The 112352-nt window shown below is 60.1% G+C and carries 107 protein-coding genes (2 of these 107 only partly in view); 61 read left to right on the plus strand and 46 right to left on the minus strand.

The features are described from left to right. The 7 genes from ribBA to WG29040_RS21775 form a co-directional block, all read left to right on the plus strand. Positions 1-726, plus strand: the 3' portion of a protein-coding gene (gene ribBA / locus WG29040_RS21745; protein ID WP_003444277.1) for a bifunctional 3,4-dihydroxy-2-butanone-4-phosphate synthase/GTP cyclohydrolase II. Its footprint begins 366 nt before the window's first position; only the last 726 of its 1092 coding nucleotides appear in the window; its start codon lies off the left edge, out of view; it ends in the stop codon at positions 724-726. Positions 727-817: 91 nt separating this feature from the next. Beyond that, on the plus strand, positions 818-1294 hold the full coding sequence (ribE, locus tag WG29040_RS21750) for a 6,7-dimethyl-8-ribityllumazine synthase (RefSeq protein WP_003444275.1): 477 nt from the start codon (positions 818-820) through the stop codon (positions 1292-1294). Then, complete coding sequence (gene nusB, locus WG29040_RS21755) at positions 1291-1791, plus strand: transcription antitermination factor NusB (protein WP_003444273.1); 501 nt, start codon at positions 1291-1293, stop codon at positions 1789-1791. The genes ribE and nusB overlap by 4 nt, the downstream gene beginning before the upstream one ends. 15 nt (positions 1792-1806) lie before the next feature. Further along, a complete protein-coding gene (gene thiL / locus WG29040_RS21760) occupies positions 1807-2769 on the plus strand; it encodes a thiamine-phosphate kinase (protein ID WP_010655456.1) in 963 nt (320 codons plus the stop codon). 139 nt (positions 2770-2908) lie between these two features. Continuing rightward, positions 2909-3526, plus strand: coding sequence for a GTP cyclohydrolase II (gene ribA / locus WG29040_RS21765; RefSeq protein WP_003444271.1), 618 nt, complete (start codon positions 2909-2911; stop codon positions 3524-3526). Then, entirely contained in the window at positions 3523-3942 is a 420-nt protein-coding gene (locus tag WG29040_RS21770) for a hypothetical protein (RefSeq protein WP_003444270.1), read from the plus strand. Before ribA ends, WG29040_RS21770 begins: the two co-directional genes overlap by 4 nt. After that, complete coding sequence (locus WG29040_RS21775) at positions 3942-4733, plus strand: cobalamin-binding protein (protein WP_003444269.1); 792 nt, start codon at positions 3942-3944, stop codon at positions 4731-4733. Before WG29040_RS21770 ends, WG29040_RS21775 begins: the two co-directional genes overlap by 1 nt. A 97-nt stretch (positions 4734-4830) precedes the next feature. Here WG29040_RS21775 and WG29040_RS21780 read toward each other — a convergent pair whose 3' ends face one another. The 4 genes from WG29040_RS21780 to WG29040_RS21795 all read right to left on the minus strand — a co-directional run bounded on the left by WG29040_RS21780 (position 4831) and on the right by WG29040_RS21795 (position 9961). Next, entirely contained in the window at positions 4831-6714 is a 1884-nt protein-coding gene (locus WG29040_RS21780) for a TonB-dependent receptor domain-containing protein (RefSeq protein ID WP_127196862.1), read from the minus strand. Positions 6715-6806: 92 nt separating this feature from the next. Further along, positions 6807-8705, minus strand: a complete 1899-nt coding sequence (dxs, locus tag WG29040_RS21785; protein ID WP_010655459.1) for a 1-deoxy-D-xylulose-5-phosphate synthase — start codon at positions 8703-8705, stop codon at positions 6807-6809. Between the two features lie 129 nt (positions 8706-8834). Next, positions 8835-9722 (minus strand): (2E,6E)-farnesyl diphosphate synthase, encoded by an 888-nt coding sequence (ispA, locus tag WG29040_RS21790; RefSeq protein WP_127196863.1) that lies wholly within the window; start codon positions 9720-9722, stop codon positions 8835-8837. Then, positions 9719-9961 (minus strand): exodeoxyribonuclease VII small subunit, encoded by a 243-nt coding sequence (locus WG29040_RS21795; protein WP_003444260.1) that lies wholly within the window; start codon positions 9959-9961, stop codon positions 9719-9721. The genes ispA and WG29040_RS21795 overlap by 4 nt, the downstream gene beginning before the upstream one ends. Before the next feature lie 1147 nt (positions 9962-11108). Between WG29040_RS21795 and WG29040_RS21800 the strand changes: the two genes are divergently transcribed. The 3 genes from WG29040_RS21800 (at position 11109) to WG29040_RS21810 (ending at position 14401) form a co-directional block, all read left to right on the plus strand. After that, positions 11109-13613: a heavy metal translocating P-type ATPase gene (locus WG29040_RS21800; protein ID WP_127196864.1), complete on the plus strand. Its 2505-nt coding sequence runs from the start codon at positions 11109-11111 to the stop codon at positions 13611-13613. Positions 13614-13654: 41 nt separating this feature from the next. Continuing rightward, entirely contained in the window at positions 13655-14143 is a 489-nt protein-coding gene (gene cueR / locus WG29040_RS21805) for a Cu(I)-responsive transcriptional regulator (protein ID WP_010655462.1), read from the plus strand. A gap of 63 nt (positions 14144-14206) precedes the next feature. Then, positions 14207-14401 (plus strand): heavy-metal-associated domain-containing protein, encoded by a 195-nt coding sequence (locus WG29040_RS21810; protein ID WP_127196865.1) that lies wholly within the window; start codon positions 14207-14209, stop codon positions 14399-14401. A gap of 463 nt (positions 14402-14864) precedes the next feature. On the opposite strand, the gene ppa is transcribed toward WG29040_RS21810, so the two are convergent. The 7 genes from ppa to WG29040_RS21845 form a co-directional block, all read right to left on the minus strand. Beyond that, positions 14865-15392 carry an inorganic diphosphatase gene (ppa, locus tag WG29040_RS21815; RefSeq protein WP_003444254.1) on the minus strand — a complete coding sequence of 176 codons (528 nt, stop codon included), beginning with the start codon at positions 15390-15392 and terminating at the stop codon, positions 14865-14867. Between the two features lie 113 nt (positions 15393-15505). Next, positions 15506-16327 carry a zinc-dependent peptidase gene (locus tag WG29040_RS21820; RefSeq protein WP_003444253.1) on the minus strand — a complete coding sequence of 274 codons (822 nt, stop codon included), beginning with the start codon at positions 16325-16327 and terminating at the stop codon, positions 15506-15508. 15 nt (positions 16328-16342) lie between these two features. After that, positions 16343-16990: a DedA family protein gene (locus WG29040_RS21825; RefSeq protein WP_003444252.1), complete on the minus strand. Its 648-nt coding sequence runs from the start codon at positions 16988-16990 to the stop codon at positions 16343-16345. 247 nt (positions 16991-17237) lie between these two features. After that, positions 17238-18047: an ethanolamine ammonia-lyase subunit EutC gene (eutC, locus tag WG29040_RS21830; protein WP_010655463.1), complete on the minus strand. Its 810-nt coding sequence runs from the start codon at positions 18045-18047 to the stop codon at positions 17238-17240. 2 nt (positions 18048-18049) lie between these two features. Next, positions 18050-19450: an ethanolamine ammonia-lyase subunit EutB gene (locus WG29040_RS21835; RefSeq protein ID WP_127196866.1), complete on the minus strand. Its 1401-nt coding sequence runs from the start codon at positions 19448-19450 to the stop codon at positions 18050-18052. 52 nt (positions 19451-19502) lie between these two features. Next, complete coding sequence (gene eat / locus WG29040_RS21840; RefSeq protein ID WP_003444246.1) at positions 19503-20951, minus strand: ethanolamine permease; 1449 nt, start codon at positions 20949-20951, stop codon at positions 19503-19505. A 162-nt stretch (positions 20952-21113) separates the two neighbouring features. Then, complete coding sequence (locus WG29040_RS21845) at positions 21114-22634, minus strand: aldehyde dehydrogenase family protein (RefSeq protein ID WP_003444244.1); 1521 nt, start codon at positions 22632-22634, stop codon at positions 21114-21116. 347 nt (positions 22635-22981) lie between these two features. On the opposite strand from WG29040_RS21845, the gene WG29040_RS21850 reads away from it, so the two are divergent. From WG29040_RS21850 to WG29040_RS21865, 4 genes are all read left to right on the plus strand, one after another. Further along, positions 22982-24868, plus strand: a complete 1887-nt coding sequence (locus WG29040_RS21850) for a sigma-54-dependent Fis family transcriptional regulator (RefSeq protein ID WP_127196867.1) — start codon at positions 22982-22984, stop codon at positions 24866-24868. A gap of 112 nt (positions 24869-24980) precedes the next feature. Continuing rightward, positions 24981-26330, plus strand: a complete 1350-nt coding sequence (gene mpl / locus WG29040_RS21855; protein ID WP_127196868.1) for a UDP-N-acetylmuramate:L-alanyl-gamma-D-glutamyl-meso-diaminopimelate ligase — start codon at positions 24981-24983, stop codon at positions 26328-26330. Beyond that, positions 26327-26956, plus strand: a complete 630-nt coding sequence (gene ubiX, locus WG29040_RS21860) for a flavin prenyltransferase UbiX (protein ID WP_003444235.1) — start codon at positions 26327-26329, stop codon at positions 26954-26956. The genes mpl and ubiX overlap by 4 nt, the downstream gene beginning before the upstream one ends. After that, a complete protein-coding gene (locus WG29040_RS21865; RefSeq protein ID WP_003444232.1) occupies positions 26949-27236 on the plus strand; it encodes a YceK/YidQ family lipoprotein in 288 nt (95 codons plus the stop codon). Before ubiX ends, WG29040_RS21865 begins: the two co-directional genes overlap by 8 nt. A 92-nt stretch (positions 27237-27328) precedes the next feature. Here WG29040_RS21865 and WG29040_RS21870 read toward each other — a convergent pair whose 3' ends face one another. Together WG29040_RS21870 and WG29040_RS21875 are read right to left on the minus strand one after the other, a co-directional pair. Further along, a complete protein-coding gene (locus WG29040_RS21870) occupies positions 27329-27970 on the minus strand; it encodes an oxidoreductase (protein WP_127196869.1) in 642 nt (213 codons plus the stop codon). Between the two features lie 53 nt (positions 27971-28023). After that, positions 28024-29715 (minus strand): C13 family peptidase, encoded by a 1692-nt coding sequence (locus tag WG29040_RS21875; protein ID WP_127196870.1) that lies wholly within the window; start codon positions 29713-29715, stop codon positions 28024-28026. 172 nt (positions 29716-29887) lie between these two features. On the opposite strand from WG29040_RS21875, the gene WG29040_RS21880 reads away from it, so the two are divergent. The 3 genes from WG29040_RS21880 to WG29040_RS21890 are packed head-to-tail and all read left to right on the plus strand — an operon-like array spanning position 29888 to position 31576. Further along, positions 29888-30250 carry a CidA/LrgA family protein gene (locus WG29040_RS21880; protein WP_003444223.1) on the plus strand — a complete coding sequence of 121 codons (363 nt, stop codon included), beginning with the start codon at positions 29888-29890 and terminating at the stop codon, positions 30248-30250. Then, on the plus strand, positions 30247-30963 hold the full coding sequence (locus tag WG29040_RS21885; RefSeq protein WP_003444217.1) for an LrgB family protein: 717 nt from the start codon (positions 30247-30249) through the stop codon (positions 30961-30963). Before WG29040_RS21880 ends, WG29040_RS21885 begins: the two co-directional genes overlap by 4 nt. Before the next feature lie 10 nt (positions 30964-30973). After that, positions 30974-31576, plus strand: coding sequence for an LON peptidase substrate-binding domain-containing protein (locus tag WG29040_RS21890; protein ID WP_127196871.1), 603 nt, complete (start codon positions 30974-30976; stop codon positions 31574-31576). A 13-nt stretch (positions 31577-31589) separates the two neighbouring features. Here WG29040_RS21890 and WG29040_RS21895 read toward each other — a convergent pair whose 3' ends face one another. Further along, positions 31590-32906 (minus strand): bifunctional DedA family/phosphatase PAP2 family protein, encoded by a 1317-nt coding sequence (locus WG29040_RS21895; RefSeq protein ID WP_127196872.1) that lies wholly within the window; start codon positions 32904-32906, stop codon positions 31590-31592. Between the two features lie 78 nt (positions 32907-32984). Continuing rightward, positions 32985-33662 carry a DNA-3-methyladenine glycosylase gene (locus tag WG29040_RS21900; protein ID WP_127196873.1) on the minus strand — a complete coding sequence of 226 codons (678 nt, stop codon included), beginning with the start codon at positions 33660-33662 and terminating at the stop codon, positions 32985-32987. A gap of 176 nt (positions 33663-33838) precedes the next feature. Between WG29040_RS21900 and WG29040_RS21905 the strand changes: the two genes are divergently transcribed. The 13 genes from WG29040_RS21905 to WG29040_RS21965 all read left to right on the plus strand — a co-directional run bounded on the left by WG29040_RS21905 (position 33839) and on the right by WG29040_RS21965 (position 46226). Further along, positions 33839-35110, plus strand: a complete 1272-nt coding sequence (locus WG29040_RS21905; RefSeq protein ID WP_003444207.1) for a glutamate-5-semialdehyde dehydrogenase — start codon at positions 33839-33841, stop codon at positions 35108-35110. Between the two features lie 25 nt (positions 35111-35135). Next, positions 35136-35801 carry a nicotinate-nucleotide adenylyltransferase gene (gene nadD / locus WG29040_RS21910; protein ID WP_165878380.1) on the plus strand — a complete coding sequence of 222 codons (666 nt, stop codon included), beginning with the start codon at positions 35136-35138 and terminating at the stop codon, positions 35799-35801. Between the two features lie 71 nt (positions 35802-35872). Then, positions 35873-36367, plus strand: a complete 495-nt coding sequence (gene rsfS / locus WG29040_RS21915; protein ID WP_003444202.1) for a ribosome silencing factor — start codon at positions 35873-35875, stop codon at positions 36365-36367. A gap of 9 nt (positions 36368-36376) precedes the next feature. Next, positions 36377-36844, plus strand: a complete 468-nt coding sequence (gene rlmH / locus WG29040_RS21920) for a 23S rRNA (pseudouridine(1915)-N(3))-methyltransferase RlmH (protein ID WP_003444191.1) — start codon at positions 36377-36379, stop codon at positions 36842-36844. A 12-nt stretch (positions 36845-36856) separates the two neighbouring features. Continuing rightward, positions 36857-38749 carry a penicillin-binding protein 2 gene (gene mrdA / locus WG29040_RS21925; RefSeq protein WP_003444190.1) on the plus strand — a complete coding sequence of 631 codons (1893 nt, stop codon included), beginning with the start codon at positions 36857-36859 and terminating at the stop codon, positions 38747-38749. 34 nt (positions 38750-38783) lie between these two features. Next, complete coding sequence (gene rodA, locus WG29040_RS21930) at positions 38784-39887, plus strand: rod shape-determining protein RodA (protein ID WP_165439601.1); 1104 nt, start codon at positions 38784-38786, stop codon at positions 39885-39887. Between the two features lie 5 nt (positions 39888-39892). After that, complete coding sequence (gene mltB / locus WG29040_RS21935) at positions 39893-40915, plus strand: lytic murein transglycosylase B (protein WP_177413000.1); 1023 nt, start codon at positions 39893-39895, stop codon at positions 40913-40915. Continuing rightward, positions 40915-41901 (plus strand): septal ring lytic transglycosylase RlpA family protein, encoded by a 987-nt coding sequence (locus WG29040_RS21940; protein WP_003444183.1) that lies wholly within the window; start codon positions 40915-40917, stop codon positions 41899-41901. The genes mltB and WG29040_RS21940 overlap by 1 nt, the downstream gene beginning before the upstream one ends. Before the next feature lie 175 nt (positions 41902-42076). Beyond that, positions 42077-43234 (plus strand): D-alanyl-D-alanine carboxypeptidase family protein, encoded by a 1158-nt coding sequence (locus WG29040_RS21945; protein WP_003444180.1) that lies wholly within the window; start codon positions 42077-42079, stop codon positions 43232-43234. 78 nt (positions 43235-43312) lie between these two features. Beyond that, positions 43313-43588, plus strand: coding sequence for a DUF493 domain-containing protein (locus WG29040_RS21950; RefSeq protein WP_003444178.1), 276 nt, complete (start codon positions 43313-43315; stop codon positions 43586-43588). Beyond that, complete coding sequence (lipB, locus tag WG29040_RS21955) at positions 43588-44235, plus strand: lipoyl(octanoyl) transferase LipB (protein ID WP_003444175.1); 648 nt, start codon at positions 43588-43590, stop codon at positions 44233-44235. The genes WG29040_RS21950 and lipB overlap by 1 nt, the downstream gene beginning before the upstream one ends. A 1-nt stretch (position 44236) precedes the next feature. Then, entirely contained in the window at positions 44237-45277 is a 1041-nt protein-coding gene (lipA, locus tag WG29040_RS21960; protein WP_060696818.1) for a lipoyl synthase, read from the plus strand. Positions 45278-45281: 4 nt separating this feature from the next. Beyond that, positions 45282-46226: an LD-carboxypeptidase gene (locus WG29040_RS21965; protein ID WP_010655475.1), complete on the plus strand. Its 945-nt coding sequence runs from the start codon at positions 45282-45284 to the stop codon at positions 46224-46226. Between the two features lie 17 nt (positions 46227-46243). Here the strand turns inward: WG29040_RS21965 and WG29040_RS21970 are convergent, their stop codons facing one another. From WG29040_RS21970 to leuS, 5 genes are all read right to left on the minus strand, one after another. Then, complete coding sequence (locus WG29040_RS21970; protein ID WP_003444168.1) at positions 46244-47554, minus strand: lytic murein transglycosylase; 1311 nt, start codon at positions 47552-47554, stop codon at positions 46244-46246. A 50-nt stretch (positions 47555-47604) separates the two neighbouring features. Next, the gene (arfA, locus tag WG29040_RS21975) at positions 47605-47754 is read right to left on the minus strand and encodes an alternative ribosome rescue factor ArfA (RefSeq protein WP_003444166.1); all 150 of its coding nucleotides are present in this window, start codon (positions 47752-47754) and stop codon (positions 47605-47607) included. A 90-nt stretch (positions 47755-47844) separates the two neighbouring features. Next, entirely contained in the window at positions 47845-48882 is a 1038-nt protein-coding gene (gene holA, locus WG29040_RS21980; protein WP_003444164.1) for a DNA polymerase III subunit delta, read from the minus strand. 43 nt (positions 48883-48925) lie between these two features. Then, positions 48926-49531, minus strand: coding sequence for an LPS assembly lipoprotein LptE (gene lptE / locus WG29040_RS21985; RefSeq protein ID WP_127196874.1), 606 nt, complete (start codon positions 49529-49531; stop codon positions 48926-48928). A gap of 90 nt (positions 49532-49621) precedes the next feature. Further along, a complete protein-coding gene (gene leuS, locus WG29040_RS21990) occupies positions 49622-52228 on the minus strand; it encodes a leucine--tRNA ligase (RefSeq protein WP_003444158.1) in 2607 nt (868 codons plus the stop codon). A 233-nt stretch (positions 52229-52461) separates the two neighbouring features. On the opposite strand from leuS, the gene WG29040_RS21995 reads away from it, so the two are divergent. Together WG29040_RS21995 and WG29040_RS22000 are read left to right on the plus strand one after the other, a co-directional pair. Next, the gene (locus WG29040_RS21995) at positions 52462-52749 is read left to right on the plus strand and encodes a hypothetical protein (RefSeq protein ID WP_003444155.1); all 288 of its coding nucleotides are present in this window, start codon (positions 52462-52464) and stop codon (positions 52747-52749) included. A 151-nt stretch (positions 52750-52900) separates the two neighbouring features. Further along, entirely contained in the window at positions 52901-53662 is a 762-nt protein-coding gene (locus WG29040_RS22000; protein ID WP_127196875.1) for a YdcF family protein, read from the plus strand. Positions 53663-53790: 128 nt separating this feature from the next. Here the strand turns inward: WG29040_RS22000 and lnt are convergent, their stop codons facing one another. The 5 genes from lnt to miaB all read right to left on the minus strand — a co-directional run bounded on the left by lnt (position 53791) and on the right by miaB (position 59180). Continuing rightward, positions 53791-55314 carry an apolipoprotein N-acyltransferase gene (gene lnt, locus WG29040_RS22005; protein ID WP_010655478.1) on the minus strand — a complete coding sequence of 508 codons (1524 nt, stop codon included), beginning with the start codon at positions 55312-55314 and terminating at the stop codon, positions 53791-53793. 21 nt (positions 55315-55335) lie between these two features. Then, positions 55336-56175 (minus strand): HlyC/CorC family transporter, encoded by an 840-nt coding sequence (locus WG29040_RS22010; protein WP_003444149.1) that lies wholly within the window; start codon positions 56173-56175, stop codon positions 55336-55338. A 38-nt stretch (positions 56176-56213) separates the two neighbouring features. Further along, positions 56214-56675, minus strand: a complete 462-nt coding sequence (ybeY, locus tag WG29040_RS22015; protein ID WP_003444147.1) for an rRNA maturation RNase YbeY — start codon at positions 56673-56675, stop codon at positions 56214-56216. Then, positions 56668-57687: a PhoH family protein gene (locus WG29040_RS22020; RefSeq protein WP_003444145.1), complete on the minus strand. Its 1020-nt coding sequence runs from the start codon at positions 57685-57687 to the stop codon at positions 56668-56670. Before WG29040_RS22020 ends, ybeY begins: the two co-directional genes overlap by 8 nt. A 164-nt stretch (positions 57688-57851) precedes the next feature. Then, the gene (miaB, locus tag WG29040_RS22025; protein ID WP_003444143.1) at positions 57852-59180 is read right to left on the minus strand and encodes a tRNA (N6-isopentenyl adenosine(37)-C2)-methylthiotransferase MiaB; all 1329 of its coding nucleotides are present in this window, start codon (positions 59178-59180) and stop codon (positions 57852-57854) included. A gap of 120 nt (positions 59181-59300) precedes the next feature. Between miaB and WG29040_RS22030 the strand changes: the two genes are divergently transcribed. Beyond that, positions 59301-59627, plus strand: coding sequence for a DUF1820 family protein (locus tag WG29040_RS22030; RefSeq protein WP_003444141.1), 327 nt, complete (start codon positions 59301-59303; stop codon positions 59625-59627). Between the two features lie 41 nt (positions 59628-59668). On the opposite strand, the gene WG29040_RS22035 is transcribed toward WG29040_RS22030, so the two are convergent. From WG29040_RS22035 to WG29040_RS22050, 4 genes are all read right to left on the minus strand, one after another. Beyond that, positions 59669-60217, minus strand: coding sequence for a tetratricopeptide repeat protein (locus WG29040_RS22035; protein ID WP_003444140.1), 549 nt, complete (start codon positions 60215-60217; stop codon positions 59669-59671). Between the two features lie 223 nt (positions 60218-60440). Next, the gene (hemL, locus tag WG29040_RS22040; RefSeq protein WP_003444137.1) at positions 60441-61724 is read right to left on the minus strand and encodes a glutamate-1-semialdehyde 2,1-aminomutase; all 1284 of its coding nucleotides are present in this window, start codon (positions 61722-61724) and stop codon (positions 60441-60443) included. Positions 61725-61755: 31 nt separating this feature from the next. Next, the gene (thiE, locus tag WG29040_RS22045) at positions 61756-62379 is read right to left on the minus strand and encodes a thiamine phosphate synthase (RefSeq protein ID WP_127196876.1); all 624 of its coding nucleotides are present in this window, start codon (positions 62377-62379) and stop codon (positions 61756-61758) included. A 16-nt stretch (positions 62380-62395) separates the two neighbouring features. Then, complete coding sequence (locus tag WG29040_RS22050; RefSeq protein ID WP_003444128.1) at positions 62396-63193, minus strand: hydroxymethylpyrimidine/phosphomethylpyrimidine kinase; 798 nt, start codon at positions 63191-63193, stop codon at positions 62396-62398. 284 nt (positions 63194-63477) lie between these two features. On the opposite strand from WG29040_RS22050, the gene WG29040_RS22055 reads away from it, so the two are divergent. The 4 genes from WG29040_RS22055 (at position 63478) to WG29040_RS22070 (ending at position 69929) form a co-directional block, all read left to right on the plus strand. Next, positions 63478-65850, plus strand: a complete 2373-nt coding sequence (locus WG29040_RS22055) for a hybrid sensor histidine kinase/response regulator (protein ID WP_127196877.1) — start codon at positions 63478-63480, stop codon at positions 65848-65850. Between the two features lie 74 nt (positions 65851-65924). Further along, positions 65925-67571, plus strand: a complete 1647-nt coding sequence (locus WG29040_RS22060) for an acyl-CoA dehydrogenase family protein (RefSeq protein WP_127196878.1) — start codon at positions 65925-65927, stop codon at positions 67569-67571. 143 nt (positions 67572-67714) lie between these two features. Continuing rightward, positions 67715-69187, plus strand: coding sequence for an AMP nucleosidase (gene amn, locus WG29040_RS22065; protein ID WP_165439584.1), 1473 nt, complete (start codon positions 67715-67717; stop codon positions 69185-69187). A 175-nt stretch (positions 69188-69362) separates the two neighbouring features. Next, the gene (locus tag WG29040_RS22070; protein WP_003444118.1) at positions 69363-69929 is read left to right on the plus strand and encodes a pseudouridine synthase; all 567 of its coding nucleotides are present in this window, start codon (positions 69363-69365) and stop codon (positions 69927-69929) included. Here the strand turns inward: WG29040_RS22070 and WG29040_RS22075 are convergent. Both WG29040_RS22075 and WG29040_RS22080 read right to left on the minus strand, forming a co-directional pair. Further along, positions 69924-70133: a DUF2788 domain-containing protein gene (locus tag WG29040_RS22075; protein ID WP_003444116.1), complete on the minus strand. Its 210-nt coding sequence runs from the start codon at positions 70131-70133 to the stop codon at positions 69924-69926. The genes WG29040_RS22070 and WG29040_RS22075 overlap by 6 nt on opposite strands. A 128-nt stretch (positions 70134-70261) precedes the next feature. After that, complete coding sequence (locus WG29040_RS22080; RefSeq protein ID WP_165439585.1) at positions 70262-70759, minus strand: Lrp/AsnC family transcriptional regulator; 498 nt, start codon at positions 70757-70759, stop codon at positions 70262-70264. A 396-nt stretch (positions 70760-71155) separates the two neighbouring features. On the opposite strand from WG29040_RS22080, the gene WG29040_RS22085 reads away from it, so the two are divergent. Then, entirely contained in the window at positions 71156-72184 is a 1029-nt protein-coding gene (locus WG29040_RS22085) for a DUF6515 family protein (RefSeq protein WP_127196879.1), read from the plus strand. On the opposite strand, the gene WG29040_RS22090 is transcribed toward WG29040_RS22085, so the two are convergent. Further along, positions 72178-73077: a cation diffusion facilitator family transporter gene (locus WG29040_RS22090; RefSeq protein WP_003444111.1), complete on the minus strand. Its 900-nt coding sequence runs from the start codon at positions 73075-73077 to the stop codon at positions 72178-72180. The two genes, WG29040_RS22085 and WG29040_RS22090, sit on opposite strands and share 7 nt — an antisense overlap. 22 nt (positions 73078-73099) lie before the next feature. Continuing rightward, positions 73100-73519: a hypothetical protein gene (locus tag WG29040_RS22095; RefSeq protein ID WP_003444109.1), complete on the minus strand. Its 420-nt coding sequence runs from the start codon at positions 73517-73519 to the stop codon at positions 73100-73102. Positions 73520-73622: 103 nt separating this feature from the next. Between WG29040_RS22095 and hrpB the strand changes: the two genes are divergently transcribed. Next, positions 73623-76142: an ATP-dependent helicase HrpB gene (gene hrpB / locus WG29040_RS22100; RefSeq protein ID WP_127196880.1), complete on the plus strand. Its 2520-nt coding sequence runs from the start codon at positions 73623-73625 to the stop codon at positions 76140-76142. Positions 76143-76218: 76 nt separating this feature from the next. On the opposite strand, the gene WG29040_RS22105 is transcribed toward hrpB, so the two are convergent. Together WG29040_RS22105 and WG29040_RS22110 are read right to left on the minus strand one after the other, a co-directional pair. After that, positions 76219-77301, minus strand: coding sequence for an endonuclease/exonuclease/phosphatase family protein (locus WG29040_RS22105; RefSeq protein WP_003444041.1), 1083 nt, complete (start codon positions 77299-77301; stop codon positions 76219-76221). Between the two features lie 88 nt (positions 77302-77389). After that, complete coding sequence (locus tag WG29040_RS22110) at positions 77390-78049, minus strand: YciC family protein (protein WP_003444039.1); 660 nt, start codon at positions 78047-78049, stop codon at positions 77390-77392. A gap of 204 nt (positions 78050-78253) precedes the next feature. Between WG29040_RS22110 and WG29040_RS22115 the strand changes: the two genes are divergently transcribed. From WG29040_RS22115 to WG29040_RS22130, 4 genes are all read left to right on the plus strand, one after another. Then, complete coding sequence (locus WG29040_RS22115) at positions 78254-78730, plus strand: NYN domain-containing protein (protein ID WP_003444036.1); 477 nt, start codon at positions 78254-78256, stop codon at positions 78728-78730. A 28-nt stretch (positions 78731-78758) separates the two neighbouring features. Next, positions 78759-79370: a PolC-type DNA polymerase III gene (locus tag WG29040_RS22120; RefSeq protein ID WP_003444033.1), complete on the plus strand. Its 612-nt coding sequence runs from the start codon at positions 78759-78761 to the stop codon at positions 79368-79370. 162 nt (positions 79371-79532) lie between these two features. Beyond that, on the plus strand, positions 79533-80423 hold the full coding sequence (gene yedA / locus WG29040_RS22125; RefSeq protein WP_003444031.1) for a drug/metabolite exporter YedA: 891 nt from the start codon (positions 79533-79535) through the stop codon (positions 80421-80423). Positions 80424-80490: 67 nt separating this feature from the next. Then, entirely contained in the window at positions 80491-81828 is a 1338-nt protein-coding gene (locus tag WG29040_RS22130; protein ID WP_127196881.1) for a DEAD/DEAH box helicase, read from the plus strand. A gap of 53 nt (positions 81829-81881) precedes the next feature. Here WG29040_RS22130 and WG29040_RS22135 read toward each other — a convergent pair whose 3' ends face one another. Together WG29040_RS22135 and WG29040_RS22140 are read right to left on the minus strand one after the other, a co-directional pair. Beyond that, positions 81882-83117, minus strand: a complete 1236-nt coding sequence (locus tag WG29040_RS22135; protein WP_127196882.1) for a TIGR03862 family flavoprotein — start codon at positions 83115-83117, stop codon at positions 81882-81884. Positions 83118-83418: 301 nt separating this feature from the next. Continuing rightward, on the minus strand, positions 83419-84339 hold the full coding sequence (locus tag WG29040_RS22140; protein WP_010655530.1) for a histone deacetylase: 921 nt from the start codon (positions 84337-84339) through the stop codon (positions 83419-83421). A gap of 89 nt (positions 84340-84428) precedes the next feature. On the opposite strand from WG29040_RS22140, the gene WG29040_RS22145 reads away from it, so the two are divergent. The 3 genes from WG29040_RS22145 (at position 84429) to WG29040_RS22155 (ending at position 86541) form a co-directional block, all read left to right on the plus strand. After that, the gene (locus WG29040_RS22145; RefSeq protein WP_003444023.1) at positions 84429-84998 is read left to right on the plus strand and encodes a GNAT family N-acetyltransferase; all 570 of its coding nucleotides are present in this window, start codon (positions 84429-84431) and stop codon (positions 84996-84998) included. 86 nt (positions 84999-85084) lie between these two features. Then, positions 85085-85954, plus strand: coding sequence for an acyl-CoA thioesterase II (gene tesB, locus WG29040_RS22150; RefSeq protein WP_003444021.1), 870 nt, complete (start codon positions 85085-85087; stop codon positions 85952-85954). Further along, complete coding sequence (locus WG29040_RS22155) at positions 85951-86541, plus strand: HAD family hydrolase (RefSeq protein ID WP_127196883.1); 591 nt, start codon at positions 85951-85953, stop codon at positions 86539-86541. The genes tesB and WG29040_RS22155 overlap by 4 nt, the downstream gene beginning before the upstream one ends. Before the next feature lie 338 nt (positions 86542-86879). Here WG29040_RS22155 and WG29040_RS22160 read toward each other — a convergent pair whose 3' ends face one another. Both WG29040_RS22160 and WG29040_RS22165 read right to left on the minus strand, forming a co-directional pair. Next, entirely contained in the window at positions 86880-87881 is a 1002-nt protein-coding gene (locus WG29040_RS22160) for an alpha/beta hydrolase (protein WP_127196884.1), read from the minus strand. Next, positions 87882-88772 carry a neutral zinc metallopeptidase gene (locus tag WG29040_RS22165; RefSeq protein ID WP_003444013.1) on the minus strand — a complete coding sequence of 297 codons (891 nt, stop codon included), beginning with the start codon at positions 88770-88772 and terminating at the stop codon, positions 87882-87884. It abuts the gene before it with no gap. A gap of 253 nt (positions 88773-89025) precedes the next feature. On the opposite strand from WG29040_RS22165, the gene pcaQ reads away from it, so the two are divergent. The 3 genes from pcaQ (at position 89026) to pcaG (ending at position 91437) form a co-directional block, all read left to right on the plus strand. Further along, positions 89026-89955, plus strand: a complete 930-nt coding sequence (pcaQ, locus tag WG29040_RS22170) for a pca operon transcription factor PcaQ (protein ID WP_127196885.1) — start codon at positions 89026-89028, stop codon at positions 89953-89955. A 146-nt stretch (positions 89956-90101) separates the two neighbouring features. Continuing rightward, entirely contained in the window at positions 90102-90821 is a 720-nt protein-coding gene (gene pcaH / locus WG29040_RS22175; protein ID WP_003444009.1) for a protocatechuate 3,4-dioxygenase subunit beta, read from the plus strand. A gap of 10 nt (positions 90822-90831) precedes the next feature. Further along, positions 90832-91437 (plus strand): protocatechuate 3,4-dioxygenase subunit alpha, encoded by a 606-nt coding sequence (pcaG, locus tag WG29040_RS22180; protein ID WP_003444007.1) that lies wholly within the window; start codon positions 90832-90834, stop codon positions 91435-91437. Between the two features lie 66 nt (positions 91438-91503). On the opposite strand, the gene WG29040_RS22185 is transcribed toward pcaG, so the two are convergent. Both WG29040_RS22185 and WG29040_RS22190 read right to left on the minus strand, forming a co-directional pair. Next, positions 91504-92388 (minus strand): DMT family transporter, encoded by an 885-nt coding sequence (locus WG29040_RS22185; RefSeq protein WP_029612181.1) that lies wholly within the window; start codon positions 92386-92388, stop codon positions 91504-91506. Between the two features lie 45 nt (positions 92389-92433). Further along, positions 92434-93762 (minus strand): MFS transporter, encoded by a 1329-nt coding sequence (locus tag WG29040_RS22190; RefSeq protein WP_003444003.1) that lies wholly within the window; start codon positions 93760-93762, stop codon positions 92434-92436. A gap of 229 nt (positions 93763-93991) precedes the next feature. Between WG29040_RS22190 and quiC the strand changes: the two genes are divergently transcribed. Further along, the gene (gene quiC, locus WG29040_RS22195; protein ID WP_003444001.1) at positions 93992-95902 is read left to right on the plus strand and encodes a 3-dehydroshikimate dehydratase QuiC; all 1911 of its coding nucleotides are present in this window, start codon (positions 93992-93994) and stop codon (positions 95900-95902) included. A gap of 71 nt (positions 95903-95973) precedes the next feature. Beyond that, positions 95974-96651: a TetR/AcrR family transcriptional regulator gene (locus WG29040_RS22200; RefSeq protein WP_003443999.1), complete on the plus strand. Its 678-nt coding sequence runs from the start codon at positions 95974-95976 to the stop codon at positions 96649-96651. A 75-nt stretch (positions 96652-96726) separates the two neighbouring features. Here WG29040_RS22200 and trmA read toward each other — a convergent pair whose 3' ends face one another. Continuing rightward, on the minus strand, positions 96727-97815 hold the full coding sequence (gene trmA / locus WG29040_RS22205; RefSeq protein ID WP_010655535.1) for a tRNA (uridine(54)-C5)-methyltransferase TrmA: 1089 nt from the start codon (positions 97813-97815) through the stop codon (positions 96727-96729). Further along, entirely contained in the window at positions 97812-99107 is a 1296-nt protein-coding gene (locus WG29040_RS22210) for an NCS2 family permease (protein ID WP_003443995.1), read from the minus strand. Before WG29040_RS22210 ends, trmA begins: the two co-directional genes overlap by 4 nt. 276 nt (positions 99108-99383) lie before the next feature. Here WG29040_RS22210 and WG29040_RS22215 point away from each other — a divergent pair, with 276 nt between their 5' ends. Both WG29040_RS22215 and WG29040_RS22220 read left to right on the plus strand, forming a co-directional pair. Then, entirely contained in the window at positions 99384-99821 is a 438-nt protein-coding gene (locus WG29040_RS22215) for a DUF4879 domain-containing protein (protein WP_127196886.1), read from the plus strand. Between the two features lie 58 nt (positions 99822-99879). After that, positions 99880-100425 (plus strand): DJ-1 family glyoxalase III, encoded by a 546-nt coding sequence (locus WG29040_RS22220; protein ID WP_127196887.1) that lies wholly within the window; start codon positions 99880-99882, stop codon positions 100423-100425. 17 nt (positions 100426-100442) lie between these two features. Here the strand turns inward: WG29040_RS22220 and WG29040_RS22225 are convergent, their stop codons facing one another. Beyond that, positions 100443-101678, minus strand: a complete 1236-nt coding sequence (locus tag WG29040_RS22225) for an MFS transporter (protein WP_003443989.1) — start codon at positions 101676-101678, stop codon at positions 100443-100445. A gap of 401 nt (positions 101679-102079) precedes the next feature. On the opposite strand from WG29040_RS22225, the gene WG29040_RS22230 reads away from it, so the two are divergent. From WG29040_RS22230 to WG29040_RS22240, 3 genes are read left to right on the plus strand one after another with little or no spacing between them, the layout of a single operon-like run. Continuing rightward, the gene (locus WG29040_RS22230) at positions 102080-103519 is read left to right on the plus strand and encodes a cytochrome ubiquinol oxidase subunit I (protein WP_003443987.1); all 1440 of its coding nucleotides are present in this window, start codon (positions 102080-102082) and stop codon (positions 103517-103519) included. 3 nt (positions 103520-103522) lie between these two features. Next, positions 103523-104530, plus strand: coding sequence for a cytochrome d ubiquinol oxidase subunit II (gene cydB, locus WG29040_RS22235; protein WP_003443985.1), 1008 nt, complete (start codon positions 103523-103525; stop codon positions 104528-104530). Positions 104531-104587: 57 nt separating this feature from the next. After that, entirely contained in the window at positions 104588-104755 is a 168-nt protein-coding gene (locus WG29040_RS22240) for a DUF2474 domain-containing protein (protein WP_003443983.1), read from the plus strand. Between the two features lie 184 nt (positions 104756-104939). Here the strand turns inward: WG29040_RS22240 and WG29040_RS22245 are convergent, their stop codons facing one another. Continuing rightward, positions 104940-106064, minus strand: a complete 1125-nt coding sequence (locus WG29040_RS22245) for a class I SAM-dependent methyltransferase (RefSeq protein ID WP_003443981.1) — start codon at positions 106062-106064, stop codon at positions 104940-104942. Between the two features lie 236 nt (positions 106065-106300). Between WG29040_RS22245 and WG29040_RS22250 the strand changes: the two genes are divergently transcribed. Then, entirely contained in the window at positions 106301-107077 is a 777-nt protein-coding gene (locus WG29040_RS22250) for a ferredoxin--NADP reductase (protein WP_010655541.1), read from the plus strand. Between the two features lie 52 nt (positions 107078-107129). Here the strand turns inward: WG29040_RS22250 and mscL are convergent, their stop codons facing one another. After that, a complete protein-coding gene (gene mscL, locus WG29040_RS22255) occupies positions 107130-107543 on the minus strand; it encodes a large-conductance mechanosensitive channel protein MscL (protein WP_003443977.1) in 414 nt (137 codons plus the stop codon). 280 nt (positions 107544-107823) lie between these two features. Here mscL and katB point away from each other — a divergent pair, with 280 nt between their 5' ends. The 4 genes from katB to WG29040_RS22275 all read left to right on the plus strand — a co-directional run. Continuing rightward, entirely contained in the window at positions 107824-109365 is a 1542-nt protein-coding gene (gene katB / locus WG29040_RS22260) for a catalase KatB (RefSeq protein WP_127196888.1), read from the plus strand. A gap of 76 nt (positions 109366-109441) precedes the next feature. Next, the gene (locus tag WG29040_RS22265; protein ID WP_003443973.1) at positions 109442-109972 is read left to right on the plus strand and encodes an ankyrin repeat domain-containing protein; all 531 of its coding nucleotides are present in this window, start codon (positions 109442-109444) and stop codon (positions 109970-109972) included. 45 nt (positions 109973-110017) lie between these two features. Then, positions 110018-111385, plus strand: a complete 1368-nt coding sequence (gene radA / locus WG29040_RS22270; RefSeq protein WP_003443972.1) for a DNA repair protein RadA — start codon at positions 110018-110020, stop codon at positions 111383-111385. Positions 111386-111555: 170 nt separating this feature from the next. Next, positions 111556-112352, plus strand: partial view of a carbon starvation CstA family protein gene (locus WG29040_RS22275; protein ID WP_003443970.1) — the start only. The gene runs 1270 nt beyond the window's last position; only the first 797 of its 2067 coding nucleotides appear in the window; its start codon is at positions 111556-111558; its stop codon lies beyond the right edge, outside the window.

A 112352-nucleotide genomic window follows, 5' to 3' on the forward strand; every position in this document is an offset into this window, starting at 1 on the left:
AGCCCGGGGCATATTTTCCCGTTGATGGCACAGGCGGGCGGTACTCTGGCCCGCGCCGGTCACACCGAAGCTGCCTGCGATCTGGCACGTATGGCCGGGTTCGAGCCAAGCGGTGTTATCTGTGAGGTGATGAACGACGACGGGACCATGGCCCGCCGTCCGGAACTAGAAACCTTCGCTGCTGAACACGGCATCAAGATCGGCACAATTGCCGACCTGATCCACTACCGCATGATCCATGAACGTACCGTTCAGCGGATTGCCGAACAGCCACTGGACAGCGAGCTGGGCCAATTCAACCTGGTGACCTATCGTGATTCAGTCGAAGGCGATGTGCACATGGCACTGACCCTGGGCAAGATCTGCGCTGAAGAGCCGACCCTGGTGCGTGTGCATAACATGGACCCGCTGCGTGATCTGCTGATGGTCAGGCAACCGGGGCGCTGGAGCCTGCGCGCCGCCATGAGCGCGGTGTCAGCGGCCGGCAGTGGTGTAGTGCTGTTGCTGGGCCATCCGCTGGATGGTGACGTATTGCTGGCCCATATTCGCGAAACTGCTGACCAGGTGCCGGTGAAAAAACCGACCACTTACAGCATCGTGGGTGCCGGTTCGCAGATCCTGCGTGACCTCGGCGTGCGCAAAATGCGCTTGATGAGTTCACCAATGAAGTTCAATGCCATATCCGGTTTCGATCTGGAAGTTGTAGAATACGTGCCCTCCGAATAAAGACCGGTCGTGTCCTGTCCGAATTCGTGGCCCAATATCCTTAAAGAACGCACGCGAGTGCGTTCTGGCTCTTTAATACGAGACATACCGAATGACCCTGAAGACCATCGAAGGTACCTTCATCGCCCCCAAAGGTCGCTACGCTCTGGTAGTTGGCCGCTTCAACAGCTTCGTCGTCGAAAGCCTGGTGAGTGGTGCCGTTGATGCCCTGGTTCGCCACGGTGTGAACGAAAGCGACATCACCATCATCCGTGCTCCGGGTGCGTTCGAAATTCCACTGGTTGCGCAAAAGGTTGCCCAGCGCAACGAATTCGCCGCCATCATCGCCCTGGGCGCCGTGATTCGTGGCGGTACTCCGCACTTTGAATACGTTGCCGGCGAATGCACCAAGGGCTTGTCCCAGGTGTCCATGCAGTTCGGCGTACCGGTTGCATTCGGTGTGTTGACGGTCGATTCGATCGAACAGGCCATTGAGCGCTCCGGCACCAAAGCCGGCAACAAAGGCGCTGAAGCTGCCTTGTCCGCCCTTGAAATGGTCAGCCTGTTGGCACAGTTGGAGGCCAAGTGATTTCCGACGAAAGCGATCGTTTTAACCCGCGCGATCCTAAACCTGCGGACGCCGGCAAACCATCCAAGAGCGCCAAGCGCCGTGAAGCGCGTCAACTCGCGACTCAGGCCTTGTATCAATTGCACATGGCCAAGCAGTCCCTGAACGAAATCGAAGCCCAGTTTCGGGTCGACAACGACTTCACCGACGTTGATGCCGCGTACTTCCGTGAAATTTTGCACGGCGTACCTGCAATCAAGGCTGAAATCGATACCGCCCTGGCACCATGCCTGGACATCACCATCGAAGAGCTCGACCCGGTTGAACTGTGCGTTCTGCGCCTGTCCACCTGGGAGCTGATCAAGCGTGTCGACGTGCCTTACCGCGTTGTGATCAACGAAGGCATCGAGCTGGCGAAAGTGTTTGGTTCTACCGACGGCCACAAGTTCGTCAACGGTGTGCTCGACAAACTGGCGCCACGCCTGCGTGAAGCTGAAGTAAAGGCTTACAAGCGCTGATCAGCGCTGTCGGCCATGGGCGAGTTCGAGCTGATCCGTAACTTCTTCGCTGCCGCGCCTTGTGCGCAAGGCGGCGAAGGTGTTGCTCTGGGCATCGGCGACGACTGCGCCCTGCTGGATGTTCCTTTCGGGGAACAACTGGCGATTTCCACCGACACCCTGGTAGCCGGGGTGCACTTCGCAGATCCATGCGACCCTTTCTTGCTCGGTCAGCGTTCGCTGGCAGTGGCGGCCAGCGATCTGGCGGCCATGGGCGCAACTCCCCTCGCGTTTACCCTTGCCCTGACCTTGCCTGCGGTTGAAGCCGACTGGTTGCAAGCGTTCGCCCGCGGTTTGAACCTGATGGCTCAGGGCTGTGGCTTGCGTCTGATTGGTGGCGACACCACGCGCGGGCCGCTATGCCTGACGCTGACGGTTTTTGGCCGCGTACCTCGGGGCCAGGCATTGACCCGCAGTGCAGCCCGGCCCGGCGACCTGCTGTGTGTTGGCGGCGAGCTGGGCAATGCCGCTGGCGCCTTGCCTCTGGTGCTCGGCCAGCGTAGCGCCACACCCGCCATCGCCGAGCCGTTGCTGGCGCACTACTGGTCGCCGCAACCGCAATTGGCGCTGGGCCAGGCACTGCGCGGCAAGGCCAGCTCGGCGCTGGATATCTCCGATGGCCTGCTGGCCGACTGCGGGCATATTGCCCTGGCGTCTAAAGTCGGCTTGCTGATCGAAAACGACCGCGTGCCGGTTTCCCTCGCCTTGCAGGAATTTCTGGGTGACGCCGCTGCGCAGCAAGCGGCGTTGAGTGGGGGTGACGATTACGTGCTGGCGTTCACTTTGCCGGCCGTTGAGTTGCCGACCCTGCTGGCAGATGGCTGGCCGATTCATGTGATTGGCCGAGTGGTCGAAGGGCAGGGCGTCGGTTTGCTGGACGTCGATGGCCGGGACATCACCCCGGGCATACGCGGTTATCAGCATTTTCGCGGTGAATAACTACGTGGCCAGCTGCTGCAAGAGCGATCAAACTTTTAGATCTTTATCTCCGATAATTCAGCCTAAGCGTCTATAGGAACGTCCTGTTACAATGCCGCCTCTGCGAATTTCCAGTACTCAAACTGATCAGGAGCACACGGTGCCCGTCGTTTTCGTTGCCGCTTGCAAGCTTCCCACCCCCTTTGCCGAATTCACCATGCATGGCTTTCTCGAGAAAGCCACGGGTCGTGAACACGTTGTGCTCAGTTTGGGCGACGTGGCGGACGGCGCTCCGGTACTAGGCCGGGTGCACTCTGAATGCCTGACCGGCGATGCCTTGTTCAGCCAGCGCTGTGACTGCGGTTCGCAGCTCGAAGCCGCCATGCAGGCCATCGCCCGCGAAGGCCGTGGCGTGTTGCTGTACTTGCGTCAGGAAGGCCGGGGCATTGGCTTGCTGAACAAGGTTCGTGCTTACGAACTGCAGGATGGCGGCGCCGACACGGTTGAGGCCAATGAGCGTCTGGGATTTGCCGCCGATCAGCGTGACTACGGGATCTGCCTGCCGATGCTGGAGCACATGGGTGTGAAGTCGTTGCGTCTGATGACCAACAACCCGCGCAAGGTCAAAGCCTTGACCGACATGGGCATCAACGTGGCCGAACGGGTGCCTCTGCACACCGGGCATAACCCGCACAACAAGCTGTACCTGGCGACCAAAGCCAACAAGCTCGGGCACATGATGGGCAACCAGCATCAAAGCGAGGCCGACCCGGCGTGACCCGTGGTCAGATCCGTCGCCGCATGAGCTTCAGCTGGTGGCAGCAATTGGTGCTGACCCTGCTGCCGCTGGTATTGGCCAATTGGTTGTTCGGCAAGTCCGAGCCCTTGTTGCCCGGGCTGACGATGCCGTTCTTCATTGCCGGTGTTGCGTCGATGTTTGTCACGCTGCGCTTTTTCGGGCCGTACAAACATGGGCTGATCGCATTGCAAAAAGCCCTTGATACGCCCCAGGAACCCGCTGCCTGGGCCGAGCTTGCCCGTGCCCGCTACCGCGCCTTGCTGGCTGCCGGCCTGCCGGTGTGGATCGCTGCGCTGGCGGTGTTTGTCGGGCTTGAAGGCGTGCCGTTGCTGCTGCTTTCAGTGTCGACGCTGGTACTGTTTTACCTCTATCGCATCCCGCGCCAGATCGGCTGATGCGCGCCTGGCTGGCGGTTCTGCTGCTGGCCATCGGCACCCCGGCCGGGGCGGCTACACGGGTGATCAGCCTGTCACCCTCCTTGTCAGAGATGGTTGTCGAACTGGGCGCCGCTGATCTGCTGGTGGGTCGCCTGGAGGCGGGTGAGCCTTTGCCGCAGCTGCGCAGCGTGCCTTCCGTGGGCCGTTACGGTCAGCTGGACATGGAGCGCCTGATCAGCCTGCAACCCGATTTACTTTTGCTCTGGCCGGGTAGCGTTGCCGCTGCCCAGCGCGAACAGCTGCGCCATCTCGACATCCCGACTTACACCGCCGAGCCTGCGAGCCTTGAGCAACTGGCCGATCAGGTTGAAGCCCTGGCCGTGGCGCTGAACCGCCCTGAGCGTGGCCGTGAACTGGCAGCGCAACTGCGTCAGCGTCTGGCCGGGCTGCGTGTGCAATATCGGCGCGACATACCGCTACGGGTGTTTTATCAGGTGTGGGATCAGCCGCTGTACACCGTTGGCGGTACGCAGATCATCAGTGACGCATTGGCGGTGTGCGGGGCGAGCAATGTATTTGCCGACCTCAAACTGCCTGCGCCGCAGGTCAGCGTGGAGTCGGTATTGCAGCGCAATCCGCAAGTGATCATCGCCAGCAGCCAGGCGCAGCTGGACGCCTGGAAAGCCTGGCCGCAGATTGATGCGGTCAAGCACGGACGTTTGCTGTTATTGACCGACAAAGGCCTTGAGCGCCCGAGTGCGCAGATGCTTGAAGCAACGGCCCGACTTTGCGAGCAACTGGCTGACTGACTCTCACCCTGTAGGAGCGAGCTTGCTCGCGAGCTCTGCGTATTAAAAGCTCGCGAGCAAGCTCGCTCCTACAGGGGATATGGGGGATATCGGGTTTTTAGAGCGTCGGGGTCCAGGTCACGGCCAGTTGCACGCTGCGGCTTTCTTCACGGTAGCCGTAGTAACTGCCGTCATAGCTGTAGAGCGCGCGGGTGAAGCTCTTGTCCAGCAGGTTGTCGACTTTTAAATCAAGCCTCACTTCAGCGCTGGCTTGCCAGTTGCCACGCACCCCCAGCAGTCCATAGCCGGCAATCGGCTGCGTATTGCCGTCGTCATTAAAGCTGCTGCTCACCGCCTGCCAGCTGGCGCCGACACCTACCCGGTCGAACTGGCGATCCAGATCAAGGTTCAGGGTGCGGCGGGCACGGCGGCTCAACGTATGGCCGGTGTCGCGATCACGGGGATCGGTAATGGCGACCCCGAGGCTGCTCTGCCAGCCGAACCATTCTTGCTGCAAGGCACTTTCAAAGCCGATGATCCGGGCGGCGCCAATGTTCTGCTGAATGAAATCGGCATCGGCCACAATCGCATCACGAATGTCGGTCCGATACAGCGAGGTTTCCAGGCGGCTGCTCTCGCTCAACTGGCTGCGCCACTGCACCTCGTAGCTTTTGGAATGTTCGGGCTTCAGGGCCGGGTTGCCGTACTGCGGGTAGTACAAATCGTTAAACGTCGGCGCCCGGAACCCTTCGCTGTAAGACAGCAGCACATCGTTGTCCGGGTTGAGCGGTACCGTCAGGCTGGCGCTCCAGGTGTTATTGCTGCCGAACTGCTGGTTGTCGTCGTGACGCAGACCCAGTTCGGTAGAGAAATAATCGCCATTGAAGCGGTGCTGAATAAATACGGCGCGATTCCAGCGGCTGTCCTGGTCAAACACCGTGCTGCTGCGCACGCGATCTTCATAGGCATCGGCACCGAGTATCACGCTGTTTTGCCCGTTCAGCGTCAGGTTGTTTTGCCAGTTCAATGAGTCGCGATAGGTGTTGAAGCTGTAGTTGTCTGTGCTGAGCTTGTCGCGGGTTTTTTCGCGATTTTCGCTGTGGCCCAGTTCCAGGCGCGAGTTCCAGCGCTCGCTCAGTTGGGCGTCGATAAAACTGCCCACACTGCTGATATCGAAGTCGCTGTAGAGCTGCTGACCACTGACCGTCATGCTGTCCGGGTCCCAGCGGCCAAAGGAATTATCGAGCTCGGTCTTGCCCATGTTCTTCATCGCCGTCAGGCCGACTTCCAGATCATCCCTCAGGAAGTGGCTCAGATTCAGGCTCAGGGACTTGTTGCGATAGGCATCGTGATCGTTGTCGCTGGGGAAGGACTGGTGCGTGCGATTGATCCCGGCCGTCTCTTCCAGGCTGCCGCTGAGGTTGTAGCGGGTCTGGGCATCGCCGCCGGACACGCCCAGGCTGTTGTCGGAGCTGCCATAGCTGCCCACTGAACTGTGTAGCCGCAGCTGAGGGGCCTGGTCTGCGCCGCGGCGAGTGAAAATCTGGATCACCCCGCCAATCGCGTCACTGCCGTAGATCACCGACCGTGAGCCGCGCAGCACTTCAACACGCTCGACCTGATCGATATTCAGGTACTGCAGGTTGCTGTCGGCCGAGGTGGCATTGGCCATGCGCTGGCCGTCGACCAGCACCAGGCTTTGTGCCGCTTTGGTGCCGCGGATGTAAATCCCGGGCAAGCCGCCACGGCCACCGCTACGTGCCACCTGCACGCCGGGCACCCGGCCCAGCAGGTCGGTGAGGCTGGTGGGTTGCAAGCGATCGATGTCGGCACGGGTGAATACCGTGTTGGCGCTGCTGCTGTCAGAGCGCGCTTCGACCTGGCGGTTGCCGGTGATCAGTGTTTGCGGGAGTTTGAGTGCGTCTTCCCGTTCGAGCGTGTCGGCGAGCAAAGGGCTGGCGGGGATGATGCCGAGGATTAAAGCCAAACGAAGGTGTTTCATGTGTTCTCAATTAACCCTGTAGGAGCGAGCGTGCTCGCGAGCTCGTTGGAAAGCTCGCGAGCACGCTCGCTCCTGCAGTAAGTCTGATTGGCTCAGAGCCCCAGCAGTTGCATGCGCTGGCGCACCGATGCTTCGATACCTGCCGCATCCAGCCCGCATTCGGCGAGCATCTGGCTCGGTTTGGCATGTTCGACATAGACGTCCGGCAAGCCCAGATGCAATACCGACTTGAGCACGTTTTCACGGGCCAGCAACTCGCTGACTGCCGCACCCGCACCGCCCATGATGGCGTTCTCTTCAATGGTCACCAGCAGTTCATGGCTGTCGGCCATTTCGCGCACCAGTGCTTCATCCATAGGTTTGACGAAGCGCATGTCGACCACGGTGGCGTCGATTTTTTCCGCCACTTGCAGTGCTTCGGCCAATTGCACGCCAAACACCAGCATCGCCACCTTGCTGCCTTTGCGACGTATCACGCCTTTACCGATTTCCAGCGGTTCAAGGGTTTTTTCGATGCTTGCATTCGGCCCGCTGCCCCGCGGGTAGCGTACTGCCGCCGGACCGTTGTACAGGTGGCCGGTGGTCAGCATTTTGCGCAGTTCGTTTTCATCGCTCGGGGTCATGATCACCATACCCGGGATGCACCGCAGGTAAGACAGGTCAAAACTGCCGGCATGGGTGGGGCCGTCTTCGCCCACCAGGCCCGCGCGGTCGATAGCGAACAGCACGTCCAGATTCTGCACGGCTACGTCATGCACCAGCTGGTCGTAACCGCGCTGCAAGAATGTCGAGTAGATCGCCACCACAGGCTTGGCGCCTTCGCAGGCCATGCCCGCGGCAAAGGTCACGGCGTGTTGTTCAGCAATGGCCACGTCGAAATAACGCAACGGGAAACGCTCGCTGAACGCGATCAGGTCCGAGCCTTCTTTCATGGCCGGGGTAATACCGACCAGGCGTTGATCGACAGCGGCCATGTCACACAGCCACTCGCCGAATACCGCAGAGTACTTCGGCCCGCTCGCAGCTTTTGGCGCTGCTTTCGGTGCGTCCAGCGGCTCAAGTTTGGTGATGGCGTGGTAGCCGATCGGGTCAGCCTCGGCCGGGGCAAAGCCTTTGCCCTTTTTGGTCACGATATGCAGGAACTGCGGACCCTTGAGGTCGCGCATGTTGCGCAGCGTGGCGATCAGGGTCGGCAGGTCGTGGCCATCGATAGGCCCAATGTAATTCCAGCCCAGCTCTTCAAACAGGGTGCCGGGTACCAACATGCCTTTGGCATATTCTTCGGTGCGCCGGGCAATTTCCCACGCGCCTGGCAGACGCGACAGCACTTTCTTGCTGCCTTCGCGCATGCTGGCGTAGGTACGGCTGGAGAGGATTTTGGCCAGATAGTTGGACAGGCCGCCGACATTGCGCGAGATCGACATGTCGTTGTCGTTGAGGATGACCAGCATGTTGGCATCGACTTCAGGCGCATGGTTCAGGGCTTCAAAAGCCATGCCGGCGGTCAGCGCGCCGTCACCGATCACGGCGATGGCCTTGCGCTCGCTATTTTGCAGGCGGGCAGCGATGGCCATGCCCAGTGCGGCACTGATTGAGGTGCTGGAGTGGCCGACGCCAAAGGTGTCGTACTCGCTCTCGGCGCGGCGCGGGAAAGCGGCGATCCCGTCTTTCTGGCGCAATGTCGCCATTTGCTCGCGGCGGCCAGTGAGGATTTTGTGCGGATACGCCTGATGACCCACGTCCCATACCAGCCGGTCATCCGGGGTATCGAACACGTAGTGCAACGCAATCGTCAGTTCAATGACGCCCAGGCCGGCACCAAAATGCCCGCCCGTCTGGCCGACGGTATAGAGCAATTCCTGGCGCAATTCGTCGGCCAGGGGTTCCAGCTCGGCTTCAGCCAGTCGGCGCAGGCCCGCAGGCGTGCCCGCTCGGTCGAGCAGGGGCGTAGTCGGGCGCTTGCGGGGGATCTCTTGAAACGTCGTTGGCATCAGGCGAATCGTTATAAATATAGAAGAGGTGGCAGTTTACCTTAAGGAACGTAAGCTGCCCACGCGCGGAGGTAATCGTTAGTCAGACCTTGGCATTAGACACTGCCTGAAAAACCGGATTTTCCAGGTCTAGTGGCGACGTTCGACTATGTATCGAGCCAGTGCGCGCAGCGGATCGGCTGTAGTGTCAAAAGATTGCAGCGCATTGAGTGCCTGGTCACGCAGCTCCAGCGCATAGGCTTTGGCGCCATCCAGACCCATCAGTGCCGGGTAGGTCGGTTTGTCCCGTGCAATATCGGCGCCCTGGCGTTTGCCCAGGGTTGCGGTATCGCTTTCAACGTCGAGAATGTCGTCCTGAACCTGGAATGCCAGGCCAACCGCCCGTGCATAGAGGTTCAGAGCCTGCAGATCATCAGCACTGGCATGGCCGCTGGCCAGGGCGCCCAGCTGTACGCTGGCCTCGATCAGAGCGCCGGTCTTGTGCCGGTGCATGAATTCGAGAGCGGTCTGATCAAGTTTGATTCCGACCGAACCGAGATCGATCGCCTGTCCGCCAACCATGCCCGCCGGGCCGGCAGCGAGGGCCAGAGCTGCGACCATGCGCAAGCGTGTCTCAGCATCCAGAGTATTGAGTCGCGGATCCAGCAGGGCGCTGAATGCAAGGCTTTGCAGGCCGTCACCGGCCAGAATCGCGCAGGCTTCATCGAACGCTTTATGGGTGGTCGGCTGGCCGCGACGCAAGTCGTCATCGTCCATTGCTGGCAAGTCATCATGCACCAGCGAATAGGCGTGGATCAGCTCCACTGCACAGGCCGCACCATTGGCTTGCTCGGCCGCGGCACCCAAGGCTTCGCAGGCGGCATAGGCCAAAAGCGGGCGGACCCGTTTGCCGCCGTTCATCACGCTGTAGCGCATTGCTTCATAGAGGCGGGCCAACTCCGCAGACGGAGCGACAAACAAGCGCTCAAGCGCCGCGTTGACGCGGTCCTGGCTGCTGGTCTGGTAGGCATCAATCATTCTGGCTGTTCCGCTTCAAAGGGCTCTTGGGCCAGTTCACCATCACGCTCAAGCAGAATTTGCACTTTCTGTTCAGCTTGAGCCAGTGCGCCTTGGCAATCACGGGTCAAGCGGATGCCTTGCTCGAAGGCGGTCAACGAATCTTCCAGTGACAGCTCGCCATTTTCCAGACGCTCGACCAATGATTGCAGGTCAGCGAGGGACTGTTCGAAATCCAGGGCAACTTTTTTGCGGGCCATAGCGGCATTCTCGGTAGGCGTTAAAACCGGCTGACACTAGCAGACGGCGGGTTCCGGGGCAAATCCTCGGCCCCTGCCTGTCCGCCCTGACGGGGACCGGAATGCCCGTGATGGCAACACAATGGCCGATCTGCAAGATCGCGCGGCCTGGGGATCGCGGGCAAGCCCGCTCCTACAGGGATTTGTGCTGGCTGGCGGATCTTGTGGGAGCTGGCTTGCCAGCGATGGCATCACTGCGGTCTGGCGGAACGACCGGGGTGCCAGCGGATCGCGAGCAAGCTCGCTCCTACAGGGGGTTGTGGTGGCTGGCGGTAATCTTGTGGGAGCTGGCTTGCCAGCGATGGCATCACTGCGGTCTGGCGGAGCGACCGGGGTGCCAGCGGATCGCGAGCAAGCTCGCTCCTACAGGGGTTTGTGGTGGCTGGCGGTAATCTTGTGGGAGCTGGCTTGCCAGCGATGGCATCACTGCTGTCTGGCGGAACGACCGGGGGGCTAGAGGATCGCGAGCAAGCTCGCTCCTACAGGGGGTTGTGGTGGCTGGCGGATCTTGTGGGAGCTGGCTTGCCAGCGATGGCATCACTGCTGTCTGGCGGAACGACCGGGGGGCTAGAGGATCGCGATCAAGCTCGCTCCTACAGGGGTTTGTGGTGGCTGGCGGTAATCTTGTGGGAGCTGGCTTGCCAGCGATGGCATCTCTGCGGTCTGGCGGAACGACCGAGGTGCAGCGGATCGCGAGCAAGCTCGCTCCTACAGGGGGTTGAGGGGGCTGGCGGTAATTTTGTGGGAGCTGGCTTGCCAGCGATGGCATCACCGCTGTCTGGCGGAACGACCGGGGGGCTAGAGGATCGCGAGCAAGCTCGCTCCTACAGGGGTTTGTGGTGGCTGGCGTATCTTGTGGGAGCTGGCTTGCCAGCGATGGCATCTCTGCGATCGGGCAACGTCCGTAAAACCTTAAACCCCGGAGCAGGGGATACACCGGGATGCTTGCTTTGGCGTTTTCAACAGCTCGCAGCCTCGCGTTGCTTGGTAGCGACTACGATATGCGGCATGCACTGCGCAGAGATCTTATGGCGGTCAAGCCCCTTGACCTTACCATGCTGGGAAGCTTCAAGATCGGCTCAATCGTGACATTCAAGGAGAGTTTCCAATGGCTAGCGTTTCGCTTCAACCAGAGTCCAAAGCATCCGCGCGCCTGAGTCTGCCGGTTGAAGGCATGACGTGCGCCTCGTGCGTCGGTCGGGTCGAACGTGCGCTCAAGGCGGTCCCGGGTGTGCAGTCGGCCGTGGTCAACCTGGCCACCGAGCGCGCCGATGTCAGCTTCAGTGGCGTGGCCGATCCGCAGGCGGTAGTAGATGCCATCGAGCGCGTGGGCTACTCGGTGCGTGAAGAAACCACCGAACTGTCGATTGCAGGCATGACCTGTGCCTCGTGTGTGGGCCGGGTCGAGAAGGCGCTGGCGAAGGTGCCCGGCGTGCGGCAGGCCAGCGTCAACCTGGCCACCGAGCGCGCCCGGGTCACTCACCTCGCCGGGGCCGTTTCTGCTGCCGACCTTGAGGCCGCAGTGGAGCGGGCGGGGTATACGGCGCGACGCTTGTCTGCCGACCTCCCGGATGCGGGCGAGCAGGACGACCAGCGGCGCGAGGGCGAGGCCCGGGGGCTGCAGCGGTCCTTGCTGGTTGCCGCCATCCTCAGCTTGCCGGTGTTCATTCTGGAGATGGGCTCGCACCTGATTCCCGCCATGCATCATTGGGTGATGACGGTCATCGGTCAGCAGACCAACTGGTACATCCAGTTCGTGCTGGCCACGCTGGTGCTGTTCGGGCCGGGGCTGCGTTTTTTCCGTAAGGGTGTTCCGGCCCTGCTGCGCGGTGCTCCGGACATGAACTCGCTGGTGGCAGTCGGGACCTCGGCGGCATACGGTTATTCGCTGGTCGCGACCTTTGCCCCTCAAGTGCTGCCCCAGGGCACCGCCAATGTGTATTTCGAAGCGGCCGCGGTCATCGTCACTCTTATTTTGCTTGGCCGCTCGCTGGAGGCCCGGGCCAAGGGCCGAACCTCACAGGCGATCAAACGTCTGGTCGGGCTGCAGGCCAAAACCGCGCGGGTAGAGCGCAACGGTGAAACCCTTGAACTGCCCCTCGAGCAGGTGACAACCGGGGACGTGGTGCTGGTACGTCCGGGGGAGAAAATCGCCCTCGATGGCGAGATTGTCGAAGGCGCCTCCTATGTCGACGAGAGCATGATCAGCGGCGAGCCGGTGCCGGTGCATAAAACTGCGGGTGCTCAAGTGATTGGCGGCACGATCAACAAGACCGGCGCTTTCAGTTTTCGCGTGACCCGGATCGGGGCCAACACGGTGCTGGCGCAGATCATCCGTCTGGTCGAGCAGGCCCAGGGTTCCAAGCTGCCGATCCAGGCGCTGGTGGACAAGGTCACCATGTGGTTCGTCCCGGCCGTGATGGCAGCGGCCACCCTGACCTTTGTGGTCTGGCTGATCTTCGGGCCGACCCCGGCGCTGACCTTTGCCTTGGTCAATGCGGTGGCGGTACTCATCATCGCTTGCCCGTGCGCCATGGGGCTGGCTACACCAACCTCGATCATGGTCGGTACCGGGCGCGCGGCGGAACTGGGGGTGCTGTTTCGTAAAGGCGAAGCCTTGCAGGCGCTGCGGGATGTGAGTGTGATCGCCCTCGACAAGACCGGCACCCTGACCAAGGGCCGCCCGGAACTGACCGATCTGGTGCCTGCCGAAGGCTTTGATTACGACGAAGTGCTGGGGCTGGTGGCGGCGGTCGAAACCCGCTCCGAACACCCGATCGGCGAAGCCATCGTCAGCGCGGCGAAACAACGTGGTCTGGTGATGGGTGCCATCGACAGCTTCGAGGCAACCCCGGGTTTCGGGGTGACGGCCAAGGTGTCGGGGCGGACCGTGTCGGTCGGCGCAGACCGTTTCATGACGCTATTGGGGCTGGATGTGTCGAGCTTTGTCGCGACCGCCCAACGTCTGGGGGAACAGGGCAAGAGCCCGCTTTATGCCGCCATCGACGGTCGTCTGGCGGCGGTGATTGCGGTGGCCGACCCCATCAGGGAGACCACTTTAGAGGCGATCAAGGCGCTGCACGCCCTGGGCCTCAAGGTGGCGATGATCACCGGTGACAATGCGGCCACGGCCAATGCCATCGCCCGGCAATTGGGGATTGATGAGGTGGCGGCCGAGGTCCTGCCCGACGGCAAGGTCGCGGCACTGAAGAAATTCCGGGTCAATGGTGCACGGGTGGCCTTCGTCGGCGACGGCATCAACGACGCCCCGGCGCTGGCCGAAGCGGACGTGGGGCTGGCCATCGGCACCGGTACCGATGTGGCCATCGAGGCGGCAGACGTGGTGCTGATGTCAGGCGACCTGCGTGGCGTGCCGAATGCCATCGCCCTGAGTCAGGCGACGATCCGCAACATCAAGCAGAACCTGTTCTGGGCCTTCGCTTACAACGCAGTGCTGATCCCGGTCGCGGCGGGAGCGCTATACCCGGTGAACGGCACATTGCTGTCGCCGATCTTTGCGGCGGCTGCGATGGCGCTTTCCAGCATCTTTGTGCTGGTCAACGCGCTCCGGCTCAAGGGCTTCAAGGCGCCGATGGCGGTGAGTGGCGTGTAAACGGGGGCAGTTTTTCGCGGGCAGGAGCCAGGGAGAGGAACATGATGAATATCGGTCAGGCGGCCAGTTTTTCCGGGGTTTCGGCGAAGATGATCCGCTACTACGAACAGACTGGCTTGATCCCCAAAGCCCTTCGAACCGAGGCCGGCTACCGGCTTTACAGCCCCCAGGACGCCAATGCCCTGGGCTTTATCCGGCGCGCCCGCGACCTGGGGTTCTCTGTTGAACAGATCTCGGAGTTACTGGAGTTGTGGCGCGACCGTGATCGTGTCAGCGCTGTGGTCAAGGCCATGGCGCTGACCCATGTTGCGGGTCTGAAAGCGAAAATCGCCGAACTGCAGGCGATGGCGCAAACCCTCGAAAGTCTGGCCAGTCACTGTCGCGGCAATGACCGCCCGGACTGCCCGATCATAGCCGGGCTGGCCGAGCTCAATGCTTTGGCTGCAGCGCCGCAAGCCCCGCGCCGGACACCGCGGTTCGGGCTCGACACACCGGCCTCAGCCCACCAGCGGCAGTTCGCTGAAAAGTGATTGACCTTGCCACGCTGGCAAACTTCAACGTAGCGGTTCACCTTAAATAATCAGGAGATCCCCATGCATCGTCTTCATATCCCCAACATGACCTGCGGCGGCTGCGCCCGATCCGTCACCAAAGCGCTACTGGCCGTCGACCCGCAAGCGCGCATCGAAACCGACCCGGCGGCCCGTGAAGCCAGAGTCGAAAGCCAGCTGGACGAGGGCCTGTTCCACGCAGCGCTCAGCGAAGCCGGATACCCGGACAAACACTGATCAGCAGCACCGGCGAGTTTGCAGGATTGATGTTGGCTGTCGACAACCATGTGGGAGCTGGCTTGCCAGCGATGGCGGCCTACCTGAAGGGCCGCGGCGCCGGTGCTCTGAAGCAAGCTCGCCCCTGCAGGGCTGGCAGGCTGCGGCTTTGTGGCAGGCATTAAAAAACCGGCTTGTGGCCGGCTTCTCGGGGGCGGGTTTGGCTTATTTTTGGTAAGCCGTACTCGCCTTCAATTTAGACATCCAGGCCCTGAGTGTCAGGGGTGGGGCGTGGCGGCTTATTGCTGCCTTGCCTGCGATCCGGCCTGCTCGATGCAGGGCGCGGTGCTTATGTGGCGCGAATCATACTGGGATTCAATGTCGTTTCCCAGCGAAAACAGCTCAATTTTCAGGCATAAAAAAACCTCGGCGAACCGAGGTTTTGGTGTGAGCCAAGCCTGCAGCAACGCAGGCCGGGGTTCACTTAGCCTTTGTAGGCCGCTACCGACTTCATGATCTCGGTACGGGCTGCTTCTGCATCGCCCCAACCTTCGATCTTCACCCATTTGCCTTTCTCGAGATCTTTGTAGTTCTCGAAGAAGTGCTGGATTTGCTGAATCAGCAAAGGTGGCAGGTCGGTGTACTCTTTCACGTCAACGTACAACTGGGACAGCTTGTCGTGAGGGACTGCAACGACTTTGGCATCGCCACCGCCGTCGTCGGTCATGTGCAGGATGCCAACCGGACGGGCACGGATTACCGAACCTGGCGCTACCGGATATGGGGTAACAACCAGCACGTCGAGGGGATCACCGTCGTCAGCCAGGGTGTTAGGGATGAAACCGTAGTTGGCTGGGTAGAACATCGGGGTTGCCATGAAGCGGTCAACGAACAGGCAGTCGCTGTCTTTGTCGATTTCATATTTGATCGGCGCGTGGTTCGCCGGAATCTCGATGGCGACGTAGATGTCATTCGGCAGGTCTTTGCCAGCCGGAATCTTGCTGTAGCTCATTGGGCGGTGCCCCCGTGTATAGGCCAGTTTACTTGGCCGATTTGGCCAAAAAGTGGCGGCGATTATAGGCGTATTCCGCTAACGCCGTCACGTCTGGCCGGTTTAGTGGTGCGTCACGTCCGGTTAACGGACCCTCGGTACTCGGGGTGCCCGCTTTGTAGCGTTTGCAGCCGGGTCAGCGGGTCTTGCCGGTAGAACAGGCTGAGCTGCTGGTACACCTTGGGGTAGGCGTGGGTCAGCAGGTCCGGTGCGCTGAAGAAGTATTCGCTGGTGACCGCGAAGAACTCTGCCGGGTTTTCGGCCGCATACGGATCAATGGGCGCGTGAGCCGGGTCGTGGTGATCGAGGTAGTGATTGAGATGGTCGTAGGCTTGTTGCATGGCCTCGGTCCAGTCGCCCAGGTGCATGCTGCTGTGCAAGGGCGGCATGCCATTGGCGGCACCATTGAGCATGTCGAGTTTGTGCGCCAGTTCGTGAATCACCAGGTTGTAGCCTTCCCAGCCGCCACTGGACAACACGCCAGGCCAGGCCAGCACCACCGGGCCATGTTGCCAGGCCTCACCGCTGTGGGTGCCTTGCCATTCGTGCTCGACTCCACTGGAGTCGCGATGACGCTGGGGGCTGATGAAATCATCGGGGTAGAGCACTATTTCGTGGAAACCCTGATACCAGTCCAGTTCGCCCAGGTTGAGCAGCGGCAGCTGTGCCTGGGCGGCCAGCAACAGGCGGCCTGCATCGGTGAGTTCAACCCCGGGCATGGGGGTCAGGTGTTTTTCTTGCAGAAATAACACGCTGTGCTCACGCAGCCATTTGTCCTGGGCGTCGTCCAGCCCGTCGAGAATACTCAGGTGCTGGCGCACGTCATGCCATACGTTTGCCGCGACCGGGTGTTGCGCCAGAATCCGCTGGCGCCGCCATTCACTCAGAGACCACATGCGGGCGGCCCCCTATCAGGCTTTGGATGGGCTGCGGCCCATGCGGCTGCGGATCACACCAATGATCATCGGTACCAGAGACAGCAGGATGATGCCCACTACCAGCAACGACAGATTGGACTTGATGAAGGGCACATTGCCGAAGAAGTAGCCCAGGGTTACCAGGCCGCCGACCCAGAGGATGGTGCCGAAGACACTGAACATCAGGAAGCGCGGGTAGAACATGTGTGCCACGCCGGCAACAAAAGGCGCAAAGGTGCGGAAGATTGGCAGGAAGCGCGCCATGGTCACGGTTTTACCGCCATGACGTTCGTAAAAATCGTGGGTCTTTTCCAGGTAATCGCGGCGGAATATTTTCGAGTTCGGATTACTGAACAATCGCTCGCCGGCGGTTCGTCCTATGACGTAGTTGGTGCTGTCGCCCAGAATTGCCGCCACCATCAGCAGGCCGCCCAGCAATACCGGGTCCATGCCACCGCCCGCAGCCACTGCGCCGGCAATGAACAGCAGGGAATCACCCGGCAGGAACGGCATGACCACCAGGCCGGTTTCACAGAAGATCACCAAAAACAGGATGGCGTAGATCCACACCCCGTAATCTCTTACCAGCATGTCCAGGTACACATCGAGATGCAGGATAATGTCGATCGGGTTGAAATCCATGTAAAGCACCTGTGCTGATGACCCGGCTCTGCAGGTCCGTGCGGGAAAGGGAAGGGTATTTAACTACAAGAGATGTAGTTTTTTCGTACATCTCTTAAAAAAGCGGATTATACGGATTGGTGCAAGTCTTGTTGGTTGAGTTTGTAGCGAGGCGTGTATTGGCTCGCAGCGGCTGGCTAATCAACCCTGGGAGCGAGCGTGCCTCGCCAAGCACACAGCTCGCTCATACAGAGTCATGGCCCAGTGTTTATTCACCCTTGAGCAGGAAATTCTCGCTGGGGGCCGCTGATTCTATGGTGTGTACCTGTGCTTCGTCCTTCAGGTTGACCCCCGACAATTGCCGACGACAGGCTTCACGCATCAAGTAAACCAGCCGATGGGCGGCCATGGCGTAGCTCAGCCCTTCGAGCCGCACGTTAGAGATGCAGTTGCGATAGGCATCGGTCAGGCCGATCTTTGGCCCGTAGGTGAAGTACAGACCCAGACTGTCTGGGGAGCTGAGGCCGGGGCGTTCGCCGATCAGCATCACCACCATTTTTGCTCCCAGCAGTTCGCCGATTTCATCGGCGACGGCGACCCGTCCTTGCTCCACCAGAATCACCGGTGACTGGCTCCAGTTTTCAGTGGCCGTTTGCTCCTGCATGCGGGCCAGAAAGGGCAGGGTGTGGCGATGAACCGCCAGCGCCGATAGCCCGTCGGCTACCACTATGGCGACATCGATCGCGCCAGGATGAGCCAGGGCGTAGTCGCGCAATTGCTGCGCCGAGTCGTCGTCAAGTTTGCGCCCCAGATCCGGCCGTTGCAGATAGCTGTGGCGATCAATGGCGGCGCTGTGCAGCAGCAGCGTTTGCTGTCCGCGCTCGGCAAGCTGGCTGCTAAGCCCCGCGTGGTCAAACGGCAAATGCACCGCATCCCGGGCCTGGGCGTGGGCAAACTGAAAATCCAGCTGGGCCCCGGTGGGCATGCTGGTGCCGGTGCGGCCCAGGGCAATGCGCGCCGGGGTCAGGCGGCGCAGTTCCAGCCAGGGGTTGAGACTGTCGGTGGGGGTAGTGGCCATGTTCAGCGTCCTCCCAGATGAGCCAGTGCCAGGCGAAATGCCGGCGGCAGTTGATGGCCGAATTCGATGCGGCCATCGGTCTGGGTGAAAATCCCGATCTTGCTCAGCCATTGCTCGAACTCGGGGGCAGGTTTGAGGCCCAGGGTTTTTCGCGCATACAGCGCGTCATGGAACGAGGTGGTCTGATAGTTGAGCATGATGTCGTCCGAGCCCGGAATGCCCATGATGAAGTTGATCCCGGCCACACCCAGCAGGGTCAGCAGGTTATCCATGTCGTCCTGGTCGGCTTCGGCGTGGTTGGTGTAACAGATGTCGCAACCCATCGGCACGCCCAGCAGCTTGCCGCAGAAGTGGTCCTCAAGCCCGGCGCGGATGATTTGCTTGCCGTTGTACAGGTACTCGGGGCCGATAAAACCCACCACAGTGTTGACCAGAAACGGTTTGAAATGCCGCGCTACCGCATAGGCCCGGGTTTCGCAGGTTTGCTGGTCGACGCCGAAATGCGCGTTGGCCGACAGCGCGCTGCCCTGGCCGGTTTCGAAATACATCAGGTTGTTGCCCAGGGTGCCGCGGTTGAGGCTTAAACCGGCCTCGTAGCCTTCCTGCAATAGATTCAGATTGATCCCGAAGCTGGCGTTGGCGGCTTCTGTACCGGCAATCGACTGGAATACCAGATCCAGCGGTACGCCACGGTTGATCGCTTCAATCGAGGTGGTGACATGGGTCAGCACACAGGATTGGGTGGGGATCTCATAACGCTGGATGATGGCGTCGAGCATGTTCAGCAGGTCGCAGATCGAGGCGATGCTGTCGGTGGCCGGGTTGATACCGATCATGGCGTCGCCGTTGCCGTACAGCAGGCCATCGAGAATGCTGGCGGCAATTCCCGCCGGATCGTCCGTGGGGTGGTTGGGTTGCAGGCGGGTAGAGAGCCGCCCGCGCAGGCCCATGGTGCCGCGAAAACGGGTGACCACCCGGATCTTCTGCGCCACCAGAATCAGGTCCTGCACGCGCATGATTTTTGACACCGCAGCGGCCATTTCCGGGGTCAGGCCCGGCGCCAGGGCACGCAGGCTCTGTTCGTCGGCGGCGTCGCTGAGCAGCCAGTCACGAAAACCGCCCACTGTCAGATGGCTGACGGCGGCGAAGGCGAGCGGGTCATGGCTGTCGATGATCAGCCGGGTAACTTCATCGGATTCGTAGGGAATCAGCGCTTCCTGCAGGAACCAGGAGAGCGGGATGTCAGCCAGGGCCATTTGCGCAGCGACCCGTTCACCGTCGTTGAGCGCGGCCACTCCAGCCAGGAAATCCCCGGAGCGTGCCGGGCTGGCTTTGGCCATAAGGTCTTTGAGGCTGTCAAAACGGTAAGTCTGAGTGCCTACCGCGTGAGAAAAAGTTGCCATTCAGGATGCTCCTCAACGCCAGACGCCACGCGTCTGGCGGGTTTCTCAGCGACTAGTGCAGGGCTTGCTCGGCTTTTTGGATCGCCGCGAATTCCTCTTCAGGCGTACCGGCCACCAAGTGGTGCCGACTGTAAAAAGCGAAGTAGGCAATTAATACGCCATAGATCACGGCAGCGCCAATCACAACGCGCGGGTCCACCAGGAAACCGGCCACGACCGCGACGCAAGCCAGCACCAAAGCGATGCCTGAAGTGAAGATTCCGCCCGGAGTGCGGTATGGACGCTCCATTTTGGGGCGACGAATACGCAGGGTGATGTGTGCAGCCATCATCAGCACGTAGGAAATGGTCGCGCCAAACACCGCCACCAGAATCAGCAAGTCCCCCTGGCCGGTCAGTGACAGGCCAAAACCGATGATGCCGGGGATGATCAGCGCCAGTACCGGCGCTTTGCTTTTGTTGGTTTCGGACAATTTACGCGGCAAATAGCCGGCACGGGACAGGGCGAAGATCTGACGCGAATAGGCGTAAATGATCGAGAAGAAACTGGCGATCAAACCGGCCAGGCCCACCAGGTTGACGAAACTGCCCATCCAGGTTGAGCCGCCATAGGCCTTGCTCAGTGCTTCAACCAGCGGGTTGCCCGAGGCCATCAAGTGGTGCGCGCCCGCAGCGCCGGGGCCGATGACCAGAATCAGCAGGGCAAAGGTGACGAGTACCAGCATGGCGCCGATCAGGCCGCGAGGCAGATCGCGCTTAGGGTTTTTGGTTTCTTCGGCGGCCAGCGGCACGCCTTCGACGGCGAGGAAAAACCAGATCGCATAAGGGATTGCGGCCCACACGCCGACATAGCCGAATGGCAAGAAGGTGCTGGCGCCTTTGGCCTCGGTAACCGGAATATCCAATAGGTTGGCGACGCTGAAGTGCGGCACCATCGATACCAGGAACACGCCCAGGGCAATCGCGGCCACGGCGGTGATGACAAACATCAGTTTAAGGGCTTCACCCACGCCGAAAATGTGAATGCCGATAAAGATGATGTAGAACGCCAGATAGATCATCCAGCCGCCAATCCCGAACAGCGACTCGCAATAAGCGCCGATGAATACGGCAATCGCCGCGGGGGCGATGGCGTATTCAATCAGGATCGCGGTGCCGGTCAGGAACCCGCCCCACGGCCCGAATGCGCTGCGGGCAAAGCCATAGCCGCCGCCAGCGGTGGGAATCATCGATGACAGTTCGGCCAGCGAAAAGCACATGCACAGGTACATGGTGGCCATCAGCAATGTGGCGATGAACATTCCGCCCCAGCCGCCCTGGGCCAGGCCGAAGTTCCAGCCGGCGTAATCGCCGGAGATGACATAGGCCACACCCAGGCCCACCAGCAGGACCCAGCCGGCAGCGCCTTTTTTCAGTTCGCGTTGTTGAAAATATTCGGAGCCGACCTTTTCAAAGTCGACCGAGGAGGCTGACGCCGGAGCGCCAATGGGTTCGCTAGGCATGTGAGTGCACCTGTTCTTTTATAGTTTGGAAAATATGACAGGGAGCAAAGCAAGAGCTGGGCCATGGGGCCTGATGTAGAGCGGCTTGCTCTGTAGGAACGAGCTTGCTCGCGAGCTTTTTACGGCTCGCGGGCAAGCTCGCGCCTACGGAGGTCAGAGAGGTTAGAAGAAGCCCAGCGGGTTGATGTCGTAGCTCACCAGCAGGTTTTTGGTCTGCTGATAGTGGTCGAGCATCATTTTGTGGGTTTCACGGCCGACCCCGGACTTTTTGTAGCCGCCGAACGCGGCGTGGGCCGGGTACAGGTGGTAGCAGTTGGTCCAGACGCGACCGGCCTTGATGGCGCGGCCCATGCGGTAGGCGCGGTTGATGTCGCGGGTCCACAGGCCGGCACCCAGGCCGAACTCGGTGTCGTTGGCAATCGCCAGGGCTTCGGCTTCGTCCTTGAAGGTGGTGATGCTGACCACCGGGCCAAAAATTTCTTCCTGGAACACACGCATTTTGTTGGTGCCCTTGAGCAGCGTCGGCTGGATGTAGTAGCCGGTTGCCAGGTCGCCTTCGAGCTTGGCTACCTGGCCGCCGGTCAGCAGTTCGGCACCTTCAGCCTTGGCGATTTCAAGGTAAGACAGGATCTTGTCGAACTGCTGCTCCGAGGCCTGGGCGCCAACCATGGTGTCGGTGTCCAGCGGGTCGCCGCGTTTGATCGACGCAACCTTCTTCATCACCACTTTCATGAAGTCGTCGTAGATCGATTCCTGAATCAGCGCGCGGGAAGGGCAGGTGCACACTTCGCCCTGGTTGAAAAATGCCAGCACCAGACCTTCGGCCGCCTTTTCAATGAAAGTCGGTTCGGCCTGCATGATGTCGGCGAAGAAGATGTTCGGCGACTTGCCGCCCAGTTCAACGGTGGAAGGGATGATGTTCTCGGCGGCACATTTCATGATGTGCGAGCCCACCGGGGTCGAGCCGGTGAAGGCGATTTTGGCGATGCGTTTACTGGTGGCCAGCGCCTCGCCAGCTTCTTTGCCGAAGCCTTGCACCACGTTCAGCACGCCCGGAGGCAGCAGATCACCGATCAGTTCCATGAACACGGTGATGCTCAGCGGGGTTTGCTCGGCCGGTTTGAGCACGATGCAGTTACCGGCAGCCAGCGCCGGAGCGAGTTTCCAGGCGGCCATCAGCAGCGGGAAGTTCCACGGAATGATCTGCCCGACCACGCCCAGCGGTTCGTGGATGTGATAGGCCACGGTGTTGCCGTCGATTTCGGCCGCGCTGCCTTCCTGGGCGCGGATGCAACCGGCGTAATAACGGAAATGGTCAGCTGCCAGGGGGACGTCGGCGTTCAGGGTCTCGCGTACCGCCTTGCCGTTGTCCCAGGTTTCGGTCACGGCCAGCAGTTCGAGATTCTGTTCGATACGATCGGCAATTTTAAGCAGCACCAGCGAACGGGCCTGAACCGAGGTCGAGCCCCAGGCGTCAGCAGCGGCATGGGCGGCATCCAGGGCTTTTTCGATGTCTTCTGCTGTTGAACGCGGGAATTCGGCGATGGGTTTGCCGTTCACAGGCGAGGTATTGGTGAAGTACTGGCCTTTGACGGGCGCCACGAATTCGCCGCCGATGTAGTTGCCGTAGCGGCTCTTGAACGAGACGACAGAGCCTTCGGTACCGGGTTGTGCGTAACGCATGGGGAGTGTCTCCTGGCTTTATTGTGCTTATGGGAGGACGCGCTGTGGCGTTGTCATATGCAAGAGCAAAGGCCGGGCCATATTGTCTGCAGGGCTCTAGGCTGGGGCTCACATGGATATAGGGGCAGTAGGGGTGGCAGTCGCTGTCACGGGCTCGATACAGTTGCCGTGACACTTTGTACCAAAACAGGTGCAGATGATGACCGACGGGTCAGTTGGCGATTGCAAAGCCCGGCCGGCAAGCAGATGCTGAGTGTTCGGTCTGGACCTGGATCCATGTTGGCGAAGAGGGTAAATGTGCCCCTGCCGGACATGAGACCGCCGATACAGCGCGGAGAATAATAAGAATGCACAGCAGTGATTTAAGCCGGCACGCCCGGCAGGTTCTCGATGTCACCCAGGGCCGCCCCCAGGGGTGCGACCCTTCTATCGTCCGTTCCTGGCAGCGCTGCCTGGAGGACTACCACCTCGATCCCGCACAAACCATTGCACCGACGGTGCTGGAGCACGGGCGCATTCTGGAAGGTCGCGAGCGTTTGCAGCAGGTGCTGCAAATCGCCGGGCACGAGATGAACAGCCTGCATCAGCAACTGTCGGGGGCCGGGCACGCGGTACTGCTGACCGATGCCCGCGGGGTCATTCTCAACTGTGTAACGGCGGCGACCGAACGCAAAGTGTTCGAGCGGGCCGGGCTGTGGCTGGGAGCTGACTGGAGCGAGGCCCGCGAGGGTACCAACGGGATTGGCACCTGTGTCGTGGAACGCCAGGCCTTGACCATTCATCAGGACGAACATTTTCGTGGCCGCCATACCGGGCTGACCTGTTCGGCAAGTCCGGTATTCGATCCCCAGGGCGAATTGCTGGCGGTGCTGGACGTGTCCTCGGCGCGGCATGACGTTTCGCGCCAGAGCCAGTTTCACACCATGGCCCTGGTCAACCTCTCGGCGCGGATTATCGAAAACAGTTATTTTCTGCGGCACTTCGAAAACCAGTGGCTGCTGCGCTTTCACCTGCAGGCCGAGTCGGTGGGGCTGTTCAGCGAAGGGATGCTGGCGTTCGATGGCGACGGCGCCATCTGCGCAGTCAATCAGAGCGCCCTGAATTTGCTGGGGCATGAGCGGGGCGGTCTGCTGGGGTTAACAGTCGACAGCCTGTTCGATTGTCCGCGGGACGAACTGTTCGCCCGTGCCAGCACCCTGGCCAGCACCAACTGGCCCCTGCGCACCCGCGACGGTCGCCGCTTGTATGCGGCGGTGCGTGGTCAGCCGCGCAGCGTGCCGTGCGCGGTCAAGCCGCAGGCCGAAGCCGTGGTGCCCCGGGTGAGTAGCATTTGCCTGGGGGACCAGGCCCTGCAGACCGATTTTCGTCGTGCCTTGCGGGTGTTCGAGCGGGATGTGCCGTTATTGATCAATGGCGAAACCGGTTCGGGTAAAGAAGCCTTTGCCAAAGCGGTGCATCAGGCCAGCTTGCGTAACGGCAAAGCATTCGTCGCCCTCAATTGTGCGTCGATCCCCGAAAGCCTGATCGAAAGCGAGCTGTTCGGTTATCGCGGCGGCAGCTTTACCGGAGCGCGCAAAGAGGGGATGCAGGGCAAATTGCAGCAGGCCGATGGCGGCACCCTGTTTCTGGACGAGATTGGCGATATGCCCCTGGTGCTGCAAACCCGTCTCTTGAGAGTGCTGGAAGATCGCCTGGTGGTACCGATTGGCGGTGAACCGCTGGCAGTCAATGTGCGCATCATCAGCGCCACGCACCGCAACTTGCAGGAACGCGTGGCTGACGGCAGTTTTCGCGAAGACTTGTATTACCGTCTTAATGGTCTGGAGATCGGTTTGCCGGCGTTGCGCGAGCGCAGTGACAAGTCGCAGTTGCTGGATTTTCTCCTGGCCGAAGAAGCGGCTGACCAGCACCTCGTGCTCAAGCCAGCGGCACGCCAGGCTTTGCTGGATTTTCAGTGGCCGGGCAACGTCCGCCAGCTGCGCAACGTGTTGCGCACTCTGGCGGCGTTGTGTGAAAACCAGACGATCGAGTTCGATGACTTGCCCATGGCCATTCGCCAGGCCCCCGCCACGGCTGCCGTCCCCTGTGCGCAGCCGCTGGAAAACGCTGAAAAACTGGCCCTGCTCGAGGTACTGGAGCTGCACCGCTGGCATATGACCCATGCCGCCGTGCAGCTGGGGATCAGTCGCAATACGCTGTACAGAAAGCTGCGCAAGCACGGGATAGAGCGATAGCTTATTTTGCGGGAGCCGGCCGGGCGGCTCCCGCAAAAGAAGGCATTTGAATCATCAGGTGCGAAAAACAACCCCCTGCGATACCCTTCGCCGATGATTTTCGAGGTCGACTATGCACATTCATATTCTTGGTATTTGCGGCACTTTCATGGGTTCGCTGGCTGTTCTGGCCAAAGAACTGGGTCATCACGTTACCGGTTCCGACGCTAACGTCTATCCGCCAATGAGTACCCAGCTGCAAGCTCAAGGCATTGAGTTGACCCAGGGCTATGATCCGGCCCAGCTCGACCCGGCACCCGATCTGGTGGTGATCGGCAACGCGCTGTCCCGTGGCAACCCGGCCGTCGAATACGTGCTGAACAAAGGCCTGCCTTACGTATCGGGCCCGCAATGGCTGGCCGATCACGTGCTGCAAGGCCGCTGGGTACTGGCTGTGGCTGGCACCCATGGCAAAACCACCACCAGCAGCATGCTGGCCTGGGTTCTGGAGCATGCGGGCATGGCCCCGGGCTTCCTGATAGGTGGTGTGCCGCAAAACTTTGCGGTGTCGGCCCGTCTGGGTGATACGCCGTTCTTCGTGGTCGAGGCCGATGAGTACGACAGCGCCTTCTTCGACAAGCGTTCAAAATTTGTGCATTACCGTCCGCGCACCGCGATCCTGAATAATCTTGAGTTCGATCATGCGGACATCTTCCCGGACTTGCCGGCCATTGAGCGCCAGTTCCATCACCTGGTGCGCACCATCCCGAGCGAAGGCCTGGTGATTCATCCCACCACCGAGCCGGCCTTGCAGCGCGTGATCGAGATGGGCTGCTGGACCCCGGTGCAAACCACAGGCGATGCCGGCCAATGGCAGGCCAAACTGCTCAGCGAAGACGGTTCGTGCTTTGAAGTGTTGTTTGAAGGCAGCGTTCAAGGCACCGTCGAGTGGGACATGACCGGCCAGCACAACGTGGCCAATGCCCTGGCGACCTTGGCGGCGGCACGCCATGTGGGTGTGGTGCCAAGCCTGGCGATTGACGGATTGAGCGCGTTTAAAAGCGTGAAACGGCGGATGGAGAAAGTCGCTGAAGTTCACGGCATCACCATTTACGACGACTTTGCCCACCACCCGACTGCCATTGCCACGACCCTTGATGGTCTGCGCAAACGCATCGGCGACGCGCCGCTGATTGCCGTCATCGAGCCGCGCTCCAACTCCATGAAACTGGGCGCCCATCGCGACGGCTTGCCGCAAAGTGTGGTGCAGGCCGATCACGTGGTCTGGTATGCCCCGGCCAATCTGGGCTGGGATCTGGCGGCGACGGTGGCCTCAAGCCCTGTGCCGACTCTGGTATGCGATTCGCTGGAGGCGATCATTGCCGAGGTCAAGCGCCATGCCAAACCCGGTACTCAGGTGGTGATCATGAGCAACGGCGGCTTTGGCGGCCTGCACGGCAAATTGGCGGAAGCCCTGCAATGAGTGGCCCGGAACGCATCACCCTGGCGGTAACCGGTGCCTCTGGCATGCAATACGCGCTGCGCCTGCTCGATTGCCTGGTGCGGGAAGACCGTGAGGTGCATTTCCTGATTTCCAAGGCCGCGCAATTGGTGATGGCCACTGAAACCGATGTCAGCCTGCCGCCCAAGCCACAGGCCATGCAGACTTTTCTGACCGAATACACAGGAGCTGCCGCCGGGCAGATTCGCGTCTACGGCAAGGAAGACTGGATGTCACCGGTGGCGTCAGGCTCCGGAGCACCGGCCGCCATGGTGGTGGTGCCCTGTTCTACGGGGACGCTGTCGGCCATTGCCACCGGCGCCTGCAACAACCTGGTTGAGCGGGCTGCGGATGTCACGCTCAAAGAGCGCCGGCAGCTGATTCTGGTGCCCCGTGAGGCGCCGTATTCCAGCATCCATCTGGAGAATATGCTCAAGCTGTCGAACATGGGGGCGGTGATACTGCCCGCCTCGCCGGGCTTCTATCACCAGCCACAAACCATCGATGACCTGGTGGACTTTGTGGTGGCGCGAATTCTCAACCTGCTCAATATCCCGCAAGACATGCTGCCACGCTGGGGCGAGCACCATGTGGGCGGCGATGAGTAAGGTTGTGCTGCTGATGCTTGCGGCTATGCATGTCTGTGGTTGCGCCAGTGTTCGCACGCTGGACGCGGCCAAACCGGGGGCGCCGATTGTCTATTCCGGCACCCGACTGGACATGTACGCGTTACAGGGCGGGTGCTGTGCGATGGACCGCTTTGGTGCCGATGCCCCGCGCTACCCGGGGCTGGACCTGCCAGCCAGCGCATTGCTCGATACGCTGCTGTTGCCCTTGTCGGTGTTGACGGTGCTGGGTGTGGGCTATCAGGCCAGCGGTGGTTTGTAGTCGCTGCCAAAGGCTGCTGGCTCTGTGCTGCGCAGGACTACGCCCCCCGGTTTTATAAAGCTCGCAGCCTTTGGCAGCGACCACAGGGTGGATTATTTACCCAGCCTTCTCAGTTCATCGGACTCGACCACCCGCACCCCATCCTGCTCTTCCAGGGCCAGGCGCCATAGGGCACGAGCCAGCTGGCAGGCCTCGATACCGTGGTATTTGCCCGGGATCAGTCTGGACAGGGGCGCCGCCAGCTGCTCCGCCAAACGCGGTTCTGTACGCTCACCGATCAGCAGCGACGGGCGGGCAATGGTCAGCTGCGGCCAGCCCTGGGCGCGCAATGATTGCTCCATCTCGCCTTTGACCCGGTTATAGAACACCGACGATTTAGGATCGGCCCCTATCGCGCTGAGCACTATCAGGTGCCGCGCCCCCATTTCCCGTGCGCGTTTGGCAAAGGCTACGACCATGTCATGGTCGACGGCACGGAAGGCTTCTTGCGAGCCCGCCTGCTTGATGGTGGTACCCAGGCAGCAAAATGCGATATCGACCTGTCCGCTCAGCTCTGGCAGAAACACCGACGGATCGCCCACCGGATTTTCCAGGTGCGGATGTTTGGCCAGCGGTCGCCGTGAGGGCGCAAGTACTCGGGTGATGGTGGGTTCGTTAAGCAACCGGTCGAGCAGATGTTCGCCGGTAAGACCGGTAGCTCCTGCAAGCAGGATGTGCTGAGGCGTCAAGTACATGCGTGGTTCTCCCTTGATACATCCAGCTTAGTCTTAGTTAGCTGACTTGCAGTTCATTCAGGTGACTGCAAGGCCTGTTTTGCCTGTTGCTGGCGCAAGCGTTGCCAGTGCGCCAGGACACCTTTTGGCGCCCATATCTGCGGCTCGGAGGGCTCGTAGCCGTCAGTCTGCTCGCGCTCGGCGATATAACCTCTGGCCAGTTTGAAAGCTTTTTGCAGGTCGTCGGTCTGATTCAGCGCCTGAGCGAACAGGGCATTGCCGAAGTAAGTGAAGTCGGCTTCTTCCGAGCAGCCAAAAGACACGCGGTCGGCCCGGGATGCGGTCATGATCAGGGTTTTGTCATCTTTGAGCGCCGGGATAAACCCGCCGGAGTAGCAGGATGAAATCACGATAATCTTGTCCCGGTTTTTCAGCGGTGCCAGGGCTGCGGCCAGTTCGTCGGCAGGCAGGTCTGCCAGCTCCAGGCGCGGTTGATCCAGTACCAGTTCATGCTCCTGGGTGCCGTGACTGGTGAGGTAGATAAACACCAGGTCTTCGGGGCCGGTACGCTCGGCCAGGGTTTTGGCTGCGCGGTGCAGGTTTTCGCGGGTGGCCATGGGCTGGTCCACCAGATGGTCGCGATGGTTCACCAGGTTGATCTGGCCGTGGCTGCCGAAGCGGGTGGCGAGCATGTTGTTGACGTATTCGGCTTCACGCATGAACACACTTTGCTTGCCGTCGCCCGCCAGCACCAGGCTGTATAGCTCTACGTCGGGGGTCGACGCAGGTACTGCATCCAGAGCGTCTTTGAGCAGCGTTCCCTGATTGAGCAGGCCCAGTTCCAGCGGGTCGGGCAGCAGGTTGCCATTGGCATCGCGTACCCGTTGTCCGTTAAGCCAGTAGCCGCTTTCGACGGTGCCATCGGCCAGGGTCAGGGTGCCATGCCCCTGATAGGTGTCCGCGGCAAATTCACCGATATAGCTGCTGCCGTCGGCCATGCTCAGGTGGCCGGGGCCATTGAACCGCCACTCATTGAACATGCCGCGATAGTGCGAGCCATCAATGCCGATCAGTTCGCCCTTGCCGGTCAGGGCGCCATCTTTGAACTCGCCGATCCAGACATCGCCGTCAGCGTTTTCATAGCGGCCTTTGCCGTTCAGTTGATTGTGTTTGAATGCGCCTTCGTACTGGTCGCCATCGGCACTGTTGAACACGCCGTTGCCTTCCAGCTCGCCATTGACGAACTGGCCGCTGAATTCATTGCCGCTGGCATCGCTGCGCTTGCCTTCGCCGTTGGGTTTACCGTGGGCGAACTGCCCCTGGTACTGGCTGCCGTCTTCAAGTTCAAGATGGCCAACGCCGGAGAACTGATCGTCCTTGAACTCGCCGCGGTAGCTCATGCCACCTTCTTTGAGCGTGCCCTCACCCTCGCGCCGGCCCTGCTTGAAGCCGCCGACATAGGTGCTGTCGTGGGTGGTCAGGCTGCCCTGGCCGCTGTACTGGCCCTGTTCGAAGCCGCCGCTATAGACGTCGCCGTTGCTGGCGTGCCATTCACCCTGGCCGTGCCACAGGCCATTTTTGAAATCGCCGGTATACCAACTGCCATTCGGGTAGTCGATACGGCCCTGACCTTGCAATAGCCCGTTGACCACTTCGCCTCGATAGCGGCCGCCATCAGGCAGGCGTGCGTCGGGAGGCATCAGCGATTCGCCGTCTCCGCAGGCCGTCAACAGCAGGGTCAAAGCAAGGGGGGCAAGTGGGCGCATAGCGGGATCCGGATAGTTAGGCTTGCGAGTATGCCGTAGCAAGGAGAGCCGCTCTATAGGGCTGGATGAAACATCCTGGTAATTGCGTGACCATCGCCATGGTTTGGCAATGCCGGCTTGTGAGGGGACGTGCTTATAATGCGACGCAAAAAATATTTGCTGGAGAATTGAGATGTTGTTACGCGGCTTGACGTGGCTGGTGCTGTTTCAATTGCTCGGTACTGCCCTTAATCACTTGTTCGTCCCCGTGTTGCCCGGCCCGATTATCGGTCTGTTGCTGCTGCTGGTATTTTTGCTGCTGCGCGGCCAGGTCGGCGAACCCCTGAGCCAGGCGGCCAGCAGTTTGTTGCGCTACCTGCCGCTGCTGCTCGTCCCTCCTGCCGTCGGAGTCATGGTGTATGCCGCCGATATCGCGGCTGATTTTTGGGCCATTGCCGGTGCCCTGGTGCTGTCACTGCTGATCTCTATGGCGTTTGTCGGTGTGCTGATGCAGCGCTTGCTCAAGGGGCACAGTCACCCCGGGGAGCGGCCATGAACCTTGAGTGGCAGGGCGCCTGGGCGTCGGTAATCCATCACCCGCTGTTTGGCATCGGGATTACCCTGGGCGCTTATCAACTGGTGCTGGCGGCCTATGAAAAAACCCGCTGGATTTTCCTGCAGCCGGTGTTGGCGTCGATGTTGCTGGTGATCGGGGTCCTGGTCAGTTGCGGTCTGAGTTATGTCGAGTACCGTAAAAGCACGGAAATCCTCAGCATCCTGCTTGGCCCGGCCACTGTGGCGCTGGCGGTGCCGCTGTATCTGAATCTGCGGCGAATCCGTCAACTGTTCTGGCCCATTTTTACTACGCTGGTGATTGGCGGAGTCCTGGCCACCGGACTGGTGGTTTTGCTGGGCTGGTGGTTTGGCGCCGAGCATATGATGCTGATGACCCTGGCGCCGAAGTCGGTTACTTCGCCGATTGCGATGCTGGTCGCAGAACAGATCGGCGGTGTTGCGCCCCTGGCGGCGGTATTTGTGCTGATTACCGGAGTAATCGGCGCGATAGTCGGCCCCGGGCTGTTGCGGCTTTTGCGGGTGCATAGCCCTGAGGCCCGGGGTATGGCGCTGGGCATGACCGCCCACGCGGTGGGCACCTCGGTCGCGTTGCAAGAAGGCGAGGAGTGCGGCGCTTTTGCAGCGCTGGCCATGAGTCTGATGGGCGTAGGTACGGCAGTTTTCCTGCCGTTGGCTGTAACCCTGGTTGTCTAAGGAAAAATATATGAGCTTGCCGCTGTTTCCATTGAACACCGTGCTGTTTCCGGGCTGCGTGCTGGACTTGCAGATTTTCGAGGCGCGCTATCTGGACATGATTGCCCGTTGCATGAAGCAAGGCACGGGTTTTGGTGTGGTGTGCATCCTGGAAGGCGGCGAGGTAGGAGAGGCGCCCCAGGATATCGCCCGGATTGGCTGTGAAGCGCTGATTCGCGATTTTCAGCAGCAGGACAACGGCCTGCTGGGGATACGGGTCGAGGGCGGACGGCGCTTTGAGGTATTGAGCACCGAGCTTCAGGGCAATCAGTTATTGCTGGCCGAGGTCGACTGGCTGGACGAGCTTCCCGAACAGCCGCTGGAGCACGAAGACCAGGACCTGCTGGCATTGCTCAAAGCCCTGGCGGAACACCCGATGGTGGCTGCGTTGAACATGAGCACTGAAGTGCCGGGTCAGCAGGCACTGGCAAACCAGTTGGCCTACCTGCTGCCCTTTGCCGAACACCACAAGCTCGAACTGCTGCAGGTCGATGACCCGCAGCAGCGTCTGGACGGGATTCAGGTGCTGCTCGACGAGATGCAGAGCGAGGCGCTGGGCGAAACCCTGATGTAGGCGTCGGGCTGCATCAATAGGTGTAACGCAGCAACTCGCGGGACAAGTCGTGCAGCATGAAAAAGCCATACAGTGCAACGATTGCCGGCAGGATCAGCCACCAGATTTTCTGCGGTATCGGCTGCAGCGGCATGTAGCGCTGGCTCAGCGCCAGGGCAAAAGCGTTGACCAGGATGGCGAGCAGGGCGCCGGCCATGATGTCGGTTGGCCAATGGGCCCCCAGATACACCCGCGACAGCGCCACGCTGATCGCCAGCAAGCAGCCCAGCAGGACCCAGGTAATGCGCATGCGCTGGGGTTGTTCGCGCCCGGCCAGAATCGCCAGGGCGATAAAAAACGCAAATGAGCCGGAGCTATGGCCGCTGGGCATGCTGTAGGTGGTCAGCGGATCCACCAGCACTTCGGGGCGCATGCGGGCAAAGAAGTGTTTGGTGGCGGTGTTGGCCAGGGCCGTAAACAGCGTCACCCCGCCAAAAAAGATCATCGCCCGCCACTGTTTGGTGACCAGCAGCAATCCGCAGAGCAGCGCCGCGGCCACAAACTGGGTGTGGAAGTTGCCTATTTGCGTGACCAGCACGGCGCCGAGATCCATCGCGCTGCTGCGGTGCTCCTGCAGCAGCGCACTGATGCCACGGTCAAAAGCGCCCATGTACGGATAGCCCGCGAACACCGCGATCAGCAGCGCCAGACCCAGGGCGCCGATCAATAACGTGGCTTTGGGTTGGCGGCGGATGCTGGCATTGATGCTCAGCCCCAGCAGTGCAGCCAGGCCCGCGGCGACGATGGCTGCTTGCGGCCAGAACCCTTCAGGCAACGGCAGGCGAATCGCGGCCCCTGTTGCCCAGCCCGGCACCAGATAGGCCACCGACCAGCCAGCCCCGGCCATCAGGCTGACAATGATGAAGCGCGGGACCGGCATGTCGCACATGCCTGCCACCATGGGCAGCATAGGACGCAGCGGGCCGATGAAGCGTCCGACCAGCAGGCTGGCAATCCCGTAGCGTTGAAAATAGCCTTCGGCGCGGTTTATCCATTCAGGATGGTGGCGCAGCAAGGGCAGGCGCCGGATGTTTTGGTGGAAACGTCTGCCCAGAACGTAGGACACAACGTCTCCGGTCAGACCACCGAGCAGCCCCAGCAACAATGTTTCACCCAGTGACATCGCGCCATTGCCTGCCAGAACGGCGATCGCGAACAGCAATATGGTGCCCGGAATGATAAAGCCGATGATCGCCAGGCATTCAAAGAACGTCACTAAAAATACGGCAAGGCCCAGCCATTGCGGGTTGGCCGTTAACCAGCCGGTCATGCTATCGAGCCATGGGCCCATGCTAAAACTTCCTTTTTAATCGTTGTTTCAATCGTCTGCAGATGCGAGCTCTGCGTTGCTGTGTTGAACAGCTTGCTCCTACAGAGGGGGCGGGTTTTCCAACACTATATAGTCGCGCCCCTCAACCTGGCCGCGGCGCAGTGGGTTGCGGGTGCAGTACGCGGTGTAGTCGGCATCGACAAATCGGTACAGCAAATGCTCGTCCCGGCCATGGGGTATGCCCAGGCGGGTGGTTTGAATGATCTGCGACGGCACCTCTGAGACGTCATCGACCCGTAAACGTTCGGGATCGAAACATTTTGCATCCCAGTCAGGTACTTTCAGCCCCAATGCTTTGCACAGCAGGGTTTGCCCCGCGCAGAGTTTCTGGTCCGGGCGTGGCCGGCCCTGGGTGTCCGGGTTGTTGAGTCGCATCCGGGCCAGGCTGGCCGGGCCGGACAACGGGTCCTGCCAGGGGTAGGCCGACTTGATCAGTACCGCGTTGCCGGGGCCCTGGGCACTGAAGTTCAGCGAGTCGCCGCCCCGTGCGTAGTACATATAGATGTGGCCACCATCGAAAAACAGCGCCTTGCGCTTTTCGGTGTAGCCCAGGGACGCGTGGCTGCCCTTGTCTGCGCAGTAATAGGCTTCGGTTTCGATGATCCGCGCGCTAAGCCACAAACCGTCAACCCGGTGACGAATGACTTTTCCCAACAGTTCGCGAGCGAGCAGCTGGGCGTCGCGATTGAAAAAAGTATCGGGCAACGTGATTGGCATCTTCAGGGCGGTCAGCAGATGGCTAAAAAGTCGCCAATCATAGCAAGGGATGCTTAATCGGGGCTGAACACTGTGTATTTACGGCCGATTTCGACCATCCGCCTGTCACCGCTGTGCGTGAGACGGCGCGACAGCTATAATCGGCCGCTTTCCTCCCTGCCAAGACCCTTGAGACCATGACTGAGTCCGTTCTTGACTACATGACCCGCCTGGGTCGCGCTGCTCGCGAAGCCTCCCGCGTGATCGGCCGCGCCAGCACGGCGCAGAAAAACCGTGCCCTGCACGGCGCTGCCGACGCCCTGGATGCGGCCCGTTCGGAGCTGGTTGCGGCCAACGAACTGGACCTGGCCGCCGGCCGGGCCAATGGCCTTGAGCCAGCCATGCTGGAGCGCCTGGCGCTGACCCCTGCCCGTATCGACAGCATGATTGTCGGTTTGCGTCAGGTGGCAAGCTTGCCGGACCCCGTCGGGGCCATTCGTGACATGAGCTATCGCCCCTCGGGTATCCAGGTGGGCAAGATGCGCGTGCCGCTGGGAGTAGTCGGAATCATCTACGAGTCGCGTCCGAACGTGACCATCGATGCCGCCAGCCTGTGTCTCAAGTCGGGCAATGCCACCATTCTGCGTGGCGGCTCCGAGGCGATTCACTCCAACCGTGCGATAGCCATCTGCATCCAGCGAGGTCTGGCCGAGGCCGGACTGCCGCCGGCAGTGGTACAGGTGGTTGAAACCACCGACCGGGCTGCGGTCGGCGCGCTGATCACTATGCCCGAGTACGTGGACGTGATTGTGCCCCGTGGCGGCAAAGGCCTGATCGAACGGGTCAGCCGTGATGCCAAGGTGCCGGTCATCAAGCACCTTGACGGCATTTGCCATGTCTATGTCAGTGCCCGCGCTGATCTGGCCAAGGCCCAGCGCATCGCGTTCAACGCCAAGACCTACCGTTACGGGATCTGCGGGGCGATGGAAACCCTGCTGGTGGATCAGACCGTCGCTGCGCAGTTTTTGCCGGCAATGGCCGAACAGTTCCGCACCAAGGGCGTCGAGCTGCGCGGTTGCGAACGTACCCGGGCGTTGATCGACGTGCTGCCGGCCACCGAAGATGACTGGAGCACCGAGTATCTGGATGCGATTTTGTCGATCCTGATCGTCGACGGTCTGGACCAGGCGATTGAGCACATCAATCACTACGGCTCCCATCACACCGACTCGATCGTCACCGAACATCAGGGCGACGCCCGGCGTTTTATGGCCGAAGTCGACTCCAGTTCAGTGATGCTCAACACCCCGACCTGCTTCGCCGATGGATTTGAGTACGGATTGGGTGCGGAGATTGGCATTTCTACTGATAAGCTGCACGCCCGCGGCCCGGTGGGTCTCGAAGGTCTGACCTGCGAGAAGTACATTGTGGTCGGTGACGGTCAGCTGCGCGGCCAGGAGCCGGTCTGACTTGGTTGACCTCAGTCCGTTAGTGGTGGCCCCGGCCATCGGCCTGTTACCCCTGCGCATTGGCGTTCTGGGTGGCACCTTCGATCCGGTGCACATCGGGCATTTGCGCGGTGGCCTGGAAGTGGCCGAAATGATGCAGCTCGACGAGTTGCGTCTGACTCCCAACGCCAGGCCGCCACATCGCGATACGCCCCAGGTGTCGGCGCTCGACCGTTTGGCGATGGTTGAGTGTGCTGTCGCTGGAGTAGCTACGCTGGTAGTGGATTCCCGGGAGCTGCAACGGGACACGCCGTCCTACACCATTGATACCCTGGAACTGATGCGGGCCGAGCTGGCCGCTGATGACCAGTTGTTTTTACTGCTGGGCTGGGACGCTTTTTGCGGCCTGCCTACGTGGCACCGCTGGGAGGATTTACTCCAGCATTGCCATATCCTGGTGCTACAGCGCCCGGATGCCGACAGCGAACCGCCGGATGCCTTGCGCAACCTGCTGGCAGCGCGCTCGGTGAGCGACCCGCTGGCCCTGAAGGGGCCTGGCGGACAGATTGCATTCGTCTGGCAGACGCCGCTCGCGGTATCCGCCACCCAGATCCGTCAACTGCTGGCCAGCGGTAAGTCGGTACGTTATCTGGTGCCCGACGCGGTCCTGGCCTACATCGATGCGCACGGACTTTACCGTGCGTCGAACTGAAAAGGCGCGTTTCAAGGCACGATTCAACGTGTATTGAAACGCCCGAACACATGAGCAAAACGAGTTTTTATATGACGAACAAAGACGTAAGCAAAGTAAAGCGCACAGGCAAAGCCAAAAGCGCTCCGCTGCCAGTTGAAAAATTCACCGGTGAGCCACTCAAGGGCGAAAAACTGGTTGAAGTAGCCGTTGCCGCTCTGGAAGACGTTAAGGGTCAGGACATCCAGATCATCGACGTGCGTGACAAGCACAGCATCACCGATTTCATGATCATCGCTACCGGTACTTCGAACCGTCAGATCGGCGCGATGCTGGACAAGGTTCGTGAGGCCGTCAAAGCGCTGGGCGTGAAGCCATTGGGCGAAGAAGGCAAGGGCGACAGCGACTGGGTCCTGCTGGATATGGACGACGTGATCGTGCACATGATGACTGCCAGTGCCCGTCAGTTCTACGACCTGGAACGCCTGTGGTCCGGCGCAGAACAGAGCCGTGCCCTGAACGCTGCTCACCACAGCCCGGAAAACACCCACGAGCACTTCATCAAGCTCAACAAAGACCAGGAATAAGGGTTCGTTGTGCGCTTGCGTCTGATCGCTGTCGGTTCGCGTATGCCCAAGTGGGTGGAAGAGGGTTGGCATGAATATGCCAAGCGTCTGCCATCCGAGCTGGCGCTTGAACTGGTAGAAATACCGCTCAATACCCGCGGCAAGAATGCTGACGTGGCTCGTTTTATCCGTCAGGAAGGCGAGGCCATGCTGGCCAAGGTCGGCCCGGGGGAGCGAATCGTTACGTTGGAAGTCCACGGCAAGCCGTGGAGCACCGAGCAGCTGGCGGTTGAGCTCGACCGCTGGCGCCTGGACTCGCGCACGGTGAACTTCATGGTCGGCGGCCCCGAAGGGTTGGCGCCTGAAGTTTGCGCGCGCGCCGATCAGCGCTGGTCGTTGTCGCCCTTGACGTTGCCGCACCCGTTAGTACGGATTCTGATTGGTGAACAGTTGTATCGCGCCTGGACAGTGTTGTCCGGGCACCCTTATCACAAATAGTCAGCGTCCCGAATGTCTCAGCCGATACGCCTCAAAGACCACGAGAAAGACGCACGCCTGGTGCGCGGACGAGTCGTGGTCGGCGCAATTGCGGTGGTGGTACTGATTTGCGTCCTGCTTGCACGCCTGTATTTTCTGCAGGTGGTGCAGTACGAGTACCACTCGACCCTGTCGGAAAACAACCGGGTGCATGTGCAGCCGATTCCACCGACCCGCGGCCTGATCTTTGACCGCAATGGCGTAGTGATCGCGGACAACCGTCCCAGTTTCAGCCTGACCATGACCCGTGAGCGTTCGGGCGATTCGCAGCAGGTGCTCGACGTTATCGTTGAAGTCCTGCAGCTCACGCCGGAAGATCGTGCGTTGTTTGAAAAACGCATGAAGCAGGGGCGCCGGCCGTTTGAGCCAGTGCCCATTCTGTTTGAGCTGAACGAAGAGCAGATCGCCCGGATTGCCGTGAACCAGTTCCGCCTGCCCGGGGTTGAGGTGGTTGCGCAACTGGTACGGCATTACCCGCAAGGCGCGCACTTTGCGCACTCGGTGGGTTACATGGGGCGGATCAACGAGAAAGAGCTTAAAACCCTCGATCCGGTCAATTACAGCGGCACCCATCACATCGGCAAAACCGGTATCGAACGCTTCTATGAAGCCGAGCTGCACGGTCAGGTGGGTTACGAAGAAGTTGAAACCAACGCCCGGGGCCGGGTATTGCGGGTGTTAAAGCGCACCGACCCGATTCCCGGCAAAGACATCGTGCTCAGCCTCGATATCAAGCTGCAAGAGGCGGCCGAAGAAGCACTTGCCGGTCGGCGCGGGGCGGTAGTTGCCCTGAATCCGATGACCGGTGAAGTGCTGGCCATGGTCAGTCAGCCAAGCTTTGACCCCAACCTGTTTGTCACCGGCATCAGCTTCAAGGCCTATGCCGAGTTGCGCGATTCGATTGACCGCCCGCTGTTCAACCGCATCTTGCGCGGCCTGTACCCGCCGGGCTCGACCATCAAGCCGGCAGTAGCGATTGCCGGTCTGGACAGTGGCGTGATCAATGCTTCGACCCGGGTCTACGATCCGGGCTATTACCAGTTGCCCAATTACGATCACAAGTACCGTAACTGGAACCGCACCGGTGATGGCTATGTCGACCTGGACACCGCGATCATGCGGTCCAACGACACCTATTTCTATGATCTGGCCCACAAGCTGGGCATCGATCGTTTGTCGACCTACATGAACCAGTTCGGTATCGGCCAAAAAGTCTCCCTCGACATGTTCGAAGAGTCGGCTGGCCTGATGCCGTCCCGGGAGTGGAAGCGCGCGACCCGGCGTCAGGCCTGGTTCCCGGGCGAGACCCTGATTCTGGGGATTGGTCAGGGTTATATGCAGTCCACGCCTCTGCAGCTGGCGCAGGCGACTGCGCTGATTGCCAGCAAGGGCAAGTGGATTCGCCCGCACCTGGCCAAAACCATTGAGGGCGTGGCGCCGGTCGATCCTAACCCGATGCCCGATATCATTCTTCGCGACCCGTCCAGCTGGGCCAAGGTCAGTCACGGCATGCAGCAAGTGGTGCACGGTGCCCGCGGCACTGCGCGGGTTGCAGGCGTCGGGGCGCAATACCTGATTGCCGGCAAGAGTGGTACGGCGCAGGTCGTGGCGATCAAGCAGGGTGAGAAGTACGACCGCTCCAAGGTTCAGGAACGTCACCGTGACCACGCCTTGTTTGTCGGCTTTGCCCCGGCCAACAACCCGCAAATTACCGTCTCGGTCATGATTGAAAACGGTGAGGCGGGCAGTCGGGTTGCCTCGCCGGTGGTGCGTAAGGTCATGGATGCCTGGTTGCTGGATGCTGACGGCAAGCTCAAACCCGAATACGCCAGCCCTTTAAAGGCAGAGGTTACGGCCAATGATTAGTAATTTTGACCGCATCCTCTCCAGTGAGGACGTGATGCGTCGACGTGCCACGCTGCTGCAGCGTTTGCATATCGATGGTCCGCTGCTGATTCTGCTCCTGACCCTGGCTGCGGGCAGTCTGTTTGTACTCTATTCGGCCAGCGGTAAAAGCTGGGACTTGCTGAGCAAACAGGCAACATCCTTCGGCATCGGCCTGGTGTCGATGTTTATCATCGCCCAGCTCGAGCCCCGCTTTATGGCGCGCTGGGTGCCGGTGGGCTACCTGGTCGGGGTGATGTTGCTGGTGGTGGTGGATGTCATGGGCCACAACGCCATGGGCGCTACGCGCTGGATCAACATACCGGGGGTCATTCGCTTCCAGCCCTCGGAGTTCATGAAGATTCTGATGCCGGCGACCATCGCCTGGTATCTGTCCAAACGCACGCTACCGCCACAACTCAAACACGTGGCAGTCAGTTTGCTGCTGATCGGCATTCCCTTTGGTCTGATCGTGCGTCAGCCCGACCTCGGCACCGCGCTGCTGGTTCTGGCGGGCGGCGCGTTCGTGCTGTTTATGGGTGGTTTGCGCTGGCGCTGGATTATCAGCGTGTTGGCGGCGGCCGTGCCGGTGGCAATTGCCATGTGGTTTTTCATCATGCATGACTACCAGAAGCAGCGAATCCTGACCTTTCTCGATCCTGAGAGCGATCCGCTGGGCACGGGCTGGAACATTATCCAGTCCAAGGCTGCCATCGGTTCGGGCGGGGTATTCGGCAAGGGCTGGCTGCTGGGCACCCAGTCGCACCTGGATTTTCTGCCTGAGAGTCACACCGACTTCATCATTGCGGTGATGGGGGAGGAGTTCGGTCTGGTGGGTATCTGTGCGCTGTTGTTGATCTACCTGTTGTTGATTGGTCGGGGCCTGGTGATTACCGCCCAGGCACAGACGCTGTTCGGCAAATTGCTGGCGGGCAGCCTGACCATGACGTTTTTTGTTTATGTTTTCGTCAACATCGGTATGGTCAGTGGCCTGTTACCGGTGGTGGGCGTGCCATTGCCGTTCATTAGTTACGGCGGAACTTCGCTCGTGACGCTGCTGTCAGCGTTTGGGGTTTTGATGTCGATCCACACTCATCGCAAGTGGATCGCACAAGTTTGATTAAGGTGAAGAATTCAATGCAAGTAATGCGTGGCTGGGCCGCTCGATACGCGTCCTGGATGGGCCTGCTGGGTCTGTTCGGGGCAGCGCAGGGCGCGGTGGCCGGCGACTATGAAGGCTCGCCCCAGGTGGCTGAGTTTGTCGGTGAAATGACTCGCGATTACGGGTTTGCCGGCGAGCAGCTGATGGCCGTGTTCCGTGATGCCGAGCGCAAGCAAAGCATCCTCGATGCGATCTCGCGTCCGGCGGAGCGGGTCAAACAGTGGAAGGAATACCGCCCGATCTTTATCTCTGACGCCCGTGTGGCCCGGGGTGTGGATTTCTGGCGCGAGCACGAAGCCGTGCTGGCCCGTGCCGAGAAGGAGTATGGGGTTCCGGCCCAGGTCATTGTGTCGATTATCGGTGTCGAAACCTTTTACGGGCGCAACACCGGTAGCTATCGGGTGATTGATGCGCTGTCGACCCTGGGTTTTGACTACCCGCCGCGCGCCGAGTTTTTCCGCAAGGAGTTGCGTGAATTTCTGCTGCTGACCCGCGAAGAACAAGTCGATCCGCTGAGCCTCAAGGGCTCTTATGCCGGGGCCATGGGGTTGCCGCAGTTCATGCCGAGCAGCTTTCGTGCCTACGCAGTGGACTTCGACGGCGATGGCCACATTAATATCTGGAGCAATCCGGACGACGCCATCGGCAGTGTTGCCAGTTACTTCAAGCGTCACGGCTGGGTGGCCGGTGAACCGGTGGTGGTGCGTGCCGACGTACAGGGCGACAGGGCAGATGAAGGCTTGACCCAGGGCATCGAACCGGTCAAAACCGTCGGGGAGTTGCGAGCGCTGGGCTGGTCGGGTCATGATGCGCTGCCGGACGACCTGCCGGTCACGGCGTTCCGTCTTGAAGGCGTCAATGGCCCTGAATACTGGATGGGCCTGAAGAATTTTTATGCGATCACGCGCTATAACCGCAGCGTGATGTACGCCATGGCAGTGCATCAACTGTCCGACTTGCTGGTTCAAGCACGGGGCAACAAGTAATGCCGTTTCTAGCAATCCGCACACCTCTTAAACTCGCAACCTGCGCCGCTATTGCGCTGCTGGTGGTGAGCTGCACCAGCAGTCGTCCGAACAGCCCGCAAAAGCCGACGGCCGTTGTTTCCAAACCGGGGCTGGACATCAACCGTGCCCACAAGGACGGTGCGCCGTGGTGGGACGTCGATGTTTCGCGCATCCCGGACGCGACGCCGACCCTGCACTCCGGTCCTTACAAGGCCGCGCCGTACTCGGTGCTGGGCAAGACCTACTTCCCGATGCAAGAGTCCAAGACCTACGTGGCCTCGGGCACTGCGTCCTGGTACGGCACCAAGTTCCATGGCCAGAACACCGCCAATGGCGAGGTTTATGACCTGTACGGCATGAGCGCGGCGCACAAGACCCTGCCACTGCCCAGCTATGTCAAGGTAACCAACCTGGATAACGGCAAGGCCGTGGTATTGCGGGTCAACGACCGTGGCCCGTTTTATTCGGACCGCATCATCGACCTGTCCTACGCAGCCGCCAAGAAACTGGGCTATGCCGAAACCGGCACCGCACGGGTCAAGGTTGAAGGCATTGACCCGCAAGCCTGGTGGGCGCAACGTGGGCGCCCGGCGCCATTGATGCTCAATGAGCCGAAAGTGGCCCAGAACACCGCCCCGACAGTGACGACCGGCAAGGTCGAGCAATGGACGCCGCCAGCCCAGCAGCATGCCGCCGATGTCGTGCCGGTCAGCCCGATGGTCAAAGGCCAGGGCACGTATTTGCAGGTTGGCGCTTTTGCCAATCCGGATGCCGCCGAGTTGCTTCGTTCCAAACTCAGTGGCATGGTCAGCGCTCCCGTGTTCATCAGCTCGGTTGTGCGTAATCAACAAACCTTGCACCGCGTTCGCATGGGGCCGATTGCCTCGGTAAATGAAGTGCAGCAGACACAAAACAGCGTGCGACTGGCCAATTTGGGCCAGCCGAGCGTTGTGACCGATCAGTAACACCGGTTAAAGCGTTGTGCCTCCAGGCCTGGGGGCGCAAACGCAGTTGCAAGGGCCAAGAACAAAAGCCCTTCGAGGGGCAGGTTTGCAACTGAATACGCGACAGCCAGTCAAACGGCTGTCAGAACAGTTTTGCCCGCGAGGGTAAGTTTCCATTAACAATTTCGAGAGACGGATGAACATCACCACCTTTGCCAAACGCCTGTGCCTGCTTGTCCCGCTGATCATCACCCCGGCTGCCTGGGCAGTCGAGATGATGCCGTCGCCGCCACAACTGGCTGCCAAGGCCTATGTCCTGATGGATGCCAACAGCGGTAACGTGCTGGTTGAAAACAACGGCGACCAGCGTCTGCCGCCGGCCAGCCTGACCAAGCTGATGACCGCTTACATCGCGACCCTGGAAATCCGTCGCGGCCAGATCGGCGAGAACGATCCGGTAACTGTCAGCGAGAACGCCTGGCGCACCGGTGGTTCGCGGATGTTCATCAAGGTAGGTACCCAGGTTTCGGTCAGCGACCTGCTGCACGGGATCATCATCCAGTCGGGTAACGATGCCAGCGTAGCCCTGGCCGAGCACATTGCCGGCAGCGAAGATGCGTTCGCCGACATGATGAACAAGACCGCCGGTGAGTTGGGCATGACCAACAGCCACTTCATGAACCCGACCGGCCTGCCGAACCCGGATCACTATTCGTCTGCCCACGACATGTCGTTGCTGGCACGCGCGATCATCCACGAAGATCCGACTCACTACGCGATCTACTCGCAGAAAGAGTTCTTCTGGAACGGTATCAAGCAGCCTAACCGCAACCTGTTGCTGTGGCGCGACAAGACCGTTGATGGTCTGAAAACCGGTCACACCGACGAAGCCGGCTACTGCATGGTGTCTTCGGCTGTTCGCGATGGCATGCGTCTGATTGCTGTGGTATTCGGTACCAACAGCGAAGCGGCACGTGCTGCTGAAACCCAGAAGCTGCTGACCTACGGTTTCCGTTTCTTCGAAACCCAGACCTTCTACCAGAAGGGTGTTGAACTGGCTCAGGCTCCTGTCTGGAAAGGCACCACCAATCAGGTCAAAGCCGGTCTGGCTGAAGATTTGACCCTGACCCTGCCTAAAGGCCAATTGAAAAAGCTGGCTGCAAGCATGACCATGAATCCTCAGCTGATGGCGCCTATTGCCAAAGGCGACGTGATCGGCAAGGTTGAAGTCAAACTTGACGACAAGGTCGTGCACAGCGCTGACCTGATTGCACTTGAGCCTGTCGAGGAAGGTGGTATTTTCCGACGCGTATGGGACAGCATCCGTCTATTCTTTTACGGCTTGTTCAACTGATTGCACTCACCTGTATGACCCCGCGCTTACCCTGCGCGGGGCACGTATGTAGTTCTGGGCTTACGAGGCCGATACGCCATGACCGATACCGAAGTAAAGGCGCCAAAGATCGAATTTCCGAACGTTGATTATCCGGTTAAGGTGATCAGCGACACGGGTGTGGGCAATAAGGACAAGATCATCGATATCGTGAAAAAGCACGCGACGGTAAACGATGATCGTGTTGACGAGCGCCAGAGCACCAATGGCAAGTACACCACGATCCAGTTGCACATCGTTGCGACCGATCAGGACCAGCTGTACAACATCAACAGCGAACTGCGAGCCACCGGCTTCGTGCACATGGTGCTTTGATGTCGCAGGTGCTGGGTATTCGCGAGCTGGGTGTGGCCGACTATGAGTCCACCTGGCTGGCGATGAAGCACTTTACCGACGGTCGCGACAAGCACACGGCGGACGAAGTCTGGCTGGTGCAGCATCCGCCGGTATTTACCCAGGGGCAGGCAGGCAAGGCCGAACATCTGCTGCTGCCGGGGGATATCCCGGTGGTCAAGTCCGACCGCGGTGGCCAGGTGACCTACCACGGTCCCGGGCAGCTGGTCGCATACCTGATGCTCGACGTACGGCGCCTCGGTTTTGGCGTACGTGATCTGGTTACCCGGATCGAGCATTGCCTGATCGACCTGCTCGCCAGCTACGGCGTGACCGCCGCAGCCAAACCTGATGCGCCAGGGGTGTATGTTGAGGGGGCTAAAATCGCCTCCCTGGGCCTGCGAATTCGCAATGGCTGCTCTTTCCACGGCCTGGCACTGAATGTGGACATGGACCTGGAACCGTTTCGACGGATTAACCCCTGTGGCTATGCGGGGCTGGCGATGACCCAGTTGCGTGACCATGCAGGGCCGATTGAATTTGCCGAGGTAGGTGCCCGGCTGCGTACGCAGCTCGTCAAACACCTCGACTATGCTGAGCAGACGACCCTTACGGGCGGAATTGATTGATATGACTACTGCGCAAGACGCTGTTCAAACCCTGATCCCTACGCTGGATATCTCAGAACGTGTGGCCCGTGCGAACGAGGCCCGTTCCAAGGTCGAGACCGGCGTTAAATTGCGCGGTGCCGAGAAGGTTGCGCGTATCCCGGTAAAAATCATTCCGACCACCGAGCTGCCGAAGAAACCGGACTGGATTCGCGTGCGCATCCCGGTCTCGCCGGAGGTCGACCGCATCAAGGCGCTGCTGCGCAAGCACAAGCTGCACAGCGTATGCGAAGAAGCATCCTGCCCGAACCTGGGCGAATGCTTCTCGGGTGGTACCGCGACCTTCATGATCATGGGTGACATCTGCACCCGTCGCTGCCCGTTCTGCGACGTTGGCCACGGCCGGCCGAAGCCGCTGGACGTGAATGAACCGCAAAGCCTGGCGATTGCCATCGCTGACCTGGGCTTGAAGTACGTGGTGATCACCTCGGTGGACCGTGACGACCTGCGTGATGGCGGTGCCCAGCACTTTGCCGACTGCATCCGCGAAATCCGCAAGTTGTCGCCGAACGTGCTGCTCGAGACCCTGGTGCCCGATTACCGTGGCCGGATGGACGTGGCACTGGAAATCACTGCTGCCGAGCCGCCTGATGTGTTCAACCATAACCTCGAAACCGTGCCGCGCCTGTACAAGGCTGCACGTCCGGGTTCTGACTATCAGTGGTCGCTGACCTTGCTGCAGCGCTTCAAGCAAATGATGCCGCACATCCCGACCAAATCCGGCCTGATGCTGGGTCTGGGCGAGACGGACGAAGAAGTCATTGAAGTGATGAAGCGCATGCGCGAACACGACATCGACATGCTGACCCTGGGCCAGTACCTGCAACCGTCGCGCAGCCACTTGCCGGTACAGCGTTTCGTGCACCCGGACGTATTCGCCTGGTTTGCCGAAGAAGGCTACAAAATGGGCTTCAAAAACGTGGCGTCGGGCCCTCTGGTACGTTCGTCGTACCACGCCGACGAACAGGCCAAGCTGGTCAAGACCATGTTGGTAGGCGCCTGACTCCATGAATAGCCGGCTCACCGCGCAGGTGTCTTACAAGGCCCACAGCGCGGTGCCCGCGCTTCCCGCTGGCGGGGTGATCGCCCTGATCGCCCCGGCAGGTCCCGCCGAACTGGATCTCGAACTCGCCACCCAATGGATGGCCGCACGCGGCTATCAGCTTCGGGTATTGCCGGGGGTGTGGGAAAAGGATGGCTATCTTGCAGGTTCAGACGCTGTTCGCTTGCGTGATTTGCACGATGCGTTTGCGGATGAAAGTGTTGATGCCATTTTCTGTTTGCGCGGTGGCTATGGCAGCCCGCGCCTGCTGGCAGGTATCGATTTTGCGTTGCTGCGCCGCAACCCCAAGCCTTTTGTGGGGTACAGCGACATCACCGCGCTGCATCTGGCGATCACCCGTTATGCAGGCTTCGTGACCTTTCACGGGGCAATGCTGAACGCCGATTTGCTGGGTAACAAGCTGGAGCCGACCGAGTCCGGTTTATGGCAGATGTTGAGCGGACAGCAATCGCCCGTCCTGGAGCATCCGCCAGCCTTTGCCCTGACCACCCTGGCCCCGGGCAGTGCCAGCGGCCGCTTGCTGGGCGGCAACCTGTCGATGATCTGCGCCACCATCGGTTCAGCGTTTGAGCTGGATGATGAAGGCATCATTCTGTTTATCGAAGACGTCAACGAGCCTTTGTACCGGGTCGATCGCCTGCTTACGCACTTGCGTCTGGCAGGTAAGCTGAATCGGCTGCGTGGTGTTCTGGTGGGGGATTTCGCCGGGGTTGATAGCGTGGCGCTGCACCGGCTGCTCCAGCAGGAGCTGGGGCCTTTGGGCATACCGGTACTGGCTGGCTGGCGCAGCGGGCATTGCAATCCAAACCTGACGTTGCCACTGGGGGCTCAGGTCAGGCTGGATGCGGACCAACAGCAGCTGGTGCTCGAACAGCCAGTTGTAACCTGACCCTTACCCCTTCGCACCTACTGGCGCAAACTCTCCAGCAACTTGTGACTCGGGTAGCCGTCTGCCGGCCAGCCCAGGGCTTGCTGTGCGCTGCGGATTGCTTTGCGGGTGTTGGCACCAATGATGCCATCGGCATTGCCGGCATCGTAGTTGCGCTGGCTGAGCAGGGTTTGCAGCTCGACACGCTCGGAACGGCTCAGCGGTCGCTCATCTTTTGGCCACTCGCCCAAAATAACCCCGCCGCCGTTGAAGCGCTCGGACAACAGGCCCACGGCCAGTGCATAGGACGATGAGTTGTTGTAGCGCAGAATGGCGCGGAAGTTATCCAGCACCAGGAAGGCCGGGCCCCGGTAACCGGCAGGCAGTAGCAGGGTGGCACTCAGCTGTTCGGAGCCGGCAGGCAAGGTGGCGCTGCCTGTCAGTGAAACGCCCAGTTTCTGCCATTCGCCGACGCTTTTTCTGATCGCGCCATCAGCCAGTGCATAGTCGAAACCGGCGGGCAGTCTGACTTCAAAACCCCAGGGCTGGCCTTGCTTCCAGCCGGAGCTCTGCAAATAGTGGGCGGTCGATGCCAGGGCATCCGCCGAGCTGTTCCAGATATCCCGACGGCCGTCACCATCGAAATCCACTGCGTGGGTTTCATAGGTGGTCGGAATGAACTGGGTCTGGCCCATGGCACCGGCCCAGGAGCCGAGCATCTTGTCGGGGGTTACATCGCCTTCCTGGATGATCTTCAGTGCGGCGATCAGTTGGCTCTGCGCAAATTCCGGACGGCGCCCTTCGTAGGCCAGGGTGGCCAGTGAGCGAATCACTGACTTATTGCCCTGGAACGTACCGAAGTTGCTTTCCATGCCCCATACCGACACCAGGGCCTGGCGATCAACGCCATAACGCTGCTCGATCTGGCTCAGCAGTTCGGCGTTTTGTTCCAGCAGGCGCTGGCCATTACGCACGCGCAACGGCGATAGCGCGCCATCGAGGTATTCCCACACCGGACGGCTGAACTCGGGCTGGCTGCGGTCGGCCTTGATCACGCTCATGTCGGGGGTGAGGCCGCTAAAGGCGTTATCGAACACCTCGGGGCGGATCCCGGCCTTGAGTGCCTGCTCGCGGAAGTTGGCTTGCCACTCGCTGAAGCTTTGGGCAGGGGCAATGACGGGCATGTCGGCGATGGCCACACCAGGGGTCGCCACGGGAGCGGCGGGTGTGACAGGCAGAGGCTGAGCATCGGCTGCGGTGGGCTTTTCTGCGCAGGCGACTAGAAGAATGACGCTGGAAGCAGCGATCAGTTGGCGCATCGGCCAACCACGTTTATGACTTAGGGGCATGCGCAGGTCCAGGTAATGCAAAACAGATGCAGACCTTATCATCCCCGCCGTCAGGCAGCCAGAAAGTAAAAAGCCTCCCGGTCTCTCGACTGGAAGGCTTCGCGGCGGTAGCTGCCTTTGCCTTTGGCGGGGCGTTCCTGGCGGCTGCGGAACAAGGGTTGGGCGACGATGGATTTGGCCTTGTTGGGGCGCTTGCTCATGGCATTTGCTCTCGCTTGGTTTGAACAGACGCAAATCATCGGCCAGATTTTTTGCGTTGTCCAGTACCGTCAAAGCCAGCTGCCGCAGGATTATTCCGCAGGTAGATTCAGTCGTTGCCCACACATCAGCAGTGTTAATCGACTCAGGCTGCTCCAGGCGGACCCGCCTGCCTGCCCCTTGATTTGTGCGTCGATGCGTTGCGCGTCCATCAGCAGTTGTGCCCAGCGTTGCGCTGAATAGCGTTGCAGGGCTTTGCTCATCAACGGTTTGCGCTTGTCCCAGACGGGCGGTCGGGCCTGGCTGAAGGCTTTGTCCAGCGGGATGCCCTGGCTGTATTGCAGCGCAATATTGGCCAGCACCCGGAGTTCGCGGGCCAGTGCCCACAAGATGACCGGCGGCTCAACACCCTCGCCGCGCAGGCCTTCGAGCATGCGCAGGGCGTGGGCTGCCTCGCCATTGAGTACGGCATCGACCAGGCCAAACACATCAAACCGCGCGCTGTCAGCCACTGCAGCCTGTACGGTTTCGACGGTGATCTGGCCTTCTTCAGCCATCAGCTTGAGCTTTTCGACTTCTTGCGCGGCTGCCAGCAGGTTGCCTTCGACCCGTGCCGCAATCAGTTCGACAGCGTCCTGGCTGGCGGACAGGCCCGCCTGAGACAAGCGCTGGCGAATCCATTGCGGCAACTGACTGGCATCCACTGGCCAGATCTGTACGAACTGGGTTTGCGGGCCCTCGATCAGTGCTTTGCCCCATTTGGTCTTCTGTGCGCTGCCATCGAGCTTGGGCAGGCTGACGAGCAATAAAGTGTCTTCGGCAGGGCGCGAGCAGTATTCGATCAGGGCAGCTGCGCCTTTGTCTCCGGGCTTGCCTGAAGGCAGGCGCAGTTCCAGCAGACGCTTTTCGGCAAACAGCGACATGCTGGCGCCCGCTTGCAACAACGAACCCCAGTCAAAACTGGCGTCGGCGCTGAAAACCTGGCGCTCATCGAAACCTTGCTGGCGTGCAGCGCTGCGAATGGCATCGGCCGCTTCCTGGCACAGCAGCGGGTCATCGCCGCTGACGATGTAGACCGGGGCAAGGCTGCCTTGCAGGTGTTTGGCGAGTTGGGCGGGGGCGAGTTTCATAGGGGCTTGATAGATAGCGGGGCGCCTGAGCGCCCCGTATGCCTTACTGGTTTTGCAGTTCGAGTGGCGACTGTTGAGGGGTTGCCTCTTGAGCCTTGCGTGCAGCGTCGAGGGCTGCGGCCTCGGCCCGGGCCTTCTCGTCAGCGATCTTTTGCAGATCGGCCAGGCGTTCTGGTGTCAGTTGCTCAAGACGCAGGACCATTTGTTGCACGAGATCGCGGCGCATTTCCTTGCGAGCCATTGCCGCTTCCTGGGCGGAACCGGTGATGTTGCTCGGGTCCTGCAGGTAAATCTTGTGCACTTCTAGCTTGTTGTTGAGCAATGCCAGATTGTTATTACCCTGAATCTCGTAGTTAAGTACGTTCGTCAGTTCATATTCGACCGAGTTACCGGTACCGGCGTAGCTGGCTGCACGCTGGGATTCTTGTTCGTTGGTCAGTATCAGTTTGTAAGGTGCGCTGGCGGTGATTTTAACGCCGCTGTTTTCCAGCGTCTGGCGCAGCTCGCGCACAGTATCGCCGTAGGCGTTACGCGCGGTGAGATCAAGCTCGGTGATTGTCAGCTGATTGGTGCCGGTACCGCGCAGCTGGAAGCCGCAGGCACTCAACAGAACAGCGAGACCCATCACCAGCAAATTGCGTTTGATCATGTGTAGCTCCCCTTGAAACCAGATAGGCCGACTGAGCGGCCCTGAAGGTTTTATTGGGCGCCCGCACTGGGGGCGGGCGCCTGTTCCAATTTAGCTGGCGACGATATTGACCAGTTTGCCTGGCACAACGATCACTTTGCGGATCGTCAGGCCTTCGGTAAAGCGCAGCACGTTTTCGTTGGTGCGGGCAGCCGCCTCAACGTCTTCACGGCTGGCGCCGGCCGGCATCTCGATATGACCGCGCAATTTGCCATTGACCTGGATAACCAGCTGCAAGGTGTCTTGAACCAGTGCATTTTCGTCCAGCGTCGGCCATGGCGCGTCGATGACTGCTCCGGCGTGGCCCAGCTGGTTCCACAGCTCATGGCTGATGTGCGGCGTGATGGGGGCCAGCACCAATGCAACTGTCTCAAGGCCTTCCTGCAGCAAGGCGCGATCCTGTTCGGTGGCTTGCGGTGCTTTTTCGAGCACGTTCATCACGGTCATCACCTGGGCAACGGCAGTGTTGAATTTGTGATGCTGACCGACATCCAGGCTGGCTTGCTTGATGGCCTGGTGGATAGCGCGACGGATTACTTTTTGCCCGTCGTTCAGGGTAGCGATGTCCAGTGCTTGCGGCAGGCCCTGGCCAACGTGGGCGTGAGCCAGGCGCCATACGCGCTTGAGGAAACGGTGTGAACCTTCAACACCCGAATCCGACCACTCCAGGCTGGCGTCAGGCGGCGATGCAAACATCATGAACAGGCGGCAGGTATCGGCGCCGTATTGTTCGATCATGGATTGCGGGTCAACGCCGTTGTTCAGCGACTTGGACATCTTCTGCGTGCCGCCGATTTCCACCGGCAGACCGTCGCTCTTCAGCGTGGCGCCGATGATCTTGGCCTTGGCGTCACGTTCGATGACAACGTCGTCAGGGTTGAAGAAGTCCTTGCCGCCGTTGTCCAGCGTACGGAAGTAAGTGTCGGCGATCACCATGCCCTGGGTCAGCAGGTTCTTGAACGGCTCGTTGGAGCTCACCAGGCCTTCGTCGCGCATCAGCTTGTGGAAGAAGCGTGCATAAAGCAGGTGCAGGATGGCGTGTTCGATACCGCCAATGTACTGATCAACCGGTAGCCAGTGGTCAGCCGCCGACTTTTCAACCAGGCCGCCTTCATAGTGGGGTGAGGCGTAGCGGGCGTAGTACCACGACGACTCGACGAAGGTGTCCATCGTGTCGGTTTCGCGTTTGGCCGGTGCGCCGCATTTAGGGCAGCTGCACTCGTAGAACTCAGGCATGCGCGCCAATGGAGAGCCGGCGCCATCGGGCACGACGTCTTCCGGCAGCACTACAGGCAACTGGTCTTGTGGTACCGGAACGTCACCGCAGGTATCGCAGTGCACGATCGGGATCGGGCAGCCCCAGTAACGTTGGCGGCTGATGCCCCAGTCGCGCAGGCGGAACTGGGTGCGGGATTGACCCAGGCCTTTGGCGGTCAGGGCCGCTTCCATGGCGTCGAATGCAGCCTGGAAGTCCAGACCGTCGAATTCGCCGGAATTGATCAGGAGGCCGTGTTCGTTATAAGCCGCTTGCCACGGAGCCGGTGTCTCGTCGCCAGCGCTGGTGCGAACAACTGGCTTGATCGGCAAGTTGTACTTGGTGGCGAACTCGAAATCGCGCTCGTCATGTGCCGGAACAGCCATGACTGCGCCATCGCCGTAATGCATCAATACGTAGTTGGCGACCCATACCGGGAGCTTTTCACCGGTCAGCGGGTGCTTGACGAACAGCGGGGTTGGCAGGCCCTTTTTCTCCTGGGTCGCCATGTCGGCTTCGGCAACACTGCCGCCCTTGCATTCAGCGATGAACGCTTGCAGCTCGGGATTGCCTTGTGCAGCCTGGGTCGCCAGCGGGTGCTCGGCAGCCACGGCCACGTAAGTCGCGCCCATCAGGGTGTCTGGACGGGTGGTGAAAACTTTGAGCGTACCCGCTTCGCCGATGGAGTCGACGTCGTAGGGGAACTGCACTTCCATGCCGCGGGATTTGCCAATCCAGTTGCGCTGCATGGTTTTGACCTGCTCCGGCCAGCCGGGCATGTCATCGAGGCCTTCAAGCAGTTCATCTGCGTAGGCAGTGATCTTGAAGTAGTACATCGGGATTTCGCGCTTCTCGATCACCGCGCCGGAACGCCAGCCGCGGCCGTCGATCACTTGCTCGTTGGCCAGAACGGTCTGGTCAACCGGGTCCCAGTTCACGGTGCCGTTTTTACGATAGATCACGCCTTTTTCGAACAGGCGAGTGAACAGCCATTGTTCCCAGCGGTAGTAATCGGGCTTGCAGGTAGTGATTTCCCGGGACCAGTCCACAGCCAGGCCGAGACTGCGCAGCTGGGTTTTCATGTAGGCAATGTTTTCGTAGGTCCACTTGGCCGGCGCGACGTTGTTCTTCATCGCGGCGTTTTCGGCAGGCATGCCGAAGGCGTCCCAGCCCATGGGCTGCAGGACGTTTTTGCCAAGCATGCGCTGGTAACGGGAGATCACGTCACCGATGGTGTAGTTACGCACATGCCCCATGTGTAGCTTGCCGCTTGGGTACGGGAACATCGATAGGCAGTAGTAGGTTTCCTTGCCTAGATCTTCGCTGACTTCGAAGGACTTTTGGTTGTCCCAGAATGATTGGGCGGCGGCTTCTATTTCACGGGGCTGATATTGTTCGTGCATGGCTACTTGTACTAATAAAGGGTGGCCTAATCCTCTTCAACTTATACCGGCTATTGTGTTGCCCGGTCAGGTTGGAGCAGGGGTTACAGGAAGTCCCGTAGCATACATGACCCCACTCTATCGAGGGAAACCCTGATTGCCTCATCACTCCGTTGGTCGCAGCAGCACGCTGGTTTTTGAAGCGCAGCTAAACTCTGCGAGGGGAAGAACTATTTCCTTAATGAGGTGAACGGATGGCAGAGACGCAACGCAAAGCTATAAAAACGCAGGTGTATGAGCGGCTGATTGATCGTTTGAGTGTGGCTCTTGATTCAGCAAACACGGCAGTTCGATTACGAGACGAACGTCCTGTCGAGCTGGAACTGCGTGGTTTGAGTCGTGCCGAGTTGGAGTTGATCAACGTCTATTTGAACCGGATCGGGCGTGAGGCTGATGGACGCTCGCAAGGCAGCATGAACGAACGGGATACCCGCCCCAAGGCCAAGGTCATCTGGCTGAAGGACAGGGTACAGGGAGTATAGGGGCACTCGGCGTTTCGGCCGGCCCATGATGCAAACTGTGTCACGACACAGGTACCCTCGGTATGACGTAACAGGTGTTTGAGTTTTTGACCTGCCCTGTTGATGCGTCGCTTTAACCCCCTTAGGCTTCGGGCATCTGTGGAGATGCCCGATGCCTATTCGATATTTCGTTAAACAACTTCTTTTACCCCCCGGAATTCTCTTGCTGTTGCTGGTGCTCGCCTGGTGGCTACGTAGCACCCGTCCGCGGCTGGCCGCCGTGCTGTTTGCATTGGGGGTAGGCGGTTTGTGGCTGATGAGTTTGCCGGTGGTCGTGCAATGGGGCGCCCGCGCGATCGAGCGTGAGCCGGCATTGGCCCCCAGCGAATGGTCGACCCTGGCCGGGCGTGCGGATGCCATTGTGGTGCTCGGCTCCGGACGCGAGCGGGGTGACCCTGCATGGGGCAGCGACCAGCCCACGGCAATGGGCCTGGAGCGCCAGCGTTATGCCGCCCGGCTGGCCAAGGCTTCGGGTTTGCCGGTATTGACCACGGGTGGCCTGCATTACGGCACACCGCCCAGTGAGGCACAGATGATGGCGGACTCGTTGCGCGATGATTTCGGGGTGCAAGTACGCTGGAAGGAAGAGCAAAGCCGGACCACGTGGGAAAACGCACAGATGACGGCCGACATCCTTCTGGCGCAAGGCATCAGGCGGGTAGTGGTGGTCACCCAGGCCTGGCATATGCCGCGTTCGGTGTGGAGTTTTCAACAGGCAGGGTTTGAGGTAGTGCCGGCCCCGGTCGGTTTCCTCAGCGCTGATAGCGAGAGACCGCTGGGTGGCTGGATGCCAGAGTACAAATCGTTCTGGCAGTCCGGGCTGTTGCTTAATGAAGCGGTGGGGCAGATTGCCTACCCCTGGTTGTATCGCTGACTGCACAGTGCTTTTTTGCGGGAGCTGGCTTGGCAGCGTGCAGGAAGTTCGATTTATCCTGCCGGCTGTGGCGACTCCATCGCTGACAAGCCGGCTCCCACAATATTCCTTTTAGCTGTGCTTGCGCATCACACCGTCTTGGCAATCCGGCTGGTGATCAGTGCCCAGCCTAACAGCAGGCAGCACAAAATGATCAGTGGCCATGAGCGCCATTGCAGATAAGGCGTGAGGTTGTGCATCGGCACCACTTCGCCGTACATGATGCCGCGCTCGAATTGCGGAATTTGTGTGGTGATTTGCCCGTTCGGGTCAATCAGTGCAGTGACACCATTGTTGGTTGCCCGAATCATCCAGCGCCCGGCCTCAAGCGCGCGCATTTGCGCCATCTGCAGATGTTGTAGCGGACCAATCGAGGTGCCGAACCAGGTGTCGTTGCTGATGGTCAACAAAATATCGCTCTGGGCGGCAAGGCCGGCCACGAATTCCGGGTACACCACTTCATAGCAAATCAGCGGCGCGATCTGATAGCCCTTGGCTTGCAGCATGGCCTGGTCGGCCGGCCCGCGAGCAAAGTCGGACATCGGCAGATCAAAGAACGCAATGACCCCGCGCAGCACGTCCTGAAGCGGAACGTATTCGCCAAACGGCACCAGCTTCTGCTTCAGATAGCTGCCATCCCCCTCGCCAACGGCGGTGATACCATTGAAATAGCGCGATTCATGGCGCACTTCCTGGCGAATCGGCACGCCGGTAATCAGCGCTGAATTCCGCTCGGCAGCAAAGCGGCTCATCATGCTCAGGAAGCCTTCGGCGTTCTCCTTGAGCACCGGGACCGCTGTTTCTGGCCAGATAATCAGGTCGGCCCGTTTAGAGCTGAATGTCATGTCGCGGTACAGCGCCAGCTGTGCATCAAGCTGTGCCGGGTCCCATTTCATGCTTTGTTCGATGTTGCCCTGAATCGCCGCAACACTCAGCGGGTCACCCGAGGGGCTGGTCCAGGCGTGATGCTTGAGCGCCATGCCGATGCCCCACGGACCGATCAGCAGCGCGGCCCCGGCAACCACAAAGGCTTTGTTTTTGGCCTTGATCAGGCGTGGCAAGTTGCACAACAAGGCTGCGGTCAGTGCCAGAGTGAAGGAAATCAGCCACATGCCTCCCAGCGGGGCAAGCCCGGCCAGAGGTCCGTCAAGTTGGCTGTAACCCGAATAGAGCCAGGGGAAACCGGTGAGGAACCAGCCGCGAAAGGCTTCCTGGACCACCCACAGCGCCGCAAACGCCAGCGTGTCCGCCAGTGGAGCTTCATTGCGCCGGATCCAGCGTGCCCAGATCCAGGCTGGCAGGGCGAAGAACCAGGCAATTGCCGCCGTAAAGGCCAGCATCAACAGTCCCGCCAGCAGCACGGATGCGCCACCAAAGTGGTGAATGCTGTAGTAAATCCAGCTGGTGCCGGCGCCGAAGAGGCCAAAGCCATAACACCAGCCACGGCCCAGCGCCTGTTTTGGCGACAGGTCGCGCAGACCGAGATAGAACAAGGCCAGGGCTACCAGTGCCAGTGGCCAGATATCGAAGGGGGCCAACGCCAGGGTTGTCAGTGCGCCGGCCACCACGGCCAGCAAGTTACCGGGCCAGCCGGGGGGTGTTATCCAGCGCATTTCAATCCTTAGGGTTTGGGTTTAGCGGGCAATAGGCGTCAGACGAATCAAATGAATCCGGCGGCTGTCAGCATTCAGGATGCGGAAGCGGTAAGGACCTATTTCAGTGATTTCGTTGCGTTTTGGCAAGTGCCCGAATGCACTCATGACCAGGCCGCCCACGGTGTCGAATTCATCGTCGGAGAATTCGCTGTCGAAGAACTCGTTGAAGTTCTCGATGGGGGTCAGGGCCTTGATCAGGAAGTCGCCGCTGGGCAGCGGTTTGATATAGCTGTCTTCTTCAACATCGTGCTCGTCTTCGATATCGCCGACGATTTGCTCCAGCACGTCTTCAATCGTCACCAGACCGGCCACACCGCCGTATTCGTCAATCACGATGGCCATGTGGTTATGGTTGGCGCGGAACTCGCGCAACAGTACGTTAAGGCGCTTGGACTCAGGGACAAAGGTCGCCGGACGCAGCAAATCCTTGATGTTGTACTTGTCGCCGTTCTCTTGAAGGATCAGCGGCAGCAGGTCTTTGGCCAGGAGGACGCCCAGGACGTCGTCGTGACTTTCGCCGATCACCGGGTAGCGCGAGTGCGCCGCATCGATGATCGCCGGGAGAAACTCGCGGGGTGTCTGGGTCGCCTTGATGCTGATCATCTGCGAGCGCGGAACCATGATGTCCCGTACCTGCAGGTCAGCCACCTGGATGGCGCCTTCGACGATGGCCAGTGCTTCACTGTCCAGCAGTTTGTTCTGGTGTGCTTCGCGCAGCAGCTCAAGCAGCTCCTGGCGGTTTTTCGGCTCATGGGCAAAGGCCTGGGTCAGTTTACCTAACCATGACTTTTGCCCGTTGCTCGATCGGTCTTCGCTCATAGCGATTTACTCGTATCCCTTGGTAGTTTTAGTGGGTGTTAATCAGCTTCGTCGTCTGCATAGGGGTCAGGGTGACCCAGCTCTGCAAGCAACGTTCGTTCCAGCGCTTCCATCTCTTCGGCTTCTTCATCTTCTATATGGTCGTAACCCAGAAGATGCAAGCAGCCGTGAATCACCAGGTGAGCCCAGTGGGCGTCCAGCGCCTTGCCTTGCTCTGCCGCTTCGCGCTCAACCACCGCAACACAAATCACCAGATCACCGAGTAACGGAATATCCAGGAATTCGTCTGGCACGTCGGCCGGGAAGGACAGAACGTTGGTTGCGTAGTCTTTCTGGCGCCAGGTGCGATTGAGTTCACGGCCTTCGGCTTCGTCGACCAGGCGAATGGTCATTTCCGAGTCGGCAGTACGTTGGCGCAAAGCCAGTTCGCACCATTGGCGGAACCGGGCTTCGTCGGGGGCAGGCGCATCAGTGGCCCGTTGCAGGTCAAGCTCAAGCATCGCGGCGGTAATCCTTTGCAGCGGGCAGTGCGGCCAGCTTGTCTGCAGCTTCCTGTTCATAGCGCCCGTAGGCTTCTACGATGCGCTGCACCAGAGGATGGCGCACGACATCTTTGGACTGGAAGTGGGTGAAACTGATGCCCGGTACATCCTTGAGCACTTCGATGACATGGTTGAGCCCGGACTTGGTGCCTTTTGGCAGGTCAATCTGGGTAATGTCACCGGTGATCACGGCGGTAGAGCCGAAGCCGATACGGGTCAGGAACATTTTCATTTGCTCGACGGTGGTGTTCTGGCTTTCGTCGAGAATGATGAAGCTGTTGTTCAGCGTGCGACCGCGCATATAGGCCAGGGGCGCCACTTCAATGACCTGGCGTTCGATCAGCTTGGCCACATATTCAAAGCCCAGCATCTCGTACAGCGCGTCATACAGCGGGCGCAGATACGGGTCGATTTTTTGCGACAGGTCCCCGGGCAGGAAGCCGAGCTTTTCGCCCGCTTCGACCGCCGGGCGCACCAGCAGGATGCGGCGGATTTGCTCGCGCTCCAGAGCATCCACGGCACAGGCCACGGCCAGGTAGGTCTTGCCGGTACCGGCCGGGCCAATGCCGAAGTTGATGTCGTTACCCAGGATTTCTTTGACGTAGCGCTGCTGGTTGATGCCGCGAGGGCGAATCATGCCCTTTTTGGTGCGCAAAGCGATGCTGGCTTCAGCCACCGGGTTGCTGTCCAGGTCTTCTACTGCTGATTCTTGCAGGAACAGATGCACCATGTCCGGCGAAAGCTCGGAAGCCTTGGTTTCGCGGTACAGGCGGCGCAGCAGGTTTTCTGCGGAGGAGGTCAGTTTGGGGTCGCCGATCAATTCGAATTGATTGCCGCGATTGCGGATTTCGATCGTGAGACGTTGTTCGATCAAGCGCAAATGCTCGTCGAATTGTCCGCACAGATTGGCGAAGCGGCGAGCCTCAAAAGGCTCAAGGAGAAAACGATGTGGTTCGATGGGTGCGTTCAAGGTCGTATTTAGCCGCCCTTAGGCAATTGAGATGAGTTGAAGGATAACGCTAGCAGACCTCGTACGAAAGGACTTCGCTAAATGTTTGACCTTCACTGCAGGAGCGAGCTTGCTTGCGAGCTTTTGAAAGCCGGCAGCTCGCTCCTGCAATATGGAAGGGTTGCTTAATTCAGCAGCGAGCCCCGCAGCGAGTGCGGCTGGGCGGCATCGATGTGTACGTCGGCAAATTGCCCGATCAGTTGCGGGTTGTCGCAGCGGAAGTTGACGATACGGTTGTTCTCGGTTCGGCCTTGCAGTTCACCGGGGTCTTTCTTCGAGTAGTCGGTGACCAGGATCCGCTGGGTTGAACCCACCATCTGTCGGCTGATCTCGAAACCCTGCTGATTCAGGCGATGCTGCAGCGCGTTCAGACGCTCTTTTTTACGCTCCTCCGGCGTCTCGTCAGCCAGGTCAGCCGCCGGAGTGCCGGGGCGCTGGCTATAGACAAAGGAGTAAGAGAAGTCAAAGCCGACGTCTTCGATCAGCTTCATGGTCTGTTCGAAATCTTTTTCGGTTTCGCCGGGGAAGCCGACAATAAAGTCAGAGCTGATGCAGATGCCCGGTACCGCAGCGCGTAACTTGCGCAGCTTGGACTTGTACTCCAGCGCCGTATGGTTGCGCTTCATCGCAGAGAGAATGCGGTCCGATCCCGACTGCACCGGCAAGTGCAGGTGTTTCACCAGTTCCGGCACCTCGGCGTGGGCCTGGATCAGGCTGTCGGAGAACTCCAGCGGGTGCGAGGTGGTGTAACGAATGCGCTCGATGCCGTCGATCGCCGCCACTACGCGAATCAGTTCGGCAAGGTCCGCCAGGCGGCCGCCTTCGGTCAGGCCGCGATAGCCATTAACGTTCTGACCCAGCAGGGTCACTTCACGTACGCCGTTTTCAGCCAGGTGCAGGACTTCGGCCAGCACGTCGTCGAACGGGCGGCTGACTTCTTCGCCGCGGGTGTAGGGCACCACACAGAACGTGCAGTACTTGCTGCAGCCTTCCATCACCGAGACGTAGGCGCTCGGGCCGTCGATGCGGGGCTCCGGCAAGTGGTCAAACTTTTCTATTTCCGGGAACGAAACATCGACCTGCGGCAGCTTGGTGAGGCGTGCGGCGTCGATCATTTCAGGCAGGCGGTGCAAGGTCTGCGGGCCGAAAACCACGTCGACATAGGGCGCGCGATCACGGATCGCCGCGCCTTCCTGGCTGGCGACACAACCGCCCACGGCAATCACCATGTCGGGATTGGCCAGTTTCAACTCGCGCCAGCGGCCCAGCTGCGAATACACGCGGTCCTGGGCCCGTTCCCGGATCGAGCAGGTGTTAAGCAGGATGACATCAGCGTCTTCAGCGCGCGCTGTGACTTCCAGGGCCTGATGTTCACCCAGCAGGTCGACCATGCGCGAGCTGTCGTACTCATTCATCTGGCAACCGTGGGTTTCGATGTAAAGCTTCTTGGCCATGGGTGTTCATCAAGTGATTCAAAGAACCGCACATTATAGGGGGCATGGCCGCTGCTTCCTAGGGTGGCTATGCTATAGTTTGCGCCCTCTTTTTTATCCTTAGATGTTTACCCGCCCACCATGACCAAACGTGAAGCTCCAATCTACAAGGTGATTTTCCTCAACCAGGGCCAGGTGTTCGAAATGTACGCCAAGCAGATCTATCAAAGTGATCTGTGGGGTTTCCTGGAAGTAGAGGAATTCGTCTTCGGGGAGCGTACGCAAATGGTCGTCGATCCGAGCGAAGAAAAGCTCAAGGCTCAGTTTGAAGGTGTTGTGCGCAGCTTTGTGCCAATGCACTCGATTGTGCGCATCGACGAGGTTGAGCGCCTGGGTACGCCAAAGATCAGCGAAGCACGTGGCATGAGCAACGTGATGCCGTTTCCGTTTCCGATGCCGGAGAAGTAGGGCTCAGGAACCTGTGCCGGCCCTGGAGTGTTGCGGGCAGGTCAGGGTAGCGGTGAGAACGGCGAGCGTCCGTCGGCCGATTGCAGTTCCAGCAAGTACTTGCGGAAAATCTGTCCCAGCACCTGGGTCGCGGTTTCGAGTTGGTCGCGGGGCATTTGCTCCGCCACCAGGTCGGCAGTGTCCAGTGCATCTTCGGCGCCATTGACGGCCGCCATTTTCAGCACGATATACGCCTGAATGTTATTGGCCGGTACGCCTTCGCCCTTGTAGAACATGGTGCCGAGCTGGAACTGGGCCATGGCGTGGCCTTGCAGCGACGCTTGCTCGAAGTAGCTCAGAGCCTTGTTGAGGTCGCGCGGGGTGTTTTTACCGTCGTAATAGAACTCGCCTAACTCGTATTCGGCTTCTGCATCCCCGTCTTTTGCCGCAGCTTCGCATGCAGCCAATGCCTCAGCCAGGTCTTCTGGTTGAGTATTCAGGGTGCAGCGACCCATTGCTGGGATCAACAACGAGTTACCGCCTGCCTGGACAAGCAGCGGCTGTAGGAGCAACAGGCAGCCCAGAGCAAGGGCGCGGCCGGTGCGGTTCATGGGAATCGACGTACCTCTGAAAGGCGGGCAAGCCCGGCCATGGGATGTATAGGCGCGCATTATGAAATAAGCGGAGGCAACCTTACAAAGTCTTTACTCGTTTTTCTGCTGCCTGAGCGCGATATCCATTGATTTAAGACGATTTTGGACAGGCGGCATAAACGAATGAGCCATAACCGGGATAAAAAACCGGCAAGGGGCTAAACCCTGCCGGTTTTGCGGGTTACTTCAGCGCGGCAAATGCGCGTTCCGCAGCATCCAGTGTCAGTTGCAACTCGGCATCGCCATGGGCGATCGAGGTGAAACCTGCTTCAAAGGCACTGGGCGCCAGGTACACGCCACCTTCGAGCATCAGGTGGAAGAAGCGTTTGAACAGGTCGGCATCGCTGGCCATGACGTCTTCGAAGGTGACGATGTCATCGGCGCTGCTGAAGTACAGGCCAAACATGCCTCCGGCCTGGGTTGTAACAAATGGAATGCCGGCGGCATCGGCACGTTGCTGCAAGCCGTCGAGCAGGCGGGTGGTGTAGTCGCTCAGCTCGGCGTGGAAGCCCGGACGGCTGATCAGGCGCAGCGTGGTCAGGCCCGCAGCCATGGCCAGCGGGTTTCCGGACAGGGTACCGGCCTGGTACACCGGGCCCAGTGGCGCGATGTGCTGCATGATTTCGCGTTTGCCGCCGAAGCAGCCTACTGGCATGCCGCCACCAATGATTTTGCCAAAGGTGCTCAGGTCCGGGGTTACGCCGTAATGGGCTTGGGCACCGCCCAGGGCGACGCGGAAACCGGTCATCACTTCGTCAAAAATCAATACCACGCCGTGTTTGTCACACAGGCTGCGCAAACCTTGCAGGAAGCCCGGAGCAGGTGGCACGCAGTTCATGTTGCCGGCCACCGGCTCGACAATGATGCAGGCCACGGTGTCGCCGACTTCGCTCAGCAGCTGTTCAACCGCGTCGATATCGTTGAAGGCAGTGGTCAGGGTGTGTTTAGCGAAGTCTGCAGGAACCCCGGCCGAACTCGGTACGCCTTGGGTCAGTGCGCCGGAGCCGGCCTTGACCAGCAAGCTGTCCGAGTGCCCGTGATAGCAGCCTTCAAACTTGAGAATGTTGTCGCGACCGGTAAAGCCACGGGCCAGACGAATGGCGCTCATGGTGGCTTCGGTGCCGGAGCTGACCATGCGCACCATTTCCATCGACGGCACAATCGAGCACACCAGATCGGCCATTTCGGTTTCCATGGCCGTCGGAGCGCCGTAGGACAAACCGTGCTCCAGTTGCGCCCGTACCGCATCCAGCACGTCCGGGTGGCTGTGGCCCAGAATCATCGGGCCCCACGAGCCGACGTAATCCACGTAGCGCTTGTTGTCTTCGTCGGTGACGTAGGCGCCTTCGGCGTGCTTGAAGAACAACGGGGTGCCGCCCACGCTTTTGAATGCACGGACAGGCGAGTTAACGCCGCCCGGAATGTGTTTTTGGGCGTTGGCAAACAGGGTTTCGGAACGAGACATGATGGGCTCTCTCTGAATCAGGATTCGGTATTTAAATGCGTAGCAAAGTGTTGAAGGCGCGAGCGCGGCGGGTCACTTCCCGGGTGCTGTCAGCACCAAACAGGCCGTGTACCACTGCCAGCAAATCGGCGCCGTGTTCCACCAGTGGCGCTGCGTTATCCAGGGTGATGCCGCCAATCACACAAATCGGCAGGGCCAGTCGCGAGCGTGCCTGATCAAGCACGTCCAGGGTCGCGGTGGGAGCCCCGGGTTTGGTGCTGGAATTGAAGAAGCGGCCGAAGGCGACATAACTCGCGCCTTCCCCGGCGGCCTGCTCGGCCAGTTCAACCTGACTGTGGCAAGTGGCGCCAATGATCGCCTGTCGGCCCAGCAGGGCACGGGCGGGTGTCAGCGGGCCATCGGTCTGTCCGAGGTGCACGCCGACGCCAAGGCGCGCCGCCAGCTCGGCATCATCATTGATGACCAGGTGCGCCTTGTAGCGCTCACACAAAGTGCGCAAGGCCTCGGCTTCGCGAAGACGGCGGGCGTCGTCGCTGCTTTTGTCGCGATATTGCAACAGCGTCAGCCCGCCATCGAGGGCCGCCTCGACAAAAGGCAGCAGCTTGCCAGCCAGCAGCTGGCTGTCAGTGATTGCATACAGGCCGCGCAGGGTCATAGGTCGAGCCTCATGGTTACGAACAGAAGTCCAGCGGCAAGCGACGCGGGACAAACTGTCCCTGCCCCAGCTGCTCGGCATCACGCAACGTGCGCCACGTGTAATTGAGTGCGGTTTCTACTGCGCTGACCAGATTTTCGCCGATGGCCAGGCGCCCGGCCAGGGTGCTGGCCAGGGTGCAGCCCGAGCCGTGATAGCTGCCAGGTAAGCGATGGCAGGTAAAGGTGTGACGGCTGCCGTCGCGGCTGTAGAGGCGGTTATGGACTTCGTGTTCATCGCCGTGTCCGCCGGTGATGAGCAGGTGCTGGCAAAAGGGCAGCAGCTTTTCGGCGCATTCATCGGCGCTGCCGTCGGGCAGTTCGGCGAGGATGCGGGCTTCGGGGAGGTTCGGCGTGGCGATGGTGGCCAATGGCAGCAGACGCTCGCGCATGGCATAGCCCACTTCGTCCTTGCCCAGTCGTCCGCCACCGCCGGCCCGCAGCACCGGGTCACAGACCATCGGCAAGTGCGGGTGGGCCTGAAGCAGTTCGACCACGGTGTCGACCATTTCCAGTGAGCCGAGCATGCCCAGCTTGACGGCCGCAACCGTGGAGTCACTGAGCACGGCATTGGCCTGGGCCAGTACCCACTCGCGATCCAGCACGCGGAAATCGCTGACATTGACGGTATTCTGCACAGTCAGGGCGGTGACCACGGGAGCGGCATGACAACCTTGAACCAGCAGGGCTTCGATATCTGCCTGCAAGCCGGCACCCCCACTGGGGTCATGGCCGGAGAGACAGAGGACAACGGGGCGAGAACTGTAGATATTCATGGTGCGCGAGCTTACCACCAAACGCTTTTTTGGGGCGGCTTGCTCCGCGTCGGTCATCTGGCAGCCAGCAGATTTCATTTGCTGGTAAAAACATCCGGATAAATCGCGCCATGTCCTCTGTAATGGCCGTAATAGAGCCTTCTCTCATAATTTAACGGTGATGTGCATCTGCCACTAATGGCTATGCTAGAGTGACGTCAAATTAATAACAGGTCGTCGGGTCGACGTGCTCTCCAAGGGAACAGGAGCTTGCGCACGTCACCGGGGGCTACCGCTGGGGCTGTATGCGCTATTTGTTCGTGATGTTATTGGGCTGGCTACCGATGCTGGTCAGCGCAGTGGACTTCGATGAAACCACCCAGAGCCTGCCCTTGGGCCGGGTAATGCAAGTATTCGAAGACGTTGACGGTCAGGCGACGCTGGCAGATGTTATCGCCCGGGACGGTCTGTTCCGCAACCATGAGAAAGACTCGTTGAATGCGGGCTACTCGCACTCGGCTTTCTGGCTCAAGGTGGACTTGAGCTACCTGCCGCAGAACCCGAACATCCATCGCACCTGGCTGCTGGAACTGGCCTACCCGCCAATGGATCACATTGATCTGTATCTGGCCGACGCTTCAGGCAACTATCGCCTGGCCGAGCGCACCGGCGATGCACTGCCTTTCGACAGCCGCCAGATAAAAGAAAACAATTACCTCTTTGAGCTCAACTTCAGCCCGGGGCAAAGCCAGACCGTGTATTTGCGTCTGGCCAGCCAGGGCTCGGTCCAGGCGCCGCTGACGCTGTGGTCGGCGCAGGCATACCTCGAACAGCAGCCGGTACGGATTTATATCCTGGGCCTGATTTACGGCGTATTGCTGGGGATGCTGGTCTACAACCTGTTTATCTACCTCAGTGTGCGGGACACCAGCTACCTCTATTACATTTTCTATATCGCCTCGTTCGGTTTGTACCAACTGTCCGTCAACGGCGCGGCGGTGCAGTACTTCTGGCCGAACAATCCGTGGTGGGCCAATGCCGCCACGCCATTTTTGATTGGCTCGGCGGCATTTTTCGGTTGCCAGTTCGCCCGCACCTTTTTACACACCGCCTCCCACAGCCGCTGGCTGGACCGTGCCCTGATGTTGCTGATGGCCGTGGGCGTGCTGGTCATGGTGCTGGCCCTGACCACCAGCTATGCCGTGTCGTTGCGCCTGGCAACCGGCCTGGCCCTGGCATTCATCGTCACGATCTTTACCTCCGGCGTCGTGGCCTGGGTGCGCGGCTTGCGGGTGGCGCGCTACTTTGTGATCGCCTGGTCGGCCTTTTTGCTCGGCGGTCTGGTCAATACCCTGATGGTGCTGGGCTATCTGCCCAATGTATTCCTGACCATGTATGCCAGCCAGATCGGCTCGGCCATCGAGGTCGGCCTGTTGTCGCTGGCGCTCGCGGACCGGATCAATGCCATGCGTGACTTGCAGGCGCGGACGTTGCAAGAGTCCGGGCAGAAACTGGCCGCAATGAACCAGCAACTGGCCCACACCAACCAGCTTAAAGATGAGTTTCTGGCAACCGTCACCCATGAATTGCGCACGCCAATGAACGGTGTGATCGGCTCTCTGGAGTTGATCAAAACCCTGGACATGGGCCCTGAGCTTGAACTCTACACCCAGACTGCCGAGGGCTCGGCGCGAGAAATGATGCATATGGTCAATGGCATCCTGGCCCTCACAGAGCTGCAGGCCGGCCGGCTTGGCATGCGCGCGCAGTCCTTTGCTTTGAGCGAGCTGGTGCAGAGCCTGAGCGATCAGTACGGGCCGACTGCACGCAACAAGGGGCTGCAATTTTCCTATGAGATAGCGCGCAACCTGCCCGATCAATGGGTCGGCGATGTCGACAAGATTCGTCAGTGTCTGGAGTGCTTGCTGGATAACGCCATCAAGTTCACTCGCGTCGGCGGGGTGATTCTACGGGTCACCGGCAAAACCGCAGGGCCGGGACGCTGGGCGCTGGCCTTGAATGTGATCGACAGCGGAATCGGCTTTGTCCACATTGAAGAGGCCGAGCTGTACCAGAACTTCTTCCAGGTCGATGGCTCCATGACCCGCAGCTACGGTGGTCTGGGTATCGGTCTGGCGATCTGTCGGCGTTTGGTGGAACTGCTGGGCGGGCGCCTGACCCATCACTCGCAGCCGGGCCAAGGTTCGCAGTTCCAGCTGTTGCTGGAGCTTGAATCGCCGCTTGAGAGCACGCAGCAGGCTGAGGGCCTGAGCCGAACCCCGAACGAGTGTGTGGTCTTGCTGGTGGAGGACAGCAGCCCCGGCCAGGTAGTACTGCGCGGCATGCTGCTCAAGCTGGGTTATCGGGTGCTGAGTGTCGACAGTGGCGGGGAGGCAATCGATGTTCTGCGTCGCGAACGGGTAGATGTCGTGGTGCTGGGATGCCCGTTGAACCTGGTCTCGGGGACGTCGATGGGCGGCCAGCTGCTGACCCTGGCGGCCTGTGCGAAGCTGCCGGTACTGGCGCTGTTTGAATCTGAAACCGAGGCCCGGCAAGCGCTGCAGCAGGTCGATGGCATCACTGACTACCTGATCAAGCCCGTGCGTTATGAAGACGTACAGCACCTGATGTCAGAGTGGTTGCTGCAGGGGCCTGAGGGCAAAAGCGCCGGACTTTAGACGCTTATACCCCTTGTGATGATGGTCATGCGTGCTTCACTGGGTCCACCAGATTGATTCTTGGAGCCCGCACCATGAACCTGCATCAGTACGCCGAAACTCACCAGGTCACCAATCAGCCGCCCTCTCTGGACGGCGTCAACCTGTACCGCATCGACCTGCCGCTCCAGCACTGGGGCCGGCACTTCGGTGCGGGCTGGGCGCAATCGCGGATCGATGACTACGGCGCACTGGCAGGTGGCCCCTTGATGGCCGCGGGTTTTCTGGCCAATGAAAACAAACCGGTATTTGTCAGCCATGACCGTTTTGGCCATCGCATTGATCTGGTGGAGTTTCACCCTGCCTATCACGAGTTGATGCGAACCGCGATCGAGCACGGTTTGCCATCGTTGCCCTGGACCGACCCACAGCCCGGCGCCCATGTGGCACGGGCCTGCATGACCTACCTGCACAGCCAGGCCGAAGCCGGCAGCGGCTGCCCTCTGACCATGACCTTTGCCAGCGTTCCGGCCTTGCGCCTGCAGCCGGACATTGCGCAAATCTGGTTGCCGAAAATTCTCGCGACCCATTACGACCCGCGCAATGTCGATATCAGCCACAAAGCCGGTGTGACCATCGGTATGGCCATGACCGAGAAGCAGGGCGGGACCGACGTTCGCGCCAACACCACTCGCGCCTACCCCGTGGGCGCGGCCGGGCCGGGGGAGGCTTATGAACTGCTGGGGCACAAATGGTTTTGCTCGGCGCCAATGTGTGATGGTTTCTTGACCCTGGCGCAAACCGACAAGGGCCTGAGCTGTTTCTTGTTGCCGCGCCATCGCCCGGACGGCAGCCGCAACGAGTTCTATATCCAGCGTCTGAAAAACAAGCTGGGCAATAGCTCCAATGCCTCCAGCGAAGTCGAGTTTCGCGGCGCGCTGGCGTGGATGGTTGGCGAGGAAGGGCGCGGCGTACCGACGATTATTGAAATGGTTGCCATGACCCGCTTCGACTGCATGGTGGGCTCCAGTGCCTTGATGCGTCAGGCGCTGACCCAGGCCAGCCATCACTGTGCCCACCGGCTGGTGGGTGGCCGGGTGCTGGCCGAACAACCCTTGATGCAAAACGTCCTTGCGGACCTGGCCCTGGAAAGCGAGGCCGCCCTGGCCTTGAGCCTGCGCATGGGCCGCGCGCTGGATCACCTGGATGATGGGCAAGAAGCCAGATTCTCGCGTTTGGTAACGGCGGTGGGCAAATACTGGATCTGCAAGCGGGCCCCGGCCATGATCAACGAGGCCGCCGAATGTATGGGCGGTGCGGGGTATGTCGAAGACAGCATCCTGCCGCGTCTGTATCGCGAGGCACCGGTCAACTCAACCTGGGAGGGATCGGGCAACGTGCAGTGTCTGGACGTGCTGCGGGCCCTGTCCAAAGAGCCGGGGGTGCTGGATGCGCTGTTTGCCGAACTGGGGGACGGGCATGGCAGCGTGCATCTGGCGCAGCACATCGGGCAGTTGAAAAAAGCCTTCACGGACACCGATGACATTCAATACCGGGCGCGGCAACTGACAGAAGATATCGCCCTGGGCCTGCAGGCCAAATTACTGCTGGAGGCGGGTGACAGTGACGTCAGCGACGCATTTATCGCCAGTCGCCTGCAAGGCAGCGGCCGGGCCTACGGAACTATGCCCCGGGGCCTGAACGTCGCCGCGATTGTCGCCCGCTCAACTGCGCAGCTGTGACGCGCACCAATCTGGTAGTAGTTGCCGCAGGCTGCGATGGGCTGCGTAGTGGCCCTTAGCGCAGCCTGCACCCGCGACGACAAGGCCCTGTGCTTTGATCTGCGATGCAGGCAAGATAAAGGCCTGCCAGTTCAGAAGACAGGATGCTTATTGTGACCGAAGCTTTTATTGTCGTTTCAACCGCTGAAGAGGCCGTAGACCGGCTAGCGGCCCTGCACGAACGCGCAACCGTTGCGTTGAGCCAGGCACTCAAGCGTTACCTCAAGGATCGAGTCGAACCCAGCGCCGAAGAACGTGCCCTGTTCCGCTACCCGGAGCTGCGCCTGACCAACACCATTCATGGCGAAATCCCGACCATTACCCGGGCATACGCCAAGGTTCAACTGCCAGGCACTTACAGCATCACCGTGACCCATCCCGGGGCGTTCCGAAACTACTTGCTCGAGCAACTGGTGCCCTTGATGCGCGACTTCACGGTCGAAGTCGAAGTCGGGGTCAGCCAGCAAAATATTCCTTACCCGTATGTGGTCGAACAGGGCGATGAACTCGCCGGTTCCGGGGTGACTGCCGCCGCACTGGCGCGGGTATTCCCCAGTACCGACCTGTCTGCCGCGACCGATGCGATTGCCGACGGCCTGTACGACTGGGAAAACACCGATCCGCTGCCGCTGGCCCTGTTTGACGCCGCCCGAGTCGACTTCTCGCTGCGTCGCCTGGTGCACTACACCGGCAGTGACTGGCGCCACGTCCAGCCGTGGATCCTGCTGACCAACTACCATCGCTACGTTGACCAGTTCATCCTGCATGGCCTTGAGCAACTGCGCGACGACCCGCGGTTTGTGCGCATGGTGATGCCGGGCAACGTGATCATCGAAAAATCCATGGACTACGGCGAAGCCCAGGCCATTGCGGCAGGCGTGGTCTGGCATCGCTATCAAATGCCGGCATACCACCTGCAGGCCAATGACGGCCATGGCGTGACCCTGGTCAATATCGGCGTGGGCCCGTCCAACGCGAAAAACATCACCGATCACCTTGCGGTACTGCGACCGCATTGCTGGCTGATGATTGGTCACTGTGGCGGTCTGCGTCAGTCGCAAACCATAGGTGACTACGTGCTGGCACACGCCTATATGCGCCGCGACGGAATCCTTGACCGGGTGGTACCGCCCAATATTCCGATTCCGGCCCTGGCGGAAGTACAGCTGGCGCTGCAGGAAGCTGCGGCCCAGGTCACTGGCGAGCGCGGCGATGAACTGAAAAAACGTCTGCGTACCGGGACTGTCCTGACCTACGACGACCGTAACTGGGAACTGCGCTGGGCCCAGGAGCGTCCGCTGATCAACCTGTCCCGGGCCGTGGCGGTGGACATGGAAAGCGGCACCATTGCCGCCCAGGGTTATCGTTTGCGCGTGCCTTACGGCACCTTGCTCTGCGTCTCGGACAAGCCGCTGCACAGTGAAATCAAGTTGCCGGGCTCGGCCAATGCGTTCTATGAACGGGCTGTGAGCCAGCACTTGAAAATCGGTATCGCTGCCGTGGACTTGATGCGCTGCCAGCTCAACTCGCTGCACTCGCGCAAACTGCGCAGCTTCGACGAGCCACCGTTCCGCTAGTGGCGGCGGGTCATTTAGCGATCAGGGGCCAGGGCTGTTGCACTGAAGCGCCAACAGCCCCTAGCATTGTCTGCCCTGATCGCCAGATGTCCTGTTTGCCATGTCCCGTCCTGTTCGCCCCGCCCCACGCCGCCCGGCACAAAAAGGTTGTGCCCCTCAAGCTGCCAGTCGTCGTGTGGCCAAAGCGCCGCCGGCTGATCCCAAGCTGTATCTGTTCAACAAGCCGTTCGACGTGCTCACCCAGTTCAGTGATGAAGGCGGGCGGGCGACGCTCAAGGACTTTATCCCCATTCCCGGCATTTACCCGGCAGGGCGACTGGACCGGGACAGTGAAGGCTTGCTGCTGCTGACCAACGACGGCCAGTTGCAGGCGCGAATTGCCGACCCCAAACACAAACTGCCGAAAACCTACTGGGTGCAAGTGGAGGGCGAGGCCACGCCCGAACAGCTGCAACAGCTGCGTGACGGCGTGCAACTCAATGACGGCAAGACCTTGCCCGCCGAAGCACGGGCCCTTGAGGAACCGCAGCTATGGCCGCGCAACCCGCCCGTGCGGTTTCGCAAAAGCGTGCCGACTTCATGGCTGGAGCTGGTGATTCGCGAGGGTCGCAATCGTCAGGTGCGGCGCATGACGGCGGCAGTGGGTTTGCCGACCTTGCGCCTGGTGCGCGTGCGCATTGGTGACTGGACGATTGAAGGGCTGGACCAGGGGCAATACAAGGAAGTGCCGGCGCGGCTATAGCGCGCCCGACTCGATCAAACCGATAACCACGCTCTTGATGATGAACGCAGCAACGCCCAGGCCCAGCACGAAAAACAGGATAAATGAGCCGAAGCGCCCGGCTTTGGATTTCTTCGCCAGATCCCAGACGATAAAGGCCATGAAAATGATCAGGATGCTGACCAGAATCGTCATCATCCACTCTTCAAGCAGGGCAGGGTCCATCAGTGTTCTCCAGCGTCATCGGGGATAAAAACCGGGAACAGTATACGCCAGGGCATTGCAGCGGATATTGATCCAGGTGCAGACACTTGATCTGCTCCGGGAGCCGGCATGCCAGCTCCCGCAGGCTTTCAGGTGCGCAGGTGGGTCAACGGCAACTCAGTGCTGTTGAGCACTTGATTGAGCACAAAGCTCGAGCGCACGCTGGTCACGCCATCAATGCGGGTCAGGTGGCCCAGCAGCAGTTTTTGATAGTGGTCCATATCGGGCACCACCACTTTCAATTGATAGTCCGCGTCCATCCCGGTTACCAGGCTGCATTCCAGTACCTGGGGCAGGCTGCGGATCGACGCTTCAAAGTTCTCGAAACGCTCTGGCGTGTGCCGGTCCATGCCGATCAGCACGTAGGCAGTCAGGCTTAACCCGAGCTTTTTTCGATCCAGCAATGCGACCTGACGCGCGATATAGCCGTCATCCTCCAGTTGCTTGACCCGCCGCGAGCAGGGAGAGGGAGACAGGCCGATTCGCTCGGCCAACTCCTGGTTCGAGATGCGCGCATCGCGCTGTAATTCCGCCAAAATACTCAGATCGTACCGGTCGAGTTTGCTCACGAAGACACCCTTTCTCATAACTATTGCGTGAAAGTATCCGCTGTAAGTTAAAAATTGCGCAAGTCATGTTTTATTGAGCAATATTAGCAATCCTTTGCTGCGGTCGCGGGCCTATTCTTAACACCAGAATCACTGCCCGGACATACAGTCCACTGCGGCCCGCCGAATCAGGCCAGCCGCGGCCGCCAGCCCCACAGGGGTGTACCGGCCCCCGGGCTACGCACTGTCCAGAAGACGGCGCGAGGTGAGCCAACATCACGAGTGTTGAGCCAGGACAGAAAAATTCAAAGGGCGACCGACGGGTCGCCCTTTTTTATTGTCCGAAAAAAAGGCGCGCAACTGATAGTCTTTCGCAGAACCGGTTCGCGGTTTTCCAGTCTTATCTGTACGCCCTATCCCTCCGTGAGAAACAGCATGAAACCGCACATCTGGCGATTGGCTACAGTTGGCTTGCTTTGCGTGAGTATCAGCGGCCAGGTGTTGGCCGAAGAACAGCGAGGCGATGAAGGTTCTCAGCACGCCCGCCCCGGTAACGGGCAGCAACACGGACAGCCACACGGGCAACAGGGACAGCAGGGACAGGGCGGCAATAATCAGCCGCGCCCGGAACACTATCAGGGGCGACCCCAGGGCAATCAGCCGCGCCCCGAGCACAACCAGCCCCAGGGCGGGCAGTGGCAAAGCCGTCCGCATCAAGAGCCCAACGGTCCCGGCCGACCGGGCCAGCCCGGCCACAACCTGCCGATCCAGCCCCGGCCCGATGCCGTACACCAGAGCCAGGCGCCGAACCGTGGTGGCAATCAGAACTGGCAAGGCGGCGGGCATGGCTCACGGCCGGGTAACAATTTTGGCCCCGGCAACAATCATCCCAACGATCAACGCTGGGCAGGTCGGCCCAGCGGCCATGGCAATGGCTGGGGCGCCGGGCCGCAATACCGGCCGGGTTATATCGTCGACCGATTCCCGGGCCAGCACTGGCAGGTACCTTATCGCGGTCAGAACTACTTCTTTTCCGGTGGTTACTGGTATCGCCCACAAGGCCCGCGTTACATCGTGGTGCAACCGCCTTACGGGATTCGCGTAGGGTATTTGCCCGACTATGCGCGGGAACTATGGATCGGCAGCACCTTGATGTTCCTGGCGGCGGGGGCCTATTACCAGTATCAGCCTGCAACCCAGGACTACATCGTGGTTCAGCCGCCCGTGACACAGCCGCAACCGCAGCCGGTAAGCAATGGTTATGACGTGGTGGCCTACCCGGCGAACGGCCAGAGCCCTGCGCAAATCAACCAGGATCGCTACGACTGTTACCGTTGGGCTGTGCAACAAAGCGGCTTTGACCCGGCCCAGGTCACCTATGCGCCTTCACCGGCAGTGGTTCAAACCTACCGGCAGGCGCAAGGCAACTGTCTGAGCAGTCGCGGCTACCAGGTCAACTACTGAGGGGTTGCCCTGGGCTTGACCACTTCCTGGGGGTCGGCGTGCACCAGCACTTCGGCCCGCGGGTAGGCTTTTTCGATTGCCGCTGCCGCTCTGTCACTGATGGCGTGAGCCTCTGACAGGCTCAACTCTCCCGGCAATTCCAGGTGCAGCTGCACAAACCAGATACTGCCGGAAATTCGCGTGCGCAGATCGTGGGCGCCCAGTACCCCGGGCACGCTGCAGGCCAGCTTCAGCATGTTATCGCTGACGTCGGTCGGTAACTCCTGGTCCATCAACACCGCAAAACTCTCACGGGCGATCTGGATAGCGCTCCAGAGGATGTACACCGCAATCCCCAGACCAAACCAGGCATCAAGCTGCGGGAAACCGACGCTGGCCAGCACCAGTGCCACTAAAATACTGCCATTGAGCATCAGGTCGGAGCGGTAGTGCAGCGAGTCCGCCCGCACTGCATTGGAGCCCGTGGCCTTGATCACGCGGTGTTGCAGGATCAGCAGGGCCACGGTCATCACCAGGGAAAATATAATCACGCCAATCCCGATCCACGGCGCGCCCAACGGCTCCGGATTTTTCAGGCGCTCGAAGGCCTGAAAAGCGATCAGCACCGCACTCACCCCGATAAACAATGCCTGGGCCATGCCCGCCAGCGATTCGGCTTTACCGTGGCCATAGCGGTGATCGTCGTCAGCCGGGCGCAACGCGTAATGCACGGCGAGCAGGTTGAGAAACGAGGTCACGCCATCGAGGAGTGAGTCGGTCAACCCGGCGAGCATGCTGATCGAGCCACTGAGCCACCAGGCGATGGCCTTGGTCACGATCAGAAGACTCGCCACCGCCACCGAAGCGCGGGTGGCCAGGCGTAACAGGCGAGCGTGTTCCGGGCTACTGGTCATGGGCCATCCTTATCTACGGGTTTCAGGCTGCGGGGATCAAACCGTACATGGCCAACTGTTGCACGCTGCCTTTGTGCTGGATCAGGCGCGGGTCGTCCAGCGGGAAGCTGCGGCCCAGTTCACTTTCGAGAATGGCCTGGAGCTTGCTGTTGTCCACTTTGCCATCTGCGCCTATGGCTTCGCGCAGTTTTTCCGGAGCAATTTGCGCGGTTTTACCCGGCGGGAAATAAATCGCTCCGGTGGCGAAGTCGACCCCGAAAGCGATCAGGCCCGGAATCACATAAAACAGCAGGCCCACGGCATCGAGCACGGCAATCATGGGATCGATCTTGCCGTCGATCTGGCCGCGTCTGTCAGGGAAGAAAATACTGCCGCAAGCAGTTAATTGGCTGAGCAGGGCTGCAACCACCACGCCGCCAATCACACGGGAAGACATACGCATACAAAAGACCTCGAAGAAGCTTGAAGAGTCGAAACCGGGATTAAGACCGTGCTTAATGCCGAACTGTTCGCCGTTATACTCGTCGCTCTGTTCTGGAGCCACCATGATTTCTCTGCCGATTGATGAAGTTTTACCCGCGCTGCGCCAGGCCTTGTGTGAACGCCACGAAGCGGTGCTCGAAGCACCCCCCGGCGCCGGTAAAACCACCCGTGTTCCGCTGGCCCTGTTAAACGAGCCCTGGCTCGCCGGGCAGAAGATTCTGATGCTCGAACCCCGGCGTCTCGCGGCCCGTGCGGCAGCTGAGCGTCTGGCCAGCGAACTGGGGGAAAAGGTCGGCGAAACCGTCGGATACCGGATCAGGTTAGACAGCAAGGTGGGGCCCGCCACCCGCATCGAAGTTGTCACCGAAGGCATCCTCACCCGCCGCTTGCAGCACGACCCGGCGCTGGAAGGCGTGGGCTTGCTGATCTTTGACGAGTTCCATGAGCGTAGTCTGGATGCCGACCTGGCCCTGGCTTTGAGCCTCAACGGCCGCGAGCTGTTTCGCGATGAACAGCCGCTGAAGATCCTGCTGATGTCCGCCACCCTTGACGGCGAGCGGCTGGCCAGTTTGCTGGACGACGCGCCGGTGCTGCGCAGCGAAGGGCGGATGTACCCGGTGGCTATGCGTTGGGGGCGGCCGTTTGTGCCCGGTGAGTTTATCGAGCCGCGGGTGGTGCAAACGGTGCTCGATGCAATCAATGATGACAGCGGCAGCCTGCTGGTGTTTTTGCCCGGTCAGGCCGAAATTCGTCGGGTCCATCAACAATTGGCTGACGCGCTGGCTTCGCGCAGCGACATCCTGCTCTGCCCGCTGCACGGTGAACTGGACCTGAACGCGCAACGTGCGGCGATCGAGCCCGCTCCCGGGGGCATGCGCAAAGTGGTGCTGGCGACCAACATTGCCGAGACCAGCCTGACCATCGATGGCGTGCGGGTCGTGATTGATGCCGGGCTGGCGCGGGTGCCGCGCTTTGATCCCGGCAGCGGCATGACCCGTCTCGACACCCAGCGCATCTCGCGGGCCAGCGCCACCCAGCGCGCCGGCCGGGCCGGGCGTCTGGAGCCCGGCGTCTGTTATCGCCTGTGGTCCGAAGACCAGCATGCACAATTGGCCGCCTATGGCAGTGCCGAAATTCTCCAGGCCGATCTGGCCGGGCTGGCGCTGCAACTGGCGCGCTGGGGGGTAAACCCGGAGCAACTGATCTGGCTTGATGGGCCACCCGCGGCAAGTTATGCACAGGCCCGGCAATTGCTGGAACGCCTGGACGCCTTGCGCGACGGGAAACTCACGCCCCACGGCGAAGCCATGGCCGAGCTGCCTGCGCATCCGCGCATTGCTCATTTGTTACTGCGCGGGCAAGACCTGGGGCTGGCCGACATGGCCTGCGATGTAGCGGCGCTGCTGGGCGAACGCGATATTTTGCGCGGCGCCGGGGCCGATGTGCATAGCCGGCTGACCTTGCTCTGGGGCGAAAGCCGCGCCGCGCGGGGCGGGCAGGGCGGTGTGCAGCGGGCCAAACAACTGGCCCGGCAGTATCGCGGCTACTTGCGCGGCAAAGCCACGCAACCGGTCGCAGATCCCGATCACCCACGCTGGCTGGGGGCCTTGCTGGCGCTGGCCTATCCCGACCGCGTCGCGCAACAACGCAAACCCGGGGGGGCGGAGTATCGGCTGGCCAATGGTCGGGCTGCGTTGTTCAGCGAGGTCGACGGCCTGATGAAGCAGCCCTGGCTGGTGATCGCCGACCTGGGCAGCCGTCAGGGGCAACGTGAAGAACGGATCTACCTGGCGGCCGAGTTTGATCCCGGGTTACTGGACAACGTGCTCAGCGAGCAGGTCAGCGTTGTCGACCAGCTCGACTGGGACGAGCGTGAAGGGGTGTTGCGTGCCGAACGCCAGCGCAAGGTCGGTGAGCTGGTGCTCAGCCGTGAGCCGTTAACCGGGCTGGACGCAACTGCGCGCACCCGGGCGCTGGTCAATCTGGTCCGGCGCAAGGGGCTGGAGTTGTTGCCCTGGAACCCTGAGCTGCGCCAGTGGCAGGCGCGGGTAATGCTGCTGCGCCAGCTGGATCTGAGCGCCCAAGGGCAAAGCGAATGGCCGGATGTGAGTGATGCAGCGCTGCTGGCTTCCCTTGAGGAATGGCTGGCGCCGTATCTGGAGCGCGTCTCGCGTCTGAGTCATTTCGCCAGCCTCGACCTGTCCAACATAGTGCATAACTTGCTCAAATGGCCCTTGCCCCAGCGGCTGGATGAGCTGGCGCCGCATCACATCAAAGTGCCGTCGGGGTCGTCGGTACGGCTGGACTACAGCGAACACCCGCCGATTCTGGCCGTGCGCCTGCAAGAACTGTTCGGCCTGGCAGATACTCCGCGCATTGCCGGTGGCCGGCAGGTAGTCAAGCTGCACCTGCTGTCGCCGGCGAGGCGTCCGGTGCAAGTGACTCAGGATCTGGCCAACTTCTGGCGCAGCACCTACATCGAAGTAAAAAAAGATTTGAAGGGGCGCTATCCGAAACACTACTGGCCCGACGACCCGTTGGTGGCCGAACCGACAGCCCGGATCAAACCGCGTAAACCTTGAAGCTCGGCCCCTGACCCCATAGACGCGAGCTGTTGTCTTTAAAAGCTCGCTCCTACAGATGCAGATATAGGGGCGCTCAATCAATCGGTAACAGAAGCCGTCCCAGCACCGGCAGGTGGTCGGAAATGGTCAGGGTATCTTCCTGGCGCACATAGCCTTCGATGCGTTGCAGTTTCGGGCTGTAGAACAGGTAGTCCAGGGTGCGGTCAGGGGCTTCGGCACGCGGGTCGTTGGGGAAATGGGTCAGCCACAGTTCACGGTCGATGCCGGTGGCTTCAGGGTTGCTGGGGATCATCGGGTACTTTTCCCACAGCAAGTGCAATTCACTGTCCGGCGAATAACCCGCTCGCAGTTCGGCGGGCAGGCGCAAAAACTGGCCAATCGGCAACAGGTTGAAATCACCGCCAATCAGCCAGGGCGTGCCCTGGCTTTCGAATTTGTCGAGCAACACACCGGTGGCCTGCATTTGAAGGAGCAGGTTGCTGTTGTCCAGGGTCGGGGCATCGAACTGGGTGTTGATGGCAACAATTTGCCCGCCGTCGTTAAGCGGCAGGTAGTTAACCAGCAGCGCAGGTTTTGGCTGGAACTGACGGCTGATGATATTGGCTTCGGCCACGGGCAGTTGCAGGCGCTCGGCGTGTTCGATCTGGTAACGGCTGAGGGTGACCAGTTTGCGCCCGACACTCCCCAGAATATGCCAGTCGGGGACGAAGTCGGCCTTCCAGGTAAAGGCCTGGGTGCTGCAGGGGTATAGATCGACCAGGCGCTCCTGCAGCAGCGCGAGCTGGTCTTGATAGTCACTGGCCTTGGCGTTTTCATCGAGCTCTTGGAGCAGTACCAGATCGGGCTGCTCATCGCGTATCACCCGCGACACTTCATCCAGGCTGAAAGCCATGTCTTCACGGGTCGGGCGCAGGTCCGGACCGCTGCCATCAACCAGGTTGTACCAGAACACATAACGTTTGCCTGCCAGGTACTGGACATTCCAGGTCATAACCTTGAGCGCCTGGCCCGGTACCAGCACCGGGGCTGTGGCCGGGCAGACGAGTGCCAGCACCTCTTTGGCATCGGGTCGCCACGTAACGCTGTAAATCAGACTCGCCAGCGCGGCTGCAAGCAGCAGCAAACCTGACAGGATGGGGCGTAATAAACGTGGCATGGGCTCGGCTTAAGACGTAGCGGGAATTGCCGAGGATACCGGACAGCAGTCCGACACCCAAGGAGAGGTATATAGCGAATCGTCCCTCTTACTTGTCGGATGGTTCGCCGATGAGCATAAACAAGCGATACAGCACGACAGACAAAAACAGCTGCAAAAAGCTGTTGGCACTTTCCAGGGCCAGAGCGAGCAACGGGTTATCGTCCTTTTGGAACAGCGAGAAGCTCAGCTCCTTGAGCATCATCAGCGGCCCGAGTACCGCCAGCAAGCAGACAAAAATCCGCCAGAAGTGCCCGCGGCTCATGGCGAAGCTCGATTTCAGGGCGGCCAGTGGTGGATCACCGCGCAATACCAGGCGGTATTCGGCAAACGCAAACACCACGGTCAGAAAAATCCCGGGAACGAAAAACATCGATAGCCCGAGCACAATCAGCAATGTGCTGATGGCCGCGAGCAGGGCGAATCTGGGCCACAGCGTCAGTGCCTGGGCCAGCAGCTCACGATTGCGCGGGCTTTCGCCACGGCTGCGGGCGTCGAGAAACAGAATCAGCGCGCCGGTGTACAGCGGATACAGAAGCAAACCCACGAGCAGGCCATAGCCGGGCGATGGGTCGGGGCCCACGGCGTTATCCACCATGAGCTGCAGCACGGCCTCAAGGATCACCAGCGGCAAGCACAGCGTCACGATTTGTCCCAGATTGCGCTGGAAGAAGTACAGGGAGTCGCGAATAACAGTCAGCGGATTCATTGTCAGGTATCAGCAGTCAAAAGCGGTGCGTCACTTTAACCGATGCCAGGCGATGGAGAGCAAATGTAAACGTTCTTGTTACGACCCGCCCGGTGTTTGTGAGCACGCCGGGCGGTTTATCCGCGCAAGTCCTCGACAGGCTGGCATACTGCGGCCTTGTTTTTCAGCAGCTGCCCGATTGCCTGGGCACCATGGGGTTTGCCGGTGAAAAGAATTGCGGTCTTCGCAGATGTGCAGAACCTCTATTACACAGTTCGCCAGGCTTATGGCTGCCACTTCAATTACGCGGCGTTGTGGGCTGACATCAGTCAGCGCGGTGAAATCGTCGAGGCCTATGCCTATGCGATCGACCGGGGTGACAGCAAACAGCAGCAGTTTCAGCAGATCCTGCGCAACCTCGGTTTCACGGTAAAACTCAAACCCTACATCCAGCGCAGCGATGGCTCGGCCAAGGGCGACTGGGACGTGGGTATCACCATCGACATCATGGATGTTGCGGCCAATGTCGATGAGGTGGTGCTGGCTTCGGGTGACGGTGATTTCGATCTGCTGCTCGAACGCATTGCCAGCAAGCACGGGGTTGAAACCGTGGCTTATGGGGTGCCTGGCCTTACCGCCAATTCATTGATTCGTGCTGCTGGCCGTTATGTACCGATAGAAGGCAGCTTGCTGCTCAAGTAATTTCCATTTTTTACAGGATTGACCCGGTTTGGAACGCATCGCCGTAATTGACTTTGAAACCACAGGTATCTCCCCGAGCAGCAGCTGCCGGGCGACCGAAATTGCGGTGGTGATTCTTGAACAGGGGCGCATTGTCGAGCGTTACCAGAGCCTGATGAACGCGGGTGTGCGGGTGCCGGGCTTCATCGAGCAACTGACCGGCATCAGCAACGCCATGTTGCGCACGGCGCCATCTGCGCAGCAGGTGATGAACGAGGTCAACGAGTTCGTCGGCACCACGCCTTTGCTGGCCCACAACGCCGCGTTCGACCAAAAATTCTGGGATTTCGAGATGGGGCTCATCAAGCGCACCCGCTTGCAGAACTTTGCCTGCTCGTTGCTGCTGGCCCGGCGTTTGATGCCGGCGGCGCCCAATCACAAGCTGGGTACCCTCACCACCTTCGCCCAGTTGCCCCATACCGGCCAGGCTCACCGGGCCATGGCCGATGCCGAAATGGCAGCCAACCTCACGACCCATCTGGCTGAGCAACTGCGTCAAAAGCACGGCCTGCGAGAGTTGAGCCACGATCTGTTGCGCAGCCTGCAAAAAATTCCTGCCGCCAAAATCAACGAACACCTCAAGCGCTGTCGCGGGTTCTGAAGACCAGGGCCTGTGTAGGCGCGAGCTTGCTCGCGAGCCTTTAGCAGCGGCCCTGTCGCGGCCAAAAGTGTACGGCCACTTTTGGCCGGTTCTGTAACTTAATATTGCCCCCGGCTTTGGCTAAACTCCTCCATCCCCTGCCTTTGCCTTCGAGCTGCCTCCATGCCTGCCGCACGTCGTTTCCCGCTACAACTGATCGGTGCCTTTTTTGCGTTGTATGTGATTTGGGGTTCGACCTATCTGGTCATCCGTATCGGCATCGAGTCCTGGCCGCCGCTGATGATGGCCGGGGTCCGCTTTCTGGTGGCAGGCAGCTTGATGTACGGTTTCATGCGCTGGCGCGGGGCGCCCGCACCGACCTTCGTGCAGTGGCGCGCAGCCGGCATGATCGGTTTTCTGTTACTGGCGTGCGGCAACGGCGGGGTGACGCTGGCGGAACACTCCGGGGTCGCTTCGGGCGTCGCGGCGCTGGCCGTGGCCACCGTGCCGTTGTTTACATTGCTGTTCGGCTATTTCTGGGGCGCCCGCAATACCCGTCTGGAATGGGCCGGGATTGCCCTGGGACTGATCGGTATCGGCATGCTCAACCTGGGTTCCAACCTGCAGGCCAGCCCGATAGGCGCCGCGATGATTTTGTTTGCCGCCGCCGCCTGGGCATTCGGTTCGGTGTGGAGCCGGCACTTGCCGCTGCCGGCCGGGCCCATGGCCAGTGCCGCCGAAATGCTGGTGGCGGGCGCCGTGCTCTTGATTGGCAGCCTGTTGAGTGGCGAGCGCATGACCCAGATGCCCACTGCCGCAGGCTGGGGCGCATTGCTCTATCTGGTGTTCTTCGGTTCGATCATTGCCTTCAGTGCCTACATGTACCTGCTGAAAAACGTACGCCCGGCGGCGGCCACCAGTTACGCCTACGTCAACCCGGCCGTGGCGGTGATGCTGGGCATCGCATTCGCCGGCGAGACCATAGGTTTCGAGGAGTGCCTGGCGATGGCGGTCATCATCAGCGCCGTGGTGTTGATCGGTTTGCCGCAGTGGCGCAAGCAGAAACCGGTCTGAATTAGGGTAAACTGCGCGCCATTGCAACTTATGCACCCCTGCGCTGACCTTTTTCGACGGTATCCCCATGACATTCGCCACCCTTGGCCTGATCGAACCCTTGCTGCGCGCTCTTGAGACGCTCGGCTACAAGACCCCAACCCCGGTTCAGGCCCAAGCGATCCCCGCAGTGCTGGCTGGCCGCGACCTGATGGCCGCCGCCCAGACCGGCACCGGCAAAACGGGCGGTTTCGCCCTGCCGCTGCTGCAGTCGCTGAGCATGGAAGGTCCGAAAGTTGCCAGTAACATGGTGCGCGCCCTGGTACTGGTGCCAACCCGCGAACTGGCCGAACAGGTTCACGAGAGCATCCGCCAGTACGCCGAGCATTTGCCGTTGAGCACCTATGCGGTCTACGGCGGCGTCAGCATCAACCCGCAAATGATGAAAATGCGCAAAGGGGTTGATGTCCTGGTGGCCACTCCGGGTCGTCTGCTCGATCTCTATCGGCAGAAGGCGATCAAGTTCACCCAGCTGCAAACCCTGATCCTCGATGAAGCGGATCGCATGCTCGACCTGGGCTTCTCCGAAGAGCTGCGGGATATCTACCGCGTATTGCCGAAAAAGCGCCAGACCCTGCTGTTTTCGGCGACCTTTTCTGATGCCATCCGCCTGTTGGCCGAGCAGATGCTCGACAACCCGCTGAGCATCGAAGTCAGCCCGCGCAACGTAGCGGCCAGCAGCGTCAAGCAATGGATCATTCCGGTCGACAAAAAGCGCAAGCCGGAGCTATTCCTGCATTTGCTGCGCACCCAGCAATGGAAGCAAGTGCTGGTGTTTGCCAAGACCCGTAACGGTGTCGATGAACTGGTGGGCAAGCTGCAAGGCCTGGGCATCAACGCCGACGGCATTCATGGCGACAAGCCGCAGGCCACGCGTCAGCGTGCGCTGGACCGGTTCAAGGCCAGCGAAGTGCAAATCCTGGTCGCGACCGATGTTGCCGCCCGTGGTCTGGATATTGAAGACCTGCCGCTGGTGATCAACTTCGACATGCCGATCGTGGCCGAAGACTACATCCACCGCATTGGCCGCACTGGCCGTGCCGGTCAGAAGGGCGAAGCGATTTCGTTTGTCTGCGCCGATGAAGTGAACATGTTGTCGGCGATCGAGATGCTGACCCGTCAGACCTTGCCGCGCCATGAACAACAGGACTTCGAGCCGGAGCACCGCGTGCCCGAGACTGATGCAACCGGTCAGGTGATCAAAAAGCCGAAGAAGCCGAAAAAACCGAAAACCTCAGGCGGTGGCGGCAAGCGCAACCTGGGTAAATGGGTCGACAGCGGCGAAGCTGCACCGGTTGAACCTTCGGTCAAACCCGTGCGTAAAGTCCCTGTGTTCAATACCGGCCCGCGCAAGCGCAAGCCGTAAGCCAAACCCGCTTGTCCGCGACGCCATCGCGGGCAAGCTCGCTCTCGCAAGCGTCAGGCTTTGAGCCAGCTCAAAAGCCCCAAACCTGCGGCCCTGCCACTGGCAAAACAGCCTGTTAGCAAATAGCCGCCGGTGGGGGCTTCCCAATCGAGCATTTCCCCTGCGCAGAACACCCCCGGGATGGCTTTAAGCATCAGGTTTTCATCCATCGCTTCAAACCGCACGCCTCCCGCGCTGCTGATGGCTTCGTCCAGTGGACGGGTTTTTATCAGGTTCAGCGCCAACCCCTTGATTGCCTGAGCCAGCCTCTGCGTGTCGGCAAAGCACTCGGCCGGCGTCAATTCGCGCAGCAGCGCGGCTTTCACCCCGTCTATCCCCAGTTGACTGTGCAGATGCTTGCTCATGGAGCGCGAGCCGCGAGGTTTGGCCAGTGCTGCGGCAACTTTATCCACAGGCTTGCCCGGCAGCAGATCGATCAGGATGGTGGCCACCCCCTGTTGATTGATCGCCTCACGAATCGGCGCCGACCAGGCGTAAATCAGGCTGCCTTCAATGCCGCTGGCGGTAATCACGCACTCACCCAGACGCGGGGTGCTGTTTTTCAGGGCAATCGCGATGTTCTTCAGGGGGGCTCCGGCAAACTTGCTGCGCAGCACTTCACTCCAGCCCGCCACATCAAACCCGCAGTTGCTCGGCTGCAGCGGCGCCAGTTCCACCCCGCGCCCGGCCAGAAGCGGCATCCACGCCCCGTCCGAGCCCAGGCGAGCCCAACTGCCGCCGCCCAGCGCCAGTAACACCGCATCAGGCTTGAGTTGCTGCTCACCTGTCGGGCTGTCGATCCTTAACTGGCCATCGGCATGCCAGCCCAGCCAGCGATGGCGGGTGTGGATAACTACCCCGGACTCGCGCAGACGCTTGAGCCAGGCGCGCAGCAATGGCGCGGCTTTCATATCGGTGGGAAATACCCGGCCTGAACTGCCGACAAAGGTTTCGATGCCCAGGTCGTGAATCCACTGGCACAAGGCCGTAGCATCGAAGGCCCGCAGCAGCGGAGCCATTTGCGGGGCGCGCTCGGCGTAACGTGACAGGAATGCCGGGTAGGCTTCGGAATGGGTGATGTTCATGCCGCCGACACCGGCCAGCAGGAATTTGCGTCCGACCGAGGGCATGGCGTCATACAGATCGACCCGCACCCCGGCCTGGCTCAGCACTTCAGCGGCCATCAGGCCTGCGGGCCCACCGCCGATAATGGCGACGTGGCGGGAAGGGGAGGTGGTGGGCTCTGTCATGGCGGGGCTGCAAATCGGCGAAATAAGTCGCGCATTCTACCTGACTAATCTCCATAAGCCCTGCAAGACCGCTGCCCCTGCAGGGGGTGGGTTGGCCTTGTGGGCGCTGGCTTGCCAGCGATGGCATCGATGCCAGGATAGAGCCAATTGCGTCGCCTGCATGGCTGGCAAGCCGGCGCCCACAGAAGATGGATGTTGTCTGTATGAAAAACATACAGCTCTCTGCAGCCCATAGACTACGTGGCCTGCAAGAGCTTTCACTCAGGTTATCCACAGGCAGTTCCACAGGCATTGTGGGTAATTAGTAGCAGCCGGAAGACAGCCAGACCTTTTGTGCACTGTGGTGCAGGATCCCGTGGCGTCGGGCCAGGGCTTTGCGATCTTTGCTGTAACCGCCGCCTATAACACCGACGACTGGAATATCCCGTCCCAGGCAGTGGCGCATCACGCTTTCATCGCGGGCGGCGACGCCGGCATCGGTCAGCTTCAAATAGCCCAGGGCATCGTCCTTGTGCACATCGACACCGGCGTCGTACAGCACCAGATCGGGCTGATACAGCGCCAGCAGGTAATTGAGCGCGTCATCCACCACTTGCAGATATTCGGTATCCCCCATGCCCATGGGCAGGCCAATGTCCCAATCGCTTTGTGCCTTGCGTGCCGGAAAATTCTTTTCGCAGTGCAGGGAAACGGTAATTGCATCCGGCGTATGTTCAAGAATCCGCGCCGTGCCATCGCCCTGGTGTACATCGCAATCGAAGATCAATACCCGGTTTACCCGGCCGCTTTCCAGTAGATAGCGGCTGATGACTGCCAGATCATTGAAGATGCAGAAGCCCGCGGGGTGGTCGTAGTGGGCGTGATGAGTGCCACCTGCCAGATGACAGGCCAGCCCGTGCTCAAGGGCCTGTTCGGCCGCCAGCAACGAGCCGCCGACCGCGCGGATGGTGCGGCGTGCCAGCGCTTCACTCCAGGGCAGGCCCAGGCGTCGCTGGTCCTCGCGGGCCAATTCACCGGCCATGTAACGCTCGATGTAGGCGCGGTCATGGGCGAGGGCGAGGATATCCACAGGGCACAGTTCGGGGCGCAGCAAATCGGCGTCGCGGGTCAGCCCGGACTGGACCAGGTGATCGCGCAGCAGGCGGAACTTGTCCATCGGGAAGCGATGCTCCGCCGGGAACTCAGGGCTGTAGTCATCGTGGTAAATCAGAGGTAAAGGCATGGGATTTCGCACCGAACGAGCGTTTGATATTAACAGCGCTGTACACTGCGAGGTATTCGAAAAGCCCGGTAACAAATCGGAGATAACAGATGGAGCAGATTAAAGAGCTCGAAAGTGCCCGTTTGCGGTTACGCCCGTGGCGTGACACAGATTTGCCCGAGTTCGCTGCGATGTCTGCCGACCCTCAGGTGATGCGCTATTTTCCTGCGCCCTTGAGCCGTCTGGAAAGTGCCGCGCTGATAGGCCGGATTCGTGGTCACTTTGCCGAATACGGCTACGGATTGTGGGCGCTGGAGCGCAAGGATACCGGGGCCTTCATCGGTTTCACCGGGTTGTCCAATGTCAATTTTGCCGCACCTTTCACGCCGGCCGTGGAAATTGGCTGGCGCCTGGCCCCGGAACACTGGGGCCTGGGCTATGCCAGCGAGGCGGCCTGGGCGGCGCTGCGCTGCGCCTTTGACCGATTGGCACTGGATCAGGTGGTGTCATTTACCAGCCAGTTGAACCTGCCGTCGCAAAAGGTCATGCAGGCGATCGGCATGCAGCACGATCCGGACGGTGACTTTGAACATCCCCGGCTGCCTGAAGGGCATCCGCTAAGGTCACATGTGCTGTATCGCATTACGCGGGCACAGTGGCTGGAAACCCTGCACGGCTAGGCAGGCCGAGAGCGGCGAAAGCCAGAATTTTGTTGTCCGGCGTAGCCAAGGCTACCCCGGTATTGCTCTGTGTGAGGAGAATCCGAATGAGCCAAGTGTTGGAAGATCTGGTCAATTTACTGACCCTGGAACCGATCGAAGAGAACCTCTTTCGCGGTAGCAGTCAGGACTTGGGCTTTCGCCAGTTGTTCGGCGGTCAAGTGCTCGGACAATCGTTGTCGGCCATGAGCCAGACAGTCGAAGATGCGCGGCACGTGCACTCGATGCACGGCTACTTTTTGCGCCCGGGGGATGCCGGGTTGCCGGTGGTCTATCAGGTGGACCGGGTGCGCGATGGCGGCAGTTTCAGCACGCGCCGGGTGACCGCGATCCAGAAGGGTCAGCCGATTTTCACCTGTAGCGCTTCATTCCAGTACGACGAAGGCGGCTTTGAGCACCAGACTCCGATGCCCGATGTGGTGGGCCCGGAAAACCTGCCTTCGGAACTCGAAATGATTCGTCAGCGTGCGCATCTGATCCCCGAATCGATGCGTGAAAAGTTGCTGTGCGCCAAACCCATCGAATTTCGTCCGGTGGTGGGCGAAGACCCGTTCAACCCCAAGATCACCGACCCGATCAAGTACGTCTGGTTTCGTGCCGATGGCGCACTGGCTGACTCGCCGGCGCTGCACAAATACCTGCTGGCCTATGCCTCGGACTTCGGTTTGCTGACCACCTCGCTGCTGCCCCATGGCAAAGGCGTGTGGCAAAAGGACATGCAGGTAGCCAGCCTTGATCACGCGCTGTGGTTCCACCAGGACCTGCGTGCCGACGACTGGTTGCTGTACGCCATGGACAGCCCGTGGGCGGGAAATTCACGCGGGTTTTCCCGGGGTAGCGTCTTTAACCGCGCCGGCCAGCTGGTTGCGTCTGTCACACAGGAAGGTTTGATTCGTCATCGTAAGGACTGGGCATGACACTCAAGGAAGTAAAACACTGGGTTTTTGATATGGACGGTACTTTGACCGTCGCGGTGCATGACTTTGACGCGATTCGTCGGGCGCTGGACATCCCTGTGCAAGTGGATATTTTGACCCACCTCAACGGCTTGCCTGCCCACGAGGCGCAAGCCAAGCACGCCTGGTTGCTGGAGCACGAGCGTGAACTGGCACTGGCCTCAACCCCGGCACCCGGGGCGGTAGAGTTGGTGCGCGAGCTGGCGGCCCGCGGTTGTCGCCTGGGAGTGCTGACCCGCAATGCCCGGGAGCTGGCGCATATCACCCTGGAGGCCATTGGTCTGGCCCCGCTTTTTGCGCCGCAGGATGTTCTGGGTCGCGACAATGCTGCGCACAAACCCGACCCCGACGGCCTGTTGCAACTGGCCCGGGCATGGGAGGTCGATCCGTCACAGATGGTGATGGTGGGGGATTATCGTTTTGACCTGGATTGTGGTCGTGCGGCGGGCAGTAAAACAGTACTGGTCAACGTGCCCGAAAATCCGTGGCCGGAACTGACCGACTGGCATGCGCGGGACTGTTTCGAACTGCGCAAGCTTATCGCCTGACCCTGTAGAAGCGAGCTCTTCGCGGCCTCGTTGAAAAGCTCGCGAGCAAGCTCGCTCCTACAGGTGCAATTGCAGCCACCTGCATGGGGTGCTTTCCGGTCTGGACGGTGAGGGCTGGGATCTGCCGCATGTTTGCACTGCACAACCCCTGTAGGAGCGAGCTTGTCTCGCGAGCTCTTCGTGGTTTGGTTGAAAAGCTCGCGAGACAAGCTCGCTCCTACAGGTGTAATTGCAGCCACTTGCATGTGGTGCTTTCCGGTCTGGACGGTGAGAGCTGCGATCTGCCGCATGTTTGCACTGCGCAACCCTTGTCTCGCGAGCTCTTCGCGGTTACAGGTTTATGGGGAGGAAGGTTGCTCGCCGAACAACACCTTCTGCCCCTCGGGGGAGGTGAACATCCGGTCGCCGTTGTGCCCGACCCCGGGCACTTCTATCAGTCGCTGATTGAGCCCCTGCGGATGGCGCTGGGTCAGATACTCGAAGTAATTCTTGCCCCGCACCAGCCTGAACGCGCCCTGGGCCTCGGCCTCGCAACCCTTGTCGAGAGCCGGGTGGTTGGGGTCGATGTCTTTGGCTCCGAGCAAGTAGGTAATGTCACGTCCGACATAGGCCTGTTCCAGTTGCGCCGGGCTTTCTCCCCGGGTGTAGGCTGGCAGGTGCTGGAGCCCGTATTTCCAGTTATTGAAACCCGGGCAACTGGCCGGATCGAAGGTGGGGATCGGTCGCTGCGCATTGAAATAGGCGTAGGACGAAGGGTTGGCAATCACATAGCGCAGCTTGATCCCGTGCTCCTGCAACGCTTTGCCAGCCCGGGTTGTCAGTGCGTAGCGCTGCACCACTTGCGCGCCTCCCGAGTGTCCGGCGACCACTATCTCGCGCAGGGCCGGATAGCGTTCACCATCAGCAAGACGCTCCAGGATCTGATCCAGCGCCGCATAAGAACTGAGGGGCGCAGGACTTGTGGCGGGTGCGCCGGCCATCCAGTCATTGGCGTGCCAGCGCAATATATCGGCGGGCAGGCTATGGCGGGCAGCGTCGCTTTCATTCAAAAACTGTGGGGCGATGATCAGGGTTGTGGATAACTGCCCGGCCCGGGTCGCCGCCTGTTCAACGCTGTGCAGGTAGGTCTGGGCATTGCGCAAACGGCCATGGATCACAATCAGGGCCCGCTGCACCTGGGGGAGCGGCTGTTGCCAGTCCTGGCTCAAGCCCAGCGCCAGTTGTGCGGTGCCGATTTGCAGATGCTCGGGGCTCAGTTCCCTGACCCCCTGTTCTGCAGCCCGTGCCGCCGTGCAGAACAGCAGCAGCCCGAGCATCGAAACCATCAGGCGCGAGCCCATTTACAGCCTTGCTGCCGAAAAGGTGTCGCACTGGTTGATATCACCTTGGGCGAAACCGGTCTTGAACCACTTCACCCGTTGCGCCGATGTGCCGTGGGTAAAGGAGTCCGGCACTACACGGCCCTGGCTTTGTTGCTGCAGGCGATCGTCGCCGATGGCATTGGCGGCGTTCAGGGCTTGCTCGACATCCCCCGGCTCCAGCCAGTTCAGGCGCTTTTGCGCATGGTTGGCCCAAACTCCCGCCAGGCAGTCGGCTTGCAGTTCCTGGCGCACCAGCAATCCACCTGCACCCTCCATGCGCTGGCCTTGTTGACGGGCCATTTGCATTTTTGACGAGATACCCAGCAGGGTCTGCACGTGATGGCCTACCTCGTGGGCGATCACATAGGCCTGGGCGAAGTCGCCACCGGCCTTGAAGCGCTGGGACATTTCCTGGAAGAAACTCATGTCCAGGTAAACCTTTTGGTCCGCCGGGCAGTAAAACGGCCCGGTGGCTGCCGAAGCAAAACCGCAGGCTGAATTCACCTGGCCGCGAAACAGCACGAGGGTCGGGTCTTTATAGGTACGGCCGGCCTGTTGAAAAATCTGACGCCAGGTGTCCTCGGTATCGCCCAGCACCGCGCGCACGAAGTCGGCCTGTTGATCATTGGCCGGCGGCGCATGCCCGGCTTGCTGGGTGACCTGGGGCGAGGATTGCTCGCTGAGCTGGCCACTGAGTTGCCCGAGGATTTGCATCGGGTCCTGGCCGGTCAACAAGCCGAACCCGACAATCACCACCACCGCCATCAGGCTCAGGCCTTTGCCGCCGCCAATGCGCATCCCGCCGCCCCCGGTGCTTTGATCGCGCACGTCTTCCACGTTGTCGCTGCGTCGGCCTTTTTTCCAAAGCATGGGGCAATCCTCTGATAAATCCTGTTGATAGTGTTGTTGCTGAGCCGGGGCTTCGCCAGACCGGTTGTCAGACGCCTTTCAAGAGCGCAAGGAGTATGGCAGTTACCGCGCCAGGCAAGGTAAAAGCAGGTGTCGGCACGGGTGACAGATTAGCCCGGCCCGGCAAAAAGACCGCCAGTGTCTGAATAGAGTTCCGGGCCCCGCGCTGAAGTGGTTGAATACCGCCTGTCCTCGCCCCGGAGTTGTCAGCCCTGTGAACATTGATACCCGCATCAAATACCGGCACCTGGTGTGCTTTCTGGAGATGGCACGTCAGGGCAGTCTGGCGCGGGCGGCGGATGTGCTGGCGGTGAGTCAGCCGGCCATGTCAAAAACCCTCAAGGAGCTGGAACAGCTACTGACGGTCAGCCTGTTTGTGCGCAGCAAAACCGGGGTCAGCCTGACCGAAGCCGGTGTGGCCTTCCTGCGCTATGCGACGCCCTCGGTGCAGGCCCTGCGCGAAGGGGTGAATGCCTTGCGCGGGGGCGAATATGCGGGCGGGACGGTACGCCTTGGCGTGTTGTCGACCGTTGAAAGCCTGCTGATACCCGAACTGGTGAGCCGCCTGCATGCGCGGCACTCGTCGCTGGTGGTGAGTGTGGTGACGGGGCCGAGTGCCTACCTGTTATCGCAATTGCGGGTGGGAGATGTCGATCTGGTGGTGGGGCGGATGACAGATAGTCCGGAAATTCAGGGGATGAATTTTGAACACCTTTACAGCGAATCCATGACCCTGGTGGTGCGCGCCGGTCATCCGCTGACGCAATTGCCGCTGGGTCGCAGTCGGCTGGAACACTATCCGCTGGTACTGCCGCTGGCCAATACCACCATCCGCGCCTTTGCCGACAGCCTGTTCGTACAGTGCGGTATCAGCCAGTCCCGTCAGCGTCTGGAGACCCTGTCGATTACCCTGAGCCGGCGTTATGTGCTGCATAACGATGCGGTCTGGATAGCGCCGCTGGATGCTGTGCGCCTGGATCTGGCGAGTGGTGAACTGCAAGAAGTCGACCTAGGCCAGCGCGAACCCGGGGGCTCGATCGGGATTTGCAGCAACGCCCATGTACCAATGTCGGTGGCGGCACAGGGCTGTGTCGAGGTGCTGCGGGAGCTGGGGCAGGCCTACTGCGAGGGTATTTATCCATAACCGTATGGTTATGGGTTGAGTCTGGCTTTTCAGTAGTCCTTGCCTGCCTGTTGTTTGAAAATGACCACTATATGCCTGCCCCCCGCCCTGGCTTTTGTCGGAGCGAGGGAGGGGCCTGGCCTTTATAAAAACAACAGGAGATCGACATGTCTGATGCAGACAGCCGGCGTTTTGTCATCCGTGACCGCAACTGGCACCCCAAAGCCCTGACCCCCGATTACAAAACCTCCATTGCCCGTTCGCCGCGGCAGGCGCTGGTGAGCATCCCGCAATCGGTCAGTGAAACCAGTGGCCCTGACTTTTCCCACCTGCAACTGGGCAAGTTCGACAATGACCTGCTGTTGAACTTCAACAACGGCGGTTTGCCGGTGGGCGAGCGGATTCTGCTGGCGGGTCGGGTATGCGACCAGTATGGCAAGCCGATTCCCCACACGCTGGTCGAGCTCTGGCAAGCCAACGCCGGTGGCCGTTATCGCCACAAGAATGACCGTTACCTGGCACCCCTTGACCCCAATTTTGGTGGCGTGGGTCGTACCCTCACCGACAGTCAGGGCTACTACAGCTTCCGCACCGTAAAACCGGGGCCCTATCCTTGGCGTAACGGCCCCAATGACTGGCGTCCGGCGCATATCCACGTTTCCATCAGTGGCCCTTCCATAGCTACGCGCCTGATTACCCAGCTGTATTTCGAGGGTGATCCGTTGATCCCGATGTGCCCGATCGTCAAGTCGATTGCCAATCCTGACGCCGTGCAAAGCCTGATTGCGCGGCTGGACATGGGCGCGGCCAATCCAATGGATTGCCTGGCGTATCGCTTTGATATCGTGCTGCGCGGTCAGCGCAAGACTCACTTCGAAAACTGCTGAGGAGCCCGTCATGCCTATCGAACTGCTGCAGGAAACCCCATCGCAAACGGCTGGCCCTTATGTGCATATCGGTTTGGCACTGGCCGCGGCCGGCAACCCGGCACGGCCCGTGGAAATCTGGAGCGAAATGGCCAAGCCCGGCGCCCCGGGCGAGCACATCTTGCTGCTGGGCAACGTGCACGACGGCAATGGCCACCTGGTGCGCGACTCCTTTCTGGAGCTGTGGCAAGCCAACCATGAAGGGGTCTACGACGAAGACTTTGACTCGGAAAAGGCCTTCAACAGTTTTGGCCGTACCGCCACCACCTTTGATGCCGGTGAGTGGACGCTGAACACCATCAAGCCGGGGGTGGTGAACAACGCAGCCGGCGTGCCCATGGCGCCGCACATCAACGTGTCGTTGTTTGCCCGGGGCATCAACATCCACCTGCAAACCCGCCTGTACTTCAGCGACGAGCCTGAAGCCAATGGCAAATGCCCGGTGCTCAACCTGATTGAGCAACCGCAACGTCGCGAAACCCTGATCGCCCGGCGCTGCGAAGTGGACGGCAAACCGGCCTACCGGTTTGATATCTACTTGCAGGGGCCAAACGAAACGGTGTTTTTCGACTTCTAAGGCCCGGTAAACAACACACTCCCTGCAGGAGCGAGCTCTTTAAAGCCCGCTCCTGCACAAGAGTGTTCAGGCCCGGGTGCGACGTTGCTGCAAGGCAGCTGCCAGACCGCTGATGCAGATAATAGCGATGCCGATACGGGTGGTGAAGTCTGGCGTGTGATCAAAAAGCAACCAGCCCAATATTCCGGAAAACACGATCTGGCAATAGCTGAATGGCGCCAGCAGTGCCGGGGCGGCGACTCGAAAAGACTGGGTCAACAGCAAGTGCGCGGTCATGCCGAATGCGCCCAGGGCAAGCATTTGCAGGCCGTGGGCCAGAGTCGGGGTATGCCAGAAGAACGGCACCAGCGCACTCATCACCAGCACATTGAATAGCCCGGCAAAGAAATTACTGGTGGTGGGGCTGTCGTACAGGCTGAGTTTGCGGGTGAGAATCTGATAGCAGCTGAAGCACAGCGCTGCCGCCATCGGTAATAACACCGCAGGGGTGAACAGCTCACCGCCTGGATGAATAATGATCACCACCCCGATAAACCCGCAAACCACGGCCAGCCATTGGCCGAGTGAAACTTTCTCCCCCAGCAGGGGCCCGGACAATGCTGCCACCAGCAGCGGCGCCAGAAAGTTGACCGCGGTGTTTTCGGCCAGTGGGATATACAGCAGGCCGTAGGTGAAAAACAGCCCTGAACCCAGCAGGCATATCGCCCTTAGAACCTGAAGCAAAGGGCGCTTGCTGCGTAAGACCCGCAGCCCCGACTGCGGCAGGAAAATCCCCGCCATCAGCAGGGTGTGCACCAGATAACGGGCCCACACCACCATCACTACCGGGTAAAAGCCACTGAGGTATTTGGACAGTGCATCGTGACTGGAGAACAGGGCCGTGGCCGCCACGATCAGCAAGATGCCTTTCAAAGGCTGGTTAACCCCTGAAAGGGGGGTGGGCATTGTCATCGAATACCTCAAGGTGGTGCTGGGTGTGGAGGTCTGGCCCGCTTTTTATACTTGTGGGATTTTTCGCGGAGCCATGAAGTACATCCACACTAACGCAATGAAGTACATCGCCGGAATCATAGTGAACAACAATGTGTAATTGTTGTTGGTGACGGTCAGTACATAGCCGACGAACTGGGTCATGAACATGCCGCCGATGGCGGCACACATCCCGCCAAAGCCGAACACTGTGCCCATCATGTGTTTCGGCGTGTAGTCCATCACCATGCTCCACACGTTGGCCGTCCAGGCCTGGTGTGCGCCGAGTGCCAGGGCAATCGCGCCGACAGCCACCCACAGCTGGCTGGAGCCTGCGGCCATCACCACGCCAATGATGGCGATCGCACATAACAGCATCGACACCAGGCGCGCCTTGACCGCCGCCATGCCGCGCTTGATCAACACCGAAGACAGAATCCCGCCACCGACGCTGCCGAAGTCAGCAGTGATGTAAATGATGATCAGCGGGATACCCATCTGCGTGACGCTGATCCCCAGGTTGTATTGCTGGTTCAGGAAGGGCGGCAGCCAGTACAGATAGAACCAGAACACCGGGGCCGTCATGGCGTAGGACAGGGCGAATGCCCAGGTGCCACGCATCTTGAGGATGGTGGCAAAAGAAACGGTGGTCTGTTCAGGCTCTTTTTCTTGCTGGATGTAGTTCAGTTCCTCTTTGGACACAGTCGGATGATCTTCAGGGTTGTAGTACTTCAACCCCCAGAAGATCAGCCAGATGCCACCCAGTGCGGCCATGCACAAAAAGGCCGCTTGCCAGCCCCATACATGCAATACCAGTGGCAGCATCATCGGGGTGAACATGGCGCCGACGTTGGTCCCGGCATTGAAAATGCCGCTGGCCACCGCCCGCTCGCTGGCCGGAAACCACAGGCGCGTGGTCTTGACGCAGGCCGGATAGTTGGCCGCTTCGGTCAAGCCGAGAATAAAGCGGCAGATCATGAAGCCGGCAGCCGAGGTGGCCAGGCCATGGGCGCCAGTGGCCAGGCTCCAGAGCAGTACCGCGCAGAAGAACACCCGCTTTACGCCCACCCGGTCAATCAGCCGGCCTTGCAGGACGAAGCCGATGGCGTAGCCCACCTGAAACCAGAAGTTGATGTTGGCGTAGTCCATCGCCGTCCAGCTCATTTCTTTGGCCAGAATCGGTTGCATCACACCCAGGGCGGCGCGGTCGATGAAGTTCAGGGTGGTGGCGAAAAACACCAGCGCGAGCATGCCCCAGCGGGTCTTGCCGATCGCCATGGTGCCGCGGATCTTGTCGCCGATACCCGCGTGTGGACCTTGGGCAGGCTTGGTACGTGCAGTCTGAGAAGGGACCATGGTTGTTTATCCGTTTCTTGGAATTGTTATGTGGTGAAGCTGGAGCAGCAGATTGATGGTGGCGACTGGACAAAAAGTCGTCAATTCGAGATAGGCCATAGTGTTCGATAATCGCCCGCAAAACTAACCGTTTAGTACACAGTGATTGCTCAATAATAGGGCGCCCTTAATAATCAGGCTATTAAGAAATGCTGTCGTTTGCAGGCTGTGCCAATTCAGGGAGTAAAAAATGAAGCGTTCGATTGCCACCGTTTCTTTGAGCGGCACCTTGCCGGAGAAACTGGACGCCATTGCGGCGGCAGGTTTTGACGGGGTCGAGATCTTTGAAAACGACCTGCTTTATTATGACGGCAGTCCGCGCGAGGTGCGCCAAATATGTGCCGACCTGGGCCTGGCCATCAGCCTGTTTCAACCCTTTCGTGACTTTGAAGGCTGCCGCCGCGATCGTCTGGCCCGCAACCTTGACCGCGCCGAACGCAAATTCGATTTGATGCAGGAACTGGGCACGGACCTGGTGCTGGTCTGCAGCAATGCCGCTGCTGACGCCCTGGGTGAGCGGCAGATTCTGCTGGATGACCTGAGCCTGCTCGCCGAACGTGCCGGCGCGCGCAATTTACGCATCGGCTACGAGGCCCTGGCCTGGGGCCGTCACGTCAATACCTGGCAACAGGTCTGGGACCTGGTACGGCAGATTGATCATCCGAACCTGGGGGTGCTGCTCGACAGCTTCCACACCCTGTCGCTCAAGGGCGATCCGAGTGCCATCGCGCAGATCCCGGGAGACAAGATCTTCTTCGTGCAGATGGCCGATGCGCCCGTGCTGGCGATGGACGTGCTGGAGTGGAGCCGGCATTTCCGCTGCTTCCCGGGGCAGGGCGAATTCGACCTGCCAGGCTTTTTGGCGCCGATCATTGAGAGTGGCTACACTGGTCCCTTGTCGCTGGAAATCTTCAACGACGGTTTTCGTGCCGCGCCTACCCGGGCCAATGCCGCCGACGGCTTTCGCTCGCTGCTGTATCTCGAAGAAAAAACCCGTGAGCGTCTGGCTCGCCAGGCCGAACCGGCAACTCTGCTGGAGCCGTTATTCGCGCCGCCAAAGGCGAGCGACTACGACGGCATCGAGTTTCTCGAATTTGCCGTGGATGACAGTCAGGGCGCCCAGTTGACGCAATGGCTTGAGCGTCTGGGGTTCTCCAGGGCCGGTCAGCACCGTTCGAAAAATGTGAGCTTGTTGCGCCAGGGCGATATCAATCTGATTCTCAACGCTGAGCCTTACTCCTTTGCCCACAACTTCTTCGAGGCCCACGGGCCGTCGTTGTGCGCCACGGCGATACGGGTACAGGACAGCACCAGCGCGCTGGCCCGGGCCGTGGCCTACAAAGGTCAGCCCTATCGCGGCCTGGTCGGCCCCAATGAGCTGGAGCTGGCGGCCGTACGGGCGCCGGATGGAAGCCTGATTTATCTGGTGGACCAGGACGCCGCCGGCAACCCCTTGTACCAGTCGGACTTCAACCTCACGCCTGCCCGGGCCGCGTCGGGCGGACTTAAACGCATTGACCACATGGCAATGGCGTTGCCTGCAGACAGCCTCGACAGCTGGGTGCTGTTCTATAAAAGCCTGCTGGACTTCGAAGCCGATGACGAAGTGGTACTGCCTGACCCCTATGGCCTGGTAAAAAGCCGGGCCTTGCGCAGCCGCTGCAGCTCCATTCGCTTGCCGCTGAATATTTCCGAGAACAGAAACACCGCTATCTCACATGCCTTGTCGAGCTATCGCGGTTCCGGCGTACATCACATTGCATTCGAGTGTGACGATCTGTTTGCCGAAGTCAGTCGTGCGAAAGACGCAGGGGTACCGCTGCTGGATATCCCGCTCAACTACTATGACGACCTGGCGGCGCGCTTTGATTTTGATGATGAGTTCTTGAGCGAACTGGCCTACTTCAACGTGCTGTACGACCGTGACGCCCAGGGCGGTGAGTTGTTCCACGTGTACACCGAGCCTTTTGCCGGGCGCTTTTTCTTTGAGCTGTTGCAACGTAAAAACGGCTATGCCGGTTATGGCGCAGCCAACGTTGCAGTTCGCCTGGCAGCGATGGCCAAATCCCGCAGTGGCGCGGCACGTCAGGCCAAGTTATAGGCCGGGCGACTTCCTTCGACGAACGGGGCAGCCCATAATCGCGGGCATTCCCTGATGGCCGTGAGCCTTTAATGACCCAGATTCCAGAAGTCGACAGCGGTGCCACGGCCCCGGCTGTCGAGCCGCGTAAAAGCCGTAAAAACAACCCGGAGAAGACCCGCGAGAATATTCTGCACGAAGCCCTTGCCGAGTTCGTGGAGCAGGGGTTGGCGGGGGCCCGGGTGGACGCGATCGCGGAGCGTACCAACACCTCCAAGCGCATGATCTATTACTACTTCAGCAGCAAGGAGCAGCTCTACGTCGAAGTGCTGGAGAAGCTCTACGGTGAGATCCGGCACATTGAGGGCCAGTTGCATCTCGAAGAGCTGGCGCCGGTGCCGGCGATTCGCAAACTGGTGGAATTTACCTTCGATCACCACGACCTGAACGCGGACTTTGTACGCATGGTCAGCGTCGAAAATATTCACAAGGGCGAGTACATCAAGCGCTCGTCAGGTATCAAGGCCTTGAACGACACAATCGTGCATGCGCTGGAGGATATCTTGCAGCGCGGGGTTGAGCAGAAAGTGTTCCGTGCGGGGCTCAATGCGCTCGACGTGCATTTGCTGGTGAGTTCTTTCTGTTTTTATCGGGTGTCGAATCGCTACACGCTGGGTGAGATTTTTCAGATCGATTTGTCTGACAGCCAGATAAAACAGCGCCAACGCGAAATGATTACTGACTCGATTTTGCGCTATCTGCAGGCGTGATCGCCGGGCATGCCCGGTAGACTATTGGTAGCCACTGCCGGGGGGGCAGGGGCTACCAATGAGTGATGCAGGCGGTTACCGGCGAACCAGCAATACGCCCGATTCCATGTGGTGGGTCCAGGGGAACTGGTCGAACACGGCGCAACGTTCGATACGGTGGGTATCGTGCAGCTGGGCGATGTTTTCCGCCAGGGTGGCCGGGTTGCAGGAGATGTACAGGATGTTGTCGAAGCGTCGGGTCAGCTCGCAGGTGTCCGGGTCCATGCCCGCACGTGGCGGGTCGACGAAGACGCTGCCGAACTCGTAGCTTTTCAGGTCGATGCCCTGCAAGCGGCGGAACGGACGTACTTCGTTCAGGGCCTCGGTCAGCTCTTCGGCCGACAGTCGCACCAGCGTCACGTTATCCACAGCGTTGTCGCGCAGATTGTTCAGCGCGGCATAGACCGAGGTCTTGCTGATTTCGGTAGCCAGCACCTTGCGCACGCGGGTGGCCAGCGGCAGGGTGAAGTTGCCGTTGCCGCAATACAGCTCCAGCAGATCATCCTGACGTTCGCCCAACGCTTCGTATGCCCAGTTGAGCATCTTCTGGTTGACCGTGCCGTTTGGCTGGGTGAACGCACCTTCGGGCTGTTGATAAGTGAAGGTACGGCCTGCCACTTCCAGCTGCTCGACCACGTGATCACGGCCGATCACAGCGCGTTTACCTTTGGAGCGGCCAATCACGCTGATATCCAGGTCTTTGGCCAACTGCTCGGCAGCGGTTTGCCAGTGCTCGTCCAACGGGCGGTGATAGCACAATGTGACCATCGCATCGCCGGACAGAGTGGTCTGGAACTCTACCTGGAACAGCTTGTGGCTCAAGGCCGAGCTGGCTTTCCAGGCGGCCTTGAGCTGCGGCATCAGTTGATTGATGCGCAGGCTGGCAATCGGGAAGTCTTCGATCAGGATCGGCGTGCGCTTGTCATCCGGCGCAAACATGGCGTAGTGACGTTCGCCCCCTTCGCGCCACAGGCGGAATTCGGCCCTCAGGCGAAAGTGCTTGAGGGGCGAGTCGAACACCTGGGGTTCAGGTGCATCGAAGGGCGCCAGCAGCTCGCGCAGGCGATTGGCCTTGGCTTCGAGCTCAATGGCGTAGGTAGCAGAATCGAACGGCAAAGCACTCATGCGTTAAACCAACCCAGCTTGATCACAAACAGAATCGACAGAATGATCAGCGGTGCATTGAGCTCGCGCGCGCGGCCCGACAGCAGCTTGATCACGGTCCAGGAAATAAAGCCGAAGGCGATGCCGTTGGCGATGGAATAGGTGAACGGCATCGCCAGCGCGGTGATCACCACCGGAGCGGCAACGGTGATGTCGTCCCAATCGATTTCGGCCAGGCCGCTCATCATCAATACGGCGACGAACATCAGCGCAGGGGCGGTAGCGAATGCCGGAACGCTGGCGGCCAGTGGCGAGAAGAACAGCGCCAGCAGGAACATGATGCCGACCACGATGGCGGTCAGACCGGTACGGCCGCCGGCGCTCACGCCTGCTGCCGATTCGATGTAGCTGGTGGTGGTCGAGGTACCCAGCAACGAACCGGCCATGGCCGCGGTGCTGTCGGCGATCAGGGCGCGGCCCATTTTCGGCATGTGCCCGTCTTTGCCCATCAGGCCGGCGCGCTTGGCAACGCCGATCAGGGTGCCGGAGTTGTCGAACAGATCAACGAACAGGAAGGCGAAGATCACGCTGATCAGACCGATGTCCAGTGCGCCTTTAATGTCCAGTTGCAGGAAGGTCGGGGCCAGGGATGGCGGCATCGACACTACGCCACCAAATTCGGTGACACCCAGTGCAATCGAAGCAATGGTCACGGCCAGAATGCCGATCAGTACCGCACCGCGCATTTTCAGGGCTTCAAGGCCTACGATCAGGGCAAAGCCCAGAGAGGCGAGAATCACTTTGGGCTGGCTCAGGTCGCCCATGCCCACCAGGGTGGCTTTGTTGGCGACGACGATACCGGCGTTACCCAGCGCAATCAGCGCCAGGAACAGGCCGATGCCGGCGGCAATGGCCGAGCGCAGCGGCAGCGGGATGCTGTTGATGATCCATTCGCGGATACGGAAGATCGACAACAGGAAGAACAGCACCGCCGAAATGAATACCGCCCCCAGCGCCACTTGCCAGGTGTGGCCCATGTGCAGGACCACGGTATAGGTGAAGAAGGCGTTCAGGCCCATGCCCGGTGCCAGGGCAATCGGGTAGTTGGCGATGATGCCCATGGTGGCCGAGCCGATGGCGGCTGCCAGACAGGTGGCGACAAATAACGCGCCTTTGTCCATTCCCGTTTCGCCGAGGATGCTCGGGTTCACGAAGAGGATGTAGGCCATCGCCAGGAAGGTGGTGATACCCGCAAGAATCTCGGTACGCACATTGGTGTCGTGTGCTTTGAGTTGAAACAGCCTTTCCAGCATGCCAGTCCCCGTGGCGCCAAATGCGCCGTGATTAAATCGTTTTCAACAGCAAAGCACAGATTAGGGATCTGTTGATCCTTGGCTGTCGTCCCCTCGGGGCGCGTGTCATGACCAAGCGTCAACAGACCCTGATAGCCTGAGAATTTCTGTCTGTCGGAAAAAGCCGCGCATCATACCAGCAGCTCGGACGTCTGGCTGCTTTGGATGCCCTGCGGCGTCATGTTTTGTTACCTCAAGTGCACAGGCATACTGCGTGCCAGTTATCGGGGGCAAGCCATGAAGTGCACGATCAAACCTGTTTTTGTCAGTTTTAGCCTGTTGCTCAGTGCTGCGTTGAACGCCGCACCGGCGATGCCCTTGAGCCGCGTCGAAATACTCAAGGTGGTATCCACTTCCTGCGCCGTAGAGGATGTGTCCGATGGTCGCGAACAGACCAAATGCGACCATCAGGCTCCCGGCATCAAGGTGTACGTGCTTGAACGCGGTTATGGCGGCCAGCCCAATGTGAGCCTGGACGGCCAGGAAGTGGATGGCGTTCGCACCCCGGTGTGCAATCAGGGTGAAGGGCTGGTGACCTGTAATGGTGCCGGTACTACGGTGGGCTACCTGTACAGCTTCGATCTGGGTAACCGGCAGGGCGGCTGGTTCCAGTTCAGCAATACCTCCCTGACGCCCCCGCACAATCGGCTTGGCGCCAGGCTGTATATAAAGTAGCCAGACCCATGGCGGCGAAGCTGACCTAAGCTGATAGCTCCTCTGTGCGAGAAAGCCTATGACCTATAGAGCCCTGATTCCTGTCGCTGAAGGTGTCGACGACCTGCAAACCGTGACTTTGATCGATGTTCTGCGCCGTGCCGAGGTCGAGGTGGTGGTGGCCAGTGTCGAGGGCCGGCGCATGTTGACCTGTGCCCGAGGCACGCGCCTGACAGCCGACGGCATGCTGGTTGACCTGCTGGCCCAGGCTTTCGACCTGATTGTGTTACCGGGTGGTGCGGTGGGCTGCGAGCACCTGGCGGCCCACCAGCCTTTAATGCAAATGCTGGCCGATCAGGCCCGGGCCGGCGGTTTTTACGCCGCCATTGCCGAGGCGCCTGCCCTGGTGCTGCAGCCTGCCGGGGTACTCAAGCAGCGGCGCATGACATGTCTGCCATCGGTCAGTGACCGGCTTTCGGGGTGCAACTTTATTGACCAGCCAGTGGTGGTGGATGGTAACTGCATAACCGCCCAGGGTTGCGGGGCGGCTTTGGTATTTGCTCTCGCGCTGGTCGAGCAGCTCTGCGGCAAGGCGCGATGCAATGCGCTGGCGGCCCGGATATAGGGGTGGCGCCCCAGGTATCAGGGCTGAGCAGGTGGTTTGTCTTCCACCATCCGGTCGCGGTTGGCCAGGCCGGGGAACAGTTTTATCCACAGCCCCGTGACGACCAGGGTGCCGACTCCGCCCAGCACCACCGCCGGCACGGTGCCCAGCCAGTGCGCTGTAGCCCCTGATTCAAATTCGCCCAACTGGTTGGACGCGCCAATAAACAAGCCATTGACGGCACTGACGCGCCCGCGCATTTCATCCGGGGTTTCCAGCTGCACGAACGAGGCACGGATCACCATGCTGATCATGTCGGCCGCGCCCAGTACCACCAGCACCAGCATCGAAAACCAGAACGAGGTCGACAGCCCGAACGCGATGGTGGCGACACCGAATACCCCCACGGCAGTAAACATGATGCGCCCCACCTTGCGCTCGACCGGGAACCTGGCCAGCCACAGTGACATCAGCAAGGCCCCGACCGCAGGCGCCGAACGCAACATGCCCAGGCCCCATGGGCCGGTGAGCAGGATGTCTTTGGCAAACACCGGCAGCAAGGCGGTGGCGCCGCCCAGCAACACCGCGAACAGGTCGAGGGAGATGGCGCCGAGGATGTCCGGGCGGCTGCGAATAAAACGAATGCCGGCCAACAGTGAGTCCAGGGTGGCCTTGCCTTTGTTCAGTGCAGTCTGGCGCGCGGGCAGGTTGCTCATCAACAGCGCTGCTATGAGGTACAGCACCACCGTGGGACCGTAGACCCAGACGCTGCCAAACGCATAGAGCAATCCGCCCAGCGCCGGTGCGACGATGGTGGCCGACTGCTGGGCTGCTTGAGCGGCCGCCACGGCCCTGGGGAACAGGGCGATAGGCACGATTGAGGGCAGCAATGCCTGGGTGGTGGGCATTTCAAATGAGCGGGCGCCCCCCAGTAGAAAGGCCAGGACAAAGATCAGCTCGCGGCTGATATGGTCGGTTGCACTGCTGATGGCCAGGGTCAGGGCAATCATGGCTTGCAGCGTCTGGCACAGGGCTGCCACCCGGCGCCGATCATAGCGATCGGCCACATGTCCGGTGTGCAGCATGAACATCACCCGCGGTGCGAACTCGATCAGCCCGACCCAGCCCAGATCCATCACATTGCCGGTGAGTTGGTAGACATTCCAGCCAATGGCCACGGTCAGCATTTGAAAGGCGCTGGCGGTGAAGATGCGGGCGAACCAGAAGGCCACAAATGGCCGGTGATGACGTAGCAGGAGCGTTTGACTGGTCATTGAAAGGGTCGGGGCAGAGGGCTGGGGAAATTGAGATTATCATCATTGTGTAACAAATAATGACTCGAATTGGCCTGGCGAAGGGGGCTTGAAACTCTGTTGTCCGGGGCTTTTTCGAGAAAACATTCAATTCCTGCAAGGGTGTATTACTGGCCCTGGGACATCATGTCACGCGGCAACAAACCACATTAGCGCCCTGATGGGAATGGACTACTCTTTCAGCAATGTTTGATCCAGGTCAAAACCCGTTGCGGTTTATCTGGATGGCCAGCCGGCCAGACCCCTTGCGTGGTGGATGAAAAAGCGGACACCGATTCGCTGAGGCCATTATCGGCAGGGAAGTTGGATACAGGCGCCGCTTCTGTGTCCTGAACCACCTGATACCTGATAGAGGAAGACTTATGTTCGGTTTGGAGGCTCTGGATCTCGCCCGAATTCAGTTCGCGTTTACCGTGTCGTTTCACATCATCTTTCCCGCCATTACCATCGGTCTTGCCAGTTATCTCATGGTGCTCGAAGGCATGTGGCTGAAAACCCGTGAGGACACCTACCGCGACCTGTACCATTTTTGGTCGAAGATATTTGCCGTCAACTTCGGGATGGGCGTGGTGTCCGGGCTGGTCATGGCCTATCAGTTCGGCACGAACTGGTCGAGGTTCTCTGACTTCGCCGGAGCCGTTACCGGCCCCTTGCTGACTTATGAAGTACTCACCGCATTCTTCCTTGAGGCCGGTTTTCTGGGGGTCATGCTTTTCGGCTGGAACCGGGTCGGTCGCGGCATGCATATGTTCTCCACGGTGATGGTGGCCCTGGGTACATTGGTTTCGACCTTCTGGATTCTGGCGTCCAACAGCTGGATGCAGACGCCGCAAGGCTTCGAAATCATTGATGGCCGGGTTATTCCGGTGGACTGGCTGGCAGTTATTTTCAACCCTTCCTTTCCTTACCGTCTGGCGCACATGGCCACGGCTGCCTTTTTGGCCACGGCGTTCTTTGTCGGCGCTTCGGCAGCCTGGCACCTGCTGCGCGGCCGAAACACCCCCGCCATTCGCCGCATGCTCTCGATGGCGATGTGGATGGCACTGGTGGTGGCACCGGTGCAAGCCTTTATCGGCGACGCCCACGGCCTGAATACCCTTGAGTATCAACCGGTAAAAATCGCTGCGATCGAAGGTCACTGGGAGAACAAACCCGGTGAAGCGTCGCCGCTGATCCTGTTTGGCATCCCGAACATGAAAACCGAGACTACGGACTACAAGATCGAAGTGCCGTACCTGGGCAGCCTGATCCTGACCCACAGTCTGGACAAACAGATCCCGGCAATGAAGGACTTCCCGGCCGCGGACCGTCCGAACTCGACCATTGTGTTCTTCACATTCCGGATCATGGTTGCGCTGGGCATGCTGATGATCTTTATCGGCTTGTGGAGCCTGTGGCTGCGCAAGACCGGGACACTGTACGAGAACCGCTGGTTCCTGCGTCTGGTGTTGTGGATGGGCCCGTCGGGTCTGGTGGCGATTCTGATGGGCTGGTTTACCACTGAGATCGGTCGCCAACCGTGGGTGGTGTACGGGCTCATGCGCACCGCCGACGCGTCGTCCAATCACAGCGTTACGCAAATGAGCATCACGCTGGTCCTGTTTGTGCTGGTGTACTTCGCGCTGTTCGGTGTGGGTCTGGGCTACATGATGCGTCTGGTACGCAAAGGCCCGATTACCCATGAAGGCGATACACACAACGAAGGTGGTCCAGGCCAGCCACGCACGCCTGCCCGTCCTCTGTCTGCTGCCCACGAGGGTACGGATGAAGGCCACAGCGACAGCCTGACTAAGGGGAATTGAGTCATGGGTATTGATCTGCCACTTATCTGGGCAATCATCATCATCTTCGGGATCATGATGTACGTGATCATGGATGGCTTCGATCTCGGGATCGGCATCCTCTTTCCCTTTATCAAGGGCGAAAGTGACCGCGATGTGATGATGAACACTGTTGCTCCCGTCTGGGACGGCAACGAAACCTGGCTGGTGCTGGGCGGCGCGGCATTGTTTGGCGCCTTCCCGCTGGCCTATGCGGTCGTATTGTCAGCCTTGTACCTGCCTTTGATCCTGATGCTGCTGGGCCTGATCTTTCGCGGTGTGGCCTTTGAGTTTCGTTTCAAGGCCAGGCCTGAGAAGCGTCATATCTGGGACAAGTCGTTCATTGGCGGTTCTCTGGTGGCTACGTTTTTCCAGGGGGTGGCACTGGGGGCCTTCATTGACGGCATACCGGTAGTCAACCGGGAGTACGCCGGGGGCGGCATGGACTGGCTCTCTCCTTTTACCGTGTTCTGCGGCCTTGCACTGATCGTGGCCTATGCCCTGCTGGGGTGTACCTGGCTAATCATGAAAACCCAGGGCGATCTGCAACAGCAGATGCACAAACTGGGGCGCCCGCTGGCCCTGGCAGTACTGGTGTTGATGGGCATCGTCAGCCTGTGGACACCCTTGGCACATTCTGAAATTGCTGCGCGCTGGTTCACCCTGCCAAATCTGTTCTGGTTCCTGCCGGTACCGATTCTGGTGTTGCTCACGATGTTCGGTTTGTTCAAAGCGATTGCCCGCAACGCCAACTACACGCCGTTTCTGTTGACCCTGGTGTTGATTTTCCTGGGCTACAGCGGTTTGGGCATCAGCCTGTGGCCGTACATCATCCCGCCATCAATCACGATCTGGGAAGCTGCCGCACCGCCGCAGAGCCAGGGCTTTATGCTGGTGGGCACCTTGTTCATCATCCCGTTCATTCTGGGTTACACCTTCTGGAGCTACTACGTGTTCCGCGGCAAGGTCACCCACGAAGACGGTTATCACTAGTTAGAAGTGCCGCTGCGGCCTGATGGTCGCAGCCTTTTTCCGAGAGGAGAGCGCAACATGGCTGGCAAGGACTATCTACATGAGGTGCAAGAGGCCGAGAAAAAGCCGTTATGGCAACGGGTCGGCTGGCTGCTGGTGATCTGGACCGCCAGTGTGGCGTCATTAGGCGTATTCGCCTGGCTGATCCGACTGTTCATGACCGCTGCGGGCATGAAAAGCCACTGATGGTCGCCACTCATAAAAAAACCCTCTACGGAGGGTTTTTTTGTTTGTGGGTAATTCTCTGGCCCGGCCCGGAGTAGGAGCGAGCTCTTTACCAGGCCCATATTGATCACAGAGTGAGCGCGGCCTTCTTGAACAGCGCGCGAGCAATCGAGTGTGGCCCGGCTGCTCCCGCTGGGGGCTGTGCTTACTTGCGCGCCTTGAGAATGACGAACTTGGGCGTAGCCGCCACTTGTTCAACACCGCGAAACAGTTTGGCCAGCTTGCTGTGATAACCCAGATGGCGATTGCCGACGATATACAGCGCGCCGCCGACGACCAGGGCTTCCCGGGCTTGTTGAAACATGCGCCAGGCCAGAAAGTCGCCCACCACTTGCTGCTGGTGAAAAGGCGGGTTGCACAGCACGACGTCCAGCGAATCAGGTTCTTGCCCTGCAAGGCCGTCTGCGGCACGTACTATTACCTCACGCTCCCCCAGCGCTGCCTGCCAGTTTTCGCGAGCGGACTGCACGGCCATAAACGACTCATCGACCAGCGTGTACTGCGCATCCGGGTTATTCAGGGCACTGGCGATGGCCAGCACGCCATTGCCGCAACCCAGATCTGCTACCCGGGCCGAGCCCAGGTTTTTGGGAAGGTGGGGCAGGAATGCACGGGTGCCGATGTCCAGCCCTTCACGGCAGAAGACGTTGGCATGGTTGAGCAGCTCGATGGCCGGTTCGTCCAGTAAGTAGCGCGAAGGGTAGGGCGAGGTAAACGGCTCTTTGGCTTCAGGGGTGGCCATCAGTAAGCGGGCTTTTTTCACGGCCAGCGAAGCCTGGACCGGGCCGATATAACGCTCCAGCAAATCACCTGCCGCGCGGGGCAAATGCTTGATCATCGCGCCGGCAATCACCTGTGCGCCCGGGGCCAGCTGGCCTTGCAACCGAATGAGTTGCTCTTCGAGCAGGGCCAGGGTTTTGGGTACGCGCACCAGCACACAATCGAAAGGGCCAACCAGAGGCTGGCTGGCGGGGATGACCGTGACGGCATCGAACGCCTGGCCATTGCGCACCAGATTTTTTTCCAGGGCCTGGATGGCGAGGAACGAGTCGCTGCTGCTGGTGACCTGCATATTGGCCACCAGACTGATCGCCAGGGCCCCGAAACTGTCATTGAGCACCAGAACCCGGCTGTTGGCGGGCAGACCCTGTTCGGCCAGATGGTTAAGCAAATACTCGTCCGCAGCGTCGAAAGCCTGTAGCGGCTCGTTTTGCTGTTCTGGTTGGCGGATCAAGCGGAGTTGGGCGAAAGGGCTTTCGAGCACAGGCATTTTTACAAACTCTGGGGAATCAACAGTGGCAACCGGGCCGCAGGGCCACTTCGCAGCACTGGCGTCCGTGGGTTTTACAGATGCAGGCGATTTTACTTTTTTTTGCCGGGGATTACCTGATGCGTTTACCCGGCGGGCAACATCCGCCTGGCAGTGGGTGCAAAGCCAGCACAAACCGTCGGTGTTCCTGTGTCTGTCTTTGCGCGACACTACTGCACTAGCCAATGGAGTGCGACATGACTGCCAGTGCAGAAAAATTTACCCGCCAGACGCTGCTTGAGGTTACCCCGCTGACCCCCGGTCTTTTCACGTTGCGTACCACCCGCGACCCGGGTTTTCGTTTCACTGCGGGTCAATTCGCCCGTCTGGGCGTGACCAAGGCCGATGGCAGCACGGTGTGGCGGGCCTATTCAATGGCGTCCTCACCCCATGACGAGTTCCTGGAGTTCTTCTCCATTGTGGTGCCGGGAGGCGAGTTCACCAGTGAGCTCAGTCGTCTGGAAGTTGGCGATACCCTGCTGGTCGAGCGCCAGGCCTATGGTTTTTTGACCCTGGACCGCTTTGTTGACGGGCAGAATCTGTGGATGCTGGCGACCGGGACCGGCATCGCGCCATTTCTGTCGATCCTGCAAGACTTTGAAGTATGGGAAAAGTTTGAGCATATCGTGCTGGTTTACAGTGCGCGGGAAACCAGGGAACTGGCCTATCAGGGCTTGATTGCCGGTCTGGTTGAGCGTGATTACTTGTCGGAATATGCACATAAATTTACCTATGTGCCGATTGTCACGCGCGAGCAGCATGAGGGGGCTTTAAGCGGGCGAGTTACCACATTGATTGAAAGTGGAGCACTTGAAGAGCGGGTAAAGATCAGCCTGACGCCCGAACATTCAAGGGTGATGTTGTGTGGCAATCCGCAAATGATCGATGACACCAGAAAGTTGCTCAAAGCGCGGGGGTTGCAACTAAGCCTGAGTCGCCGTCCCGGGCAAGTAGCGGTTGAAAACTACTGGTAACCGGCCGGCCATAAAAAACGGCGCCCGCAGGCGCCGTTTTTTTATCGGATCGTTAAGGTCGATCGTGTTGCGCCTTGAGCAGATCGCGAATTTCGCTCAGCAGCACTTCTTCGGCAGTCGGTACGGGCGGTGCGCTTGGAGCCACAGCCTCTTCACGCTTCAGGCGGTTGATCGCCTTGACGCCCATAAAGATGGCGAACGCGACGATGATGAAGTCGATCACGCTCTGGATGAACTTGCCATACGCCACAACCACGGCAGGTGCATCACCAACGGCGGCTTTGAGGGTAATGGCCAGGTCACTGAAGTCCACACCTCCGATCAACAGACCCAGAGGTGGCATGACTACATCGCCAACGAAGGATGAAACGATTTTGCCGAATGCCGCGCCGATAATGATACCGACGGCCATGTCGACCACATTCCCTTTGACCGCGAAGGCCTTGAACTCACTTATCACGCCCATAGGTTATTCCTTGTTACATATGAAGTTGGTGAGTGCAGTGTAAGTCAGCCTTGCTGATCTTGCCTGCTGTGATTCTTATTGGCTGTTTAATCGACCGGCTCAAGTGCCGATAGTTTTATAAAAAGCGCGGAAACTTGCGGTCGATACCCCCTCAGATGCCTTAATGCCAGACTTTTATTTCAATCAGGTAGTTGCGACCTTTCTATTTAGAATTTGCTCCCCGGCCCTCTAGCCTTTGGTCAGCGCCCCGATGCGCACCTAATAATCAGAGGACTTACCCATGACCATCCCCCTAGGCTCTGGAGCGTTTTCACAGCGTCGCCTGCTGTGTGTTTTGAGCGCCAGCCTGCTGTCGGTTTCAGTACAGGCCGCCACCTTGACTCGCGACAACGGTGCCGCAGTCGGCGATAACCAGAACTCGCAAACGGCAGGGGCAAACGGCCCGGTATTGCTGCAAGACGTGCAGTTGCTGCAAAAACTTCAGCGCTTTGACCGCGAACGCATCCCGGAGCGTGTGGTGCATGCCCGCGGCACCGGGGCTCACGGCACCTTTACCGTGACCAGTGACATGAGTGATCTGAGCAAAGCCAAAGTATTTGCCGCGGGTGAAACCACGCCGGTGTTTGTCCGTTTTTCGGCTGTGGTGCACGGCAACCATTCGCCGGAAACCCTGCGTGATCCACGGGGTTTCGCCACCAAATTTTACACCGCCGACGGTAACTGGGACCTGGTAGGCAACAACTTCCCGACCTTCTTTATCCGCGATGCGATCAAGTTTCCGGACATGGTGCATGCCTTCAAACCCGACCCGCGCACCAACCTTGACGACGACTCACGGCGCTTCGACTTCTTCTCCCATGTACCCGAAGCCACCCGCACCCTGACCGAGCTGTACTCCAACGCAGGTACGCCGGCCAGCTATCGCGAGATGGACGGTAATGGGGTACACGCCTACAAACTGGTGAACGCCAAAGGTGACGTGCGCTATGTGAAATTCCACTGGAAAAGCCTCCAGGGCCTCAATAATCTGGATCCCGCACAGGTCACCCGGGTTCAGGGCCGTGATTACAGCCACCTGACCAATGATCTGGTGGCCCATATCAACAAGGGCGATTTCCCCAAGTGGGATTTGTACGTGCAGGTACTCAAACCGCAAGATCTGAAAACCTTCGATTTTGACCCGCTGGATGCAACCAAAATCTGGCCGGGGGTACCTGAGCGCAAAGTCGGGCAGATGGTGTTGAACCGCAACCCGGCCAATGTGTTTCAGGAAACCGAGCAGGTCGCTATGGCCCCGGCCAATCTGGTGCCGGGTATCGAGCCTTCCGAAGACCGCCTGCTGCAAGGCCGGGTGTTCTCCTATGCTGATACGCAGATGTACCGCCTTGGTGCCAACGCCATGCAGTTGCCGATAAATGCCCCGCGCAATGGTGTCAACAATGGCAACCAGGACGGTGCGATGAACATCGGTCATACCGTCACCGGGGTGAATTATCAGCCGAGCCGCCTGATGCCGCGCGAAGAGCCGCAAGCTGCGCGTTACAGCGAAATGCCAGTGTCGGGCACCACCCAGCAAGCGAAGATTCAGCGTGAGCAAAACTTCAAACAGGCGGGGGATCTTTACCGTTCCTTCAGCAACAAAGAGCGTCAGGATCTGATTGAAAGTTTCGGTGAGTCTTTGGCGACAACAGACGATGAGAGCAAACACATCATGCTGTCGTTTCTGTACAAGGCCGACCCTGAATACGGCACCGGCGTGACCAAAGTGGCCAAGGGTGACCTGGGCCGGGTCAAGGCACTGGCCGCCAGACTGGTCGACTGACTTAGTTACCAATCCTGCAGGAGCGAGCTTGTTCGCGAGCACGCTCGCTCCCACAGGGCGGTTAAGGTATGAACCTATGAGAACGCTTTTATCCCTGACTCTGCTTATTGTCAGCGGGCTTGCCCTGGCCGCCGAACCCGATGTACAGGCCGAACTCCGGAACTATTACTTCGATGCGGCGCGCCGTGGTGACGTGGCCATGCTCGATACCTTTATCGAGTCCGGCTACAGCCTCAATGTGCAAGACAGCAAGGGTTATACCGCGCTCATCCTTGCGGCCTACAACGGTCAGGGCGAGGCGGTTGAGCACTTGCTGAAGGCTGGCGCAAACCCCTGTGCCCAAGACTTGCGCGGTAATACAGCCCTGATGGGCGCGATTTTCAAGGGCGAAGTCCGGATTGCCCGCCGTTTACTGGGCACTGATTGCAACCCCGATCAGCGCAACGGCGCGGGGCAGACCGCGGCCATGTATGCAGGCCTGTTTCAGCGGGCCGAATTGCTCAGGGATTTGTCGCGCAAGGGGGCGGACCTGAATGCCGAAGATGCACAGGGCAATAGTGCCGCCCGGCTGGCCGATGGCGAAATCCGTATGCCGCGATCGCACTAATACGGGTGTGCTGGGCTATCATCGCGGTTTTTCCGTGGAGTTCAGATGGCCAAGCCCAAGCGCATATACGGCTGCACCGAGTGCGGCGCAACTTTCCCCAAGTGGGCCGGGCAGTGCGGTGAGTGCGGCGTCTGGAACACCCTGGTCGAAACCATTGTTGAAAGTGGTGCTGCCGCGCCACCCAGCGGGCGCACCGGCTGGACCGGGCAACAAGCCCAGATCAAAACCCTGGCCGAGGTCAGCATTGCTGAAATCCCGCGCTTCTCCACCGCCTCGGGCGAGCTGGACCGGGTGCTCGGTGGCGGTCTGGTGGACGGCTCGGTGGTGCTGATCGGCGGCGATCCCGGTATCGGTAAATCGACCATTCTCCTGCAAACTTTGTGTCATATGGCCTCGCGCATGCCTGCGCTGTATGTCACCGGCGAGGAATCGCAGCAGCAAGTAGCCATGCGCGCCCGCCGTCTGGGCTTGCCCCAGGATCAGCTCAAGGTCATGACCGAGACCTGCATCGAAAGCATCATCGCCACCGCCAAGCTGGAAAAACCCAAGGTCATGGTGATCGACTCGATCCAGACCATCTTCACCGAGCAGCTGCAATCGGCCCCGGGTGGCGTGTCGCAAGTGCGTGAAAGTGCGGCATTGCTGGTGCGCTATGCCAAGTCCAGCGGCACCGCGATCTTCCTTGTGGGCCACGTCACCAAAGAGGGCGCGCTGGCCGGGCCCCGGGTGCTGGAGCACATGGTCGACACCGTGCTGTATTTCGAGGGCGAGTCCGACGGTCGTTTGCGTTTGTTGCGGGCGGTAAAAAACCGCTTCGGCGCAGTTAACGAACTGGGCGTGTTCGGCATGACCGACAAGGGCCTGAAAGAGGTCTCCAACCCGTCTGCGATTTTCCTCACCCGGGCCCAGGAAGAAGTGCCCGGCAGTGTGGTCATGGCCACTTGGGAAGGCACACGCCCGATGCTGGTAGAGGTGCAGGCATTGGTGGATGACAGCCACATGTCCAATCCGCGCCGGGTCACCCTGGGCCTGGATCAAAACCGCCTGGCCATGTTGCTGGCTGTCCTGCATCGCCACGGTGGAATTCCGACCCACGATCAGGATGTATTCCTCAACGTGGTGGGCGGGGTCAAGGTGCTGGAGACCGCGTCCGACCTCGCGCTGATGGCCGCCGTGATGTCCAGCCTGCGCAATAAACCGCTGCCCCACGATCTGCTGGTATTTGGCGAGGTGGGGTTGTCGGGAGAAGTACGACCAGTGCCCAGCGGTCAGGAACGCTTGAAAGAGGCGGCCAAGCACGGTTTCAAACGGGCCATCGTGCCTATGGGCAACGCCCCCAAAGAGTCGCCGCCGGGTCTGAAGGTAATTGGCGTGACCCGTCTGGAACAGGCGCTGGATGCATTGTTTGAGTAGCGCTTCAAACAGCGGCAAGCACCGCGCAGGCCTGACCGCGCAAACGGATCAATAGCCAAGCATAAAACCGTAAAAGAAGGCTCTAGACCAAGGTAAGGGGGTGGTCTTTAGAGCTGGGGGCGCTAAACTCCGGTGGCAGTCTTTCTTGTCCAACTGGCCGGAATATAAAAATGAATAATAAAAATAGCCTGCTACGCCACATCCCGTGGCTGGTGCTGGCAATTGTAGGAGCCTGCGCCCTTGGCGTAGTGGCCTTGCGCCGAGGCGAGGCGGTCAACGCCTTGTGGATCGTAGTGGCAGCCGTTGCCATCTACCTGGTCGCTTACCGTTATTACAGTTTGTTTATCGCCACCAAGGTGATGCAACTGGACCCACTGCGGGCGACACCGGCGGTGGTCAATAACGACGGTCTGGACTATGTCCCGACCAACAAACACATTCTTTTCGGTCACCACTTTGCAGCCATCGCCGGCGCCGGGCCTCTGGTCGGGCCGGTACTGGCCGCGCAAATGGGCTATCTGCCGGGCACGCTCTGGCTGATTGCCGGGGTAGTGCTGGCCGGTGCAGTACAGGACTTCATGGTCCTGTTCATGTCCGTTCGTCGCAACGGTCGCTCCCTGGGCGACATGGTGCGCGAAGAGATGGGCAAGGTGCCTGGCACCATCGCGCTGTTTGGCTGCTTCCTGATCATGATCATCATCCTCGCGGTGCTGGCGCTGATCGTGGTCAAAGCCCTGGCCGAGAGCCCGTGGGGCATGTTCACAGTAATGGCCACCATCCCGATCGCGATGTTCATGGGCATTTACATGCGCTACATCCGCCCGGGCCGTATCGGTGAAATCTCGATTGTCGGCGTGTTGCTGTTGCTGGGTTCCATCTGGCTGGGGGGCCAGATTGCGGCCAGCCCGGAGTGGGCGCCGATATTTACCTTCACCGGCACGCAAATCACCTGGATGCTGATCGGCTA

Source organism: Pseudomonas sp. PAMC 29040, from assembly GCF_003994535.1.
Classification (GTDB): Bacteria; Pseudomonadota; Gammaproteobacteria; order Pseudomonadales; family Pseudomonadaceae; genus Aquipseudomonas; species Aquipseudomonas paraversuta.

Excerpts from the sequence above, each read along its gene's own strand:
- WG29040_RS21825 (WP_003444252.1), bottom strand. The coding sequence starts at position 16,990 with ATGGATTTCAACCCGATCGACATTATCCTGCATCTCGATGTGTACCTG.
- hemL (WP_003444137.1), bottom strand. The coding sequence starts at position 61,724 with ATGTCTCGTTCCGAAACCCTGTTTGCCAACGCCCAAAAACACATTCCG.
- WG29040_RS21870 (WP_127196869.1), bottom strand. The coding sequence starts at position 27,970 with ATGTACTTGACGCCTCAGCACATCCTGCTTGCAGGAGCTACCGGTCTT.
- arfA (WP_003444166.1), bottom strand. The coding sequence starts at position 47,754 with ATGAGCAAGCGCCCCAACAAGGCCAAATCCATCGTCGCCCAACCCTTG.
- WG29040_RS21890 (WP_127196871.1), top strand. The coding sequence starts at position 30,974 with ATGAGCTTGCCGCTGTTTCCATTGAACACCGTGCTGTTTCCGGGCTGC.
- trmA (WP_010655535.1), bottom strand. The coding sequence starts at position 97,815 with ATGAGTGCTTTGCCGTTCGATTCTGCTACCTACGCCATTGAGCTCGAA.
- WG29040_RS21895 (WP_127196872.1), bottom strand. The coding sequence starts at position 32,906 with ATGGGCCCATGGCTCGATAGCATGACCGGCTGGTTAACGGCCAACCCG.
- miaB (WP_003444143.1), bottom strand. The coding sequence starts at position 59,180 with ATGGCCAAGAAGCTTTACATCGAAACCCACGGTTGCCAGATGAATGAG.
- WG29040_RS22050 (WP_003444128.1), bottom strand. The coding sequence starts at position 63,193 with ATGAATATCTACAGTTCTCGCCCCGTTGTCCTCTGTCTCTCCGGCCAT.
- WG29040_RS22165 (WP_003444013.1), bottom strand. The coding sequence starts at position 88,772 with ATGCTTTGGAAAAAAGGCCGACGCAGCGACAACGTGGAAGACGTGCGC.
- WG29040_RS22085 (WP_127196879.1), top strand. The coding sequence starts at position 71,156 with ATGAAACCGCACATCTGGCGATTGGCTACAGTTGGCTTGCTTTGCGTG.
- ribE (WP_003444275.1), top strand. The coding sequence starts at position 818 with ATGACCCTGAAGACCATCGAAGGTACCTTCATCGCCCCCAAAGGTCGC.
- WG29040_RS22095 (WP_003444109.1), bottom strand. The coding sequence starts at position 73,519 with ATGCGTATGTCTTCCCGTGTGATTGGCGGCGTGGTGGTTGCAGCCCTG.
- WG29040_RS22030 (WP_003444141.1), top strand. The coding sequence starts at position 59,301 with ATGACCAAACGTGAAGCTCCAATCTACAAGGTGATTTTCCTCAACCAG.
- WG29040_RS22130 (WP_127196881.1), top strand. The coding sequence starts at position 80,491 with ATGACATTCGCCACCCTTGGCCTGATCGAACCCTTGCTGCGCGCTCTT.
- cueR (WP_010655462.1), top strand. The coding sequence starts at position 13,655 with ATGATGAATATCGGTCAGGCGGCCAGTTTTTCCGGGGTTTCGGCGAAG.
- WG29040_RS22220 (WP_127196887.1), top strand. The coding sequence starts at position 99,880 with ATGACCTATAGAGCCCTGATTCCTGTCGCTGAAGGTGTCGACGACCTG.
- WG29040_RS22135 (WP_127196882.1), bottom strand. The coding sequence starts at position 83,117 with ATGACAGAGCCCACCACCTCCCCTTCCCGCCACGTCGCCATTATCGGC.
- WG29040_RS21965 (WP_010655475.1), top strand. The coding sequence starts at position 45,282 with ATGAATAGCCGGCTCACCGCGCAGGTGTCTTACAAGGCCCACAGCGCG.
- WG29040_RS21900 (WP_127196873.1), bottom strand. The coding sequence starts at position 33,662 with ATGCCAATCACGTTGCCCGATACTTTTTTCAATCGCGACGCCCAGCTG.
- ppa (WP_003444254.1), bottom strand. The coding sequence starts at position 15,392 with ATGAGCTACAGCAAGATTCCGGCTGGCAAAGACCTGCCGAATGACATC.
- thiL (WP_010655456.1), top strand. The coding sequence starts at position 1,807 with ATGGGCGAGTTCGAGCTGATCCGTAACTTCTTCGCTGCCGCGCCTTGT.
- WG29040_RS22140 (WP_010655530.1), bottom strand. The coding sequence starts at position 84,339 with ATGCCTTTACCTCTGATTTACCACGATGACTACAGCCCTGAGTTCCCG.
- WG29040_RS21780 (WP_127196862.1), bottom strand. The coding sequence starts at position 6,714 with ATGAAACACCTTCGTTTGGCTTTAATCCTCGGCATCATCCCCGCCAGC.
- WG29040_RS21795 (WP_003444260.1), bottom strand. The coding sequence starts at position 9,961 with ATGGCCCGCAAAAAAGTTGCCCTGGATTTCGAACAGTCCCTCGCTGAC.
- amn (WP_165439584.1), top strand. The coding sequence starts at position 67,715 with ATGCTTATTGTGACCGAAGCTTTTATTGTCGTTTCAACCGCTGAAGAG.
- katB (WP_127196888.1), top strand. The coding sequence starts at position 107,824 with ATGACCATCCCCCTAGGCTCTGGAGCGTTTTCACAGCGTCGCCTGCTG.
- WG29040_RS21945 (WP_003444180.1), top strand. The coding sequence starts at position 42,077 with ATGAACATCACCACCTTTGCCAAACGCCTGTGCCTGCTTGTCCCGCTG.
- hrpB (WP_127196880.1), top strand. The coding sequence starts at position 73,623 with ATGATTTCTCTGCCGATTGATGAAGTTTTACCCGCGCTGCGCCAGGCC.
- WG29040_RS22145 (WP_003444023.1), top strand. The coding sequence starts at position 84,429 with ATGGAGCAGATTAAAGAGCTCGAAAGTGCCCGTTTGCGGTTACGCCCG.
- WG29040_RS21940 (WP_003444183.1), top strand. The coding sequence starts at position 40,915 with ATGCCGTTTCTAGCAATCCGCACACCTCTTAAACTCGCAACCTGCGCC.
- WG29040_RS22225 (WP_003443989.1), bottom strand. The coding sequence starts at position 101,678 with ATGACCAGTCAAACGCTCCTGCTACGTCATCACCGGCCATTTGTGGCC.
- WG29040_RS21995 (WP_003444155.1), top strand. The coding sequence starts at position 52,462 with ATGGCAGAGACGCAACGCAAAGCTATAAAAACGCAGGTGTATGAGCGG.
- WG29040_RS22055 (WP_127196877.1), top strand. The coding sequence starts at position 63,478 with ATGCGCTATTTGTTCGTGATGTTATTGGGCTGGCTACCGATGCTGGTC.
- quiC (WP_003444001.1), top strand. The coding sequence starts at position 93,992 with ATGAAGCGTTCGATTGCCACCGTTTCTTTGAGCGGCACCTTGCCGGAG.
- WG29040_RS21810 (WP_127196865.1), top strand. The coding sequence starts at position 14,207 with ATGCATCGTCTTCATATCCCCAACATGACCTGCGGCGGCTGCGCCCGA.
- WG29040_RS22080 (WP_165439585.1), bottom strand. The coding sequence starts at position 70,759 with ATGAGAAAGGGTGTCTTCGTGAGCAAACTCGACCGGTACGATCTGAGT.
- WG29040_RS22075 (WP_003444116.1), bottom strand. The coding sequence starts at position 70,133 with ATGGACCCTGCCCTGCTTGAAGAGTGGATGATGACGATTCTGGTCAGC.
- WG29040_RS21885 (WP_003444217.1), top strand. The coding sequence starts at position 30,247 with ATGAACCTTGAGTGGCAGGGCGCCTGGGCGTCGGTAATCCATCACCCG.
- WG29040_RS22105 (WP_003444041.1), bottom strand. The coding sequence starts at position 77,301 with ATGCCACGTTTATTACGCCCCATCCTGTCAGGTTTGCTGCTGCTTGCA.
- WG29040_RS21820 (WP_003444253.1), bottom strand. The coding sequence starts at position 16,327 with ATGTGGTCTCTGAGTGAATGGCGGCGCCAGCGGATTCTGGCGCAACAC.
- WG29040_RS21950 (WP_003444178.1), top strand. The coding sequence starts at position 43,313 with ATGACCGATACCGAAGTAAAGGCGCCAAAGATCGAATTTCCGAACGTT.
- pcaH (WP_003444009.1), top strand. The coding sequence starts at position 90,102 with ATGTCTGATGCAGACAGCCGGCGTTTTGTCATCCGTGACCGCAACTGG.
- yedA (WP_003444031.1), top strand. The coding sequence starts at position 79,533 with ATGCCTGCCGCACGTCGTTTCCCGCTACAACTGATCGGTGCCTTTTTT.
- WG29040_RS22215 (WP_127196886.1), top strand. The coding sequence starts at position 99,384 with ATGAAGTGCACGATCAAACCTGTTTTTGTCAGTTTTAGCCTGTTGCTC.
- WG29040_RS22200 (WP_003443999.1), top strand. The coding sequence starts at position 95,974 with ATGACCCAGATTCCAGAAGTCGACAGCGGTGCCACGGCCCCGGCTGTC.
- mscL (WP_003443977.1), bottom strand. The coding sequence starts at position 107,543 with ATGGGCGTGATAAGTGAGTTCAAGGCCTTCGCGGTCAAAGGGAATGTG.
- WG29040_RS22090 (WP_003444111.1), bottom strand. The coding sequence starts at position 73,077 with ATGACCAGTAGCCCGGAACACGCTCGCCTGTTACGCCTGGCCACCCGC.
- WG29040_RS22265 (WP_003443973.1), top strand. The coding sequence starts at position 109,442 with ATGAGAACGCTTTTATCCCTGACTCTGCTTATTGTCAGCGGGCTTGCC.
- WG29040_RS22190 (WP_003444003.1), bottom strand. The coding sequence starts at position 93,762 with ATGGTCCCTTCTCAGACTGCACGTACCAAGCCTGCCCAAGGTCCACAC.
- ubiX (WP_003444235.1), top strand. The coding sequence starts at position 26,327 with ATGAGTGGCCCGGAACGCATCACCCTGGCGGTAACCGGTGCCTCTGGC.
- lptE (WP_127196874.1), bottom strand. The coding sequence starts at position 49,531 with ATGATCAAACGCAATTTGCTGGTGATGGGTCTCGCTGTTCTGTTGAGT.
- mpl (WP_127196868.1), top strand. The coding sequence starts at position 24,981 with ATGCACATTCATATTCTTGGTATTTGCGGCACTTTCATGGGTTCGCTG.
- cydB (WP_003443985.1), top strand. The coding sequence starts at position 103,523 with ATGGGTATTGATCTGCCACTTATCTGGGCAATCATCATCATCTTCGGG.
- WG29040_RS22110 (WP_003444039.1), bottom strand. The coding sequence starts at position 78,049 with ATGAATCCGCTGACTGTTATTCGCGACTCCCTGTACTTCTTCCAGCGC.
- holA (WP_003444164.1), bottom strand. The coding sequence starts at position 48,882 with ATGAAACTCGCCCCCGCCCAACTCGCCAAACACCTGCAAGGCAGCCTT.
- rodA (WP_165439601.1), top strand. The coding sequence starts at position 38,784 with ATGCGTCGACGTGCCACGCTGCTGCAGCGTTTGCATATCGATGGTCCG.
- radA (WP_003443972.1), top strand. The coding sequence starts at position 110,018 with ATGGCCAAGCCCAAGCGCATATACGGCTGCACCGAGTGCGGCGCAACT.
- lnt (WP_010655478.1), bottom strand. The coding sequence starts at position 55,314 with ATGCGCTGGATAACACCCCCCGGCTGGCCCGGTAACTTGCTGGCCGTG.
- leuS (WP_003444158.1), bottom strand. The coding sequence starts at position 52,228 with ATGCACGAACAATATCAGCCCCGTGAAATAGAAGCCGCCGCCCAATCA.
- ispA (WP_127196863.1), bottom strand. The coding sequence starts at position 9,722 with ATGATTGATGCCTACCAGACCAGCAGCCAGGACCGCGTCAACGCGGCG.
- dxs (WP_010655459.1), bottom strand. The coding sequence starts at position 8,705 with ATGCCAACGACGTTTCAAGAGATCCCCCGCAAGCGCCCGACTACGCCC.
- eutC (WP_010655463.1), bottom strand. The coding sequence starts at position 18,047 with ATGGCCACTACCCCCACCGACAGTCTCAACCCCTGGCTGGAACTGCGC.
- WG29040_RS21970 (WP_003444168.1), bottom strand. The coding sequence starts at position 47,554 with ATGCCCCTAAGTCATAAACGTGGTTGGCCGATGCGCCAACTGATCGCT.
- mrdA (WP_003444190.1), top strand. The coding sequence starts at position 36,857 with ATGTCTCAGCCGATACGCCTCAAAGACCACGAGAAAGACGCACGCCTG.
- WG29040_RS21835 (WP_127196866.1), bottom strand. The coding sequence starts at position 19,450 with ATGGCAACTTTTTCTCACGCGGTAGGCACTCAGACTTACCGTTTTGAC.
- WG29040_RS21875 (WP_127196870.1), bottom strand. The coding sequence starts at position 29,715 with ATGCGCCCACTTGCCCCCCTTGCTTTGACCCTGCTGTTGACGGCCTGC.
- WG29040_RS22035 (WP_003444140.1), bottom strand. The coding sequence starts at position 60,217 with ATGAACCGCACCGGCCGCGCCCTTGCTCTGGGCTGCCTGTTGCTCCTA.
- pcaG (WP_003444007.1), top strand. The coding sequence starts at position 90,832 with ATGCCTATCGAACTGCTGCAGGAAACCCCATCGCAAACGGCTGGCCCT.
- eat (WP_003444246.1), bottom strand. The coding sequence starts at position 20,951 with ATGCCTAGCGAACCCATTGGCGCTCCGGCGTCAGCCTCCTCGGTCGAC.
- WG29040_RS21845 (WP_003444244.1), bottom strand. The coding sequence starts at position 22,634 with ATGCGTTACGCACAACCCGGTACCGAAGGCTCTGTCGTCTCGTTCAAG.
- rsfS (WP_003444202.1), top strand. The coding sequence starts at position 35,873 with ATGACGAACAAAGACGTAAGCAAAGTAAAGCGCACAGGCAAAGCCAAA.
- tesB (WP_003444021.1), top strand. The coding sequence starts at position 85,085 with ATGAGCCAAGTGTTGGAAGATCTGGTCAATTTACTGACCCTGGAACCG.
- WG29040_RS22010 (WP_003444149.1), bottom strand. The coding sequence starts at position 56,175 with ATGAGCGAAGACCGATCGAGCAACGGGCAAAAGTCATGGTTAGGTAAA.
- WG29040_RS22060 (WP_127196878.1), top strand. The coding sequence starts at position 65,925 with ATGAACCTGCATCAGTACGCCGAAACTCACCAGGTCACCAATCAGCCG.
- WG29040_RS22160 (WP_127196884.1), bottom strand. The coding sequence starts at position 87,881 with ATGGGCTCGCGCCTGATGGTTTCGATGCTCGGGCTGCTGCTGTTCTGC.
- WG29040_RS21880 (WP_003444223.1), top strand. The coding sequence starts at position 29,888 with ATGTTGTTACGCGGCTTGACGTGGCTGGTGCTGTTTCAATTGCTCGGT.
- WG29040_RS22155 (WP_127196883.1), top strand. The coding sequence starts at position 85,951 with ATGACACTCAAGGAAGTAAAACACTGGGTTTTTGATATGGACGGTACT.
- WG29040_RS21800 (WP_127196864.1), top strand. The coding sequence starts at position 11,109 with ATGGCTAGCGTTTCGCTTCAACCAGAGTCCAAAGCATCCGCGCGCCTG.
- WG29040_RS21775 (WP_003444269.1), top strand. The coding sequence starts at position 3,942 with ATGCGCGCCTGGCTGGCGGTTCTGCTGCTGGCCATCGGCACCCCGGCC.
- WG29040_RS22245 (WP_003443981.1), bottom strand. The coding sequence starts at position 106,064 with ATGCCTGTGCTCGAAAGCCCTTTCGCCCAACTCCGCTTGATCCGCCAA.
- lipB (WP_003444175.1), top strand. The coding sequence starts at position 43,588 with ATGTCGCAGGTGCTGGGTATTCGCGAGCTGGGTGTGGCCGACTATGAG.
- ybeY (WP_003444147.1), bottom strand. The coding sequence starts at position 56,675 with ATGCTTGAGCTTGACCTGCAACGGGCCACTGATGCGCCTGCCCCCGAC.
- thiE (WP_127196876.1), bottom strand. The coding sequence starts at position 62,379 with ATGACCCTGCGCGGCCTGTATGCAATCACTGACAGCCAGCTGCTGGCT.
- WG29040_RS22185 (WP_029612181.1), bottom strand. The coding sequence starts at position 92,388 with ATGACAATGCCCACCCCCCTTTCAGGGGTTAACCAGCCTTTGAAAGGC.
- WG29040_RS22240 (WP_003443983.1), top strand. The coding sequence starts at position 104,588 with ATGGCTGGCAAGGACTATCTACATGAGGTGCAAGAGGCCGAGAAAAAG.
- WG29040_RS22210 (WP_003443995.1), bottom strand. The coding sequence starts at position 99,107 with ATGCTGGAAAGGCTGTTTCAACTCAAAGCACACGACACCAATGTGCGT.
- WG29040_RS21865 (WP_003444232.1), top strand. The coding sequence starts at position 26,949 with ATGAGTAAGGTTGTGCTGCTGATGCTTGCGGCTATGCATGTCTGTGGT.
- WG29040_RS22000 (WP_127196875.1), top strand. The coding sequence starts at position 52,901 with ATGCCTATTCGATATTTCGTTAAACAACTTCTTTTACCCCCCGGAATT.
- lipA (WP_060696818.1), top strand. The coding sequence starts at position 44,237 with ATGACTACTGCGCAAGACGCTGTTCAAACCCTGATCCCTACGCTGGAT.
- WG29040_RS22250 (WP_010655541.1), top strand. The coding sequence starts at position 106,301 with ATGACTGCCAGTGCAGAAAAATTTACCCGCCAGACGCTGCTTGAGGTT.
- WG29040_RS21850 (WP_127196867.1), top strand. The coding sequence starts at position 22,982 with ATGCACAGCAGTGATTTAAGCCGGCACGCCCGGCAGGTTCTCGATGTC.
- WG29040_RS21905 (WP_003444207.1), top strand. The coding sequence starts at position 33,839 with ATGACTGAGTCCGTTCTTGACTACATGACCCGCCTGGGTCGCGCTGCT.
- WG29040_RS22230 (WP_003443987.1), top strand. The coding sequence starts at position 102,080 with ATGTTCGGTTTGGAGGCTCTGGATCTCGCCCGAATTCAGTTCGCGTTT.